At 61.1% G+C, this 112,087-nt stretch carries 111 protein-coding genes, 1 tRNA gene and 3 pseudogenes (2 of these 115 only partly in view); 54 read left to right on the top strand and 61 right to left on the bottom strand.

Annotated features, from left to right (window positions below):
- The 5 genes from BFP99_RS07525 to BFP99_RS07505 all read left to right on the top strand — a co-directional run.
- On the top strand, positions 1–1,250 hold the 3' end of the coding sequence (locus BFP99_RS07525; RefSeq protein WP_141690761.1) for a hypothetical protein. Its footprint begins 2,302 nt before the window's first position; only the last 1,250 of its 3,552 coding nucleotides appear in the window; its start codon lies off the left edge, out of view; its stop codon occupies positions 1,248–1,250.
- Positions 1,251–1,488: 238 nt separating this feature from the next.
- On the top strand, positions 1,489–1,854 hold the full coding sequence (locus BFP99_RS07520) for a response regulator (RefSeq protein WP_065927512.1): 366 nt from the start codon (positions 1,489–1,491) through the stop codon (positions 1,852–1,854).
- Between the two features lie 197 nt (positions 1,855–2,051).
- Positions 2,052–3,452 (top strand): DUF1254 domain-containing protein, encoded by a 1,401-nt coding sequence (locus BFP99_RS07515; protein WP_065946978.1) that lies wholly within the window; start codon positions 2,052–2,054, stop codon positions 3,450–3,452.
- A 131-nt stretch (positions 3,453–3,583) separates the two neighbouring features.
- Entirely contained in the window at positions 3,584–5,131 is a 1,548-nt protein-coding gene (locus tag BFP99_RS07510) for a J domain-containing protein (protein ID WP_065946977.1), read from the top strand.
- Positions 5,128–6,111, top strand: a complete 984-nt coding sequence (locus BFP99_RS07505) for a DUF3829 domain-containing protein (protein ID WP_065946976.1) — start codon at positions 5,128–5,130, stop codon at positions 6,109–6,111. Before BFP99_RS07510 ends, BFP99_RS07505 begins: the two co-directional genes overlap by 4 nt.
- Before the next feature lie 3 nt (positions 6,112–6,114).
- Here BFP99_RS07505 and BFP99_RS07500 read toward each other — a convergent pair whose 3' ends face one another.
- A complete protein-coding gene (locus BFP99_RS07500) occupies positions 6,115–6,786 on the bottom strand; it encodes a DUF3313 domain-containing protein (RefSeq protein WP_065946975.1) in 672 nt (223 codons plus the stop codon).
- A gap of 134 nt (positions 6,787–6,920) precedes the next feature.
- Positions 6,921–7,415, bottom strand: coding sequence for a hypothetical protein (locus tag BFP99_RS07495; RefSeq protein ID WP_065946974.1), 495 nt, complete (start codon positions 7,413–7,415; stop codon positions 6,921–6,923).
- A 194-nt stretch (positions 7,416–7,609) separates the two neighbouring features.
- On the opposite strand from BFP99_RS07495, the gene ccoN reads away from it, so the two are divergent.
- The 3 genes from ccoN to BFP99_RS07480 all read left to right on the top strand — a co-directional run bounded on the left by ccoN (position 7,610) and on the right by BFP99_RS07480 (position 10,031).
- Positions 7,610–9,037 carry a cytochrome-c oxidase, cbb3-type subunit I gene (gene ccoN / locus BFP99_RS07490; RefSeq protein ID WP_065927506.1) on the top strand — a complete coding sequence of 476 codons (1,428 nt, stop codon included), beginning with the start codon at positions 7,610–7,612 and terminating at the stop codon, positions 9,035–9,037.
- Between the two features lies 1 nt (position 9,038).
- A complete protein-coding gene (locus tag BFP99_RS07485) occupies positions 9,039–9,248 on the top strand; it encodes a hypothetical protein (protein WP_065946973.1) in 210 nt (69 codons plus the stop codon).
- Positions 9,249–9,338: 90 nt separating this feature from the next.
- Positions 9,339–10,031 carry an aspartate/glutamate racemase family protein gene (locus BFP99_RS07480; RefSeq protein WP_065927504.1) on the top strand — a complete coding sequence of 231 codons (693 nt, stop codon included), beginning with the start codon at positions 9,339–9,341 and terminating at the stop codon, positions 10,029–10,031.
- Here the strand turns inward: BFP99_RS07480 and BFP99_RS07475 are convergent.
- From BFP99_RS07475 to BFP99_RS07450, 6 genes are all read right to left on the bottom strand, one after another.
- Complete coding sequence (locus tag BFP99_RS07475; RefSeq protein ID WP_065927503.1) at positions 10,028–10,540, bottom strand: GNAT family N-acetyltransferase; 513 nt, start codon at positions 10,538–10,540, stop codon at positions 10,028–10,030. The two genes, BFP99_RS07480 and BFP99_RS07475, sit on opposite strands and share 4 nt — an antisense overlap.
- Before the next feature lie 61 nt (positions 10,541–10,601).
- A complete protein-coding gene (locus tag BFP99_RS07470; protein WP_065946972.1) occupies positions 10,602–11,666 on the bottom strand; it encodes a DUF1176 domain-containing protein in 1,065 nt (354 codons plus the stop codon).
- Between the two features lie 64 nt (positions 11,667–11,730).
- The gene (locus BFP99_RS07465) at positions 11,731–12,450 is read right to left on the bottom strand and encodes a hypothetical protein (RefSeq protein ID WP_065927501.1); all 720 of its coding nucleotides are present in this window, start codon (positions 12,448–12,450) and stop codon (positions 11,731–11,733) included.
- The gene (locus BFP99_RS07460; RefSeq protein WP_065946971.1) at positions 12,447–13,718 is read right to left on the bottom strand and encodes an AAA family ATPase; all 1,272 of its coding nucleotides are present in this window, start codon (positions 13,716–13,718) and stop codon (positions 12,447–12,449) included. The genes BFP99_RS07465 and BFP99_RS07460 overlap by 4 nt, the downstream gene beginning before the upstream one ends.
- A gap of 103 nt (positions 13,719–13,821) precedes the next feature.
- Entirely contained in the window at positions 13,822–14,961 is a 1,140-nt protein-coding gene (locus tag BFP99_RS07455; protein WP_065946970.1) for a glycerate kinase, read from the bottom strand.
- Between the two features lie 91 nt (positions 14,962–15,052).
- The gene (locus BFP99_RS07450; protein WP_065946969.1) at positions 15,053–16,159 is read right to left on the bottom strand and encodes a sugar diacid recognition domain-containing protein; all 1,107 of its coding nucleotides are present in this window, start codon (positions 16,157–16,159) and stop codon (positions 15,053–15,055) included.
- A gap of 173 nt (positions 16,160–16,332) precedes the next feature.
- Here BFP99_RS07450 and BFP99_RS07445 point away from each other — a divergent pair, with 173 nt between their 5' ends.
- Positions 16,333–17,643 carry an MFS transporter gene (locus tag BFP99_RS07445; RefSeq protein WP_065946968.1) on the top strand — a complete coding sequence of 437 codons (1,311 nt, stop codon included), beginning with the start codon at positions 16,333–16,335 and terminating at the stop codon, positions 17,641–17,643.
- A 64-nt stretch (positions 17,644–17,707) separates the two neighbouring features.
- On the opposite strand, the gene BFP99_RS07440 is transcribed toward BFP99_RS07445, so the two are convergent.
- Positions 17,708–18,412 (bottom strand): SDR family oxidoreductase, encoded by a 705-nt coding sequence (locus BFP99_RS07440; RefSeq protein WP_065927496.1) that lies wholly within the window; start codon positions 18,410–18,412, stop codon positions 17,708–17,710.
- Between the two features lie 101 nt (positions 18,413–18,513).
- Between BFP99_RS07440 and BFP99_RS07435 the strand changes: the two genes are divergently transcribed.
- On the top strand, positions 18,514–19,416 hold the full coding sequence (locus BFP99_RS07435) for a LysR family transcriptional regulator (RefSeq protein WP_065927495.1): 903 nt from the start codon (positions 18,514–18,516) through the stop codon (positions 19,414–19,416).
- An 81-nt stretch (positions 19,417–19,497) separates the two neighbouring features.
- The gene (locus tag BFP99_RS07430) at positions 19,498–20,508 is read left to right on the top strand and encodes an aldo/keto reductase (RefSeq protein ID WP_065927494.1); all 1,011 of its coding nucleotides are present in this window, start codon (positions 19,498–19,500) and stop codon (positions 20,506–20,508) included.
- A gap of 121 nt (positions 20,509–20,629) precedes the next feature.
- On the opposite strand, the gene BFP99_RS33235 is transcribed toward BFP99_RS07430, so the two are convergent.
- The gene (locus tag BFP99_RS33235) at positions 20,630–20,770 is read right to left on the bottom strand and encodes a hypothetical protein (protein WP_176719684.1); all 141 of its coding nucleotides are present in this window, start codon (positions 20,768–20,770) and stop codon (positions 20,630–20,632) included.
- Positions 20,771–20,877: 107 nt separating this feature from the next.
- Here BFP99_RS33235 and rarD point away from each other — a divergent pair, with 107 nt between their 5' ends.
- Positions 20,878–21,759, top strand: a complete 882-nt coding sequence (gene rarD / locus BFP99_RS07425; protein ID WP_065927790.1) for an EamA family transporter RarD — start codon at positions 20,878–20,880, stop codon at positions 21,757–21,759.
- On the opposite strand, the gene BFP99_RS07420 is transcribed toward rarD, so the two are convergent.
- The 7 genes from BFP99_RS07420 to BFP99_RS07390 form a co-directional block, all read right to left on the bottom strand.
- On the bottom strand, positions 21,728–22,510 hold the full coding sequence (locus BFP99_RS07420) for a fimbrial biogenesis chaperone (RefSeq protein ID WP_083221151.1): 783 nt from the start codon (positions 22,508–22,510) through the stop codon (positions 21,728–21,730). The genes rarD and BFP99_RS07420 overlap by 32 nt on opposite strands.
- Positions 22,507–23,541 carry a fimbrial protein gene (locus BFP99_RS32710; protein WP_137212303.1) on the bottom strand — a complete coding sequence of 345 codons (1,035 nt, stop codon included), beginning with the start codon at positions 23,539–23,541 and terminating at the stop codon, positions 22,507–22,509. Before BFP99_RS32710 ends, BFP99_RS07420 begins: the two co-directional genes overlap by 4 nt.
- A 64-nt stretch (positions 23,542–23,605) precedes the next feature.
- A complete protein-coding gene (locus BFP99_RS07410; protein WP_256097782.1) occupies positions 23,606–26,179 on the bottom strand; it encodes a fimbria/pilus outer membrane usher protein in 2,574 nt (857 codons plus the stop codon).
- Between the two features lie 167 nt (positions 26,180–26,346).
- A complete protein-coding gene (locus BFP99_RS07405; protein WP_235865589.1) occupies positions 26,347–27,138 on the bottom strand; it encodes a fimbrial biogenesis chaperone in 792 nt (263 codons plus the stop codon).
- Between the two features lie 84 nt (positions 27,139–27,222).
- Positions 27,223–27,786, bottom strand: coding sequence for a fimbrial protein (locus BFP99_RS07400; RefSeq protein WP_065927492.1), 564 nt, complete (start codon positions 27,784–27,786; stop codon positions 27,223–27,225).
- A gap of 230 nt (positions 27,787–28,016) precedes the next feature.
- Entirely contained in the window at positions 28,017–29,093 is a 1,077-nt protein-coding gene (gene hppD / locus BFP99_RS07395) for a 4-hydroxyphenylpyruvate dioxygenase (RefSeq protein ID WP_027606579.1), read from the bottom strand.
- A 246-nt stretch (positions 29,094–29,339) separates the two neighbouring features.
- Positions 29,340–30,263: a DMT family transporter gene (locus BFP99_RS07390; protein WP_065927491.1), complete on the bottom strand. Its 924-nt coding sequence runs from the start codon at positions 30,261–30,263 to the stop codon at positions 29,340–29,342.
- Positions 30,264–30,340: 77 nt separating this feature from the next.
- Between BFP99_RS07390 and BFP99_RS07385 the strand changes: the two genes are divergently transcribed.
- The 3 genes from BFP99_RS07385 (at position 30,341) to BFP99_RS07375 (ending at position 33,404) form a co-directional block, all read left to right on the top strand.
- The gene (locus BFP99_RS07385) at positions 30,341–31,267 is read left to right on the top strand and encodes a LysR family transcriptional regulator (RefSeq protein WP_065927490.1); all 927 of its coding nucleotides are present in this window, start codon (positions 30,341–30,343) and stop codon (positions 31,265–31,267) included.
- A gap of 31 nt (positions 31,268–31,298) precedes the next feature.
- The gene (locus tag BFP99_RS07380; RefSeq protein WP_065927489.1) at positions 31,299–32,855 is read left to right on the top strand and encodes an EAL domain-containing protein; all 1,557 of its coding nucleotides are present in this window, start codon (positions 31,299–31,301) and stop codon (positions 32,853–32,855) included.
- 183 nt (positions 32,856–33,038) lie between these two features.
- The gene (locus tag BFP99_RS07375) at positions 33,039–33,404 is read left to right on the top strand and encodes a histone-like nucleoid-structuring protein, MvaT/MvaU family (RefSeq protein WP_065927488.1); all 366 of its coding nucleotides are present in this window, start codon (positions 33,039–33,041) and stop codon (positions 33,402–33,404) included.
- A 111-nt stretch (positions 33,405–33,515) separates the two neighbouring features.
- Here BFP99_RS07375 and BFP99_RS07370 read toward each other — a convergent pair whose 3' ends face one another.
- On the bottom strand, positions 33,516–34,052 hold the full coding sequence (locus BFP99_RS07370) for a DUF4946 domain-containing protein (RefSeq protein ID WP_065947029.1): 537 nt from the start codon (positions 34,050–34,052) through the stop codon (positions 33,516–33,518).
- 199 nt (positions 34,053–34,251) lie between these two features.
- On the opposite strand from BFP99_RS07370, the gene gloA reads away from it, so the two are divergent.
- Positions 34,252–34,773, top strand: a complete 522-nt coding sequence (gene gloA / locus BFP99_RS07365) for a lactoylglutathione lyase (protein ID WP_053129696.1) — start codon at positions 34,252–34,254, stop codon at positions 34,771–34,773.
- Positions 34,774–34,836: 63 nt separating this feature from the next.
- Here gloA and ahpF read toward each other — a convergent pair whose 3' ends face one another.
- From ahpF to BFP99_RS07350, 3 genes are all read right to left on the bottom strand, one after another.
- Positions 34,837–36,402 (bottom strand): alkyl hydroperoxide reductase subunit F, encoded by a 1,566-nt coding sequence (gene ahpF / locus BFP99_RS07360; protein WP_065946967.1) that lies wholly within the window; start codon positions 36,400–36,402, stop codon positions 34,837–34,839.
- Between the two features lie 130 nt (positions 36,403–36,532).
- Positions 36,533–37,096 (bottom strand): alkyl hydroperoxide reductase subunit C, encoded by a 564-nt coding sequence (ahpC, locus tag BFP99_RS07355; RefSeq protein ID WP_003173835.1) that lies wholly within the window; start codon positions 37,094–37,096, stop codon positions 36,533–36,535.
- A gap of 133 nt (positions 37,097–37,229) precedes the next feature.
- Complete coding sequence (locus tag BFP99_RS07350; protein ID WP_065927486.1) at positions 37,230–38,162, bottom strand: site-specific integrase; 933 nt, start codon at positions 38,160–38,162, stop codon at positions 37,230–37,232.
- Positions 38,163–38,332: 170 nt separating this feature from the next.
- On the opposite strand from BFP99_RS07350, the gene BFP99_RS07345 reads away from it, so the two are divergent.
- A complete protein-coding gene (locus tag BFP99_RS07345) occupies positions 38,333–39,340 on the top strand; it encodes a DNA-binding protein (protein WP_065946966.1) in 1,008 nt (335 codons plus the stop codon).
- Here the strand turns inward: BFP99_RS07345 and gorA are convergent, their stop codons facing one another.
- Complete coding sequence (gene gorA / locus BFP99_RS07340; protein ID WP_065946965.1) at positions 39,341–40,699, bottom strand: glutathione-disulfide reductase; 1,359 nt, start codon at positions 40,697–40,699, stop codon at positions 39,341–39,343.
- A 100-nt stretch (positions 40,700–40,799) separates the two neighbouring features.
- Entirely contained in the window at positions 40,800–41,639 is an 840-nt protein-coding gene (gene galU / locus BFP99_RS07335; RefSeq protein ID WP_003212579.1) for a UTP--glucose-1-phosphate uridylyltransferase GalU, read from the bottom strand.
- Between the two features lie 308 nt (positions 41,640–41,947).
- Here galU and BFP99_RS07330 point away from each other — a divergent pair, with 308 nt between their 5' ends.
- Complete coding sequence (locus BFP99_RS07330; RefSeq protein ID WP_017528082.1) at positions 41,948–42,133, top strand: hypothetical protein; 186 nt, start codon at positions 41,948–41,950, stop codon at positions 42,131–42,133.
- A gap of 141 nt (positions 42,134–42,274) precedes the next feature.
- Positions 42,275–42,556, top strand: a complete 282-nt coding sequence (locus BFP99_RS07325; protein WP_027606590.1) for a hypothetical protein — start codon at positions 42,275–42,277, stop codon at positions 42,554–42,556.
- A gap of 9 nt (positions 42,557–42,565) precedes the next feature.
- Here BFP99_RS07325 and BFP99_RS07320 read toward each other — a convergent pair whose 3' ends face one another.
- Entirely contained in the window at positions 42,566–42,796 is a 231-nt protein-coding gene (locus BFP99_RS07320) for a hypothetical protein (protein WP_027606591.1), read from the bottom strand.
- A gap of 20 nt (positions 42,797–42,816) precedes the next feature.
- On the bottom strand, positions 42,817–43,167 hold the full coding sequence (locus BFP99_RS07315) for a hypothetical protein (RefSeq protein WP_027606592.1): 351 nt from the start codon (positions 43,165–43,167) through the stop codon (positions 42,817–42,819).
- A 212-nt stretch (positions 43,168–43,379) separates the two neighbouring features.
- On the opposite strand from BFP99_RS07315, the gene BFP99_RS07310 reads away from it, so the two are divergent.
- The 5 genes from BFP99_RS07310 (at position 43,380) to BFP99_RS07295 (ending at position 46,843) form a co-directional block, all read left to right on the top strand.
- Positions 43,380–43,682 (top strand): DUF1883 domain-containing protein, encoded by a 303-nt coding sequence (locus BFP99_RS07310; protein WP_003173824.1) that lies wholly within the window; start codon positions 43,380–43,382, stop codon positions 43,680–43,682.
- 25 nt (positions 43,683–43,707) lie between these two features.
- A complete protein-coding gene (locus BFP99_RS33230; protein ID WP_162844264.1) occupies positions 43,708–43,875 on the top strand; it encodes a hypothetical protein in 168 nt (55 codons plus the stop codon).
- 4 nt (positions 43,876–43,879) lie between these two features.
- Entirely contained in the window at positions 43,880–44,545 is a 666-nt protein-coding gene (gene alkB / locus BFP99_RS07305; protein ID WP_065927482.1) for a DNA oxidative demethylase AlkB, read from the top strand.
- Between the two features lie 75 nt (positions 44,546–44,620).
- A complete protein-coding gene (gene ada, locus BFP99_RS07300) occupies positions 44,621–45,667 on the top strand; it encodes a bifunctional DNA-binding transcriptional regulator/O6-methylguanine-DNA methyltransferase Ada (protein WP_065927481.1) in 1,047 nt (348 codons plus the stop codon).
- Between the two features lie 105 nt (positions 45,668–45,772).
- Positions 45,773–46,843 carry an NAD(P)H-dependent flavin oxidoreductase gene (locus tag BFP99_RS07295; RefSeq protein ID WP_065946964.1) on the top strand — a complete coding sequence of 357 codons (1,071 nt, stop codon included), beginning with the start codon at positions 45,773–45,775 and terminating at the stop codon, positions 46,841–46,843.
- Here BFP99_RS07295 and BFP99_RS07290 read toward each other — a convergent pair.
- Entirely contained in the window at positions 46,840–50,589 is a 3,750-nt protein-coding gene (locus tag BFP99_RS07290) for a hypothetical protein (protein WP_065946963.1), read from the bottom strand. The two genes, BFP99_RS07295 and BFP99_RS07290, sit on opposite strands and share 4 nt — an antisense overlap.
- Positions 50,590–50,821: 232 nt before the next feature.
- Between BFP99_RS07290 and modA the strand changes: the two genes are divergently transcribed.
- From modA to BFP99_RS07260, 6 genes are all read left to right on the top strand, one after another.
- Positions 50,822–51,595, top strand: a complete 774-nt coding sequence (gene modA, locus BFP99_RS07285; protein ID WP_065946962.1) for a molybdate ABC transporter substrate-binding protein — start codon at positions 50,822–50,824, stop codon at positions 51,593–51,595.
- Positions 51,596–52,276 (top strand): molybdate ABC transporter permease subunit, encoded by a 681-nt coding sequence (modB, locus tag BFP99_RS07280; protein WP_065927477.1) that lies wholly within the window; start codon positions 51,596–51,598, stop codon positions 52,274–52,276.
- Positions 52,277–52,281: 5 nt separating this feature from the next.
- Positions 52,282–53,361: a molybdenum ABC transporter ATP-binding protein gene (gene modC / locus BFP99_RS07275; RefSeq protein WP_065927785.1), complete on the top strand. Its 1,080-nt coding sequence runs from the start codon at positions 52,282–52,284 to the stop codon at positions 53,359–53,361.
- A gap of 78 nt (positions 53,362–53,439) precedes the next feature.
- Positions 53,440–54,489: a DNA topoisomerase IB gene (locus tag BFP99_RS07270; protein ID WP_065946961.1), complete on the top strand. Its 1,050-nt coding sequence runs from the start codon at positions 53,440–53,442 to the stop codon at positions 54,487–54,489.
- Positions 54,490–54,613: 124 nt separating this feature from the next.
- On the top strand, positions 54,614–56,236 hold the full coding sequence (locus tag BFP99_RS07265) for an ABC-F family ATP-binding cassette domain-containing protein (protein WP_065946960.1): 1,623 nt from the start codon (positions 54,614–54,616) through the stop codon (positions 56,234–56,236).
- Between the two features lie 69 nt (positions 56,237–56,305).
- A complete protein-coding gene (locus BFP99_RS07260) occupies positions 56,306–57,010 on the top strand; it encodes a YoaK family protein (protein ID WP_065946959.1) in 705 nt (234 codons plus the stop codon).
- A 144-nt stretch (positions 57,011–57,154) separates the two neighbouring features.
- Here BFP99_RS07260 and BFP99_RS07255 read toward each other — a convergent pair whose 3' ends face one another.
- The 4 genes from BFP99_RS07255 to BFP99_RS07240 form a co-directional block, all read right to left on the bottom strand.
- Positions 57,155–57,508 (bottom strand): hypothetical protein, encoded by a 354-nt coding sequence (locus BFP99_RS07255; protein ID WP_027606604.1) that lies wholly within the window; start codon positions 57,506–57,508, stop codon positions 57,155–57,157.
- Positions 57,509–57,678: 170 nt separating this feature from the next.
- Positions 57,679–57,990 carry an AzlD domain-containing protein gene (locus BFP99_RS07250; RefSeq protein WP_065927473.1) on the bottom strand — a complete coding sequence of 104 codons (312 nt, stop codon included), beginning with the start codon at positions 57,988–57,990 and terminating at the stop codon, positions 57,679–57,681.
- Positions 57,987–58,682, bottom strand: coding sequence for an AzlC family ABC transporter permease (locus BFP99_RS07245; RefSeq protein WP_027606606.1), 696 nt, complete (start codon positions 58,680–58,682; stop codon positions 57,987–57,989). The genes BFP99_RS07250 and BFP99_RS07245 overlap by 4 nt, the downstream gene beginning before the upstream one ends.
- Positions 58,683–58,753: 71 nt before the next feature.
- Positions 58,754–58,969, bottom strand: coding sequence for a hypothetical protein (locus BFP99_RS07240; protein WP_025856028.1), 216 nt, complete (start codon positions 58,967–58,969; stop codon positions 58,754–58,756).
- A gap of 176 nt (positions 58,970–59,145) precedes the next feature.
- Between BFP99_RS07240 and BFP99_RS07235 the strand changes: the two genes are divergently transcribed.
- The 8 genes from BFP99_RS07235 to BFP99_RS07200 all read left to right on the top strand — a co-directional run bounded on the left by BFP99_RS07235 (position 59,146) and on the right by BFP99_RS07200 (position 67,315).
- Positions 59,146–59,502 (top strand): metalloregulator ArsR/SmtB family transcription factor, encoded by a 357-nt coding sequence (locus tag BFP99_RS07235; RefSeq protein WP_065927472.1) that lies wholly within the window; start codon positions 59,146–59,148, stop codon positions 59,500–59,502.
- Positions 59,503–59,521: 19 nt separating this feature from the next.
- The gene (locus tag BFP99_RS07230; protein WP_027606608.1) at positions 59,522–60,805 is read left to right on the top strand and encodes an arsenic transporter; all 1,284 of its coding nucleotides are present in this window, start codon (positions 59,522–59,524) and stop codon (positions 60,803–60,805) included.
- A gap of 13 nt (positions 60,806–60,818) precedes the next feature.
- On the top strand, positions 60,819–61,304 hold the full coding sequence (locus BFP99_RS07225) for an arsenate reductase ArsC (protein ID WP_065946958.1): 486 nt from the start codon (positions 60,819–60,821) through the stop codon (positions 61,302–61,304).
- An 84-nt stretch (positions 61,305–61,388) separates the two neighbouring features.
- Positions 61,389–62,000, top strand: a complete 612-nt coding sequence (locus tag BFP99_RS07220; protein WP_027606610.1) for a LysE family transporter — start codon at positions 61,389–61,391, stop codon at positions 61,998–62,000.
- 724 nt (positions 62,001–62,724) lie between these two features.
- Positions 62,725–65,439 carry a magnesium-translocating P-type ATPase gene (gene mgtA, locus BFP99_RS07215; protein WP_065946957.1) on the top strand — a complete coding sequence of 905 codons (2,715 nt, stop codon included), beginning with the start codon at positions 62,725–62,727 and terminating at the stop codon, positions 65,437–65,439.
- A 65-nt stretch (positions 65,440–65,504) separates the two neighbouring features.
- Positions 65,505–65,852: a DUF2493 domain-containing protein gene (locus tag BFP99_RS07210; protein ID WP_065927468.1), complete on the top strand. Its 348-nt coding sequence runs from the start codon at positions 65,505–65,507 to the stop codon at positions 65,850–65,852.
- A 19-nt stretch (positions 65,853–65,871) separates the two neighbouring features.
- Positions 65,872–66,693 carry a hypothetical protein gene (locus BFP99_RS07205; RefSeq protein WP_065927467.1) on the top strand — a complete coding sequence of 274 codons (822 nt, stop codon included), beginning with the start codon at positions 65,872–65,874 and terminating at the stop codon, positions 66,691–66,693.
- Positions 66,694–66,787: 94 nt separating this feature from the next.
- Positions 66,788–67,315 (top strand): DinB family protein, encoded by a 528-nt coding sequence (locus tag BFP99_RS07200; protein WP_065927466.1) that lies wholly within the window; start codon positions 66,788–66,790, stop codon positions 67,313–67,315.
- Between the two features lie 2 nt (positions 67,316–67,317).
- Here BFP99_RS07200 and BFP99_RS07195 read toward each other — a convergent pair whose 3' ends face one another.
- Positions 67,318–67,776, bottom strand: a complete 459-nt coding sequence (locus BFP99_RS07195; protein ID WP_065927465.1) for a GFA family protein — start codon at positions 67,774–67,776, stop codon at positions 67,318–67,320.
- 196 nt (positions 67,777–67,972) lie between these two features.
- Here BFP99_RS07195 and BFP99_RS07190 point away from each other — a divergent pair, with 196 nt between their 5' ends.
- Positions 67,973–68,254 (top strand): hypothetical protein, encoded by a 282-nt coding sequence (locus BFP99_RS07190; protein WP_027606616.1) that lies wholly within the window; start codon positions 67,973–67,975, stop codon positions 68,252–68,254.
- 44 nt (positions 68,255–68,298) lie between these two features.
- On the opposite strand, the gene BFP99_RS07185 is transcribed toward BFP99_RS07190, so the two are convergent.
- On the bottom strand, positions 68,299–68,490 hold the full coding sequence (locus BFP99_RS07185; RefSeq protein ID WP_027606617.1) for a hypothetical protein: 192 nt from the start codon (positions 68,488–68,490) through the stop codon (positions 68,299–68,301).
- Positions 68,491–68,585: 95 nt separating this feature from the next.
- Positions 68,586–69,023, bottom strand: coding sequence for a hypothetical protein (locus BFP99_RS07180; RefSeq protein ID WP_235865590.1), 438 nt, complete (start codon positions 69,021–69,023; stop codon positions 68,586–68,588).
- A 251-nt stretch (positions 69,024–69,274) separates the two neighbouring features.
- Here BFP99_RS07180 and BFP99_RS07175 point away from each other — a divergent pair.
- Positions 69,275–69,361 (top strand) — tRNA-Leu (locus tag BFP99_RS07175).
- Positions 69,362–69,674: 313 nt separating this feature from the next.
- On the opposite strand, the gene BFP99_RS07170 is transcribed toward BFP99_RS07175, so the two are convergent.
- On the bottom strand, positions 69,675–70,418 hold the full coding sequence (locus tag BFP99_RS07170; RefSeq protein WP_256098101.1) for a sulfite exporter TauE/SafE family protein: 744 nt from the start codon (positions 70,416–70,418) through the stop codon (positions 69,675–69,677).
- 960 nt (positions 70,419–71,378) lie between these two features.
- On the opposite strand from BFP99_RS07170, the gene BFP99_RS07165 reads away from it, so the two are divergent.
- Complete coding sequence (locus BFP99_RS07165; protein WP_065946955.1) at positions 71,379–71,927, top strand: thioesterase family protein; 549 nt, start codon at positions 71,379–71,381, stop codon at positions 71,925–71,927.
- Positions 71,928–72,025: 98 nt separating this feature from the next.
- Here the strand turns inward: BFP99_RS07165 and BFP99_RS32705 are convergent, their stop codons facing one another.
- The gene (locus BFP99_RS32705; RefSeq protein ID WP_137212286.1) at positions 72,026–72,373 is read right to left on the bottom strand and encodes a hypothetical protein; all 348 of its coding nucleotides are present in this window, start codon (positions 72,371–72,373) and stop codon (positions 72,026–72,028) included.
- Positions 72,374–72,693: 320 nt separating this feature from the next.
- Here BFP99_RS32705 and BFP99_RS07160 point away from each other — a divergent pair, with 320 nt between their 5' ends.
- On the top strand, positions 72,694–73,527 hold the full coding sequence (locus tag BFP99_RS07160) for a glycosyltransferase family 2 protein (RefSeq protein ID WP_065927461.1): 834 nt from the start codon (positions 72,694–72,696) through the stop codon (positions 73,525–73,527).
- Between the two features lie 119 nt (positions 73,528–73,646).
- Here the strand turns inward: BFP99_RS07160 and BFP99_RS33980 are convergent.
- The 4 genes and pseudogenes from BFP99_RS33980 to BFP99_RS07150 form a co-directional block, all read right to left on the bottom strand.
- A pseudogene (locus BFP99_RS33980) lies at positions 73,647–73,991 on the bottom strand (ATP-binding protein); the annotation flags it as partial.
- A 519-nt stretch (positions 73,992–74,510) separates the two neighbouring features.
- Positions 74,511–74,846 (bottom strand): annotated as a pseudogene (locus BFP99_RS33975) (response regulator transcription factor); the annotation flags it as partial.
- Between the two features lie 213 nt (positions 74,847–75,059).
- A pseudogene (locus BFP99_RS33970) lies at positions 75,060–76,109 on the bottom strand (sensor histidine kinase); the annotation flags it as partial.
- A 1,287-nt stretch (positions 76,110–77,396) separates the two neighbouring features.
- A complete protein-coding gene (locus tag BFP99_RS07150) occupies positions 77,397–78,497 on the bottom strand; it encodes an ABC transporter substrate-binding protein (protein ID WP_141690760.1) in 1,101 nt (366 codons plus the stop codon).
- Positions 78,498–78,959: 462 nt separating this feature from the next.
- On the opposite strand from BFP99_RS07150, the gene BFP99_RS07145 reads away from it, so the two are divergent.
- Positions 78,960–79,565, top strand: coding sequence for a cysteine hydrolase (locus BFP99_RS07145; protein WP_065927458.1), 606 nt, complete (start codon positions 78,960–78,962; stop codon positions 79,563–79,565).
- An 86-nt stretch (positions 79,566–79,651) separates the two neighbouring features.
- On the opposite strand, the gene BFP99_RS07140 is transcribed toward BFP99_RS07145, so the two are convergent.
- The 5 genes from BFP99_RS07140 to BFP99_RS07120 all read right to left on the bottom strand — a co-directional run bounded on the left by BFP99_RS07140 (position 79,652) and on the right by BFP99_RS07120 (position 82,825).
- A complete protein-coding gene (locus tag BFP99_RS07140) occupies positions 79,652–79,849 on the bottom strand; it encodes a hypothetical protein (protein WP_027606646.1) in 198 nt (65 codons plus the stop codon).
- A gap of 227 nt (positions 79,850–80,076) precedes the next feature.
- On the bottom strand, positions 80,077–80,709 hold the full coding sequence (locus BFP99_RS07135) for a hypothetical protein (RefSeq protein ID WP_065946952.1): 633 nt from the start codon (positions 80,707–80,709) through the stop codon (positions 80,077–80,079).
- Positions 80,710–80,839: 130 nt separating this feature from the next.
- Positions 80,840–81,658: a helix-turn-helix transcriptional regulator gene (locus BFP99_RS07130; protein WP_065946951.1), complete on the bottom strand. Its 819-nt coding sequence runs from the start codon at positions 81,656–81,658 to the stop codon at positions 80,840–80,842.
- Positions 81,659–81,663: 5 nt separating this feature from the next.
- Positions 81,664–82,203 carry a kinase inhibitor gene (locus BFP99_RS07125; protein WP_065946950.1) on the bottom strand — a complete coding sequence of 180 codons (540 nt, stop codon included), beginning with the start codon at positions 82,201–82,203 and terminating at the stop codon, positions 81,664–81,666.
- 139 nt (positions 82,204–82,342) lie between these two features.
- On the bottom strand, positions 82,343–82,825 hold the full coding sequence (locus BFP99_RS07120; protein WP_065927454.1) for an Lrp/AsnC family transcriptional regulator: 483 nt from the start codon (positions 82,823–82,825) through the stop codon (positions 82,343–82,345).
- Positions 82,826–82,968: 143 nt separating this feature from the next.
- Between BFP99_RS07120 and BFP99_RS07115 the strand changes: the two genes are divergently transcribed.
- The 5 genes from BFP99_RS07115 to BFP99_RS07095 all read left to right on the top strand — a co-directional run bounded on the left by BFP99_RS07115 (position 82,969) and on the right by BFP99_RS07095 (position 88,681).
- Positions 82,969–84,009: a zinc-dependent alcohol dehydrogenase family protein gene (locus BFP99_RS07115; RefSeq protein WP_065946949.1), complete on the top strand. Its 1,041-nt coding sequence runs from the start codon at positions 82,969–82,971 to the stop codon at positions 84,007–84,009.
- 243 nt (positions 84,010–84,252) lie between these two features.
- Positions 84,253–85,104, top strand: a complete 852-nt coding sequence (locus BFP99_RS07110) for a sugar phosphate isomerase/epimerase family protein (RefSeq protein WP_065927452.1) — start codon at positions 84,253–84,255, stop codon at positions 85,102–85,104.
- Positions 85,105–85,117: 13 nt separating this feature from the next.
- A complete protein-coding gene (locus tag BFP99_RS07105) occupies positions 85,118–86,185 on the top strand; it encodes an isopenicillin N synthase family dioxygenase (protein WP_065927451.1) in 1,068 nt (355 codons plus the stop codon).
- Between the two features lie 77 nt (positions 86,186–86,262).
- Positions 86,263–87,066, top strand: a complete 804-nt coding sequence (locus tag BFP99_RS07100; RefSeq protein ID WP_065947028.1) for an ABC transporter substrate-binding protein — start codon at positions 86,263–86,265, stop codon at positions 87,064–87,066.
- 106 nt (positions 87,067–87,172) lie between these two features.
- A complete protein-coding gene (locus BFP99_RS07095) occupies positions 87,173–88,681 on the top strand; it encodes an amino acid ABC transporter permease/ATP-binding protein (protein ID WP_065927450.1) in 1,509 nt (502 codons plus the stop codon).
- 67 nt (positions 88,682–88,748) lie between these two features.
- On the opposite strand, the gene BFP99_RS07090 is transcribed toward BFP99_RS07095, so the two are convergent.
- The 6 genes from BFP99_RS07090 to BFP99_RS07065 form a co-directional block, all read right to left on the bottom strand.
- Complete coding sequence (locus tag BFP99_RS07090; protein WP_065946948.1) at positions 88,749–89,828, bottom strand: choline metabolism transcriptional regulator GbdR; 1,080 nt, start codon at positions 89,826–89,828, stop codon at positions 88,749–88,751.
- On the bottom strand, positions 89,825–91,234 hold the full coding sequence (gene gabP / locus BFP99_RS07085; protein ID WP_065946947.1) for a GABA permease: 1,410 nt from the start codon (positions 91,232–91,234) through the stop codon (positions 89,825–89,827). Before gabP ends, BFP99_RS07090 begins: the two co-directional genes overlap by 4 nt.
- A gap of 164 nt (positions 91,235–91,398) precedes the next feature.
- A complete protein-coding gene (locus BFP99_RS07080; protein ID WP_065946946.1) occupies positions 91,399–92,247 on the bottom strand; it encodes an alpha/beta fold hydrolase in 849 nt (282 codons plus the stop codon).
- Between the two features lie 12 nt (positions 92,248–92,259).
- Positions 92,260–93,552, bottom strand: a complete 1,293-nt coding sequence (locus tag BFP99_RS07075) for an NAD(P)/FAD-dependent oxidoreductase (protein ID WP_065927446.1) — start codon at positions 93,550–93,552, stop codon at positions 92,260–92,262.
- Positions 93,553–93,609: 57 nt separating this feature from the next.
- Complete coding sequence (locus BFP99_RS07070; protein WP_027606668.1) at positions 93,610–94,032, bottom strand: RidA family protein; 423 nt, start codon at positions 94,030–94,032, stop codon at positions 93,610–93,612.
- Between the two features lie 35 nt (positions 94,033–94,067).
- Positions 94,068–95,207, bottom strand: coding sequence for a tyramine oxidase subunit B (locus BFP99_RS07065; RefSeq protein WP_065946945.1), 1,140 nt, complete (start codon positions 95,205–95,207; stop codon positions 94,068–94,070).
- A gap of 186 nt (positions 95,208–95,393) precedes the next feature.
- On the opposite strand from BFP99_RS07065, the gene BFP99_RS07060 reads away from it, so the two are divergent.
- The 5 genes from BFP99_RS07060 to BFP99_RS07035 all read left to right on the top strand — a co-directional run bounded on the left by BFP99_RS07060 (position 95,394) and on the right by BFP99_RS07035 (position 99,716).
- Positions 95,394–96,221, top strand: a complete 828-nt coding sequence (locus BFP99_RS07060) for an AraC family transcriptional regulator (protein WP_065927444.1) — start codon at positions 95,394–95,396, stop codon at positions 96,219–96,221.
- A gap of 146 nt (positions 96,222–96,367) precedes the next feature.
- A complete protein-coding gene (locus BFP99_RS07055) occupies positions 96,368–97,114 on the top strand; it encodes a response regulator (RefSeq protein ID WP_065946944.1) in 747 nt (248 codons plus the stop codon).
- The gene (locus BFP99_RS07050) at positions 97,111–98,187 is read left to right on the top strand and encodes an ATP-binding protein (RefSeq protein WP_065946943.1); all 1,077 of its coding nucleotides are present in this window, start codon (positions 97,111–97,113) and stop codon (positions 98,185–98,187) included. The genes BFP99_RS07055 and BFP99_RS07050 overlap by 4 nt, the downstream gene beginning before the upstream one ends.
- A gap of 237 nt (positions 98,188–98,424) precedes the next feature.
- On the top strand, positions 98,425–98,823 hold the full coding sequence (locus BFP99_RS07040) for a hypothetical protein (RefSeq protein ID WP_065927440.1): 399 nt from the start codon (positions 98,425–98,427) through the stop codon (positions 98,821–98,823).
- Positions 98,796–99,716 (top strand): ABC transporter six-transmembrane domain-containing protein, encoded by a 921-nt coding sequence (locus BFP99_RS07035; protein ID WP_065927439.1) that lies wholly within the window; start codon positions 98,796–98,798, stop codon positions 99,714–99,716. Before BFP99_RS07040 ends, BFP99_RS07035 begins: the two co-directional genes overlap by 28 nt.
- A 12-nt stretch (positions 99,717–99,728) precedes the next feature.
- Here the strand turns inward: BFP99_RS07035 and BFP99_RS07030 are convergent, their stop codons facing one another.
- The 9 genes from BFP99_RS07030 to BFP99_RS06990 all read right to left on the bottom strand — a co-directional run bounded on the left by BFP99_RS07030 (position 99,729) and on the right by BFP99_RS06990 (position 109,196).
- A complete protein-coding gene (locus tag BFP99_RS07030) occupies positions 99,729–100,670 on the bottom strand; it encodes a helix-turn-helix domain-containing protein (RefSeq protein WP_065927438.1) in 942 nt (313 codons plus the stop codon).
- A gap of 77 nt (positions 100,671–100,747) precedes the next feature.
- A complete protein-coding gene (locus BFP99_RS07025) occupies positions 100,748–101,527 on the bottom strand; it encodes a 2-keto-4-pentenoate hydratase (protein ID WP_065946942.1) in 780 nt (259 codons plus the stop codon).
- Positions 101,524–103,131 carry a bifunctional 3-(3-hydroxy-phenyl)propionate/3-hydroxycinnamic acid hydroxylase gene (locus BFP99_RS07020; protein WP_065946941.1) on the bottom strand — a complete coding sequence of 536 codons (1,608 nt, stop codon included), beginning with the start codon at positions 103,129–103,131 and terminating at the stop codon, positions 101,524–101,526. Before BFP99_RS07020 ends, BFP99_RS07025 begins: the two co-directional genes overlap by 4 nt.
- A gap of 63 nt (positions 103,132–103,194) precedes the next feature.
- Positions 103,195–103,797, bottom strand: coding sequence for an amino acid synthesis family protein (locus BFP99_RS07015; RefSeq protein ID WP_027606677.1), 603 nt, complete (start codon positions 103,795–103,797; stop codon positions 103,195–103,197).
- 10 nt (positions 103,798–103,807) lie between these two features.
- Positions 103,808–104,266 (bottom strand): VOC family protein, encoded by a 459-nt coding sequence (locus tag BFP99_RS07010; RefSeq protein ID WP_012724261.1) that lies wholly within the window; start codon positions 104,264–104,266, stop codon positions 103,808–103,810.
- 11 nt (positions 104,267–104,277) lie between these two features.
- Positions 104,278–105,318: a WD40/YVTN/BNR-like repeat-containing protein gene (locus tag BFP99_RS07005; RefSeq protein WP_065927435.1), complete on the bottom strand. Its 1,041-nt coding sequence runs from the start codon at positions 105,316–105,318 to the stop codon at positions 104,278–104,280.
- Between the two features lie 12 nt (positions 105,319–105,330).
- On the bottom strand, positions 105,331–106,125 hold the full coding sequence (locus tag BFP99_RS07000) for an SDR family NAD(P)-dependent oxidoreductase (protein ID WP_027606679.1): 795 nt from the start codon (positions 106,123–106,125) through the stop codon (positions 105,331–105,333).
- A gap of 27 nt (positions 106,126–106,152) precedes the next feature.
- Complete coding sequence (locus tag BFP99_RS06995) at positions 106,153–107,643, bottom strand: aldehyde dehydrogenase family protein (protein ID WP_065927434.1); 1,491 nt, start codon at positions 107,641–107,643, stop codon at positions 106,153–106,155.
- An 11-nt stretch (positions 107,644–107,654) separates the two neighbouring features.
- A complete protein-coding gene (locus BFP99_RS06990; RefSeq protein ID WP_065946940.1) occupies positions 107,655–109,196 on the bottom strand; it encodes an acetolactate synthase large subunit in 1,542 nt (513 codons plus the stop codon).
- 237 nt (positions 109,197–109,433) lie between these two features.
- Here BFP99_RS06990 and BFP99_RS06985 point away from each other — a divergent pair, with 237 nt between their 5' ends.
- Positions 109,434–110,192: an IclR family transcriptional regulator gene (locus tag BFP99_RS06985; protein WP_065927432.1), complete on the top strand. Its 759-nt coding sequence runs from the start codon at positions 109,434–109,436 to the stop codon at positions 110,190–110,192.
- 9 nt (positions 110,193–110,201) lie between these two features.
- Here the strand turns inward: BFP99_RS06985 and BFP99_RS06980 are convergent, their stop codons facing one another.
- Positions 110,202–111,527: a hypothetical protein gene (locus BFP99_RS06980; RefSeq protein ID WP_176719683.1), complete on the bottom strand. Its 1,326-nt coding sequence runs from the start codon at positions 111,525–111,527 to the stop codon at positions 110,202–110,204.
- A 3-nt stretch (positions 111,528–111,530) separates the two neighbouring features.
- Positions 111,531–112,087 carry the end of an aldehyde dehydrogenase family protein gene (locus BFP99_RS06975; protein ID WP_065946939.1) on the bottom strand. The gene runs 874 nt beyond the window's last position, so 557 of the gene's 1,431 nt are visible here — the last part of the coding sequence; its start codon lies off the right edge, out of view — the gene reads right to left on this strand; it ends in the stop codon at positions 111,531–111,533.

The raw sequence follows: 112,087 nt of genomic DNA, 5'->3' as shown, positions 1-112,087 counted from the left end.
GTCGCGTCATCGGCAGTAGCCTTATCAGCTCGCTCAACCCGTTGAGCGGAGTGAGGGGCGCGGCGACGGGAGGCGCCAAGCTGGCCACGCGCGGCGCAAAATTTCTCGGCGACTCCGGGCAGGTACTGATCAACAAGGTGCGTGGCGCATCCGGAAGCTATGACCTGTTGAAGGCGGCAAACAAGCAATATGGCCCGACGCTGATAGGGTCTTATAAGGTCGGAGAGCAAAGCGTCGAAGGCTTTGCCGTGTTGAAAAACGATCAGTGGTTCAGTTATGACCCTGTCCGGAACCTGCCCTATGGCCCGCCAATCGAGGATTTCTCCCCCCTGCGCGGCAGTCTGTTCGATAGCGTCGCGGATATGCACCTGACGAGTGTAGGAACGAATATCGCTAAGGCGAGGACCTCCAACGCACTTCCAAAATTCAACCAGGGTTATCGAAGCGGTGCATTGGATGACCTGTCGGATTACGCTGGAGAGCGCAGTTTCGAAGCGTTGGTGGCACTCGCCGCAAAACCTGGCAGGACACCGGAAGAAATGGGGATTCTGGCCAGGGAGTTGAAGACCAGAAGAATTGAAGACGGCGAGTATTTCACCGCGCTGCTTGCCAGCGACGTCGGGAATCCCGGGGTTTCCATCAATCGCTTTGCCCAGTCGGACTACCTCGGCCGTGTCGATCTGACCTCCAAGGGCGATTGCGCCGGGCTATCGAATGCCATGGCGCTCGCCTTGCATCGAGGCGACGAAAAAATATTCCTCGACAATCTTCGCAAGGCGTCCACGACTAAATCGCCCTCTTCGCTGCATGACAAATTCAATCGCGATATAAAAACACTGCAGTACGCCGTAAACACAAAGGACACCTTCCATATAAACGCCGCCCCTTCACTGATCAATCATCAGTCCATCATCGACGACCTGAGCAAGTCCACTGCGTCAAAATACCTGAGAATCAGCACGGAAGATCACGCCATGCTGGCGGGTGTCAGAGTCAAGGATGGCCAAAAAGAGTGGTTTTTCTTCGAACCCAATGGCGGGCTGGTCAGTTTTGACAACGTAGAGTCCATGCGCGAAGGCATCGAAAAAATCCTCAGCAGCGGCGGTGTCAGCGCGACCTTGAAGCCTAAGGTTTCGCCGGCGGGCAAAAAGGAATTCCACGTGAGCGCTTTCCATCCCGATGACATCGTCACAGACAAGGTCGACAGTTTTGCGGTTTCAATCATGGTGTCCACGCCCTTGCCGTCTTGATGCATGGGACTGCCCCGGCCCCCGGCAGGGTTGGGGCTCCTGAAAAAGCAAGGCGTTGAACGGTGCGCAGGAGGGCGCCACTGACCGCTCGCGGCCCCTCGTGGTTAACGCGACATTTTCCTCCATTCCCGTCACAATGCCCGCGCCAACGGAACTTGCCGAGATTGACGCGACTCATTAGAGAATGGTCTTTCAACCGCTAAAGACCTGCACCTCCATTTTTTCGGGAACCCTCATTATGTCCGCAGCCCCCTCCACCCTCCTTGTCGTCGAAGACGATGCCATCGTGCGCATGTTGATCGTTGATGTGCTCGAAGAGTTGGAGTTCCTGGTGCTTGAAGCTGCCGACGCTGAAGAAGCCTTGAAGATTGTCGAAAATGCCGCGCAGCACATCGACCTGATGATGACCGACGTCGGCCTGCCGGATATGGACGGTAAGCAATTGGCAGCCAAGGTGCGTGAAGTGCGGCCCACCCTGCCGATCCTGTTTGCCAGCGGCTATGCCGAGAACATCGATGTGCCCGCCGGCATGCAGGTGATCGCCAAGCCGTTCTCCATCGATCAATTGCGCGACAAAGTCAAATCGATGCTGCCTGCCGCCTGACCCCCCCTCTTTTACACAGTGCCGCCCATCGAGGCGGCTATTGTGCGTCTTTACCCACAGGTTCAAGCCGCCGTACGGATCGGCATTGATGAGTTCGCATAATTCGCAGGGATTAACGTGACGTTCGGGAAATAAAACAGGAAACTCATCGCCTTTATTCCCCGTCAGTCAAACGCACTTTGGAAGGACGCGACAACATGATTGGAAAACCGACGCGCCTGCTGTTGGCGAGCCTCTCGATACTCATGAGTACCGGCGCCTGGGCCGATTTCACCGCCACCCCCAGCGAAGCCCGGGCCATCGCCAAGGAAGCCTACCTGTATGGCTACCCAGTGGTGGAGATGTACAAGACGCTCTACACCCAGGCCGTCGACAAGGGCGGCGCCAACTTCAAGGCGCCGTTCAACCATATCGGCAATACAGCTCAGGTGTTCACCCCCAAGGACACCGCGGTCGTCACCCCGAACCTGGACACGCCCTACTCCTTCGTCTGGCTGGACCTGCGCAGCGAGCCTCAGGTTCTGACACTGCCCAGGATCGAAGACAACCGTTATTACTCGGTGCAGTTGATCGATCTCTACACACAGAACATCGCCTACCTGGGCACCCGCAGCACCGGCAACAACGGCGGCCACTACATGATCGCCGGCCCCGACTGGAAAGGTCAGCAACCGGTCAACGTGGACCGTGTGGTGTACAGCGAAAGCAACATCGCCTACGCCCTCTACCGTACGCAGTTGTTCGACGAGAAGGACCTGAACAAGGTCAAGCAGATCCAGAACGGCTACAAAGTGCAGTCACTGAGCAGCTACGTGAAGCAAGCCGCGCCGGCCAAGGCTCCGAAAGTGGAGTGGCCCAAGCCCATGGCGACCATGACCGAAGGTCCGCAACTGTTTCGCTACCTGAACTTCATGCTGGCCTTCGCCGCGCCCCAGGACAGCGAGAAAGACCTGCTGGCGCGTTTCGCCAAGATCGGTATCGCCCCAGGCGCGCCCTTCAAGGTCAAGGCGTTGACCGCTGAACAGCGCAAGGCCCTGGAAGACGGTATCTCCGATGCCCGCGCCGAGTTTGCCGCGTTCAAAAAGGACAAGGTCGACACGCATCAAGTCTCCAGTGCCGATTTGTACGGCAGCCGCGACCACCTGAACAACAACTACCTGTACCGCTACGCCGGTGCGGACATGGGGATTTTCGGTAACTCCGGCGATGAGGTCGCGTACCTGAGCTACGTCATCGACAGCGAGGGCAAGCCTGCCAACGGCGCACGCCACAGCTACACCGTGCATTTCGCCAAGGACCAGTTGCCACCGGCCGATGCGTTCTGGTCCCTGACCATGTACGACGCCAAGACCAAGCAACTGGTGCCCAACCACAAGAAACGCTACCTGGTCAACTCGCACATGCTGTCCGGCCTCAAGCGCGACGCCGATGGCGGCCTGACCCTGGCCCTGCAGCACCACGAGCCGCCAAAAGCCGAGCAGAGCAACTGGTTGCCGGCCCCACCCGGTCCGTTCTACGCAATCCTGCGGATTTACCTGCCCACGCCTGAGGTGGGTAACGGCCAGTGGAAACTGCCGCCGTTGACGCCGCTCAAGTAACACCGCGTGCCCGGTCGCCGCAGGGCTGGACCGGGCCAGTCCTACCACGAGCCCTACCCCCTACTACCGCTGGTTTATCAACCTGTAAAACGGGTAACGTGCGCGCGATTGTCTATGGAGTTGCACTGCACATGACTTGCTGGAATGTCCTCGGCCTGGCCCCGGATGCCGATAGCCGCGCGATCAAGCGCCAATACGCCGCCCTGCTGAAGAAAACCCGGCCGGATGATGACCCCGAGGGTTTCCAGCGCCTGCGCGAAGCCTATGAGGCCGCGCTGGAGTGGAGCCAGGGGCAGCAGGAAGCTGACGAAGTGGTCATCGACATCCTGGGCGACGGCCTTGCCGACCACTACCAGGCAGCCATGGCCCATGGCAATGCGCTGCACTTTGAAATCCAGCTGTTGTTACGCGACATCGAGGGGCATCTCAACCCCGAGGACACCCGCTGGGCCTTTGAAACCTTCAACTGGCTGACGGCCTGGCAGCGCCTGGAGTTGCCCGGCGAGCTGATCGAAAGACTCGAGCGCAAGCACCGCAGCGCGTTGCAGCAACCCTTTCGCCAGGCCCTTGAGCAAAAGGACGAGGCCGCTTTCCTGGCTGCCTATGCCGCACGTTCCGAACATCCCTGGGTGAACAATCATCCCCATGCCGAGTGGTTCAACCAATGGCTGGCCCGCCTGCTAGCGCAGAGTCACTACTGGTCGAGCGCGGTGTTCGACGCGGTGTGCGCCGGCCAGCACTGGCATGGCGGCGCCGGTCATGACTGCCCGGCGGGGGATTGGGCGCGGCTGTTGCAACGCCAGCAAGGCCCGGTCTTCATGGCACGCCAACGGGCACTGGCCACCGAAGCGCCCAACAGCCCGCAACAACGTGCCGCCCGGCTGCTATTGGCACCGATGAGCCTGGGGCAGCGCCGTGCCTTCGCCCAACGCTTCGATGAACATGACTGGAAAGCCTGCCAGGCACTCAGCGCAGATATCTACGCCGACCATGTGGCCGAAGCCGAAGCGATGCCCGGCGGTACCGTGTATTTCTGGCAAGGGTGGGACACGGCCATGGACACCTGGCCCTGGATTGTCGCACTGGTATTGAGCTGCCTGGTGGGCGTGCTGGTGAATGCCGAGCCCCTGGCCGGCAATGTGCTGCCGACCTTGGGCTACGGCCTGCTGTGGTCATTGGGCGCCGTGATAGGTGCCGGATTGGCTTGGCAGGTCTGGCGCCCGCTGGCTCATCAGTACCGCGTGCTCGATGAACGACTCAGTGAGCACCTGCCGCGCTGGCTCAGCCCTACTCACCTGCCGTTGTTGCCGATACGGGACCTGCTGCCAGGGCTGGTCCTTGCCGCAGCGCTGGGTTACGCCTTCGGCCCGTTTGCCAGCCTGGCGCTGGTCGCGACCCTGGCGGTTATCGGCGTCATCAAGCGCCCCTTCATGAACAGCCACACCCCCTGGACCGCCCGCCACCCGCGCTGGACGGCCCTGGGCATGGTGCTGTTGGTCACCAGTGGGATTGTGCTGTACGCCGGCTTGAAGGTGCTCGACAACCAGCAACACGTGACCCGTAACCAGGGCCTGCAACAGTGGCCCGAACGCCTGTGCAGCCGCATGCCTCGCACCGCCCCCGACTGTCAGGCGCCCGCCACCCAGGCACAGTGGTATGGCCAGGAGGCCGCGCAATGAATCCGAAATGGTTGTTACCCATCAGCCTGGTATTGGGCCTGGGATTGCTCGGTGTGGCCGGCGCCACCAAACCCCTGCAACGCGTGCAATTATGGCTCGACCAACGGGACAGCCCTTCCACCGCAACGGCCAGCGCACTGGCGCCGATCATTGACTGCGTGAACCGCATTGATCGCGATACGCGCCTGGCGTACTACCGTATGCGTTCGACACAGCCCGAAGCACCCACCCAGGATAAATTTGGCGACCGTGATGAGCCTGAACCGCGCCTTATCCAAGCGGCGGTCTGTTCGCAGTTGTACACACTCAAACTGGAGCGCCAGCAGCCCGGAAGCCACCTCGGTACTCTCGCCACGGTGTATGCCGACAAGCTGAATAAATTCACCTCGCTGGCAGACATGGTTGACCCGATACAAACCGAAGGTATGCCGTCGAACATACGCCAGTTTGTGGCACAGGCCATGAACAAGAGTCTGGAGGAGCAACTGGCCCAGCGGGGCGAAGAATACCTGCGGGCATCCGCCGAATTACGCAACCATTTGCAGGACGAAGACCTCCGTTTGCGCCCGGCACAGCTGGAGCGACTCGAATCGCGCTTCGGCCGGGACCTGCATTGGCACCTGCTCAACCATATGATCGCCGCCCGCCAGGCGATGAACCAGATTGACCAGGGTGTACGCGACGCCAGCCTGACGCCTCAGCAACTGCTCAGCTTGACCGAGACGCTGCAACAGGCCAGCGATGCCAGCAAGGACTTCCTGGTGAAAATGCCGCGCAGCAAACGGGAGGATGAAGCCACTCACCTCTGGTACGCCACCCGCGCGTCAGCCGACGCGTACCTCCAGGCGTTGCGCACCCTGCATCAGGACTGGCGGGAACACGCCCCACCACAGCAACTGAGCGATGACTACTACCTCATCACCCGTCGCTACGACGCCCTGCTCAGCTACTACAACAAACCCGCCAGGAATGCGTTCTAGTCCCTAGTGTTTTTTCAGCTTCACATACGACTGATGCAGGTCCGACGCCCAGCCATCGATCACGCCTTTCACGTCATCGGCCCTCATCACCTGCGAGTCGTTGGACAGCGGCTTGCCCGTGCCCTTGCGCACCACTTGGGCGAGCACCTTGCCACTGGCACCATCGAGGAACTGCGCCTCGGTGCCCAGGGTGGTTTCCTGGTCTCGGATGCCGGTACCGGTACTCACCGCTGCCGCCACCAGGGCCACGGGCACGAATTCATAGGGTTTGAGGCCTTCGGTCTTGCTGCTGACGGCGGTGATCGCCGCACGTACCACCATCACACCGGGGCCGGGCCCGTTGGCCAGGGGCAGTGATTTGCCCAGCTCACGCTTGAGCGCCTGGTTGAAGTAGGTGTTGATGCCATTGAGGGTGCTGTCGGGGATTTTCGTGGTGGCCTGGGGCTTGGGGTAGAACTGCGTCGGTTCGATATACACCGCGGTATAGCGGCTCAGGTCGAGTTGGGGGTCTACCCAGCGCATCACCTCGCCCCCCGAAGGCGACTTGGCTTCCTTGAGTTGGCTGTAGTCGGACAGAAAGCCTGAGTACTCGTCCGGTTGGGTGACCTTGCTGGCGCAGCCGGCCATTGCGATGGAGGCCACGCACAGCGTACTGATCATTAGCCTTAGTTTCATCATTGAACTCCCTGGCGATCATCATCGAAACATGGAGCTGTAGGTATAGCCAATCCTGGGAAAAAAATGCGTATTTCCACCCAGTGTCTGACACACCGGCGTCCCCCATCGACGTTGCGCGAAGCGGGAGCCCCTCAGCCGCGTTCGCGCGGGATCAGGCTCTGCAACTGCGTAGCCAGGAAATTGGCGTCAAAGCCAAAGGTGTCCGGGTCTTTGAGGCCATTTGTTTTCTTCCACAGCCAGTCGTTTTTGTCGGCCGGCAGCACCAGCGACACACTGCCGTGGCGGGCAGCGGTCAAGCCCATCACCGACACCGAGATCAAACCGCCCACGCCCATGACTTCAGGCACGAACTCCACGGTCTTACCGGTGATCTGCACCAGCAGCTTTTCGGTCTTGAAGGTCGAGGTCTCCACCGGTACGCCCGGCCCGCTGGCGACATAGGCTTCACGGTGCACCTCCAGCAGGCCGACAGTCTTGACCGGCTCCAGCCATTGCTCGATCTGCCCGAACAGCTCGTCGAGCTTGTGCGTCCAGCGCGCCGACTGCACATCGAACTGCTGCTTCTTGTGCGCTTCGCTATCGGCGTAATGACGAAGCATCTCGCCCAGTTGCTGTACATCGTCCATTGCAGATTTCCTTGGGTGTGCCAGGTTGCGATGCCCGATCATGGCAGATGCGGCCACTCACCGTACGATTAACGCTGACAGGCCAGTGGGCGTGCTTGTCGACTGATCCGCTGTAATGAGGTTTTTCTGAGCCTGTTTTGTTTTTCCCGCGTTTCCTACAGTGCCCGCCACTTGGAACCGTGGGAGGACTAAGCATGAGCACAGCAATAACCGGGCAGGCCTATAACTATAAAGTCGTCCGCCAATTCGTGATCGCCACCCTTGTGTGGGGCGTGGTGGGTATGGCCATGGGCGTGTGGATCGCCTCGCAACTGGTCTGGCCGCAGATGAACCTGGACCTGCCCTGGACCACGTTCGGCCGGTTGCGGCCGTTGCACACCAGCCTGGTGATCTTTGGCTTCGCCGGCAGTGCGCAATTTGCCGCCAGCTACTATGCGGTGCAACGGACCTGCCAGGTGCGCCTGTTTTCCGACCGCCTCGCCGCGTTTACCTTCTGGGGCTGGCAGTCGGTGATCGTGATCATGCTGGTCAGCCTGCCCCTGGGTTACACCACCACCAAGGAATACGCCGAGATCGAGTTTTCCGGCGCGGTGTGGATGACCGTGGTGTGGGTGGCCTACGCCATTGTGTTCTTCACCACGGTGGTAAGGCGCAAGACCCGGCATATCTACGTGGGCAACTGGTTTTTCGGCGCGTTTATCCTGGTGATCGCCATGTTGCACGTGGTCAATCACCTGGCGATCCCGGTGGATTGGTTCAAGTCCTACCCGGTGTATTCCGGCGCGACCGATGCCATGGTGCAGTGGTGGTACGGGCATAACGCCGTGGGCTTTTTCCTCACCACCGGTTTCCTGGGGATGATGTATTACTTCGTACCCAAGCAGGTGGGCCGGCCGGTGTACTCCTATCGCCTGTCCATCGTGCACTTCTGGGCGCTGATCACCCTGTACATCTGGGCCGGCCCGCACCATTTGCACTACACCGCCTTGCCCGACTGGGCGCAGTCACTGGGCATGGCCATGTCGCTGATCCTGCTGGCCCCGAGCTGGGGCGGCATGATCAACGGCATGATGACCTTGTCCGGTGCCTGGCATAAGCTGCGCACCGACCCGATCCTGCGCTTCCTGGTGCTGTCCCTGGCGTTCTATGGCATGTCGACCTTCGAAGGTCCGATGATGGCGATCAAGACCGTCAACGCCCTCTCCCACTACACCGACTGGACCATCGGCCACGTACACGCCGGTGCCCTGGGCTGGGTGGCGATGATCACCTTTGGCTCGCTGTACCACATGATCCCCAAGCTGTTCGGCCGCGAGCAGATGCACAGCGTGGCGCTGATCAACCTGCACTTCTGGCTGGCAACCATCGGCACGGTGCTGTACATCGCCTCGATGTGGGTCAACGGCATCACCCAAGGCCTGATGTGGCGCGCGGTAAACGACGACGGCACCCTCACCTACTCGTTTGTCGAAGCCTTGCAGGCCAGCCATCCGGGGTTTGTGGTGCGGTTTGCGGGGGGCGTGTTTTTCCTCACGGGCATGTTGCTGATGGCCTACAACACTTGGCGCACGGTGCGGGTCGCAGACTTGAACGTGGCCCGGCTCGATGCGCGGATCGCCTGATATGTGGAGCGTGCTGATCGTGGTGTGCCTGTACGCTGCGGTGGAGTATTGCCTGCGCGGGCAGTCCGAGACGAGCCTGGACGAAGCCAGCATGTTGCCGTTCGCCGACGACCCGGAGGTGGCGCGGCGCGTGGAGCAGGCCACGGGTAAACCCATCCACGCCATTGCCGCGGAGCAACCCCGGCCGGGATGGGGCAACCTGGACATGTGAAACTGCTCCGGTCATTTGGCGGGCAACTGCGTATGACTATTCAGCGGCTGATGGGTAAGGTGAAGCGACTTTCCCTGTCAGGAGCATCACATGCGCACCATCGGCCTTATCGGCGGCATGAGCTGGGAGTCCAGCGCCGAGTACTACCGCATCATCAACCAGCGCGTGCGCGACCAGCTCGGCCCGCTGCGCTCGGCCCAGGTGTTGATGTACAGCGTGGACTTCGGCCCGGTGGAACAGGCCCAGCACGCCGGGCGTTGGGATGACACCGCGCTGATCCTGGAAGACGCCGCGCGCCGTTTGCAGGCCGGCGGCGCCGAATGCGTGGTGTTGTGTACCAACACCATGCACTTGGTGGCGCCGCGTATCGAGGCGGCGGTGTCGATTCCCTTCCTGCATATCGCCGATGCGGCCGCTGCGGCGGCGGTGGCAGCCGGCACCCTGACCGTCGGCTTGCTCGGCACCGCGTTCACCATGGAGCAGGATTTTCTCACGTCACGCCTGGCCGCCCAGGGCCTCACCGTGCTGGTGCCGGACGCGGAGGAGCGCCGCGCCGTGCACCGGATCATCTATGAGGAGTTGTGCGTCGGCGTGATCAGCGATGCATCACGCCAGGTTTATCTGCGGGTCATCGAGTCCCTGGCCGCACGGGGTGCCCAGGCGGTCATCCTCGGCTGCACGGAAATCAGCCTGTTGGTCAAGCCCGAACACAGCGACCTGCCGCTGCTGGACACCACCGAGCTGCATGCGCAGGCTGCGGTGGCGTTTGCGCTGGAGGGTTAAGCCGACTGGCGCAGGCGCGCCATGCTCAGGGTGTCGACAAACACCCCATCGCGCAGGGCGTAGTCACGCAAGCGCCCTTCGACCTCGAAGCCGAACTTGCGGTACAGGTGGTGCGCGGCTTCGTTGTCGGCGTACACCGTGAGTTCCACCCGGTGCAGGTTCATCCAGTTGTCGGCCACGTCCAGCGCGGCCGTCAACAGCCGCGAGCCTACGCCCTTGCCCTGCCAGGCCGTCGCCACGCCCATGCCGAACGAACCGACATGGGCCTGGCGCACGCGCAGGTACTGTTCCAGGCCCAGTTGGCCGATCACCTCGCCGCCGTGCACCGCCACCAGTTGCAGGCGCCGCTCGTTGTCGGTGACCAGGCGTTTGCGCCAGACATCCACCGACTGGAACGGCATCTGCAGCACCTGCCGGCACACGGCCGGTTCGTTATAGAGCGCCGCCACACCGTCAAGGTGGGCCTCGGTAAAGCGCTGGATCACGATATGGGGTTCAGGTGCGTGCATGGTGTTTCATCCTTTGAAAGACACGTGGCCGACCAGTGTAGAGGCCGTGCCTGCTCCCTGGCTAGGGCGCCGGCACGGTCGTCCATAACGACGGCCAGTCGCCGTAACCGACACCGGTGCAGCGCGGCATGCTATGAAATTCACTGAGCTGGAACGCCTTGCCGTCAAACACCCAGACACCACCGCCGCCACAGTCACCGATGCCACGCTGCTTGTAGAAATAACTCAAGGTGCCGGTGGCTTCGTCATAGCCCACCGAGCCTTGCAGCGCGGCGCCGTCCAACGGCAAGGGCTCAAGCGCCAGCGGCGTTTGCGCATAGGGCGCCTGACGCTGGCGGCTGGTCACGTCGAACTCACAGTTGTAGGCCGCGCAGTCGTAACGCACCACCGTCATCGCCTGTTGCGCCGTCAGCGCCCCGGCCTTTGCCTCGGGCTCACCCTCCTCCGGCGTCACGGCCTGCAACGCGGCGGTCACCAGGCCGGCCTGTTCCTGCGCGGTCAACGCCGGCGGCGCAGGAAACTTGCGCAGCACCGGTGTCGGCAAACGTGGCGGCACCTCACGGGCCGGCGCTTTTCCGGGGCGTGCCAGGGCCGTCACGTTATCCACCCGCCCTTGCACCGCATCCATCAACAGCAGCGAAGCGCTCAGGCCGCTCAGCGACACATGGGCCTGCTCGTCGCCCGGCAATTGCAGGCGCTGGCCATTGCGCAAACGCTGCAACCAGCGCCGCGCCGCAGCGTCCTCGATCACGCCGTAAGACTGCACCTCGGGATCGCCGCCCTGATCGTCCAGTTCCACATGCAGATCCCGGGTCAGCTCCAGGCCCAGCGGCTGACCGTCCAACAGCAAGGTCGACAGGTCCAGCGCTTCGCCGCGGTGGTCGAAGCGCAAGCGCAGATACCCTTCGGGACCGGCCTGATGCCAGATATGTAAGGTCAGGGAGCTGTAGTCTTCTTCATCGACGCCACTGGGCGCGCTGAGGGCGTGGCAATTGCGCAGGTTGTCGCACCCGGTGACCCAGTTCTTGATTTCCCGTAGCAGCGGTACGGTTTCAGCGGGCGGTTGAGCGAAGGCATGGGTGGCGGTGCCGGTCAGCAGCAGGGCCAGGAGTACGGGGCGCAGCATGGGGACTCTCCGTGTCGAAAAATGACGCGGATTGTCCCATGTTCACTGTTTAAGACGGTAGTACTCAGGGCCTGGCTTGGCCACGAACACGGGCTGCGTACTTTTCGAGACGCTGTGCGTGACGTTCGGCCTGTTGCTTGAGTGCCTGGCAGTATTCGGGGAGGCAATGCTGGGCATCGGGTGAGTTGACTTCGTCTGCCAGGCGCCGGGCAGCAGCGGCAGTGATCGGAGTACCACGTGGTCGCAATCGGCCTCTGACAACGGCGGCCCTATCGTTTACCAGCGTCGGGTGATTGAGCTTAAGGACCTCGACGGTGGCAACAGCGTCAGGCGTCAGACCTTCTACGTAGCCATCACTGGAATATCGAAACTGGCGCTCGACATTGGCTGACAGCGGAGAAACGAAGGGCTTTCGGGCCACGTCGTAGTCGGCTTTTTCCACGGCACCATAACCACAAGCCATTTTGGTCTGGCTGGAGGGGTAACACGCTACCAAATTGTCGTAGGCGATGCTGTCAGCCTCGTGATGCGTTTGTGCAAGGACATGCTCAATGTGGCAACTGAATTGTGTGCCCTGCCCCTTTGTTTGGCATTCGGTCGCAGTGGGCAACCGCCGCAAGGTGTACGCGCATAAATGGAACTGCTCCTTCAAGAGCGCCTGGCGAACGGGCTCGCTCGGAAAGCTGCTTCCCTTACCGTAGTAAAGGTTATGCGGCGTATTGCGGTTTTCTCTTTTCCATTCAATCAGCGCCCGTGGCTCGGCGCCTTTTTTGATAGACCTCACGCGCCGCCCTCTTCTAGCGACCTCAGAGAGTCAATACTGGCTTGGGCTTCAAGGACATCAGGGATTTTGCCGACCTGTTCGCGCAGTTTCGCGAGTTTAGCCTGGGCGGATTCAAGATTGTCGTCGTCGAGGTCACGGTAGATTGTTCTGAGTTGCTGGCTGACGTTATGGTTTTGAGCGAGGCCGCCCATCAACTCTTCGATGACTTCACCGCTGCGCAGCCCCAGAGAACGCTCTGGGTGCCCGAGGTATTGGCCGTCTTTCAACAACATTACAGACTCGGCAGGAAGCTCTCCGAGTATTTGCGGGGAATGTGTAGTGATGATGAATTGACAATTGGGAAACGTCCTTTCAAGGTTGGCGACGACGGTACGCTGCCAGGCTGGGTGCAAGTGAAGGTCCAGTTCGTCGATAAGAACAACGCCTTTGCCTTTCAATGGCTCAGCTACCTGACGGTTGAGCAAGGTCAGTCTGCGTGCAAGATCTCCAACCATTGCCAGTAGACACTTCTCTCCGTCGGATAGCTGTAAAACATTGAATTCGAGACGATCCTTAAGAACAGTCATTCTCAATGTTGGTTTGCGACGAATCCGAACATCTTTGAATCCAGTGAATGTTTCGATCGCTTGGCGAACTGCCGAAAGCTCTGGATCGCGATATCCAGGCAAGTCGCGACTACTTTCATTTTCCAAATCTTCCTGATTGCGGAACCAGATAAAAAATCTCTTGAAATCCGCCCCGCCGTGCCCGAGCGCGTCGTCGTATCCCTCAGTGACTGCATTGATCAAATGCTCTCGCACACGCAATGGTACGTCTAACACTGCTCGATGGACGTCGTAGTAAACGGCCAGAGGTAGTTCGACACGCATGCCACCAACAAGGTCATAGTTGAACGCTTGGGTCTCAATAGGAGAGACCGCTTTATTCAAACGTATCAAATCACTGCTTTGATCTTTCGAATGTTTGCCTGCACGCCGATTCAAGGCAATGGCCCAATCGACTTCCTCATCAGCGAGCGTGGTCACTACCTCTAATCGTGAATAATCAGCACCTATTCTGATGTCATCTTTGGAAATAGCTCTGGATTTCGAAGTCTGATCGATGATCCGCGCCGTCAAATTCGAAAGCGTAATCGCCAACGCATCCAGAATCGAAGACTTGCCCACCCCATTGACGCCCACCAAAGCAACAGTCTTCTTACCCTCGAAGTCGAGCTCCATGTGCTCGATGCCGCGAAAATTGACGAGAGTAAAACGCTTGATCTGCATGATCGGCTTCCAACGTGTCCGGCCAGGTCAGCCAGTCTTAAAAGAATGCACGGATCATAGTAATTATCGACAGCTGTGTCACGGCAGCCGAGGGCTGCCTCTCTCAGCCCCACGCGGCCACACGCCACACCCGCGCAATATCCGCCGCGCGCTCGCGCAGCAAACGCGGCGCCTCGCTGCAGGCCTGCTCCAGGCTTATCGGGCCGCTCGGCAAGGCAAACGCCGCTGCCACGCCATGGGCGTACATCTGCTCGTAGCCGTCGCCCAGGGTGCCGGCGATGACAATCACCGGTACGCCGTGTTGCCGGGCGATGCGGGCCACGCCGAAGGGGGTTTTGCCGCGCAGGGTCTGGGCGTCGAAGCGGCCTTCGCCGGTGATGACCAGGTCGGCGCCGCGTACGGCTTCGTCAAGGCCCACCAGTTCGGCAACGACTTCCACGCCCGCGCGGAACTGCGCGCCGAGGAACGCCTTGGCTGCGAAACCCAGGCCACCGGCGGCGCCGCTGCCGGGCTCGTCGCGCACGTCCTTGGGCAGGACCTTGGCGCAGTGATCGGCGAAGTGGCCGAGGGCGGCGTCCAGTTGTTGCACCTGCCCGGGGCTGGCGCCTTTTTGCGGGCCGAAAATCGCCGAGGCGCCGTGGGGGCCGCACAGTGTGTTGTTCACATCGGCGGCGATTTCAAAGCGTACCTGGGCCAGGCGCGGGTCGAGTTTTTCCAGGTTGATATGCGCCAGCCGTGACAAGGCCAGGCCTCCGGGCGGCAAGGCCTGTTCCGCAGCGTCGAACAGTTGCACGCCCAGGGCTTGCATCGCCCCCGCGCCGCCGTCGTTGGTGGCGCTGCCGCCAATTGCCAGAATGATGCGCTGGGCACCCAGGTCCAGGGCCGCGCGAATCAGCTCGCCGGTGCCGTAGGTGCTGCTGGTGCACGCATCGCGCTGGCCTGGCGCTACCAATTGCAGGCCGCTGGCTTCGGCCATTTCGATAATCGCGGTGTGGCTGTCAGCCAACCAGCCCCAACGTGCTTCAACCGTACCGCCCAGAGGGCCACATACCGCCTGGCGGCGCAATTGGCCGTTACAGGCGGCGAGCACCGCGTCCACCGTGCCTTCACCACCGTCCGCCATCGGGCACTGGATCAGCTGTGCGTCCGGCCAGACCTGCGCCAACCCTGCGGCAATGGCCTGGGCGACGCCCTCGGCACTCAGGCTGTCCTTGAACGAGTCGGGGGCGATGATGATTTTCATGGGCTTTCTCCGGTTTTTATCACGCCCATGCTGCCAGTTGGCACCGCCGCTGACGCCGGTCCGATGCACAAGTACGAGTAAGGTTTGTTGTTCATTCCGACAAAGCCTGGGGCAGCAGCTGCACGCCGAGGTACAGCGCCAACATCCCATCCAGGGTCAGCGGGTCGACGCCGCTGAGTTCGGCGATGCGCTCCATGCGGTAACGCAGGCTGTTGCGGTGAATGCCGAGGGCGTCGGCACAGGCCTGGCTTTGCCCGTCGTGTTCGCACCAACTGCGTAGCGTGGCCAGGAGTTGGCCGTTGCTGTCCTTGGCCAGCACCTTGCGCAAGGGATTGAGCAGCTCGTCCAGGGCATCGTCGTTGCGATGACGCCAGAGCATCACGGGCAGGCGGTAGCGGTTGAGGGTCAACAGCCGCGAGTGCGGCAGTACATCGCGACCGTACGCCAGCAAATCGCCGACCCGCCGATAACACCGGCGCAGCCCCGCCAGCCCATCGGCCTGCCCGCCCACGGCCACACGCAGGATAGTCCAGCCCAGGCCTTCGAGTTTTTCCAACAGACGCGGATTGTCGACGGGCACGGCGGCAGGCCGGCACCACAACAGGGAAAACTGCGCCGAGCTGACACACCAGCTGTCCGGGTAACGAGACGTCAACCAGGTACTCAAGGCCTCCGCTGATTGCCCCGCGCCCAGTTCGAACAGGTACGGCGTGCGCGCCAGCTGCGGCTTGAGGCCCAATTGCCGGGCTTCATCAATCAGGCGCGGTGAGTCGCCACCGTCGGCCAGCAACAAGGCCAATAGATCGTCGCAGCGCTGGCGTCGCCACTGTTGCTCGACCTGCTGATGCCGGTGGCTGACCAGCATCTCGGCGGTCATGCGCACCAGCTCGGCGTACGTGCGCAAGCCCTCCGGCTCGCCAGTGATGCCCAGCACGCCAATCAAGCGCTGATCGTGCATCAGCGGCAGGTTAATGCCCGGCTGCACGCCCTTGAGGTGCTTGGCGGTCTGCCCGTCGATCTCGACCACGCGACCGTTGGCCAGTACCAGTTGCGCGCCTTCGTGGCGGGTGTTGATGCGCTCGGGTTCGCCGCTGCCGAGGATCAGGCCCTGGCTGTCCATGACGTTGACGTTATAGGGCAGGATCGCCATGGTGCGATTGACGATATCCTGCGCCAGGTCATGATCCAGCTCGAACATGCGGCCATCTCCTTGAAAGGAAGTCCTTGAAAGCGTGGTTGTTCATCGGCACAGCGCAAAGCATGCATCACTGTGCGCAAGCACAAAGACAGCACCCCGCCACGTGGCCGAGACTCGTTGGGCGATCAACGTTACCCTCGCATCGCAAAAAATCATAATAAAGAGAGATTCCCATGTCACAGAGCGCCGCTGTCACACTGGCCACCGATGACGATAAAAACGCCATCTACAAGCGCATTACCCTGCGCCTGATCCCCTTCATTTTCATCTGCTATCTGTTCAACTACCTCGACCGGGTCAACGTTGGCTTTGCCAAGTTGCAGATGCTCGATGCGCTGAAATTCAGCGAAACCGTATACGGCCTGGGCGCCGGGATCTTCTTTATCGGCTACGTGCTGTGCGGCGTGCCGAGCAACCTGGCGCTGACCAGGTTCGGTCCACGGCGCTGGATTGCCTTGATGATGATCGTCTGGGGCACACTGTCCACCTGCCTGCTGTTCGTCACCACGCCGACGCATTTCTACACCTTGCGCCTGTTTACCGGTGCGGCTGAAGCCGGCTTCTTCCCCGGTGTGGTGCTGTACCTCTCGCAGTGGTTCCCGACGTTCCGCCGTGGGCGGATCATGGCGCTGTTCATGTCGGCGATCCCGGTGTCCGGTTTGCTTGGCAGCCCGTTTTCCGGCTGGATCCTCAACCACTTCGCCGCCGGCCAGGGCGGCCTGGCGGGCTGGCAGTGGATGTTCCTGCTGCAAGGCATCCCGACCGTGATCCTCGGCGCCCTCGCCTACTTCCTGCTCAGCGACAGCTTTGCCCATGCCAAGTGGCTCAAGCCCCACGAGCGCGCCGTGCTGGAAGCCGATCAGGCCACCGACCTGGCCAACAAGCCGAAAACCACCAGCGACTCACTCGCCGCAGTGTTCAAGAACCCGGCGATCTGGGCGTTCGGCCTGATCTACTTCTGCATCCAGAGTGGCGTATACGCCATCAACTTCTGGCTGCCGTCGATCATCAAGAACCTGGGCTTCAGCGATAACCTGGTGATCGGCTGGCTCAGTGCGATTCCGTATCTGCTGGCAGCGGTGTTCATGTTGCTGGTGGGCCGCTCGGCGGACTTGCGCAAGGAGCGTCGCTGGCACTTGGTGGTGCCGATGCTGATGGGCGCCATCGGCCTGGTGATCGCGGTGAATTTCGCCACCACCCCGGCCATCGCTATCCTCGGCCTGACCATCGCCACCATGGGCGCCCTCACCGGCCTGCCGATGTTCTGGCCGGTGCCGACCGCCATGCTCAGCGCAGGCGCAGCCGCTGGCGGCCTGGCGCTGATCAACTCCATGGGCCAGATGGCCGGCTTCCTCAGCCCGTATATCGTCGGTTTTGTGAAGGATGCCACCGGGTCCACGGATGTGGCGTTGTACCTGCTGGCGGCGGTGATTGTGGCGGGCAGTGTGCTGGCGTTGCGGATGACGCGGACCTTGAAGGTATAACGCGGTCCATGTGGGAGGGGCGGTGCGACGATTCGACTTGCCCCCTCCCACATTTAGCCTGCGTTTACAGCAGGCCGCCGCCGTCGATATCAATGACAGCGCCGGTCATGTAGCCATTTTCCATGGCCAGCACATACCCCGCCGCCACTTCCTCGGCCTGCCCCACGCGCCCCACCGGCAGCGCGCCACCTGCCTTGGCAAACATCGCCAGGCGCTGGTCCTCGGCCAACCCCGCATACGCCGGGGTATCAATCACGCCGGGACTCACCACGTTGACCCGACGCGGCGCCAGCTCCTTGGCCAACTGCTTGCCCAGGGCTTCAGTGGCGGCGTTGATACCGACTTTGATGAACTGCCCCGGTGCCAATTTGCGCCCCAGTTGCCCGGAGGTCAGGCTGATGCTGCCGTGCTCATCGAGGAAAGGCAGCGCGTGCTGGATCGCCCGCAAGGCGCCCCAGAGTTTCACGTTGAAGTTGTCCTGGGCCTCGCCCAGGTCGGTTTCGGCCAAGGCCTTGGCGCGCACCGCGGGGCCGGAGGTGTACACCAGATGGTCAAACCGCCCGACGGTTTCGAACAACCGTTGCAGGGACGCGGCGTCGGTGACGTCCACTGGTTCGCTGCGCAGGCCGTTATCGCGGCCCGACGATAGGCGCCGCCCCGCCAGCACCACCTGGGCACCGCGTGCGGCTGCGGCCTTGGCCACGGCTGCACCGATGCCGCTGCTGCCGCCGATGACGATGACCGTTTTGCCGTTGAGTGAGGAATTCATGGGGAAGTGTCCTGGGTCAGAAAGTGAGCGTTCATCTTCCCAGCTTGGCAATCAATGAAAAATCCCGGTAAAACGACAGGATCTTTAAGGGATTTTTACAAATGAGCTCAATCCTCGACCTCGAAGTGTTCGCACGCACCGCCGACACCGGCAGCCTGTCTGCCGCCGCACGCGGGCTCGGCCTGACCCCCGCAGCGGCCAGCATTGCCCTCAAGCGCCTGGAAACCCGCTTGGGTACCCGCCTGCTGGCACGCTCCACCCGCAGCATGCGCCTGACCGAAGAAGGCCGGCGCTACCTCGACAGCGTGCGCGAGGCCCTGGCCGCCTTGGCCGAAGGCGAGCAAGCGCTCAAGCAGCAGAGCCAGGGCCTGACCGGCTTGTTGCAGTTGGCCGCGCCCTCGGATTTCGGCCGTAATGTGGTGCTGGGCTGGCTGGATGAGTTCAAGCTGGAACACCCGCACATCCGCCTGCAACTACTGCTCAACGACAGCAATGCCGACCTGTTCCGCGACACCGTCGACATCGCCCTGCGCTTCGGCGTCCCACGGGACTCCAGCCTGGTGGCGCTGCCGGTGGTGCCCGATCACCAACGCCTGCCCTGCGCCAGCCCCGACTACCTGGCGCGCCACGGCACGCCGCGCACCCCGGCGGAGTTGGCGCAGCACAATACGCTGCGGTACATGCGCCAGGGCCGGGCCAACAGCACCTGGTACTTTCGCCAGGGCACTAGGTTGCAGGAAGTCGAAGTGACGGGCGACTACCTGAGCGATGACGGTGAAATTGTGCGGCGCTGGGCGCTGGCTGGCCACGGGATTGCCTACAAAGCCAATCTCGACATCGCCCGGGACCTCAAGGCCGGACGGCTGGTGCAACTGCTGCCGGACTGGCAAGGCGAACCCACCCCGTTCAACCTGATGTGCCCGCACCGCCTGCAAGTGTCGGAGCGGGTGAAAGTGCTGCACCGATTTCTGCAAGGGCGTTGCCAGGCCTTGCTGAGTGCATGAAGAAACGCCCGCAGGGCTTGTTCCAGAGCCTGCGACTCTGGTATTGCATAGGTCACGTCTCACAGCTGCAAGGAGCTTTGCATGATTTACCGCACATTGGGCCAGTCCGGTTTGAAGGTCAGCGCCTTGACCCTGGGCACCATGATGTTTGGCGAACAGACCCACACCGAGGACTCGCTGCGCATCATCGACAAGGCCTGGGACCAGGGCATCAATTTTATCGACACGGCGGATGTCTACACCGGCGGGCGCTCCGAGGAAATCGTCGGCGAGGCCATCGCTCGCCATCGTCAGGATTGGGTGGTGGCGTCGAAAGTCGCCATTGGCCCCACCGAGGGCCTGCCCAACCGCAGTGGCCTGAGCCGCAAGCGCATCTTCAACGCGCTGGAAGCCAGCCTCACCCGTCTCGATACCGACTACCTCGACATCTACTACCTGCACCGCGAAGATCACGACACCCCGCTGGAGGTGACGGTATCGGCCATCGGCGACCTGATTCGCCAGGGCAAGATCCGCTACTGGGGCCTGTCCAACTATCGCGGCTGGCGGATTGCCGAGGTGATCCGCGTCGCCGAACGCCTGGGCGTGGACAAACCGGTGATCAGCCAGCCGTTGTACAACATCGTCAACCGCCAGGCTGAAGTCGAACAGATCACCGCCGCTGCCGCGTACGGCCTGGGCGTCGTGCCTTACAGCCCACTGGCGCGCGGCGTGCTCAGCGGCAAGTACGCACCGGACGTGACACCCGAAGCCGGCAGCCGTGCGGCACGCCAGGACAAGCGCATCCTGGAAACCGAATGGCGCGTGGAGTCGTTGCGCATCGCCCAGCAGATCCAGCAATACACCCAGGGCCGTGGCGTGGGCATTGTCGAGTTTGCCATCGCCTGGGTGCTGAACAACGCGGCGGTGAGCTCGGCGATCGTGGGGCCGCGCACCGAGGCGCAGTGGGATGCCTACACCGGCGCGCTGGACGTGAAGATCACGGCTGAGGATGAAGCGTTCATTGATTCGTTGGTAACGCCGGGGCATTCCTCTACGCCGGGGTTCAACGATGTGGGCCATTTTGTCTCGGGCCGAGTGGCGCGCGCATAGCCTGTTTGACCAAGTAAGGGTTGCGGAGCGGCCTTACTGTGGTGAGCGGGCTTGCCCCGCGCTGGGCTGCGCAGCAGCCCTTTAAAGCCGTCGCGTTTTTCCAGGAAAACCTCGTCGCCAGTTATTGGGGCTGCTTCGCAGCCCAGCGCGGGGCAAGCCCGCTCACCACTACCACCACCACCACCACCACCACCACCACCACCACCACCACCACACCCCGACTGCCCCTACCAAGCAGACCCAGACAGCGGCAGCGAGACATTTTCCTGAAAACGCCCCAAAACAGCGCGCCCTTCCCGCTTCAAAAGCACCATAATCCCCCTGTTGAAACTCCCCTACTTGTTTGAAATCGGTTTTCGCGAGGACAGCGTGTCTAAAGGTGTTGTGTTATCGGTGTCGGCCTCGGTGTTGTTTGCCGTGATGTATTACTTCACGTCATTGCTGACGCCATTGAGCGGCCTGGAAATTTTCGGCTGGCGCATGTTGCTGACCGTACCGTGCATGACGGTGTTCATGATCGTCAGCGGCGAATGGCGGCGGGTCTGGGAATTGCTGCGAGTGCTGGCGGCCAAGCCTCGGCTGATCGGCGGTGTGGTGTTGTCGTCGGCGTTGCTGGGCGTGCAGTTGTGGTTGTTCATGTGGGCGCCGCTGAACGGGCGCAGCCTGGATGTATCGGTGGGTTACTTCCTGCTGCCGCTGACCATGGTGCTGACCGGGCGCCTGGTATGGGGCGAACAGTTGTCCTACCTGCAAAAGATCGCGGTGTTTTTTGCCGGCCTCGGGGTACTCAACGAGTTGTTCCAGGCCGGCGGGTTCTCCTGGGCGACGCTGGTGGTGATCATCGGTTACCCGCTGTATTTCATTGCGCGCAGATACCTCAAGACCGACCACCTGGGCGGACTGTGGCTGGACATGGCGCTCATGCTGCCGGTGGCCTGGTGGTTTGTGCAAAGCGGCGAACAGGGCTTTGCGGTGATGGATGCCCACCCCAAGCTGTACGGGTTGATCCCGATGCTGGGCCTGATCAGCGCCTCGGCGCTCGTGAGCTATATCATCGCCAGCCGCCTGCTGGCGTTCAGCCTGTTCGGACTGCTCAGTTATGTCGAGCCGGTGCTGTTGCTGGTGGTGGCGCTGCTGCTGGGTGAAGGCATCAAGGCCGGCGAATGGTTGACCTACATCCCGATCTGGATCGCGGTCATGGTCCTGGTGTTCGAAGGGGTCAAGCACCTGGTGCGTCAGCGCAGGGCTTGAGCGACGAACAGGCGACAGGCCGCAACAGCGCCTGATGGTGCTGAATGGCACCCTCATCGTCCAGGGTGGTGAACTGTACTTGCGTACCGGTCAGGCCCTCGTGAGGCAGCCCGAGCATCGCAATCCGTGCAGTCCCATAGGGCGCGACCATCGGCGGATCTTCGCTGCGATGCTCCACTGCGCTGAGTGTCAGTACCACCCCGGACAAGGTCACGTGATAGGGCGTGGGGTTAAGCACCTCCAACCCCGCCTCGCCTCCACCGCTTACGGACCATTGCAGCGCATGAGCCGCGTCCTGCACCTTCCCCGGCAGTTCGGCGGGCCGGAGGAAAAGCTTGATCCGCGTACGAAAGGCAAATTGCAGGACGTTGGTTTCAGCCGAGGCCTCAACGCTCGGCCTGATTGCCAGCACGTTCAGCCAGTACACCGACTCCCGGTCAGCCATCGGCTTCGGCGTTTGATAATGCATGATCCGCAAGGCGCGTCCGGTGCTTGCATTCATGCGAACGATGGGTGGCGTAATCGTGAACGGCACATCACTGTTTTCGGGCGCCGCCGCCGCATCGCCGTCATCGATCCACGCCTGCACCAGGCGCGGACTGTCAGCCTCGTTGTGCAGGTTGATCACCACCGCGCGCGCGGCGCCCGGATAGATGACACGTGTGCGGTCAATCACGATTTCACCCTGCGCGACGATCGCCTGCAGGCTCATCAGCACGCCAAGGCCCCTGCTCCACAGCGCGATGCTCATCGGTAGCTCATTGTGAAGGACGCCAACCCGTTCGCGCTGCCGGGCCGGATCGATGAGCCCGTCTGGATATAACGTGCAGTCAAAGGAATCTGCACGGTTGCATTGCCGGTTGTGCCGACCAGCCACTGGTTCGGGTTGCCAATGGTCGTGGAGTCAGCGCCGTAACGCACCAGTGTGCTCCCCCGCAGTAATTGCAGTGCGACGCCGCTGGCCACGGAGGTCGGGGTCAGGGACAACACATCGCTGCGATTGGCCGGCGTGGTCTGGTCTGTCACCGTGATAAATACGTCACGCGTAGCGCCGCTGGTGCCGCCCGCACATGACAGTGTGATGTTGCGGGTCACGCTGCCGGCGAAGCTGCCCACCCCGCGAAAGTCACGTGCAGCCACGGCCGGCATGGGCATTGCAACCGAAGGCGTGGTGACGCTGCAGGTGGGTTTGCGGGGCGCATTGATCGTGATATTGGAGAAGTTCACCGCGTAATAACCGGCGCCGCTGATGGGCGTGCCGGTGATCGTATACCGTGCAAGGTTCCTGGCGGCGATCGTGCCGCCGGTGATGGGGCCCGTGGCTACAAAATAGATACGGGTATCAAGCCCGAGGACGATGGGCCTTGCCCTGATATCTCCAACAATCAGTGTGACACCTGCCGTGTTGATAGGCATGAACGGCCGATTCGGGTCCCTCGCCATCAAGGCAAACCCGACCCCAGGTACATTGGTGGCATGCACTGGCATTGAAAGCCCGTTAGCGGAAAATGTCCGGCCCGTCGGCGGGCTATTGACCAGCGCCAGCCTGGCCTGTGCCCCAAAAGCAATGCCTGTGGTACACCGAAGCGCAGATGCTGGAGGGCTGTCAAAGCGATAGCCGCTGGCGGCCCCTATCACTTGCCCTACCTGTTGCCCGGCCGCAACGGTGATCGGGGGAATAGTAATATTCACCGACGGGCCGGGGGCGCAGATGATCGCTTGAGCTTCCAGCGCCACCATCCATCCTCCCAGCACCACGCTGACAAGCGAAAACCTAGTCATGAAAACAACACCTCTGTCATATCGGATAAGTCATGCATCGCATCAATCATGAATCGGCGCTCGCTCATGGCTGGCCTGCCACCTGGCGAGCCTGGCTCGCCACGCATACCCCTTGCATGAAGTCGGTAGTGACCTGTCGCTGGCCGGCGGTCGCCGGCGGCATGTGATAGTGGATATCGCACTGCTCGGCGATTTTGCTGCCCCACTTGACGGTCAGGCGGCCTTCCTGCGGGATGTCCCGGACGAAGGCTTTACTGGCCTGCCCCACCACACCGACCTCACGCCCTTGCCCATCGAATACCTGTGCGGCAAATGGCAGCGGGCTGCCATTCTCGCGAACGCCCTTGACCACCACTGCCCGGCCGTTGACCGTGTCGAACTTGACCAGCGATACCGCACCCGAGGTCGGTACGACGTTGCGGGTCGATTCCTGAAGCTCCACATCCAGCGACATGCCTTCCGGATCGATCTCCACCGTATTGTTCTGGAACGCCGTCAGATTGGGCACGACGGCGTATCCCTTGCTGTTGACCCGTGTACCGCCGCCGCCGCCAAGCCGGGCGCCTTCGGCTCCCGGCACATGGACCAGCGCCGAGGCTTCGCCCAGGCTTTGCGAGAACGCCACACCGTCGGCGTGCACGACTACCCCGCCGTCGGCGCCGAACGAAAGCTGCGAGCTATCGCGGCTCTGGCCATATCCGGCGCGCAGGTGGGTGGCATCGGTGCGATAACCCGCATAGGTGTTGAACTGGCTGGAGCGTGTGCCTTCACTGGTCGCACGGTGGGCGGAAACACCGTAGTTGACCTCGGCATTCTCGCCCAGGAAGCCGTTGATGCCCACCTGCTGCTGGCTGCCCCGTGTATCGCCGGTATCCCGGGACAGCGAAGTATTGATCGTCGGCGACCTCGACTCGCTCCCCAGGGGCATCGACAGTGTGAGCATGTAGCGGTTATCGATGCGCCCAGGTTGGCCGATACGCCCGAAGAACACATCGTCACTGAGCTCGCTTTGGGTCAGTTGCCGCGTGTCCTGGATCCTCGAACGTTGCGCCGAAAGGTTCCAGTTGAGCTTGTTCCAGGTCGAGCCGTAGCTGGCGGTGAATGAAACCTGGCGCCCCTCCTCACCGCCCCAATAGTCGACAGAGCTGCCGTACAGGCTCAAGGTGCCGATGCCCAGTTGCTGGCTGATGGTCAGGTCGAGCCGGCTTTTTTGCCGGGCATAGCCGTTGACATCACCGGAGCGGCTCGCGATCTCACGCACATTCAGGGCATCCGGAAGGTTCAGGTATCCCTCTGTGGAGAATCGATACGCGCCCAGCGCAAAATGCGTACCCGATGCCGGCAGGCTTTTGTTGTAGCCAAGCCCGAGGCTTTGCCCGGTCAGGCGTCCATGGTCAGGCACCGCGGTACGTGAGGTGGCGGTGTCCAGCGAAAACGCGCCGACGGGCGTATTCAACGCAACACCGACCTTTCCCTGCTCATAGCCTTTGGAAAGACTGCCGCCGCCATACACCGTCAGGTCATCGGTCAAGCCGTGTTGCAGAGTGCCTTGAAAGACGCTCGCCCCCTTGGCATCGATGCCCTTTTGCTGCACCTCACCCAGGGTGGCGCTGTATTTTGTCGTGTCGGCCCGCAGCAGTTGCGGGGCCACTGAGTACGGCACGACGAAGGTGTTCCGACGCCCGTCGACTTCGGTCACGCTGACGATCAAATCACCGCCGTAACCGGTGGCATGCAGGTCACTGATGACAAAGGGGCCAGGCGCCACCGTGGTCTCATAAATGGTGTAGCCGTTCTGGCTGACCGTGACCGTTGCATTACTGTCGGCGACACCCCGTACCTGCGGTGCATAGCCTTGCTGCGTCTGCGGGCGCATGCGGTCATCGGTGGCCAGGGTCACGCCCCGCAGGCGGACCCCGTCGACGATCTGTCCGTTGCTGAAGGTGTCTCCCAGGGTCAGTTGTGACTGCCAGGGGATGATACTGCGCTGCACATACGTGGACGTGTTCTGATAAGTCTCGAAGCCTGTGCGATTGCTCCAGGCCTGGGCGCCCTGGTGCCGCAAGCGCCAGGCGCCCAGATTGATCCCCGCATTGAGGCCCAGGTAAGTACGACCGTCACCTTCACCGGCGGTGACTGCGCTGGTGCTGAAGTTGTAATTGAGTAACCCTGCGGCAATCCCCTCATCCAGCGACTCGGGGTCAATGTAGCCACGCATGGAGCGCTTCATATAGGCCTGCGGCACGCTGGCGGCCAACTCGAGCGCACCCGGGTCGAAAGTGCTGGACGCCATCGGAATCCACTGCCCCAGGTCGCCGCAATACTGGCCGGCTGCGGCAGGGTTGCCGACCTCGCGCCCATGGGCCTCGGTATCGACTTTATCCATCGCGATACCGATCTTTTCCAACACTTCGCGACTCAAGCACGGCTGCGCACCGGCCTTTGCCTGGGCTGCGACGAACTCCACCTCCCTGCGGCCCAATGCCTGGCCGTTGACCACGATATCTACGCGGTACAGGCCGGGGCTCATCGGGTTGCCGGTGTTGAACCGTGACGTGTCGACCGACGACGCCAGGCCACTGGAGAATGCGTTCAGATCAAAGCTCAACTCAGACGCAAGCGCGGCATCGCTTGCCATCACGGCCGCACTCATCAAACCACCCAACATCATCGTGCGAGGCTGGAATGGCAAAATCGGGGCGCAACGATGCACCCTTACCTGGATGTGACTAGGCATAGTTATGACTTCAGTGGCCGCTGGGAAATGTACGTTTGCTTGCCATCGTCAACGTTCCGGGGACGCGTTCAGCGGTGCAACACAGCAGGCTGCACCGATGAAAAGCCACCGAAATCGTTGATGTAGGTGAAACTCACCCGCGCATCAGCAGGTATTGCCTTCGCGGCTTTCGGCACCGGTACCTTCAATGTGCCTCCTGGTTCCACCATTCCTTCCGGCAGGATCAGTTTTTTCGCGTCGGGATCAGCGCCCATGAGCAGGGCAATGTCGTTGAAGGTGACGTGATACGCCGATGGGTTATGCACCTGTATCTCGTTGCCCTGGGCGACCCGCGCCAGGGACCAGCGCAACAGCCCGGGCGCCTCCTCGGGTGTTCCGGATAATTGCGCCGGACGAAAAAACACTTTGGTGCGGATACGGAACGCGAACTTGAAGTGGTTCCGCTGGTCGTCTTCAAGCGTGGGATCAAACTCACTGGTCGCACCAGGGACCTCAAGTACATTCAACCAGAACAGCGACTCTCTATCCGCAGGCAGCGGTGCCTTGGTGTAGGACAGGCGCATGGACTGGCTTTTGCCTGAGTCCAGGCGAAATACCGGCGGAGACAGGACGAAAGGCACATCGCTCAGTGACGGCGCTGCCTCTGGGTCACCGGCGTCCAGCCATGCCTGGACCAGGCGGGGTGCATGTTTGTCATCATTGGTCACTCGTAGGGTGACCTCGCGTCGCTGCTCGGGGTAAATCTGTCGCGTACCGTCGATAACCACGCCCGCGTGCGCCATGTGCGAGGCCATCCCCAAGGACAGGCTCATCGCCACGCACATCGCTCGACGACTTAAGATCATCAGTAAATCCTGCATCGGGTAATCCTTGATAACAGTTGTCCTACGCCCGACCGCCGGGTCGAGCGAGGATCTCAGGCGATGGTCATCTGCGTGGCTGCATCAAGGAAAGGTGACCGAGTACTGCACACTGCTGGTGACATTACCCGCGCCCGCCGCGCCACCGTTGGCGATATAGCGTGCGTAGAACGGCAAGGTCGCCAGGCCATTGGTGACGGTGGCAACGGTCGAGTTGTTGCCGGTGCGCAAGTCCATTGGCGTGGAGGTCGCACCATCGAGGATTTGTACCTCCACCCGCGAGGCCGGCGTTGCCGTGGCCGTGTTACGCAAGTTGCCGGTTGCCGGGTTGATGCCAGGGCTGGTCGGCTCATAACGTACGGCGACCTTGGTACCGTCCGGGCACCCACCCGAGCCGCCAACATAGACAAAGTAGCGCTTGGCGCCGGCCGTATCGCCTGCGGCCTTGAGGGCCGAGGTTTGCACTCGGTCAAGCACTACCGGGAAGTTGGCGCCCGAACCTGGCGAGGCCCCGGTACCGCCACTGATGGTGCAGGTGGTGCCACTGACCGAGCCTGTGATGGTGATGGTACCGTCTGCCGCATAAGCGGAGCTGGCGGCAAAGCCGCAAAAGGCCAGCACTGCAGCCGCCAGAGTTTGTTTTGTCATAGTCAGTCTTTCCTTAAAGTTGGGTTCGCGGAATGCACGGTTGCGACACAGGAGAACATCAGCTCTTGCGCCCCCCATGTGTGGAAATCGCGATCAATCGGGTTCCCAGGCCTGGAAAAGGCGTTTGTTTCAAGCTGGTTCTGAATGGGCAGGCAAAAAAAATGCTCCGTACCTTGGGATACGGAGCATGTTCGTCAAGCACCTGGGCAGCCTGCCAGGCCCCACATGGATCAGTCGGCGGTCAACACGCCTCGGCGAACCTGATCGCGCTCGATCGACTCGAACAGCGCCTTGAAGTTGCCCTCGCCAAACCCGTCATCGCCCTTGCGCTGGATGAACTCGAAGAACACCGGGCCCATCAGGGTTTCCGAGAAGATCTGCAGCAACAGGCGCTTGTCGCCTTCGATGGACGAGCCGTCCAGCAGGATGCCCCGCGCCTGCAGTTGATCCACCGGTTCGCCGTGGTTCGGCAGGCGACCTTCGAGCATTTCGTAGTAGGTGTCCGGCGGTGCGGTCATGAAGCGCATGCCGATCTTCTTGAGTGCGTCCCAGGTCTTGACCAGGTCGTCGGTGAGGAACGCCACGTGCTGGATGCCCTCGCCATTGAACTGCATCAGGAACTCTTCGATCTGCCCGGCGCCCTTGGACGACTCTTCGTTCAGCGGGATGCGGATCATGCCGTCCGGGGCGCTCATGGCCTTGGAGGTCAGGCCGGTGTATTCGCCCTTGATATCGAAGTAGCGCGCTTCACGGAAGTTGAACAGTTTCTCGTAGAAGCCGGCCCAGTAGGCCATGCGCCCGCGATAGACGTTGTGGGTCAGGTGGTCGATGACCTTGAGGCCGGCACCTTGGGGGTTGCGCTCGACGCCGTCGAGGTAGACGAAGTCGATGTCATAGATCGAGCTGCCCTCACCAAAACGGTCGATCAGGTACAGCGGCGCGCCGCCGATGCCCTTGATGGCCGGCAGGTTCAGCTCCATCGGGCCGGTTTCGATATGGATGGGCTGGGCACCCAGCTCCAGGGCGCGGTTGTAGGCTTTTTGCGAGTCCTTGACGCGGAACGCCATGCCGCACACCGACGGGCCATGCTCGGCGGCGAAGTAGGAGGCGATGCTGTTGGGCTCGTTGTTGAGGATCAGGTTGATCTCGCCCTGGCGGAACAGCTGGACGTTCTTGGAGCGGTGATTCGCGACTTTGGTGAAGCCCATGATCTCGAAGATCGGCTCCAGGGTGCCCGGGGTCGGCGATGCGAATTCGATAAATTCAAAGCCCATCAGGCCCATTGGGTTTTCATAGTGGTCGGTCATGGCCGGCGCCTCATCATTCTTGTGGGTAGCAATTGGTTATTTGCGAGCAAGGATGAGGTCGGAGGGCGGCGCGCAGGAAAGGCCTCGCACACTGCGGGCGAGGAAGTCACCAAAGATGAGGGGGGAGCCGAGTAGCTTCATGGTTACATCAGTCTCTGACGGCCGAGGCTTGCGTGAGCGCAAGTCCATATTCTTGTATGCGTAAATCGATTCTACACAGCGTAACTGCGTTTGTCCGTACTCTTATCAAATCCCCATTGCCCTGGCCTGTGCAAGGGGTTTGTTGCACAGGTAGATGCCCAGCAGGATGATGGCCCCGCCCGCCAGCATGGGCGCCGTCAGTTGCTCCCCCAGCAGCAAGGCACCGCAGATCACCGCCGTCAGTGGGTTGAGTGCGATAAACACGCCGGAGCGCGTCGCGCCAATACGCCGGATGCCGTCGTAGTAACCGATATACGCCAGCGCCGAGCCCAACACGCCGAGGTAGGCCAGGCTGAGCCACTGGGTGAGTTGCAAGCGGCCGAGCGCTTCTACGCTGACGCTTGCGGTGACAAACGCGGTGCTGATCAACATCAACGTGCCCAGCAGCACCGACCAGGTGACCGTCTGCAATGGCCCCAGGCTTTGGTTGAGCCCACGGGCACACAACGAATAAACGCCCCACCCTGCCACGCAGCCAAGGATCAGCAGGTCGCCGATCCAGGCATCGGCGGTGGCCTGCAGCAACTGCGGGTTACGGCTGACAATGACCGTCCCGGCACCGACCAGGCACAACAGGATCCCCAGCAGCTTGATCCGACTCAGCCGCTCCTTGAATAACAGCCAGCTCGCCAGGCCGATCACCGCCGGGTTCAACGCCACGATCAACGAAGCCCGCGACGCATTGATGTACTGCAACCCATAGAAGAAGCACAGGTTGTAGAAAAAAATCCCGCAGAAGCCCAGCACCGCCAGCTGCGCAAACTGCCGAAGATTCGGGCGTAACAGTCGAATACGCCCGCAGGCCATGAACAGCAACAACGCCAGGCTGGCGAGGATAAAACGCAGGCTGGCGGCCAGCAGCGGATTGAGGTGGTCGGCCAGGAAGCGCCCGGCGACAAAGGTACCGCCCCAGATCATGGTGACGGCGGCGAGTTTGCAATAAGTCAGGTAGTCGGAGGCGGGATGCATGGGGATGGCTCTAGGTACGGGGAGAATTGGCGTATTCTTCAGCTAATAACTAATCATCGTAAAATGAGCTTTCACTCATGACCCTGACCCAATTGGAAATCTTCTCGCTGGTCGCCGAGCTGCAGGGTTTTACCAGTGCGGCCCACCGCCTGGGCATCAGCCAGTCGGCGGTGTCCCATGCCATCAAGGCCCTGGAGCAGGAACTGGGTGTGGAGCTGTTTCGGCGCCACCAGTCACTGGTAGAACCCAGCGACATCGGCCGGCAATTACTCGGACGTGCCCGTGCCATGCTCGGCCTGGCCAACACCCTGCAACAAGAAGCGGCCGATGCCCGGGGCATGCGGCGCGGTACCTTGCGCATCGGCTCGTTCGGGCCGACCGCGTCGATTCGCCTGCTGCCCACCATCCTCAGCGAGTTTCGCAGCGCCCATCCGGGGATTGAGGTGCATGTGGACGAAGGCCCCGACCGCCAGGTGCTGCAGTGGCTGGATGAGCGACGGATCGATGTGGGCTTTGTGGTGCTGGAACAGGAGCGCTACGACACCTTTACCGTGTTCGAGGACGAGCTGGTGGCGCTGCTGCCGGCAGATCATCCATTGGCTGCGCGGGACACGCTGGCCCTGCAGGACCTGTGCGACGATGCCTTTATCCTGACCGAAGCCGGCTCCTCGGAACTGGTCACCCGCCTGTTCGACGCCAGACAACTGCGACCAAGGATTCGTTACCGCTGTGCACAACTGCTGAGCACCCTGGAAGCGGTCAGCCGTGGCGATGGCCTGAGCATCGTCGCCGAAGCGTCGCTGCCCCAGGCACTTGATCCGCGCTATGTGAAGCGACCCCTTTCGCCCCGTGTGCCGCGCCAGATCGGCCTGGCGGTGCTGGATCGTCGGCAGTCGTCACCGGCCACCGTGGCCTTTATCGAGATTGCGCAAAGCCTTGTCAGGGCGAGCAAACTCCAAGCGGGCCATCTATCATCGGAACATTCCCCGCCGGCCTGCCGGTAAAGCCCTCCCCCTGCGCAACAGGCCTGAACCCATGCCCCTCACTGTCAAAGGCCCGCGAAGACTTCTCACCCGCTATGCGATCAGCCTGTTGGCGGGTGTGCTGCCGATCCTGCTCGGTGCGGCCATCCTGTATTGGCAAGCCGAACGCACCCTCGAACAAAGCACCGCGCAAACCGCCCAGGAAGCCGTACGTCAATTCGACCTGATGCTCGACAATACCGCCCTCGCCGCCCAGGCCTTGCTGCCCCTGGCCGGACAGCCGTGTGACAGTGGCGCGCAACTGGCGCTGCGTGAACAGGTCACGCGCCGGCCGTTTGTGCGGGCGACGACCTTGTCCTGGCAGAAAAACATTTATTGCAGCTCCCTGTTCGGCAGCAACTACGAGTCACCGGTAAACCCGGATGACTACGTCGATGGCCGCCTGTGGCTGATGAACGGCAACCCGGTTACGCCGGATACCGCGCTGCTGGTCTACCGCCTGGTCGACGGCGACAAAGCGGCGTTTGCCTCCATCGACGGCTATCACCTGACCAACGCCCTGCGCCTGATCAGCCGCTATGCGCAGCTTGTGCTGCAAGTCGGCCCTCACTGGCTCGGCGCCGATGGCAACGTGCACGACACTGCAGTCCCGGTATTTGCCGTGGCCCATCATCACCTGGCGTCCGAGCGTTATCGCTACAGCGTCGACGCCGGCATGCCGGCCGGTGAAGTGTGGCGCTATATGCAGGCACGTTACCCGGCGCTGTTCAGCCTGGTGGTGTTCTTTGGCGTCCTCGCGGGCCTGCTTGCGCACTGGCTGCAAAAGCGCTCCTCGGCGCCCACCCATGAGCTGCAACGGGCGCTGGGGGCCAATGAGTTCATCCCGTACTTCCAGCCGGTGGTGCGCGGTGACACCCGCGAATGGGCCGGCTGCGAAGTGCTGATGCGCTGGCAGCACCCCAAGGAAGGCCTGGTCCGGCCCGATCTGTTTATCCCGCTGGCCGAACATTCCGGCCTGATAGTGCCAATGACCCGTGCCCTGTTGCGCCAGACCGCCACCCAACTGGCGCCCCATGCGACGCAGTTCAGCCCGGGCTTCCATATCGGCGTGAATATCACCGCGCGCCATTGCCACGACCTTGCACTGGTGGAGGATTGCCGTGAATTTCTCGCCGCCTTTGCGCCGGGCCAGGTGACCTTGGTGCTGGAGCTGACCGAGCGCGAGTTGATCGAGCCCACGGATATTACCCGTCGACTGTTCGACGCCTTGCATCAACTGGGCGTGATGATTGCCATCGATGACTTTGGTACCGGTCACTCCAGCCTGGGTTATTTACGTAACTTCAATGTGGACTACTTGAAGATCGACCAGAGTTTTGTCGCCATGATCGGTGCCGATGCACTATCGCGGCATATTCTGGACAGCATCATCGAATTGTCCGGCAAGCTGGACCTGGGCATCGTTGCCGAGGGTGTAGAGACTGCCGAGCAGTGCGAATACCTGGCCGCTCATGGTGTGGATTTCCTGCAGGGTTACCTGTTTGGAAGGCCTTTACCCTGCGATGATTTCATTAAAAACCTGGCCAGCCATTCAATAGGCACGCACTAGCGGCGTTGAAATAATGTTAATACGACAAAAGACGTGATTTACTCGTGGCGGATTAACTACTACAATTTTTCTTGCCTGTGCAGAACTCGCAGGACGACTTCTTCTGTGAGTCGCCTTAACGCTATTGGCTTATAGCTTTGTCTGTAGTTGACATCAGCCAAATACACTATTGGAGTACAGATTTTGTCCAGACTCGCCGAATTTCGCGCAGCAGAAAAAGCCCTTCAAGAGCAGCTCGCCCAGCTGGAGTCCCTGAAGAACGACGCCGGCCTGAAGAAAGAAATCGAATTCGAAGAAAAGCTTCAAGGACTGATGAAAACCTACGGCAAAGGCCTGCGCGACATTATCCTGATCCTTGATCCAAACCCGGGCAAGACCAGCGCTGCCACCGCCAGCGCACCCAAACAGCGCCGTGCGCGCGTGGTCAAGGTTTACCACAACCCGCACACTGGCGAACTGATCGAAACCAAGGGCGGTAACCACCGTGGCCTCAAGGCCTGGAAAGAACAGTATGGCGCGGCCACTGTAGACTCCTGGCTTCGCGGCTGATCGCAGCGCACTAACAAAGAGCCCCGCACATGCGGGGCTTTTTTATTCAAGGGTTCGAAACCGAACTTAAATAACATTTCACCTTGTTGAGAATCGACGGGCGAAACCCACTTAAAGTTTGAGGCTGGCGCGCACCGAACTGACTTCATCCTTGCTGGCTTCGTAGGCATCGGCTTGACCCGCGTATGAAAAAACATACGCTTTATCGGTATCTACAGCCCCCACCAATGTTTGCGAAAGGACGTGCCGTCCATTCTCGGTAATCACACAGGTAGTTTCCACGGCCTCAAGGCGACTCAGTGTTGTCGAGTGCATCTTGCTGCATACACTTTGATAACCGCCCTGGGCAAAATCTTTCTGGATGGACTTGCGCATCTCCAGCAATACGCCCTGGAGATTAACGTTATGCCCGGCCTCGATCGGCGTCCCCGTCAACTCCATCACCATCAATGTGTTGCCATTTTCGTCGTTCTTGATCGCACGCTGCCGCGAGACCGGCTGCCGCGTGGCCGGCGCGTCGCCGTCGGGCACCACCTCTTCTACCTGCCAGCCGCTGGGCCAGTGAATTTCCGGGGCGCCCGCCCACACCCAGGGGCTGGCCAACAGCAAACACAGAGCGCTCAACAGCGGTATACGACATTCGATCATTGCAAAAGACACCCAAGGTTCAAGCGACAAAGTGTGAGCCCCGCCACCGGCCGGTCGCAAGACCTGCGCGCGCTTTTTCATTTGGCGCAGCAAGCGGGCCTTGCGTATCATGGCCCGGCTGCACGGACGCCAGCCGCAAGCCAAGGGAACGCTCCTCTTACCTGGAGCCGCGTTTGCCCCATTTTTTTCTGGAGGGCCCATGAGCCTGCACGAACTGAACACCTTCCCGGGCGTCACCGCCCAACCTGACACCGCCACCTCGAACTTCGTGTTCAACCACACCATGCTGCGGGTCAAGGACATCACCAAGTCCCTGGACTTCTACACCCGCGTCCTGGGTTTTTCCCTGGTTGAAAAGCGCGACTTCCCGGAAGCCGAATTCAGCCTGTACTTCCTGGCCCTGGTGGACAAATCCCAGATCCCGGCCGACGCCGCCGCGCGCACCCAATGGATGAAGTCGATCCCGGGCATCCTGGAACTGACCCACAACCACGGCACCGAAAACGATGCCGACTTCGCCTACCACAACGGCAACACCGATCCACGGGGCTTCGGCCATATCTGCATCTCGGTGCCCGATATTGTCGCCGCATGCGAACGCTTCGAAGCATTGGGCTGCGATTTCCAGAAACGCCTGACCGATGGCCGCATGAAAAGCCTGGCGTTCATCAAGGACCCGGATGCGTACTGGGTCGAGATCATCCAGCCAGCGCCGCTGTAAGTTTCAACACACAACAAAAAACCCCATGATCACTCATGGGGTTTTTCGTTTCCTGACCTGGGCTTACGCCGGAGCGGAGGTACGGATCAGGTGATCGAAAGCACTCAGGGAAGCCTTGGCGCCCTCGCCTACCGCAATCACGATCTGCTTGTACGGCACGGTCGTCACGTCACCGGCGGCGAACACACCTGGCAGTGAAGTCTCGCCACGGGCATCGACAATGATCTCGCCACGGGGGGTCAGTTCCACAGTGCCTTTAAGCCAGTCGGTGTTGGGCAGCAAGCCGATCTGTACAAAGATGCCTTCCAGGTCGAGGGTCTTGAACTCACCGGTATCGCGGTCCTTGTAGGCCAGGCCTGTCACTTTCTGGCCATCGCCTTTGACTTCACTGGTCAGCGCGCTGGTGATCACGTCAACGTTAGGCAGGCTGTACAGCTTGCGCTGCAATACCGCATCGGCGCGCAACTTGCTGTCGAACTCCAGCAAGGTCACATGGCTGACGATACCGGCCAGGTCGATGGCCGCTTCAACGCCGGAGTTGCCCCCGCCGATCACCGCCACACGCTTGCCCTTGAATAGCGGACCATCGCAGTGCGGGCAGAAGCACACGCCCTTGGCCTTGTATTCCTGCTCGCCCGGTACACCCATTTCGCGCCAGCGGGCGCCGGTGGCCAGGATCACGGTCTTGGACTTGAGGGTCGCACCGCTTTCAAAGCGAATTTCGTGCAGGTCACCGGGATTCTTCGCCGGCACCAGGCTGCTGGCGCGCTGCAGGTTCATGATGTCCACGTCGTATTGACGCACGTGGGCTTCCAGGGCGCTGGCCAGTTTCGGCCCTTCGGTTTCCTGTACCGAGATAAAGTTCTCGATGGACATGGTGTCCAGCACCTGGCCACCAAAGCGTTCGGCGGCAACACCGGTGCGAATACCTTTACGTGCGGCGTAGATGGCGGCTGCGGAACCGGCTGGGCCACCGCCGACGACCAGCACATCAAAGGCCTCCTTGGCGCTGATTTTTTCGGCGGCTTTTTCAATGCCGCTGGTGTCGAGCTTGGCGAGGATTTCTTCCAGGCCCATGCGGCCCTGGCCGAAGTTCACGCCATTCAAGTAGACGCTCGGCACCGCCATGATCTGACGCTCGTCGACTTCAGCCTGGAACAGCGCGCCGTCGATGGCGACGTGGCGGATATTCGGGTTGAGCACGGCCATCAGGTTCAGCGCCTGGACCACGTCCGGGCAGTTCTGGCAGGACAGCGAGAAGTAAGTCTCGAAACTGAACTCGCCTTTAAGCGCGCGGATCTGTTCGATGACTTCGACACTGGCCTTCGACGGGTGGCCACCGACTTGCAGCAGGGCCAGCACCAACGAAGTGAATTCATGGCCCATGGGGATGCCGGCGAAACGCAGGCTGATCTCGGCACCCGGGCGGTTGATGGAGAACGATGGCTTACGCGCATCATCGCCATCGGTCTTCAGGGTAATCAGCGTGGTGAGGCTGGCTACGTCCTGCAGAAGGGCAAGCATTTCCTGGGATTTCGCGCCGTCGTCGAGGGAGGCGACGATCTCGATCGGCTGGGTGACCCGTTCCAGGTATGACTTCAACTGAGCTTTAAGATTGGCGTCCAACATACGGGCGATTTCCTATTAATTCGGTTTATTGCAGACAAAAAAACGCCCGAGCGACTGTCGCCCGGGCGTTTTGAGGGCGGATGCAGCTTACTTAAGTGCGGAGTTCCGCCCTTGATACGTCTTCACAGACTTAGATCTTGCCGACCAGGTCCAGGGACGGAGCCAGAGTAGCCTCGCCTTCTTTCCACTTGGCTGGGCACACTTCGCCTGGGTGGGCAGCAACGTATTGAGCGGCCTTGATTTTGCGCAGCAGCTCGGAAGCGTCACGGCCAACACCGCCGTCGTTCAGTTCAACGATCTTGATCTGACCTTCCGGGTTGATCACGAAGGTACCGCGGTCAGCCAGGCCAGCTTCTTCGATCAGGACGTCGAAGTTGCGGGAGATGGTCAGGGTCGGGTCGCCGATCATGGTGTACTGGATTTTGCCGATGGCTGGCGAAGTGTTGTGCCAGGCAGCGTGGGCAAAGTGGGTGTCGGTGGAAACGCTGTAGATTTCGACGCCCAGCTTCTGGAATTCGGCGTAGTTGTCGGCCAGGTCTTCCAGCTCGGTTGGGCAAACGAAGGTGAAGTCGGCTGGGTAGAAGAACACTACCGACCATTTGCCTTTCAGGTCAGCGTCGGTCACATCTACGAAGTTGCCGTTTTTGTATGCAGTTGCTTTGAACGGTTTTACTTGGCTGTTGATGATAGGCATCGTTGACTCTCCGTCAGGGGTTAAGAAGTTGATGAGGTGAATCCTACCCACTCTCTCGGCAGATGGCTCATTGGCAAACCTGATGCTGACGATTGGTTTTCCCTATCAGGTGACGGTATTAATAGAAGAAATCTCAAAGCAGCGGTTGAGTGGCCAATGTCATGCCGAGAAAGGGCGTCGCTTCAACATAGCGCATGGCGGATTTCATGTCGCTCCAGCCGACGTAACTCATCAACGACTTCAAGTCCCACCCGCTGGAATGGGCCCAGGTGGCAAAGCCCCGACGCAGCGAGTGACTGGTGTACTGCTCGGCGGCGATGCCCGCACGCTCAAGCGCCTGGCGCAGCAGCGGTATCACGCTGTTGGGGTGCAAGCCCTCCTCCCCCAGGTTTCCCCAGCGATCGATACCGCGAAATACCGGACCGCGCACCAGAGCCGAGGCGCTGAGCCATTCGCTGTAGGCCTGCACCGGACACAGGCGCAGCAGCGCCGGGGTGTGATAGGTCTTGCCGAGGTTGTCGCGGTCACTTTTGCTGCGCGGCAGGTACAGACTGATGCCTGCACCGGGTGTGGCCTGCACGTGTTCGATACTTAATCGGCACAACTCATCGCTACGGAAACCGCGCCAGAAGCCCAGCAGGATGAGCGCAGTGTCACGTTTGGCGCGCAGCAACCGCGGTGGGTCATGCGCCTCACTGGCCTCTCGCGCTTCAGCCTCAAGGGAGGCCGCGACCTGCTCCAGATGCCTGAGTTGCAACGGCTCGGCCTGCTTCTCCTGCGCCGGGTGCACGGCGCGAATCCCCTTGAGCACCTTGCGCACCACCGGCGCTTTCGTCGGATCGGGAAAGCCCTGGCTGGTATGCCATTGCGCCAATGCCGAGAGCCGCAACTTCAAGGTGTTGACTGCCAACACGCCGGCATGCGCCACCAGGTAACGCGCCACGCTGTCGCTGGTGGCCGGCAGAAATCCGCCCCAACTGACTTCGAAGTGTTCGATCGCCGCACGATAGCTGCGGCGCGTGTTATCGCGGGTGGCGGCGTTGAGGTAACGGTCCAGATCGCTCATGGGAGGCCTATTCGTACTGCTGGCAGAGGTATAAGCGCTCCAGTCGCTCATGACACGGGATAATACGCCAATATCCCATCTGTTAAATCATGAATTTTAACGAGTTTTTATTCGTGTTAGAGTATGTATCTACATAATACATACCACAGTACTAAATCGACGGAGACCCCATGGCTCGCGGCGGCATTAATAAAGCAGTAGTTCAAACGGCACGCCTGGCGATCCTTGCCCGTGGCGAGAACCCCAGCATCGACGCGGTACGCATCGAGATGGGCAATACCGGCTCGAAAACCACGATCCACCGCTATTTGAAGGAGCTGGACGACAGCGAAGCCCGCCTGACTATCACCGAAGCGCCGATCGACGACGAGCTGGGTGAGCTGGTTGCACGGTTGGCGCAGCGCTTGAAGGACAAGGCTCAAGAGCCGATTGACCTGGCCCTAGCGCAGTTCGAACAGCAAAAATCCGCCCTGCTCGCCCAGATCGAGGCGCTTGAAGAAGCTCACGGCGAACTCAAGCAACAATTCGATATTCAGGCGGCTGCACTGGCAGAAGAAAGCGCTGCCCTGCAAACCACCAGTACCAGTCTGCAAACCGAGCAAACGCGCAACGCCGGGCTCAGCCAGGCCTGCAGCGATTACGAGCTAAGGATCAACGACAAGGACGAACAGATTCGCTCGCTGGAAGAAAAGCACCTGCACGCCCGCGAGGCGCTGGAGCACTACCGCAATGCGATCAAGGAGCAGCGCGAGCAGGAGCAACGGCGCCACGAAGGCCAGCTGCAGCAAGTACAGGCAGAGCTGCGCCAAGCCCAGCAAAGCGCAATGGTTCGCCAGGACGAAATCACCCAGCTGCACCGTGACAACGAGCGCCTGCTGATCGAGCACCGAGTGACGGCAAAGGAACTGGCTGCGCTGCAGGAGCAAACCCGCAAAGACCAGGCCCAGCAACTGAAGCTGAGCGAACACGTGAGCCAGATCGACAGCGAGCGCACTCTCCTTCAGGAGCGCCTGCGGGTGGCCTTGCTTGAAAGTGAGTCACGCCAACAAGCGCTGGCTGAGCACGGGCACACCAACAAGCGCCTGGAACTGGAACTTATGAAGGCCCACGCCACTATCGAAGCCTTGCGCCTGGCCGCCGCCGTTGCAACGGCGCCAGAGGCAACACCGCCAGCCTGATCAGTCGGACACAGGCGTGCGCATGGTGACAAACTCTTCTGCCGCCGTGGGATGCACACCGATGGTTTCATCGAAGTGCTGCTTGGTCGCGCCGGCCTTGAGCGCAATCGCCAGGCCCTGGACGATCTCGCCCGCATCCGGACCGACCATGTGGCAGCCCAAGACCTTGTCGGTGTCCGCGTCGACCACCAGTTTCATCAAGGTTTTTTCCTGGCACTCGGTCAAGGTCAGCTTCATCGGGCGGAACCGGCTTTCGAAGATCTGCACCCTGTGCCCGCTCTTCTTCGCCTCCTCCTCCGTCAGGCCGACCGTACCGATATTCGGCAGGCTGAATACCGCTGTCGGGATCATTGCGTAATCCACCGGGCGGTAGTGCTCGGGCTTGAACAAGCGACGCGCTACGGCCATGCCTTCGGCGAGGGCCACCGGCGTCAGCTGCACACGGCCGATCACGTCACCGATCGCCAGGATCGAAGCTTCAGTAGTCTCGTACTGGTCGTTCACCTGGACGAAACCGCGCTCATCCAGTTTCACGCCGGTATTTTCCAAGCCCAGGTTATCCAGCATCGGACGTCGGCCAGTGGCATAGAACACGCAATCGGCCTCCAGCACGCGACCATCTTTCAAGGTGGCCTTGAGACTGCCATCGGCTTGCTTTTCAATGCGCTCGATATCGGCATTGAACTGCAGGTCGAGGCCGCGCTTGGTCAATTCTTCCTTCAGATGCGTGCGCACCGAACCATCAAAGCCGCGCAGGAACAGATCGCCGCGATAGAGCAACGAGGTCTGCGCGCCCAGGCCATGGAAAATCCCGGCGAACTCAACCGCGATATAACCACCGCCCACCACCAGCACACGCTTGGGCAACGCCTTGAGGAAGAACGCCTCATTGGAGCCAATCGCATGCTCACGCCCCGGAATATCCGGAATCTGCGGCCAGCCCCCGGTAGCGATCAGGATGTGCCTGGCCGTAAAGCGCTCGCCATTGATTTCCACCTGGTGCGGATCAACCAGGCGCGCATGCCCCTCATGCAGGGTCACGCCGCTGTTGACCAGCAGGTTGCGGTAGATGCCATTGAGGCGGTTGATCTCGCGATCCTTGTTGGCGATCAGGGTCGGCCAATCAAAATTCGCTTCACCCAGGGACCAGCCAAAGCCACTGGCTTGCTCGAAGTCCTCGGCAAAATGCGCACCGTACACCAGCAGTTTCTTCGGCACGCAGCCAACGTTCACGCAGGTGCCGCCCAGGTAGCGACTTTCCGCCACGGCCACCTTGGCCCCAAAGCCCGCAGCAAAGCGCGCCGCGCGAACACCGCCGGAACCGGCGCCAATTACATACAGGTCAAAATCGTAGGCCATTTCATTCTCCTCGGCAGGACATCAGCATACCGACTTACATGGGGCTGAAAAACGAAAAAGCCACCCGAAGGTGGCTTTTTCAAAGGCAGGCCTGCGTGAATCAGTAAGCCTTGCCAGTCTTGTAGAAGTGCTCGTAGCAGAAGTTGGTGGCTTCGATGTAGCCTTCGGCGCCACCGCAGTCAAAACGACGCCCCTTGAACTTGTAGGCGATCACACAACCGTCTTTGGCCTGCTTCAACAGGGCGTCGGTGATCTGGATCTCGCCACCCTTGCCTGGCTCGGTTTCTTCGATCAGCTTGAAGATGTCCGGGGTTAGAATGTAACGACCGATGATCGCCAGGTTCGACGGTGCATCTTCAGGCGCCGGCTTCTCGACCATGTCGCGTACGCGGATCAGGCCATCACCAATGTCGTCACCGGCAATCACGCCGTACTTGTTGGTCTCTTGAGGATCGACCTCTTGAACCGCAACGATGGTGCAACGGTATTTCTGATACAGCTTGACCATCTGGGTCAGTACGCCGTCGCCTTCCAGGTTTACACACAGGTCATCCGCGAGTACTACGGCGAACGGCTCGTCACCGATCAATGGGCGACCGGTCAGGATGGCGTGGCCGAGGCCTTTCATCTGAGTCTGGCGGGTGTAGGAGAAAGAGCACTCGTCCAGCAGCTTGCGGATACCGACCAGGTATTTTTCCTTGTCGGTGCCCTTGATTTGGTTTTCCAACTCGTAGCTGATGTCGAAATGGTCTTCCAGTGCGCGTTTACCGCGACCGGTGACGATAGAGATTTCGTTCAGACCGGCATCCAATGCCTCTTCGACGCCGTACTGAATCAGTGGCTTGTTTACCACCGGCAGCATCTCTTTGGGCATGGCCTTGGTCGCTGGCAAGAAGCGAGTGCCGTAACCGGCTGCTGGGAACAAGCATTTCTTGATCATATAAGTCCTTACAAAGGGCTGTGCGTACGGAATTCGGCGCAGTCTAATCAGGCCGCAGTCACCTTACAATGGGTCCTGCTGGCGTTGCGATGTCATCTAGAGAAAAAATGTCGGCGTAAGTTCCGCTGATCTTACAAAGAGCGGCTCTGCCGGCACGCTAAAAAAAGCCGCCTGCTCATGCTTAAAGGGGCTGCAACCCTTTTAGCACGCTTTTCAGGCTGGAACACTGACCTGGAATAACTTGCGCGGTCCTGGAACATTTGGCGCTATCATTGCACCCTTGAATCAGACCATGAGATTGTTAATAGATGTCAGAACCAAAAGGCGTGAACGGCTACCTGATCACCAAGCGAGCGGACGGCTGGCACCTGATCAACTTCCACGGAGACAGCGTCGCCGGTGTTTTCGAGACCGAAAGCATGGCAATCGCAGTCGCCGAAGTGTTTGTGGATGAAGCGGGCCACGCGTCGAGCAAAAGGCCGAAGGGCAAGTAAGCCTCCATGCCTATGCAAAAAGCCCCGACTTACGGGGCTTTTTTGGTTTTGCCTGTACCTAGATGGCAGTTCGCTATAATCTTCCAAAAACGCCCCACGACAGTGTCAGCGCCCCTCCCACACCCTCGACGACGAACACACATGAACAAATTTCTGGCACTGACTGCGGTACTGGCACTCGCCGGCTGCACCACCACATCCGATGTCTACCTCAAGAACGGCGAGCAAGGCCTGACCATCGACTGTTCAGGCGAAGCCAACTCCTGGGCCAGTTGCTACGAAAAAGCCGATGCCTCCTGCGCAGGCACCGGCTATCGCATTGTCGGCACTGAAGGCACGCCATCGCTGAAGGAAAGCGACAAGACCCTGGGCCAGGATGTGGGCAACTACAAAAGTCGCAGTGTGGTGGTAGTCTGCAAGTAACCCCGCGGGTTACAGGTGGATCTCGGCGAATTTGATCCCCAGTTCCCGAAGGATTTCGCTCAGTTCGTCAAGACTGGCAAAGGATTCGACTTCATCCTGATCATCCACCAGAAAAAAGCTGCGACCGCCACTTTTCTTGAAGAACACGATCCACTCGCCCAGGTCGGCGGGATTCTGGATGACATGGGTGGCCGAGATTTCACCCTCGGCATGGCGGGCCTTGACGTGTTCACGCTTCATATCGGCTTTCCCCAGCGGCCTCAACCGGAAATGCACTCTTCCCCGGCTTTTTTCACATCACCCGGGCGGATCGGCACGTTGGACATGCTCTCGTAGAGCTTGATGCTGCTACCGCTGGAGCGCTCTTCAATTTCGAAAATAGCCGAAGGATCGGCGGAAAATTTCTGCGGCACGATAACCTGCACACCATCTTTATGCGGTTCAATCTGCGGCGGCCGACGAGTAGCCGACAGTTTCCTTACCACACACGCGGCATACTCCTGGGGTTTTTTCCCGGAAATGACGGCCAACGTCGGCGGGGTCTGCTTGATATCTGCAACCGAAGCACACCCACCTATCGCCAAGGCCAGAACCAACACACTCCACTTCATACAAAACCTCCAATAAAGACCCTACGACAGCGGAGATGGTAATTTTCTCCCGCCCACGTAGGATTTATCCCTGATAACTCGGTAAATAACTGTTTTAAATTGTCGACGCCGTTGAAGACGGGCCGATAATAAACGCGCTGGGGCTGATAAACTCTATCTTAACCTACGTATCATTCTGATTTTGCAGAAAAAGCCCTTCTGGAGACACCCTCATGAAATTTATCCACCAGCGCGAGCACCTCAACGAGGGAGACATTGTCGTCATCGAATGCTCGCAGACTTGCAATATTCGCCTGATGAGCGACGCGAACTTTCGCAGCTTCAAGAATGGCGGTCGCCACACATACCACGGCGGCGCCTTCGACAAGTTCCCCGCCAAGATCACCGCACCCAGCACCGGGTTCTGGAACATCACCCTGGACGTGGTGACGCGTCGCGCGATCAGCGTCACCCGCAAGCCGGCGCTGTCCCACAAGATTCGCATCGTACGTCGCACCAGCACCAAGCTGAGCTGACTCGAAGACGCCAGAGGAAATCACCGTGACTGCTACCACCAAATACGTGATCAAGTACAAGCTCAACGGCGAACGCCGCTTTGAGTTCGCCCAACTGACGAACAATAGCGTGGAAGAGGCCCTGCAAGCCCTGGCGAAAATCCACGATGCCAGCGATGTCATCAGCGACATCAACGTGAGCAAGGCGCTGTAAGGCAATGCCCGGCCCCACTGATGACCTGTTCGCCGATGACGCCCTGCAACAACCCGCAGCACGTGAGCAGATCGGCGAACAGTCCTACGTGTTAAGGGGCTATGCCCTGCCCTGTATTGAGCGCCTTCTGCCAGAACTGCGCCGTGTGCTGGCGCAATCGCCATTTCGGCAAATGGTTACGCCCGGTGGCTTTACCATGTCGGCGGCCTTGAGCAGTTGCGGCGCGCTGGGCTGGACCAGCGACGCCAGCGGCTACCGCTACACGCCCCTGGACCCTCGCACCCGGCAACCCTGGCCAGCGCTGCCGGACACCTTGCGCCAACTGGCCATAGAAGCCGCGGCAGACGCCGGGTTTGTCGACTTTGCCCCCGACGCCTGCCTGATCAACCGTTATGTTCCGGGCGCGAAAATGTCCTTGCACCAGGACAGGAATGAACGTCGCTACAGCGAGCCCGTCGTGTCGATATCCCTTGGACTGCCGGCAGTTTTCCTGTTCGGTGGCCACGCCCGCAGTGACAAGACCCGCAAGGTCTCGCTGTTCCATGGTGATGTGGTGGTCTGGGGCGGGGTCGATCGGCTGCGCTTTCATGGGGTGATGCCGATCAAGGAAGGCGTGCACCCGATCATGGGCCCGCAACGTATCAACCTCACTTTTCGCACCGCCGGCTGATTTGACCGCAAGCTTCGGAGTGCCAGGCCACTGCAGCACGGCTAATCTGGCCAGGATCCGTCAAGAGTGCCAACCATGACTACCGAACAAGATCCGCGCTGGGCTGCGATTCTTGCCCGCGATCCGAAAGCCGATGGGCTGTTCGTCTACGGCGTGAAAACCACCGGTGTGTATTGCCGCCCGAGCAGCGCCTCGCGATTGCCCCGCCCGGAAAATATCGAGTTTTTCGACACCCCGGCACAGGCCGAGGCCGCCGGTTATCGCGCCAGCAAACGCGCAGCCGGTGACCAGACACAACTGGCTGCGCAGCATGCGCAATTGGTGGCTGACGCGTGCCGGCAGATCGAACACGCCGACACCGCGCCCAGCCTCAGCACGCTGGCGAGCCGGGCCGGCCTGAGCCCGTTCCATTTCCACCGGGTGTTCAAAGGCGTGACCGGCTTGACCCCCAAGGGTTACGCCAGCGCCCATCGCTCACGCAAGGTCCGCGAGGGGCTCAAGGGCCCGCATTCGGTAACCGACGCGCTGTATGAAGCCGGTTTTAATTCCAACAGCCGCTTTTATGAGTCGGCCAACCAACGGCTCGGCATGACGCCCAGCGACTACAAGGCCGGCGGCACCAACAACGATATTCTGTTCGCCGTCGGGCAATGCTCGCTGGGTGCAATCCTGGTGGCGCAGAGCGCCCGTGGCGTGTGTGCGATTCTGCTCGGGGATGACCCGGACAAACTGGTGCGCGACCTGCAGGATCAATTCCCCAGGGCCAACCTGGTGGGGGCCGACCGCCGTTTCGAACAACTGATCGCGCAGGTGGTGGGCTTTATCGAGGCGCCGGCCCTGGGCCTGGACTTGCCACTGGACTTGCGTGGCACCGCGTTCCAGGAACGGGTGTGGCAGGCCCTGCGCGAGATTCCGGTGGGCAGCACGGCCAGCTATGGGCAGATCGCCCAACGCATCGGCGCGCCCAAGGCCTTTCGCGCGGTGGCCCAGGCCTGCGGGGCGAACAGCCTGGCGGTAGCGATCCCCTGTCATCGGGTGGTGCGCAGCAATGGCGATCTATCCGGCTATCGCTGGGGGGTTGAACGCAAGCGGCAGCTGCTGGAGCGGGAAAGAGACCACTGACGCGCACGAAAAGCGTCCCTCGTCCAGTGAATAAAACAGACTGGCCGGGTGCCAAGGGCCCTGTTAAAACAGCGACAAGCCTCACTGATACTGGAGACACGTCCCATGAGCACCTGGCCAGACACCCGTATTCTCGACCTGCTGGGCATCGACGTGCCCATCATCCAGGCACCGATGGCCGGTGCGACCAGCGCCGCCATGGTGATTGCCGCCAACCAGGCCGGTGCGCTGGGTTCGATCCCCGCGGCGATGCTGAGCATCGAGCAACTGCATGAAACCCTGGCCACCGTGCGCCATGCCAGTACCGGGCCTATCAACGTCAATTTCTTCTGCCATCAGCCGCCGGAGCCGGATGAGGAGTGCAATCGCCACTGGAAGGCCTTGCTGGAACCCTACTACCGCGAACTGGGCGCCGATTTTGATGCGCCGACCCCGGTCTCCAATCGCGCCCCGTTCAACGTCGCCAGTTGCGAAGTGGTGGAGCAACACCGCCCCGAGGTCGTGAGCTTTCATTTCGGCCTGCCGGAAAAAAGCCTGCTGGAACGTGTCAAGGCGACCGGGGCCAAGGTGCTGTCCTCGGCCACCACGGTCGAGGAAGCGATCTGGTTGGAGCGGCACGGTTGCGACGCGATTATCGCCATGGGGTATGAGGCCGGCGGGCATCGGGGAATGTTCCTGGCTTCGGACCTGAGCAGCCAGATCGGCACGCTGGCCCTGGTCCCGCAAGTGGTGGACGCAGTGAGCGTCCCGGTAATCGCCGCCGGCGGAATCGGCGATGCGCGCGGTATTGCTGCGGCCTTCGTCCTCGGAGCCTCGGCGGTGCAGATCGGCACCGCGTACCTGTTCACCCCGGAGGCGACGCTCAGCCGGGCCCACCATCTGGCCTTGCTGACGGCCCAGGCCAGTGGCACAGCGCTGACCAACCTGTTCACCGGACGCCCTGCCCGTGGCCTCTTGAATCGCCTGATGCGTGAGCTGGGCCCGGTGAACCCGGCGGCGCCGGCCTTTCCTCTGGCAGGCGGCGCGCTGATGCCATTGAAGGCCAGGGAGGAAGCCGGTTTTGGCTCTCAGTGGGCCGGGCAGGCCGTCGGGCTCAAGCACGCACTGTCGACGCGCGAACTGACCACGCTGCTCGCCGCGCAAGCCCTCAAGAGGCTTACCCGCACGCCGGACTAGAGCGGTACAGGTTCCGCAGGTCGTAGCCCGCTCAGCCGGTTTTCGTGGGCCTGGGTCAGTACCATGAAGCGCTTTTGCCGCAGGGCGTGGATACCGTAGATGATGCGGGCGAAGTGCTCGTTACTGTTCTCGTAGGGCTGGCAGGTCATGATCAAGGCGAAGAAGCAATCGGACTGCCGATGGGTGACCATGGCGTTGATCAACTTCAGCCCGATAGCAAACAGCGCCTGGCCAGTGCTCATGGAGAGTCGTTCGTAGCTGGCCCCCAGTACGTGGTGTATCTGCACTTCGCGATGGGCGGCCAGCGTCTGGTGCAGGTAGTCGAGTTGCGCCCTTGTACACAGGTCCGCACTGGCGCGATCCCCCGTGACATAGCGTTCGATTTCGCTGCGCAGCAAACTGCGCCAGTCGTCGTCTTCCTGGCCGGCCCGCAGTGCGATCCAGTCGACGCAATCGACCAGGGCGTTCTCCGCCGTGGCAATCGGGCTGGCGAGGCCCGATTGCAATTGGTCCAGGTGAGCCAATGCTCCGCGCACCAACTCCGCCTCTTCTGCGATAACGCTGTCCATCAGCTCCACATACTCTTCCAGCGACTCGTGGCGCCAGCTCCGGAAAGCCCCCAGCAGTTGCGCCCTGAGGTTGCCAACCACAGGCACCCCAACGGTACGGCGCAACATATCCTCGGATTCATCGATCAAGCCCCGCAGGTTACTGACCTGCAGCAACAGGCCGGCGTGATCGAACGGCTGCGGCGTATTTTGCAAAGCCGTCGTCAGCTGCGACGCGCCCCCTGGCAGCTCCCGGGAAAGCACATCCCATAACCTGGGCAGTTGGCGTTGGATGGCGGTGATAAATCGCTGCGGACACGCGAGGACCGAATAGCTGCCGGTATTGAAGAAACGCCCCCAACTCACTCCCAGCCGGAACACCGTGTTGAGCTCATGGCTGGCCTCGATGAGGTTGGCGTAGAGCTTGTAGACCACCAATTTGCCGCTCGACGCCGGTGCTTGCTGCACGCGCTGCTCCCAACCGGCGATGGAATCAAAATAGGCCAGTTGCTGCGCCGAAGGGTCCAGGCGCCCCAACCCCGTGTCCAGCACCGCCGCATCACTTTCATTGCGAACCGACAGGGCGAAATGGCACTGGGGACGCGGGTCGTCCGGTTCGGCGAACAGCAAGACGCCGATAGCCTGTACGTCCCAGGACTGGCTTGACAGGTAGTCCGCACAGCGCTTGGACTCAACGAAGCCGCCTGTACTCGAAGCCTCGGAGTCGCCCGCCAATTCGGCCAGCTTATTGGCGTCGCGATAAAGCTTTTCCACACGACCGCGCATGCCCAGCAGGTCCGCTGATGTGGGCAGGAATAACGTGGAGGCGCTCGCCTGTTCCAGGGAAACAGGGGGGGCCGGGCGCTCACGGGATCTCAAGGCCGGCAACAGCAACTTCCCGGTCTGGGCCGACCGTTTCAACAGCGTGCGCAGTTGCCCCCTGGCCAGGGTAACGTCGGCAACCAGCTCCACCACGCCCAGCAAGACGCCCAACTTGCACTCATACACATAGGCGGCGTAATCCTCGGGTCGGTCCATGCTGCGGGCCAGTTGGTAGGAGAAGCTTGCGTCCGCGACATTGGCGATCAGGCCGACACCGCCGGACAACAGCAAAGCCCCGACGCCCGAAGCGGGACCGACCGCCGCTATCACCAGGCTGGACACCGCGCGGGTAGCGACCTTGAACAGGCCCCATTTCGCCAGGCGCCGCTCTTCATCGGAGGAAAATACCGCGTAATTCATCATGTGCTTGAGTTCGCCGATACCGATCTCATACAGCGCATCGTTGATGTTCGTCACCTCCCGGAAAGCCACCGGCTGCGGTGGCACGCGGCGGTAGTGATAGCCGTAGCGCTTTTTCTGCGGATAGAAATCCGAGCGCTCCACACTGAGTTTTTCCGGAAATGGCAGGTGGTGCGTGATAAACCGCATCAAGTCGTCACTGGGGTGCCCCGCCACGCCGCTGGGCTGCCACACCGCCCAAGTGAGCTCTGCCATGTTCAGTGAGATGAGGAGCGCCTTCTGTGAACTGAGCTTGAGCACCAACGCATTGGGCACCACTTTTTCCCGGAACAGCAGCAGGCGCGGCTTGACTTCCCCTTTGAGAAAACGATGGGCGAGTTCACGCAGGGACACATCCTGCTCAGCATCATCGACCAGGAACTGTGCCGCGCGGACCTTGGCCAAGGCCTCGCAGGTTTCGCCAAACAGTTGTTTGTAGTCGGTGTTGCGCGCCAGTTCGTCGATATCGGCGACAAAGGTTTCATACAGGATGTCGCGCAAGCGGCCCAGGGTGCGCACTTCCACGCTCGACAGCGGTTCCCCGCTGACATGGATGTTGGCGATGGTTTCCTGGAAATACGCCGTGCGCTGCGGCTCGCCCGTCAGCACCTGCAAGAAAGAAAAATGCTTGTAGCGCGGTGGCGCATAGGCGGTCATGCCCGCCGAATAGACCGGGTAGCCCACCTGGTATTTATAGCGAAACCGTTTTTCGTCCCTGAACCGATCCTGCGTCCGTTGCGGCAGCCCGGACTTGTTCAGGCAGCGCTCGATAAGGTTCTGGATATAGTCCTTGGAAAGTTCGGCGTTCCACACACTGCTCAGCAGGTTGTCCCATTTTTGCCAGGCCTTGGGGGGCGTAACCGGCTGTATCGACGTCGGCACGCCCTCCAGCCACTGCGCCAGGTCCCCAGGCAATATCTGTATCGAAAAAGACGCCTGGGAGGCGTCGCTGCGCACGAACCAGACATTCTGCTGGTCACTTTGTGCGCGGATCACGCCCTCTTCATCCATCACCCCGCAGTTCACCCAAGGACAACGGTGATTCAAATAGACCGCAAGATAATATTGCCAGCGTCCTGACGCTCGATATTCCTGGGCGACGGTGATCGAGTATTCCAGCGCTGGCGCACCGCCTGGAAGATTGCCAAGGGTCACCTTGAGCAATTGATTGGGCTCTATGTGAGTGTCTGGCAGCTGCACGTCCTTGAGTGTCCACCGCGCAAGGATACTCAAGATCGCAACCCCCACCGGCTCTTCGAAGGGTTTGAGCCACAGCCGGTTCTGGCTCGTATCGGCTGAATACTCGAAGCGGCTGCCCGACTGCACACCCATGCGCATGCCCGGCCACTCCAGGCTGATCGCCTTGGGCCATTGGTTGGCCCCCCGGGATGTGGGAGGCAGGTCGAACCAGATTTCCGCCATCATTTCGGCGTGGGTGTTCCACACCGATAGCACCACCACCTCGGTCTTGAGTACCGCCTGGTAAGGCATCATCAACTCATGCTGCACCCAAAAGCCCGCGTGGATCTGCCCACCGACGCGGATGCGACCGAGGAAAAATCGCGTGAAATTCAGCTCCCGTGCCACCTCATCGTAGAAATACGGCATCAGGACTTTGGTTTGTACGCTGTCGGTGTTTTGCTGCTTGCCGGCATATGCCTGCCAGGGAAACCGATCGTTGAGGATGTGCCACAGCGGCAACGACTCGTTCTCGACAATGATCGGCTGTCGCTGGCTGTCATCGGTATCGAATACCGAGAATTCGACGGGGATCAGGGCGTCCGCCCGGATCAGTGCCTTGGCCTGAGGTTCCAGCGTGGATTGAGCCAATACCCGCTCTATCCATGCTTGCGTGTAAGCCTCGCTGCTCTCGGTGTTTGTCGCGCCCACGTCGATGTAAGCGTATTCCTTGCCCATGATGTGCTTCCGTTTCAGATCAATACGCCGCTCACTATCGCGTTGCGACCAGCGCCCGGCTGTCAGCCATGGGGGTGTCGACGGGAGGAAATCTCGACCGCACGCCGACATCGATTCCAAGGATGGATTTCCCTTGCCATTTTTACGCTATATACCTATACATACAGCGCCTGGCAGCGCCCGTCCCTTATAATCGGCACCAGGTTCTGCACCTTCTCAAACGGAGCCGTTCATGACTTTCAATACCCCTCGCTTTGTACCCACGTGCCTGGCGGCATTGGTTGCGTTGCTCGCGACCGCAGCGGCCCACGCCGATGAAGTCCAGGTGGCCGTAGCGGCCAACTTCACCGCACCGATCCAGGCGATTGCCGCCGACTTCGAAAAAGACACCGGCCACAAACTGGTCGCAGCCTACGGCGCCACCGGGCAGTTCTACACGCAGATCAAGAACGGCGCGCCGTTCGAAGTGTTCCTGAGTGCCGACGACACCACCCCGCAAAAGCTCGAAAGCGAAGGCGACACGGTCAAGGGCTCGCGCTTCACCTACGCCGTGGGCACCCTGGCGCTGTGGTCGGCCAAGGAAGGTTATGTAGACGCCAAGGGCGAGGTGTTGAAGAGGAATGAATTCAAGCACCTGTCCATCGCCAACCCGAAAGCCGCGCCTTACGGCCTCGCCGCCACCCAGGTATTGGCCAAGGTAGGGTTGACCGAGCAGGTCAAGGACAAGCTCGTCGAAGGCCAGAACATCACCCAGGCCTTTCAGTTCGTTTCCACCGGCAACGCCGAGTTGGGTTTTGTGGCCTTGTCGCAGATCTATAAAGACGGCAAAGTCACCAGCGGCTCGGCCTGGATCGTCCCGGCCGCCCTGCACGACCCGATCAAACAGGACGCGGTGATCCTCAACAAGGGCAAGGACAGCGCTGCAGCCAAGGCACTGGTCGACTACCTCAAAGGGCCGAAAGCCGCCGCCGTCATCCAGTCCTACGGTTATGAACTGAGCAAGTAAATGCCCCTGTCGAGTGCCGATTTTTCCGCAATCTGGTTGACCCTCAAACTGGCGTCACTGACCACCGTGATCCTGCTGGTCATCGGCACTCCGATTGCCCTGTGGCTGTCGCGCACCCGTTCATGGTGGCGCGGTCCCATTGGCGCGGTGGTGGCCTTGCCATTGGTGCTGCCACCCACCGTCATCGGTTTCTACCTGCTGTTGACCATGGGCCCCCACGGCTACTTCGGCCAGTTCACCCAATGGCTGGGCCTGGGCACCCTCACCTTCAGCTTCGCCGGGTTGGTGATCGGTTCGGTGATCTATTCCATGCCGTTCGTGGTGCAGCCGTTGCAGAACGCCTTTTCCGCCATCGGCACACGCCCATTGGAGGTGGCCGCGACCCTGCGCGCCAATCCGTGGGATACCTTCTTCACGGTGATCCTGCCCCTGGCGCGCCCGGGGTTTATCACCGCGTCCATCCTGGGTTTTGCCCATACCGTCGGAGAATTCGGCGTAGTGCTGATGATCGGCGGCAATATCCCCGACAAGACCCGCGTGGTCTCGGTGCAGATCTACGATCATGTCGAAGCCATGGAGTATGCCCAGGCCCATTGGCTGGCCGGCGCCATGGTGGTGTTCGCGTTCCTCGTGTTGCTGGCGCTCTACTCCAGCCGTAAAACCAGGATGGGCTGGAGTTGATGCCGATGATCAATGTGCGCCTGAACTTGAAGTACACAGGCTTTGCCCTGGACGTGGACCTGCATGTGCCCGGCCGAGGGGTGACTGCGCTGTACGGGCATTCCGGCTCCGGCAAGACCACCTGCCTGCGCTGCATTGCCGGGCTGGAGCGGGCCGAAGATGGGTTTATCCAGATCAACGATGAAGTCTGGCAAGACAGCCGCAACGGCCTGTTCGTGCCCCCGCACAAGCGCGCGCTCGGCTACGTGTTCCAGGAGCCCAGCCTGTTCCCCCATCTATCGGTGCGGGCCAACCTGGAGTTCGGCCTCAAGCGCATCCCGCGCTCGCAACGCCGGGTGGATATGCTCCAGGCCACGGAGTTGCTGGGGATCGGCCATCTGCTGGAGCGTCACCCCCAACACTTGTCCGGCGGTGAACGTCAGCGCATCGGTATCGCCCGGGCCCTGCTCACCAGCCCAAGACTCCTGTTGATGGATGAACCCCTGGCCGCCCTCGACAGCAAGCGTAAAAGCGAAATCCTGCCCTACTTGGAACGCCTGCACGACGAACTGGACATCCCCGTGCTATACGTCAGCCATGCTCAGGATGAGGTGGCGCGCCTGGCCGATCACATCGTATTGCTCAGCGACGGCAAGGCCCTGGCCAGTGGTCCCATCGGCGACACCCTGGCGCGGCTCGACCTGCCCCTGGCGTTGGGGGACGACGCGGGCGTGGTGATCAACGGCAGCGTCAGCGCCTACGACGATCACTACCATCTGCTCACGCTGCAACTGCCCGACAGTGCCCAGCACCTGCGCGTGGCCCATGCACCGCTGGCGTTGGGCAAGGCATTGCGGGTCAAGGTACAGGCGCGCGACGTCAGCCTCAGCCTGCACGCCGGAGAGCACAGCAGCATCCTCAACCGCCTGCCGGTGACGGTTACCCAGGAGATCGCGGCGGATAACAGCGCCCATGTGCTGGTGCGCCTGGACGCGGATGGCACGCCGTTGCTGGCGCGGATCACGCGGTTCTCCCGCGACCAGTTGCAATTGCACCCCGGCCAGGCGCTGTGGGCGCAGATCAAGGCGGTGGCCGTGCTGGCATAAGAAACCTTTTGGCACGACCGCACACGGCTGCGGTCAATCAGGAATACCGGCCTGATCCGTTGCCAAGGAACCTGCACCATGCCCGACTCCGCGCTGCCCGCCGACCTGCCCCGCGACCTGCATTACGTTGACGACACCCAGCCCGGCATCCGCCGCAAGCGAGTGCGCGGCAAGTTCCAGTACTTCGACGCCAAGGGCGAGCGCATCCGGGATGCCGATGAGATCAAGCGCCTGAACGCCCTCGCCGTCCCTCCGGCGTATACCGATGTGTGGATCTGCGCCGACCCGCACGGGCACCTGCAAGCCACCGGCCGCGATGCCCGTGGACGCAAGCAATACCGCTATCACGCGCGCTGGCGTGAGGTGCGTGACAGCGACAAGTACGCGCGGCTGCAGGAGTTCGGCAACGCCCTGCCGAAACTGCGCAAACAGCTCGAAGCGCAAATCGCCGAACCCGGCTTCACGCGCGAAAAAGTCCTGGCCACGGTGGTGATGCTGCTGGACGCCACGTTGATCCGCGTCGGCAATACCCAATATGCGCGAGACAACAAATCCTACGGGCTGACCACCTTGCGCAACCGCCATGTGGATGTCAAAGGCAGCGAGATCCAGTTCCAGTTTCGCGGCAAGAGTGGCGTGGAGCACCAGGTCAGCGTCAAGGACCGGCGCCTGGCCACGGTGGTCAAGCGCTGCCTGGAGTTACCGGGGCAGAACCTGTTCCAGTATCTGGACGAAGACGGCGAGCGGCACACCGTCAGCTCCCATGACGTCAACGCCTACCTGCACGATCTTACCGGTGCCGACTTCACTGCCAAGGATTACCGCACCTGGGCCGGCACCGCCATGGCGCTGGCGGTGCTGCGGGAGTTGGAATGGCAACCGGAATCCGACGCCAAGCGACATGTGGTGGCGATGGTCAAGGATGTTGCCAGGCAACTGGGCAATACGCCTGCGGTGTGCCGCAAGTGTTATATCCACCCGGCCGTGCTGGAGCATTTCAGCCTGGGCGAATTGTCCAGATTGCCCAAGCCACGGGGGCGCAAAGGCCTGAAGGCCGAGGAAGTCGCCTTGGCGATGTTCCTTGAACAACTGGCCGCCGACTTGCCCGGCAATGCCAAGGCGGGTTAGGCTCTTGGCCCCCCTCTGACTTCCGGGACGACCGCCGACGTGAATCACTAAGCCTTCCAGAATGTACCTGCAACGAGCCGCCTGGCGCGCTTGTTGGCCTGTCCGACATTTTTTGGAGGTGCTGATGACTGACGTCAACCGGCTGCCCGTATTGGTTTCCCTGCAACACCTGTGCTTCCAGTTCGCCAATGGCGAGACATTGCTGGACGACCTGAACCTGTCCATCGACCACACGCCTACCGGGATTGTGGGACGTAATGGACGGGGCAAAAGTATCCTCGCCCAATTGATCGCCGGCGTGTTGTCCCCCTCCTCCGGCTCGCTCAAGCGCTCGGCCAGCGTGGCCTATGTCCCCCAGGACATGGCGGTTGCAGCGGGAGACACCCTCTCTGACCTGACGGGCACCACGCCCGTGCTGGCGGCACTGGCACGCATGGCGGCAGGGACGGCGCAGGTCGATGACCTTGAGTTGATCGACAATCGCTGGGACCTTGCCGAACGCTTGCGCGCCGCACTCGATACGGCAGGCCTTGCGCAGCTGGGTGTCGATACGCCGGCCGATCAACTCAGTGGAGGACAACTGGCGCGGCTCAGGCTGATCGGCGCCGTGCTGGCCGCACCGCAACTGCTGGTGCTCGATGAGCCCACCAACCACCTCGACAGCGCCGGCCGCCGGTGGCTGCTGCACCTGTTGCAGGAATGGCGTGGCGGCCTGGTGGTGGTGAGCCACGACCGAAAAATACTCAACACCCTCGGGCGCATCATTGAACTGTCCCCACTCGGCCCTCACGTCTACGGCGGCAACTATGATGCCTATCGCCTGCAGCGCGACACCGAACAACACGCCGCCGTCGCGGCGCTGGAGCACGCACGCCTTGAACGCAACCGCGAACGCCGGCGCGTGCAGAAAGACCATGACAGCCTGCAACGCCAGGCGGCGCGCTCCCGCAAGCACGCAGAGACAGCCAATGTGGACCGGTTTACCAAGGCGCGCTGGAAAAGCGCCGCCACCGAAGTCGTCGGCACGGTGCGCAGTGCCCATCACGCCTACAAACACGCGCTGGATGAGCAGGTGCGCCAAGCCTACGAGCGCGTGGTGGATGAAACGCCGACCCTGTTGGCCTTGCCGGGGTCGGTCGTGCCCAATGGCCGACAGGTCGTGGCCTTGACGGAGGTCCGGTTGCCCTGGCTGGAGCATCCCGCCCTCACACTCAACCTCACAGGGCCGGTGCGCGTGGCTGTGCAAGGACCGAATGGTTGCGGCAAATCCACCCTGCTCAAGGTACTGGCCGGCCACTGCCAGCCCGCCAGCGGTGAGTGCTCGGTGCCGGTGCCCTGCGCGTATATCGACCAGCACCAGGCGCTGCTGGATGACCGACGCTCCCTCGTCGAACAGCTCAACCTGCTCGACACACCGCTGCCCGAAGCCGAACTGCGTACGCGCCTGGCCTTGCTGCAACTGGATGCCCGGCGGGTCACCCAACCGACCGTGCACCTCAGCGGCGGCGAGCGGTTGAAAGCCGCGATGGCGATTGCCCTGTGGGGTGAAACACCCGCGCAACTGCTGTTGCTTGATGAGCCCACCAACCACCTGGACCTGGAATCGGTGATCGCCTTTGAACAGGCGCTGCAGGGCTTCAGCGGGGCAATGATGGTTGTATCCCATGATGAGGCGTTCATCCAGGCGCTCGGGCCAACCCACCGCTTGCTCTGGCAACCTGAGGGTTGGCGCCTGGAGTGTGTCTGAGGTCATTGCGCGCGCAATCAAAGCGTCCTAGGGTAGTGGCCGGATAATCTCACCGAGGAACCCGGCCCTATGCTGCCTTCGCCCAAAAAGCCTTATGCCAATGCCGCACTGGCCCATCAAAAGCGCTGGCGCGGCCGCGTCGGCCTGATGCTGGTGGCCAGCCTTTCGGTATTGGCGGGCATGACTGACGCCATCGGCTTCATGGCCAGCGGCGACTTTGTTTCGTTCATGAGCGGCAACACCACGCGCCTGGCCGTGGCCATCAGTGTGGGGGATCTCGGCTTGACCGCACGCCTGCTGTTGCTGGTCGCCACATTTGTCGCCGGTAACGCCTTGGGCGTAGTGGTCGGCCGTCTCAGCCGGCGCCATGCCCTGCCCCTATTGCTGTGTATCGCCACCTTGCTCTGCGGCGCAGCCTTGCTGCCCTTCGCCGACACCTTGCCGGCGCTGCTGGCGGCGATCATTGCGATGGGCATGCTCAACGCAGCTGTGGAAGAGGTCAACGGCTTGCCGGTGGGGCTGACCTACGTGACCGGGGCACTGTCACGCTTTGGGCGCGGGCTGGGACGCTGGATGCTGGGGGAACGCCGCAACGGCTGGCGGGTGCAACTGATTCCGTGGGCGGGGATGTTTGTCGGCGCGGTGATTGGCGCGCTGCTGGAGCAGCACATGGGGCTGAGGGCGCTGGTGGTCAGCGGTGTATTGGCGGGCGTGTTGGGGCTGGTGTCGCTGAAGATTCCCCGGCGCTGGCATTTGGGTTTTATGCCGCGATAAAGACTAAAGGTGCCCGCCCGACGGTAAGGCCTCGACGTCCATGTACTGGTAAAGAGCCATTATGTCGGGCGGGCGGATTGAATCATAAGCGAATGTCCGGCGGCTGTCCCGCCGGGCGTTTCCTGAAATGACTAAGGCAACGTATTACAGACAGGTCGCGAGTGCCGCCAAGCGACGCTTGGCCGGCATCGTGTCTTCAACGGCGTAGTACTTGACGGACGAACCGGCACCGGCGCTTTGCACGTCGACGAAGTAATCGCCACCGGTGGTGTAGACGGTGAAACCACCGGCCCCGTTCGGCTCTTTGAAGCCACCGGCGTCGACGCCAAACACGCTTTCATCCTGCCAGCCAAACTGGATGCACTCGGCAACTACCAGCGTGGCCTTGTCCGATGCCATGGCCTTGTAGGGAGCCCCCAGGCGCGCCTCGTTCATCTTCGAGCCCGCGCAACCGGCCAGTGCCGTCAATACCAATGCGCCCATTACCACCTTGTGCATGCCATTGCCTCGTTGGAAAAAACGCGACTGTACCATTGCCGCAAGGCTGACTGACGCCCCCATGAATTTTGTTTCACTGTGGAGGGAGAATATGCCGCCTATAGTGGCCTGGCTCATTTTTAGAAGTGTCCTTCTGCCCGCCCTCCCGCGGGCTTTTTTTCGCCTGCGCTTCAGAGCCACCCGCGAAACAGGTAGAACAACCCCATGCTCAGCAGCACGGTCATCAATACGTTACGCGTCCAGAACATCAGCGCCACGGCGCAGATACCGGCCAGCAAATACGGATTGGCCGGGCTCAGGTTGAGCTGGTGATCAGCCAGGAAAATAATCGGCCCGCAGATCGCCGTGAGCATGCCCGGCACCGCAAACCCGAGAAACTCCCGTGCCCCACGGTTGAGGCGCACCGGCAGGCGCGGCTCGATAAACAGATAACGGTTGAAAAAAACCACCAGGCCCATGGCCACAATCATCAGGTAAATCATCGCTGCCCAACCCCCAGGCGTTTACAGAAAAACCCTGCGCTCATGCCGAGCACACCCGACACCACCACGGCCGACTCCCAGTGCAGGAAGCTCAACCATACGGAAAACAACAACGACACCGCCACGCAGACCACCGTCGGCACATCGCGCACCACCGGGGTGATCAGCGCGATAAAGGTGGCGGCGATGGAGAACTCCAGGCCCAACTGATCAAGGCCTGGGATGCTTTTGCCAAGCACGATGCCGGCCAGGGTGAACAGGTTCCAGGCGATGTAAAACGTCAGGCCAACGCCCAGGGCGTACCAGCGATTGAAGGTTTCACGGTCATAGTGGTTGACCAGCGCAAAGAACTCATCGGTCAGCAGAAAGCCCAGGCTCATGCGCCAGCGGGTCTTGAGCGGCGAAAGAATCGGGCGCAGGTGCATGCCATACAGCAGGTGCTGGGAGGTCAGCAGCAAGGTGGTCAACACGATGGAAATCAGGCTGGCACCGCTCTTGACCATGCCAATGGCGACCAACTGCGCAGCGCCGGCAAACACAATGGCGGACAAGCCCTGGGCTTGCAGTGGCGTGAATTGCGCATCGATGGCCATGGAACCGGCCAGCAGCCCCCAGGGTGCACAGGCCAGGGACAGGGGAATGACGGCGATTGCACCACGAGCGAAGGCGTAATGAGGTAAGGCAGCAGGCATGGAAACGGCTCATCGACAGACAGTCCACAAGCATGCCAGCGCAAGATGGAGCTTGTCTTGAACGATCTTGCTCAGGCGAGCCTGACCGACACCTGCTCCACCGAATCCCGCGCTTCACGCAGTTCGTGAGCGTCCTGGTTGAGCCGGTGAATGGTGTTGAGCAAGCGCTGGCGCAGCACTTCATCGCCGAGTTTTTCAACGGCACGCATCAGGTCGAATGCCGCGGTTTCGTTATTTTCCGCGACGGAATCCAGGGTTTTGCGCAGGTTGCGAGTGGCACGGGTCACGCGGGTCTTCCTTCATCAGCAATGGGGAGGCACTTTAGGACATTCGTGTTTCATTTTAATTTCAATCACTTGTGGCAGTTTTCCCGAGGTTTGATCCATATCAATTGAAACAGGATTTGACCGAAACATATGGACATACGTATATTCGAATTTCCATATGTATATAGGCAATGGTCATGTCGGATCCCCTTACACCGCCCACCCTGTTCAAATGCCTGGCCGACGCCACTCGGGCGCGCCTGACGCTATTGATTCAGCGTGAAGGCGAACTTTGCGTCTGCGAACTGATCCATGCCTTGGACGACAGCCAGCCAAAAATCTCCCGCCACCTGGCGCAACTGCGCAGTTGCGGTGTGCTGCTGGATCGTCGCCAGGGCCAATGGATCTACTACCGCGTCAACCCGGCACTGCCCGATTGGGTGAACCAGGTGCTGGACATCACCCTGCAAGCCAACCAGCCATGGTTGCACAGCGACGCACAGCGTCTGGATGCAATGGGCGACAGACCACAACGAGCCAGCACCTGCTGCTGAGCCACCGGAGCGTTAATTCATGCTTGTCGCAGTCGCCATTTTTATTTTCACCATCGTCTTGGTCATCTGGCAGCCCAAGGGGCTCGGAGTGGGCTGGAGCGCCACGATGGGCGCGATCCTGGCCCTGGCCTGTGGCGTGATCAGCCTGGCGGATATCCCGGCGGTCTGGCACATCATCTGGAATGCCACCGGGACGTTTGTCGCACTGATCATCATCAGCCTGCTGCTGGACGAAGCCGGGTTCTTTGCCTGGACGGCACTGCATGTGGCGCGCTGGGGGCGCGGGCGTGGCCGGCGCTTGTTTGCCTATATGGTGCTGCTCGGCGCCCTGGTGTCGGCGCTGTTTGCCAACGACGGCGCGGCGCTGATCCTCACCCCCATCGTGATGTCGATGCTGCTGGCACTGCGCTTTTCGCCGGCGGCGACCCTGGCGTTTGTGATGGGCGCGGGATTTATCGCCGACACAGCGAGCCTGCCCCTGGTGGTGTCGAACCTGGTGAATATCGTCTCGGCGGACTATTTCAAGATCGGCTTCAACGAATATGCCGCGGTCATGGTGCCGGTCAACGTCGTCAGTGTCGCCGCCACCCTGGCGGTGCTGCTGTGGTTCTTCCGCCGCGATATTCCCCAGGCCTACGACCCCGCCGACCTGGCAGACCCCGCCAGCGCGATCCACGACCGCGCCACCTTCCGCGCCGGCTGGTGGGTGCTCGGCATCCTGTTGATCGGCTGCTTTGCCCTGGAACCCCTGGGCATTCCCATCAGCGCGATTTCCGCGGTGTGCGCCGTACTCCTGCTGGTGATCGCCGCCAAGGGCCACAAGATCTCCACGCGCAAGGTGCTGAAGGAAGCCCCGTGGCAGATCGTGGTCTTTTCCTTAGGGATGTACCTGGTGGTCTACGGCTTGCGTAACGCCGGCCTCACCACCTACCTGGCGACCTGGCTCGATACCTTTGCCACTTACGGCGTGTGGGGTGCGGCCATGGGCACTGGCGTGCTGACGGCCTTGTTGTCCTCGGCGATGAACAACCTGCCGACGGTATTGATCGGCGCGCTGTCCATCGAGTCCAGCCATGCCGTGGGCGTGGTCAAGGACGCGATGATCTACGCCAACGTGATCGGCAGCGACCTGGGCCCGAAAATCACCCCCATCGGCAGCCTGGCCACCCTGTTGTGGCTGCATATCCTGGCGCGCAAAGGCATCACCATCACCTGGGGCTACTACTTCAAGGTCGGGATTGTGCTGACCTTGCCGGTGCTGCTGATCACCCTCGCCGCCCTCGCGTTGCGCCTGAGCATCTAACGGAGAAACCGCAATGAAAGTCCTGTTCATGTGCACCGCCAACAGCTGTCGCAGCATCTTGTCCGAAGCGATGTTCAACCACCTGGCCCCGCAGGGTTTTGCCGCGGTCAGCTCCGGCAGTTTCCCTAAGGGCCAGGTCCTGCCGCGCAGCCTGAGCACCTTGCAGGCGGCGGGTATCCGCACCGAAGGCTTGTACAGCAAGGGCAATGACGCATTTGAAGACAGCCCGCCGGATGTGGTCATCACCGTCTGCGACAAGGCGGCGGGCGAAGCCTGCCCGGTGTATTTCGGGCCGGCGGTGAAGGCGCATTGGGGCTTGGCAGATCCCTCGGAGGTTCAAGGTGACCAGGCCAGCATCCAGGCGGCATTCGATGCCACGCTGGAGACCATCGCCAGCCGTTGCCGGGCGTTTTTCGCCCTGCCCTTTGCCCGCCTCAGCCCTGGCGAGCTGAAGGTCGAACTCGAGCGCATAGCGCTGCTGGAAATGGCCACCTCCTGACGGCTGGATGAATCCGCTGCGGCGATATGGATTCCCATCCCTCTGCCAGCGTATGCTCTCGCACTTTCCTGAAAGGACGCGGGCATGCTGACGATCTTTTTTTACGCACTGGTATTCGGCTTTGTGTTTTGCCTCTCCCCCGGTGCGGTGCTGGCGGAGACGTTGCGCCGTGGCTTGCTCCACGGTTTCACACCCGCCTTGCTGGTGCAGTTTGGCTCGCTGGTAGGCGATGCCGTGTGGGCAGTGATCGGCCTCACCGGCATCGCACTGCTGATCCAGCATGACGCCGTGCGCGTGCCGCTGACGATCATCTGCGCGCTGTACCTGGCGTGGCTGGGCGTACGCAGCCTGATCGACGCCTGGCACTTGCCCGAAGCCGATGATGCACCGGCCAGCACCCGACAAAATGCGCTGGCCGTGGGCGCGGCGATTTCCCTGGCCAACCCGAAAAACATCGTCTACTGGGGGGCGCTGGGCAGCGCGCTGTCAGGCATCGTCGGCGCTACGCCCAGCCATGGGCAGACGCTGATGTTTTTCGCCGGCTTCATGCTGGCTTCGGTGCTGTCATGCTTTCTGATCGCCGCACTGGTGAACCTGCTGCGCAAGAATGCATCGCCCATGTGGCAACGCATCAGTTATGGCGCCTGCGGTTTAGTGCTGATCTATCTGGCCGTTCTCGCCGCACAGGGCGTATGAAGTTATATATCGGGTAACTTTCGAGTGCCTCTTGTCTGAATGAACTCTGAACACCGGGCTATTTAATTAATCATGCGTTGACATTTTGTAACTGCCTGAGTAGATTGCCCCTGCCCGCAACTGGGGCCTTTTTTAACCCTCACAAAAGAAGCCAATGGACACAGTATCCAGTCGCCGTCCGAGCACCGCCCTGGCGGGCGTCGGGCGCCCAATCCAGAACATGACAGGACTCGCCTCCCCGGTCCGGTAAGCTGCGCTGGAGCTTGATGCTCCGCCGTAACTGCCTCGCCGGTCGCCCGTCCGGTCCCGAGGTGTGTTATGACCTTCCCAACCCTTGCTTTGCCCGATGCACCCACACTGGCCGCAGCCTTGCGAGCCAAGCGTTGCCATGCCCGCGTGGTTTTTCTGCCACGACGCACGCCCTGCTTTGCCCCCTCCCCCAAAGACCCGCAGAGACCGCCGCTTTTCAGCCTGGGATAGTGCTGAGCGCCCGCGCCGTTCAATCCGCTGAAACAATAACTTCCTGATTAAGTCCCTGGAGTTCTTTATGAAACTTTCCAGTTGTAGTTCGCTGCGCACCTTATAACTAACGCGCCAGTAAAAGTTATCCAAGCACCTTATTTAAACCGATCGCGAAGTCAGCGACTCGGCATGCTTTCGCTCGCCTGTATTCAGGTAAGTACCGGGTATGTTTTGTCGAGAATTGGCGACAGGAGCACAGACAATGAGCGCCGTAAAAAACACGCCACTGCAGAAGAAAACCGGCACCGCCAGCGACACCAAACTGTCGATGCGTGCCGCCCGCGAAGCCCACAACGGCCTGTCGGCCACCCTGGCCAACGTACGCGCCACCCAGGATGGCCTGACCGAACTGGACGCCACTGCCCGACTGCAACGGGAAGGCCACAACGAAGTGGCCCATGACAAACCGCCTCACGCCATCGTGCAATTCCTGCAGGCCCTGAACAACCCGTTCATCTACGTGTTGCTGACCCTGGGCGGCATCAGCTTTTTCACCGACTGCTGGCTGCCGATGCAGGACGGTGAAGAAGCCGATCCCACCAAGGTCGTCATCATCATGACCATGGTCCTGCTCAGCAGCCTGCTGCGCTTCTGGCAGGAGCACCGTTCGACCAAGTCCGCCGAAGCCTTGAAAGCCATGGTCCGCACCACTGCCACGGTGCTGCGCCGTGAGCAAGTGGGCAGCCAGCCCACCCTGCGCGAAGTGCCGATGCGCGAGTTGGTGGCCGGCGATATCGTGCAGTTGTCGGCCGGTGACATGATCCCTGCCGACATCCGCCTGATCGAGTCCCGGAACCTGTTTATCAGCCAGGCGGTGCTCACCGGCGAAGCCTTGCCGGTGGAGAAGTACGACACCCTCGGCGACGTCACGCAAAAATCCGCCGGGCCGGTCGCCGCCGACCAGGGCAACCTGCTGGACCTGCCGAACATCTGCTTCATGGGCACCAATGTGGTCAGCGGCCGCGCCAAAGCTGTGGTGGTGGCGACCGGGCCGCGCACCTACTTTGGCTCCCTGGCCAAGGCGATTGTCGGCTCCCGGGTACAGACCGCATTCGATCGCGGGGTGAACAGCGTCAGCTGGCTGCTGATCCGCTTCATGCTGGTGATGGTACCGATCGTGTTCTTCCTCAACGGCTTCTCCAAGGGTGACTGGGGCGATGCGTTCCTGTTCGCCCTGGCGGTTGCCGTGGGCCTGACCCCGGAAATGCTGCCGATGATCGTCAGCGCCAACCTGGCCAAGGGCGCCACGGCGATGGCCAAGCGCAAAGTAGTGGTCAAGCGCCTCAACGCGATCCAGAACTTCGGCTCGATGGACGTGCTGTGCACCGACAAGACCGGCACCCTGACCCAGGACAAGATCATCCTCGAGCATCACGTCAACGCCTTCGGCCAGCGCGATGATGCGGTGCTGTCCCTGGCCTGGCTCAACAGCTACCACCAGAGCGGCATGAAAAACCTGATGGACCAGGCCGTGGTGCAGTTCTCGGAGCAGAACCCGAGGTTCCAGCTGCCGTTTGCCTACAGCAAGGTCGATGAATTGCCGTTCGACTTTGTGCGCCGTCGCCTCTCCATCGTGGTCAAGGACGCTGTCCACGACCATCTGCTGGTGTGCAAAGGCGCCGTCGAGGAGATGCTGGACATTGCCACCCACGTGATGGAGGCCGGCAGTGCAGTGCCTCTGGATGAGCACCGCCGCGAGGAGTTGCTGGCGATCGCCAATGACTACAACGAAGACGGCTTCCGCGTGCTGGTGGTGGCCACGCGCAACATTCCAAAGGCCCTGGCCCGCCAGCAGTACACCACCGCCGATGAGCGCAACCTGGTGATCCAGGGCTTCCTGACCTTCCTCGATCCGCCCAAGGAAACCGCCGGCCCGGCGATTGCAGCCCTGCAGCAGATCGGCGTGACGGTCAAAGTCCTCACCGGCGACAACGCCGTGGTCACCAGCAAGATCTGCCGCCAGGTCGGCCTCGAACCAGGCCGGCCGCTGTTGGGGGTGGAGATCGAGCTTATGGACGACGCCACCCTGGCGCGCCATGTTGAGGAGCGCACGGTATTTGCCAAGCTCACGCCGCTGCAGAAATCCCGGGTGCTCAAGGCCCTGCAAGCCAACGGCCACACCGTCGGCTTCCTCGGCGACGGCATCAACGACGCACCGGCATTGCGGGATGCCGACGTGGGTATCTCGGTGGACAGCGGCACGGACATCGCCAAGGAATCGGCCGACATCATCCTGCTCGAAAAGAGCCTGATGGTGCTGGAAGAAGGCGTGCTCAAAGGCCGCGAAACCTTCGGCAATATCATGAAGTACCTGAACATGACCGCCAGTTCCAACTTCGGCAACGTGTTTTCGGTGCTGGTGGCCAGTGCATTCATCCCGTTCCTGCCGATGCTGTCGATTCACCTGCTGCTGCAGAACCTGATGTACGACATCTCCCAGCTGGCCCTGCCGTGGGACAAGATGGACAAGGAGTACCTGGCCAAACCGCGCAAGTGGGACGCCAGGAACGTCGGTCGCTTCATGATCTGGATCGGGCCGACCTCGTCGATCTTCGACATCACCACCTTTGCCCTGATGTGGTACGTGTTCGCCGCCAACAGCGTGGAAATGCAGACCCTGTTCCAGTCCGGCTGGTTTATCGAGGGCCTGCTCTCGCAAACCCTGGTGGTGCACATGCTGCGCACCCGCAAGATTCCGTTCTTCCAGAGCACGGCGGCATGGCCGGTGCTGATGATGACCGGCGTGGTGATTGCGCTGGGCATCTACGTACCGTTCTCGCCCCTGGGCACCCTGGTGGGCCTGCAACCGCTACCGCTGGCGTACTTCCCGTGGCTGGTCGGCACGCTGCTCAGCTATTGCTGCGTGGCCCAACTGATGAAAACCCTCTACATCCGCCGCTTCAAGCAGTGGTACTGAGTTCCCCCGCCGTTTAAACGGTGGCGGTCGCCCGGCCGCCACCGTGCATTACAAGGAATAGGATCATGCGCGTCTTGATCTGTGCCGGTCGTCATTACGCCGACTGCAAAAAGTCCCGCCAAGTGCTGGACGCTTACCACCGCCTGCGCCCCGTGCAGGTGCTGATTCACGGCGGCAACCAGTTCCTCGGCAGCGCCATCGAGGACTGGGCGCGGGAACTCGGCATCGACGTGGTGCGCTACCCGCCCAACTGGCAACGCCACGGCAAGCAGGCGGAGCGCCAGCGCAACCATTTCATGCTGACCGACAGCCGCGCGGACGTGGTCATCGCGCTGCCAGGTGGTGACGACACGTCGGAGCTGGTCTGCCAGGCCAGGGCCAGCGGCATTTCGGTGTTGACCGTAGAGAACTGACATTCAAGCGAGGTGCATCATGCACAACAAACACACCCCGAAGCGCCCGGACGGGTTTGCCAAATACCGTGCGCGGCACTATCGCGGCGCGCGCCAGACCCTGCTGCTGTTGCCGCCGGCAAAACAGCGGGCGCTGCGGCGCAACCTGCTGTTTATCGGTATCACCCTGGGTTCGATCCTGTTAATTGCCCTGGTGTCCAAGGCCCATGCCGCCGGTGGCGCCTATGTGGTCGATGACGGCGCAATCAACGCACCGGGTGCCTGCAATCTCGACGCCTGGTACAGCGCCGACCGGCACGCCGGCAACACGCACACGGCAACGCTGTCTCCCGCGTGCACGTTCAGCGTACTGCCTTCGGTGCAGTGGGGCGCGGCGCTGTCACGGGCCGACAGCGCAGGCCGGGGCGAGACCCAGGTGAGTCCGCAACTCAAGGCGCAGGTGCTGTCACGGCAAGACCTGGGGCTGGAAATGGCGATCTCCGCCGGGGCGCATCTTGCCCTTGATCGACGACACGGGTTCGACGGCGCCGACTTCACCCTCCCCTTGACCTGGCAACCGCTGGCGCCCGTGCGCTTGAACCTGAATGCCGGCTGGGCCCATGCCTACAACGACGGCGAGCAAACCCAGCGCCTGAGCTGGGGCACCGGCGTCGAGTATCAACTGATGGATGCCCTCACGTTGATCGCTGAACGTTACGGCCAGGAAGGCGGTGACCAGGCCTGGCAAGCAGGGCCGCGCCTGCACTTCGGGGAGTTTGTCGACGTCGACCTGGTGCTCGGGCGCGACCTGGGCGGTGAACGCAATCAATGGCTGACCACCGGTGCGACGCTCAGGTTTTAGGCCTGGCCTGCTGCTCCCGGTGCAGTTGCCGTGGCGGGTCGTCCAGGTAATTACCTTATGATGGCGGCACCATTGCCAACGAGGGGTAGAGCACGTGGACCGTATCGAACAAATGACGCTGCTGGCGACCTACAACCAGTGGATGAACCGCAAGGTCTATGACGCGGCTGCCAGGCTTACGGACGATGAGTTGCGCGTGGACCGCCAAGCGTTTTTCGGCTCGGTCTTCGGCACGCTCAACCATCTCACGTTGGGCGACACCGTCTGGCTCAAACGCTTTGCCCTGCACCCCGCCGGCTACGCGACGCTGGCGCCGCTGAACAGCATCGCCGCGCCGTCGGACCTCAAGCAACTGGCGTTCGCCGACCTGGGTGAACTCGCCGCCCGGCGGCGTTGGCTGGACCAATTGATCATCGATTGGGTGCACACCCTGCGCGAACCCGACCTCGACCATCGCCTGCACTACCACAACATGCGCGGCGCGGCGGCCAGCAAGACATTCGGCGCCCTGCTGGTGCATTTTTTCAATCACCAGACCCACCATCGAGGCCAGGTCACCACGCTGCTGACCCAGGCCGGGCAGGACGTGGGCGATACGGACCTGCTCGCCTTGATTGACTGAACTCAGCGAGCGCTGAATTCGGCATAGGCCTGCAGCAACCGTGCAAAGTCCTCGGGTTGCGGCAACTGCTCGAAGCTTTCGACTGCCGGCGTGGTAGCCCAGGCCAGTTTTTCGCGGGTCCAGGTTTCCATAAAGGGCACGTACTCCGCAGCATTATCCAACAGCGTCGCACGCACGTTGACGAACTCATCGATGCCATGGGGGCGGGTAAACAGCCAGCTCATGCAGTGCGGGCAGCAATAGTGACGATCGACCCCGTGCAGGCCGCCGACCACCGGGCAGCCCTGGGTCACCGTGAACGCGCTGGCGGGAATCAGTGCACTGAGGGAGAACGCACTGGCGGTCATCTTCTGGCAGCCGGTGCAGTGGCACGCCATGGTAATCACCGGCGCCTGGCTCACGCTGAAGCGCACCCGGTTACAACGGCAACTGCCTTCCAGGGGCAGGGTCTCGACGCTCATCACACACTCCTTTTCATGATCAGTGGCATGGCAGGGTAGCGCCGAGGCGGGGGTGTTGAACAGGTCCAGGGGCAAAACCGAACGCTGCTGCGCCCATGGGGTCGTAACCTCAGGTGCCGGGATTTCTTACCCCCGCCCTCCCCGCGTGCATTGTGGGTTTACCGATGTGCGTACCCTATAAGAAGGAGACGCTTACATGGTCATTCACTTCAAGGTTGCCGGGCATTTGGCCTGCGGCCATCACGGCAATAGCCTGCCCTCCAGCACCGAGCTGAATCGGGTCAAGTGCCGCACCTGCCGCAACACCGATGCCTACAAGGAAGCGCGCCGCAACCAGCGCAACGCCGCACGCCGTGCTTCGCGCCAGGCCAAGACCCACACCAGCACCGACTGGCGCAGTGCCTGGACGCAGCGCCTGACCGATCTGCCAGGGCGACAGCGCCTGCCCCGCGGCTTCGGCGCACAGCCTTTCGTATAAGCAGAAACGCAGAAGCCCCGGACAAACCGGGGCTTCGTTTTCAATCAATCATCATTGGACACCGGCCTGTTGCGTGCCTGGTAACCCGGCAACGTGGCGGCATACGCCAGTGCCTGTTCACGGGAATTGAAGGACGCCAGCCGATCCTGGGGCGTACACACCCGCCATGGCCCGAAATTGACCTGCACGATGTCGTACCCATTCAGATGCAGCTTCTTCAGCAGTGGAGCGCTCATAGTCACCTCGCTTTCCTGAGATTTCCCAGCGTTGCACGCCCTACCTTACACCCGCATCCAGGCTCATGACCGACCGCATGTCGCATGCGGCCAGGCTACTTGACCTTGCTGCTCAAGGTATCCACGCTGCGCTTGAGATCATCCAGGCTGCGCTTCAAACCTTCGATATCGCTTTTCTGCCGTTCGATCGTGCTGTTCTGATCCTCGACCGTGCGCTTGAGGCTCGCCAACTGGCTGTCACTGGAACTGGCGCTCGAACCGTCCCTGCGCTTGAACTCATCGAACGCGCGGTCCTGCCCCTCCAGCTTGCCTTTCAGGCCTTGCACCTCACTCTCGGTACGTTTCTGCGCAGCCTGCAGCTGTTCAATATCCCCCACCGAAATGCTCGACGCCTTCAACACATACTGATTGCCCGCCTCCAGCGAAGTCCCCGTCAACCGATCACCGCCTGACGCGCTGAAATCCCCCCACTTCACCGCACTCCCAGCCTGTGCCGTACCGGCCAACAGTCCCACGACACCTGCAATAACCATCCAATAGCGCCTGCGAACACTGAGCATCAACCGATTCCTTTCCAGACTGCCGAGATGGCATATTGCTATGACTGTCATTTATACCGCTTGTTCCCGTACTGTAGGAATCCTCCGGTTCGCCTGTTAAAGCCGATGTAGATCACTGATCTGCCAAGCTTTTTCAGGCGCCGTCCATTCAAGAAAGCGGCAGACCGACCTTGCGTCGAAGCGCCTGGATCTATATATTCCCAACCCTGTAACAACGCGCTACCGCCCGAATGGCGAAACTGGTAGACGCATGGGACTTAAAATCCCCCGCTCGTAAGGGCGTCCCGGTTCGATTCCGGGTTCGGGCACCATCATTACGTTCCACGACCTCCCAAGAAGTCGCTGAAACCCACATAGAACCTGCCTTGTGCAGGTTTTTTGTTGCCAACATTTGTCCCTCACACTCACTTCACCCCAACATTTTTCTAGTACATCCTGAGTTCGATTTTGGGTGATGTACTAGATGGCACTCCCTGATACCGCCGCCAGGCAAGCAAAACCCAAAGCTTGCGCCTACACCCTGTGAGATCGAATACATAAAAGACAGGACATGACCATTTGTGGATGAAGGCTTGGCAAACAGGTGAGACCATTTACGTATTTGCGAGTACCCATCCGATCTGGTCACCAGAACAGCATCCTCAATGCCAACGCGACCACGACTAGATTGAAAACTGCCTCCATCCACTGGTCGCCCTTCTTCAAGGCAAACTTCGCGCCGGCATTTGCACCCAATAGCGTGCCAATAATCAAACAACATCCGTACTGCCAGTCAATGATGCCGCTGACGCCGAAAATCAGTAATGAACCCACCGAGAGAACCAGCCCACCGACTTTGCGGGTCCCCACCGATTCGCTGATGGTTTTTCTGAAAAAGATAATGAATAAATACGTCGAGAGTTTGGCTTGCCCACCAAATAACCCGCCGATCATTCCTACGGGTATAAAGAGGATATAACCAAACAGACGTCTGATCGCTGAGGGAGGTGTTTCGCCGCTACTAGGTTTTTTTATAAGGGACAGTGCGACGAGCAGCAATGTCAGCCCGCCAATTACCTTGTGCAGCAGCGCGGGATCTATTTGAAGAAGCAGGCTCGCGCCTGCCAGAGCCCCAACCAACCCCAGTACCGCAGCTGGAAAGGCCAACGCATAATCGACCTTTCCCTGGTTATGGAAGTGCCGCAGTCCGGCAAACATGGTGCCTACCGAGGCCAGGCGCGCAGTGGCGATCGACGACTGAGGTGCAATCCCCAGCCAGATCATCACCGGAACGGTCAAAAAAACACTCCCACCGGTGTTGGTCCCGACGAATCCCGTTATTATTCCGAGGAAAATCAGACCGACGCCTGTCAACCACTCATGACCCATCATGTTGAGGTGCTCGCATAAGATTCATGGCACGGCTTACTCGCTCAAGTAAACCGGGTCTATCCAGTGATAGCAGTTTCTATTTCGGGAGCTGGCGGTCACATGAAGCTTTGCGGTGTGTACGAAGCTGTACTCGCCGATAATCGGGCGGCGTAGCGAACTTTCAGGCCCAGTGATTTTGCATACAGCACACGTCGTTTAATGAGATCTTGTATCTGTGCTTTTGATTTTCTAATTCGATATTTCTGTGACGTTTCATTGATACCAGCAAATATGCCTATCCAGTGTGCTCCTGTCGCCGCAACCGCATCAATATCATCTTGATACGCGCAGGCATAGGATAACTTCCTGTTGGTGAGCGTTGATACTGGAAATCAAATGAAATGTACTTGAAGGGTTGCAGCAATATCAAGCATCGCAAATCAGGGTTCCTCAGCCACCCATATGAATAAAACTTCATGACATCGCATATTGACTTTCTTAAATTACTGACTGCCTGTTCTCGCCAATTGAATCAAAAGAAATTTTATTTATGACACTTTTTCGCACAAGGCAGAGTACTTCCTGACATCTCAACCCTTTTATAACTTCCAACAGCTTTGCACTCGGCAAGCTATATATATTTAATCTAACAGAGGACCTGAGATAGATGGCACTGATTAAAAGCCGTCCAGTTGCAGCTTTTCGGGTGTTTGCTTGCTGGAGGGGGTCGGGGGAGGACGTCCCCCCCAGCGACTCGCCGTGCACCTTGGGCAATCGCAGAGAACTGGCGGACAAAGGTCGCGAAAACCACAGGCCGCAGATAGCGCGATAGAGGCCGGCGAAACCCGCTCGAAAGACTTAAACCATAGAATGAGTGATCGGAATGTACTTTTGCGCAGAATTAAGTCATTTAGGGACCTACCTGGCTCAGCCCTCAGCACTTTAAAGTACGCCAATCATTCAACTATCGGCGTCTGTATGAATCTCTGGTTTCGACTTCTCCTCATGCTGCTTCGTCGACCTTGGCGCAAACCGGCAAAAGCGCTGGATTCGACCGTTATCCGAATGCGCGTCTGGCCACTGGACCTCGACTTCAATCGACATGTCACCAACGGCCGATATTTCACCCTGGCCGATGTCGGACGCATGGATTTCGTTTTGCGCAGTGGCGCCTATCGAGTAGCTATTAGAGCAAAGGCGCTGCCCATCGTCGGAGACACTTGGGGTAAATTTCGTCGCGAGCTTAGACTGTTTGAAGCGTTTGAAATCCACACAAGGATGCTTGGCTGGGACGACAAGTGGAGCTTCATGGAGCATCGATTTGTGAGTAAAGGCAGAGTGATCGGCGTTGTCGTAATGCGAGGTCTATTCCGTTCAGCGAAAGGTATTGTTCCGCCAAGCGAGTTTGTTCGAGAACTGGGACTGCCCGAACGGTCGCCAGAGATGCCGGAATGGCTGACCTCGTGGTCGCAGAGCTGCGATGCCATGAGTCGGCAACTCAGGGATGAAGAAAGCACCAATGATTGACTTGACGTGCAGTCAGCCCATGACCAGTGCGCTATTGGGACCGTTGATTGCTCCGCCGTTGGCGTGTGCGGCGTAACTTCGCCAGCCCGTGTAATTCGTCAATAACGGGCTGTATGTGCTTTTCTCCGAGCAGGTGCTGGTATACCTCGAAGTGGCCCTATCGCCAAGCGCACTTGCTTCTTTATTTCCTCTATGGCCAGGCACGCCTCATGCACGAAGCGTTCGTCGAATACGCCATGCAACTCAAGCTCCATCCCACTTTTGTCATGGTGTATTTGCACATGGCAGTATCGACCACCATATTGGCCGCTGCTGCAAAATAACACCAGATTAAAACCATGACCGAGGAGCTTACGTAATTGATCCTGAAGACTGTCTTGGTGCAAGCCAGATATTTCCAGCTGCCGAGACGCACACGGGCCATTGGCGAATTGTTTACTCAACATAACCATCTCCACTTTTATCGGTTACGCAGTGCCAGCACTACTGCGCACTATCACGAACAAGCTTACGACGTAGCCAGCCTGAAAAATGTCAGAAGTCGGTAAGGTAATGGTAAATACCACGAGCACTCCGAGTTACTTCCCACTCTGTTATTTACCCACCTTAACCATAAATTAACGCTACCAAACAGAGCAACCTATTAAGCTTGGCTGATGCGCCTCTCCTGCCCCCGGCCACTCATGAGGTGATGGCGCACCATCAAGCCTGCCGGCCCAGTCGAAAACGACGCACTACCGATATATCATTCTGGAGTGTTTGACTAATGCCTGACGACAACGCTCATTCGGCAAAACATGCCTCGTACAGTATCGCCCTGGTTAATTATAAAACGCTGCACATGACACGCCTTTGCTTAGGATTGCTACGCGACTACGCTATATACCATCAAGTTCCGGTCTGGGTAGTGGATAACGGTTCCGCCGATGAAAGCACCCACTACCTGCGGACACTTGACTGGATCAACTTGGTAGAGCGGATTCCCCACCCTCGAGAGGCCGGATACATCGCGCATGGTAAAGCCCTTGATCTGATTTTGGGATACGTTGAAACTCCGTACTTATTCCTGCTTCATACGGACACATTTGTATTTGATACCGATGTGTTCAGCATGATGATGAGCCAAAGTACTGCAACGCCGCGTACAGTGGCAGTCGGTTGTACAGAACAGATCAATCGCGGTTTTTTAAGAACTGCCTGGCGGTTCGGTACTCGACTGATGAAGTACCACTACCGAACGCTCATGCGTTACGTGGGGCTACCCTCTAAAAACCCCAAGCCTTTCAGAGAAACCCACTTGAAAAGTTTTTGCACCTTATGGAACTGCGATGTAATTAAACAACATAACTTGCGCTTCATGATGGATAACCGGGTACCGGGATACGCTCTACAAGACAAGATGGTCAAGCTGGGTTATGCGATCAGCTTTCTGTCAGCACGAAGATTGTTCAGTTATCTGGACCATATTCAAGCCGGCACTGTCGCCGCTAACGGCGGCTATGACACGGACCATCGTCGAAGAAAAACGTATCACGATACCCTGCTGCGCTTTCAAAAAGAGGCGTCAAATGACGCGAAAACGACCAGCACGGAAAAATGACGGTTGCTGATAAGACCGGCCCCCGAGATTCAAACTGAGTGGGAGCGCACAGCTGGCTTGAAAATCGAACCTGATAGGACTTTATCCACGGCCCAGCCCATAGGGCGCTTGTTCGATACTCATCGCTTACTCTGCGGCGCATCAAGAGGGATCTCGAGGATGAAGGTTGCGCCCTGCCCTTCCCCGTCGCTGTGCACGGTCAAGCTGCCACCCATTTCCTGTGCAGCGAGCGCGCAGCTGTGCAGGCCGAAACCGTGACCGTCTTTGCGAGTCGTGAAGCCATGGGAAAAGATACGCGTCAGGTGCTCTGGCGTAATCCCGTTGCCATTGTCGGCCACCGTGATACGCAAGACTGCTCCGTCACCGATAAGGGAGGCGCTGAACGTGATGCACGGGCTGCGATCGACCACGCCGTCCAACGCCTGCCTGGCGTTTTTGATCAGGTTTACCAGAATCAGCAGCACCCGGTGCCGGTCCAGCGACAGCAGTGGCAAGTCGGCAATGTCCTTGACCACCGTCACCTCCTGATTCATCCGTGAGCCGGCACTCATGCGCCAGGCATCATCGATTAATTCCGAGACCGGTATTGTCTCGACGACACTGACGGCAACGGCATAGGACTGCTGGGCAGCGACAATGGTCTTGATGTGGTCAATGCCTTTGGTGAGTTGCTCGAGCTCTTCGATGATGCCCTGCTGCTCTGCCGCCACCGCCTGCGCCAGCTTGAGCAGGTAGTCGGGCAGCATCTTTCCCCTCTGGTCCTGGGTGAGAAAATCGCTCAGCTCATGGATGTGTTCGTTCATCATCTGCGCCACCTTGCCCAGGCCCTGGGCCTTGGAGGTGCGCATCTGGCTGCTGACCAACTCGGCCGAAACGTTCACGCTGTTGAGGACGTTGCCGACATTGTGCAGCACCGTCGTGGCGATCTCGGCCATGCCCGCCTGACGGGATTTCGCATTCAGTTCGGATTGCACCTGGCTCATGCGTAGCGCCGCGCGTACGCGAGCCTTGAGCTCCAATGGCGAGAAAGGTTTGGCGATATAGTCATCGGCGCCACTCTCCAGCCCGGAGATGCAAGCCTCGCTGCCGCCGCGGGCGGTCAACAGGATGACGGGCAGATGGACAAAACCGGCGCTCGCCTTGATTCTGGCGGTCAGGCCAAAGCCGTCAAGCTCCGGCATCATCACATCCGAGAGAACGACATTGATCGGTTGACGCTGCAGCATGGCCCAGGCCTGCTCTCCATCAGCGGCGGTGACGACGCTGTAGTCGTCGCGCAAAAGCTCGCTGAGGTAGCCAAGCATTTCCGGGCTGTCATCGACCACCAGGACCCTGGACTGCGAGGTGCGTTCCGGGTGCTGCTCGTTGTCTGCATCGCCCATGGACGCCTGGTCGTTGCTACTGCCACGGCGGCCGTCGTCGAACAGCAAGTGGCGCTGCTCGGTTGTGATCATTGCGGTGGATGACGATCCCTCATGCAGATGACCGGCTTCGGTCGGCACCGTGTTTTGCTCGGTTCCTCGAGGAAATCGAACAAGGAAGCACGACCCCTTTCCAGGCTCACTGTTGACGCTGACTTCGCCCCCCATCAGTTCGACCAGATCCTTGACCAGGGCCAGGCCGATGCCTGTACCGCTGTAATGCCGCGTGGCGGAATTGTCGATCTGGGAAAAACGCTGGAACAGCAGGGGTAATTTGTCAGGCGCGATGCCAATGCCCGAGTCTTGCACCGCGAGCTCAAATCGCTCGTCATCAAGCGCAGTGACTGCCAGATGCACCGTACCGCCAGCAGAGGTGAACTTGATGGCATTACTCACCAGGTTGAGCAGAATCTTCTCGAAGTGTCGGGGGTCCAGGAACACGGTGCCGAGGGCAGGATCGATGCTGCAGGTCAACGTGCAGCCTTTGCCCTTGGCCACCATGGCGGCGTCCTCGGCCAGCACACCCACCGCCTTGTTCAAATCAACGGGCGCCGGACACAGCTCAAACTTGCCTGCTTCGGCCTTGGAGAAGTCAAGGATATCGTTCACGCGGTTCATCAGGCGCAGTGCGTTTCGTTGTGCGCGCTCGATTTGCACGCGCCAGTCCGCCGGCGGCGTGATCGCCACCGAGAGCTGCTCCAACGGGGCGAGAATAAGGGTCAAAGGGGTGCGCAGTTCGTGGCTGACCGTGGCGACGAAATCACTCTTTGCCTGGTTGGCCGTCTCGGCCTGGTTGCGCGCCTGAATAAGTGCAACCGCCTGCGCCTCCAGCACCTCGGTCTGTCGGTGCAGCGTGTCGGTCCGCTCGGCGACCATTCTCTCCAGAGAGGCCTGCACCTGCTGTCTTTCGGCTTCGGCCTCGGCCTCCAGCACCCGGATGCGCAAGGCATTCTCCTGGAACACCCGGACGGCGCGAGTCATGATCCCAATCTCATCGCCGCGTCCAGCACTGGCGATTTCGGCGGTCAAGTCACCGGCAGCCAGCCGGCGCATGACCGAAGCCAGGGCGACGATGGGCTGCGCGACAAACCGCGAGGTGCTCCAGGCGATGGCTCCGGCCAGCAGGATGGCGACGGCGCCAGCGACTATTGTCGCCAGCATGCCGCGATCCTTGTGGACCAAGGCGTCTGAACGCGCTTCGCCTGCGAAGCGCGCAACCAACAGGCCAGCGCTGCGTGCCTCGATACGAACCTGGTCGCGCGCGTCGCCCAAGGCGTTGCTCGCCTGATGGAACCCGGCAAATGCCGCCCGGTAGCCAGCAATCTGATCGCTGACCGTCAGGGGCGTAGCGCTGGCCTGCTGCCCCACAGACGAAGGCAGAACCCGGGCGAGACGGGAGAGTTCATCGAGGATGACGCCTACAGAACTGGCGACCTCGGCCGACGGCGCCAGGCGAAACGCCAAGGTTTGCGCCTCCAGGGTGGCAACACGTTCGGCGAAACGCTTGGACAACGCGGCGGCGTTTTGCAGCAAACCGATGGCGGCCTGAATGTCACTGGCGTCATGGGCAATGTGCTCGTCCACTTCAGCCAACATGACTTCAAGGCGCTCTGCCACGCCTCCAACAGCCCCCAGATGCCGCAAAGCCTCGCCGCCCCGGAGCCTGGGAGCCTCGCCAAGCTGCTCGAGCGCCAGGCTGGCTGCTGCCACCGCCGTCGCCAACTGTTCCAGGGTCTCCACCTGTTGCGGCGCCCCCATTAACTCACGCAATTGCTCGACCACAGGCGGCAGCGCCGCACAGGCGTTGCGCGCCGCAGTGGCGGCCGCACCATCACCGGTCACCAGCACCTGGGCCACATTGGCGGTAATGATACGTTCGCCGTTGCGCAGGATATCCAGGATGCGATGGGCGCTCTGGGCGTTGCTCACTCGCGCCTGGTGGTCGGCGGCGAGGGAGTCCAGGCCCTTCAGCCCAGCGGCGATGCCCTGTTCAACGAGGGCCGTCGCCTCTCGCATCCGAGCGTAATGGGCGGTCATATTCTCGGTTTCGCCATCCATGGTCAGCGTCGCCACCCGCAAGGACGCGATCGCCGCAGCGAGCCTATCCAGGCTGCCCTTGAGCGATTGCGCCTCTGCCGCCGGGATGGCGTTAAGGCCGTTGATAGCCGTCGCGACCAAGCCTTCGGCCTGGGACACGCTGTCCTGGTCGCGGGTGGCAATGAAGTTTTCCACCCGCCCGGTAGCCCCGTTGACCGAGGCCAGAATTTCCGCGGAATGGCTGGCGGAATCCACCGCACGAACCATGCCTCGCAGGCCGTAGAGGTTCACGAGCGATACCGCCAGCATCAGCAACACCAGTGCGGCAACCGCCAGGCCGATCCTGACGGCAATAGGCCTGGCCGTGGCTGATTTGAATGTCAACATGGGGCCTCGCCTCCTAGCCCGCCGCTACTGTTTCGTCACCTCCGGCAAAGGCGCCGGCGGCGCCGTATGGTTGATGGCCGCATCGATCATCGCCGCAACGGAAGCCTGGCCGTAGAACGGATTGGCGGCACCGCCCACCGGCATAGTGGCAAGCCAGGCGTCCAGGTCTTTGGCATCAATACGTACCAGCGGCACTTCGACGAACTTCGGCACCTGCTTGCCCGCCAGTATCTGCTGGGCCACCCAGAACCCCATCTGGGAGACGCTCGGGGAGGCAGAGACAGAGACGGTCTCGTAGCCATTGGCATCGCGTTCCTGTTTCCACAGGGCAAGTTCGTCCTGACGGTTCCCCATCACGATGATCGGTAAAGGGCGACCCGCCGCCTTGAACGCCATGGCCGCACCATATCCGTCGCCACCCTGGGTAGCCACGGCATCAATGGTGGGCAGCGACGGCAGCGCCAGCGTGACTTCCCTGCGGGCGACAGAAGCCGTCCAGTTCCCGTATACGGTCTTGACGAATTTCAGGCCCGGATAGTCGCTGGCGGCCTTGCGAATGCCATCGCTGATGTTTTTATCCGTGGCATCGCCAGCGATGCCGCGGATCTCCAGTAATGTCCCGTTGCCCTTCAGGCGCTCGGCGATGTAGTCCATTTCCACACGGCCCATGGCGGACCAGTTGTAATCCACGGTATAGACACAGGGCTCGGTGACCAGGCTGGCCATGACGACCACCACGATGCCGGCGTTGCAGGCATCGCGGATCACCCCGTTGAGGGCCGTGTCGGAGGCAGCGAGGATCACGATGGCATCGACGCCCTTGACGATCATGTCCTGGATATGGGCCGCCTGTTCCGAAGCCGAGTTATTGGCGCTGACGACGGGAGCCTCACGGATCAAGCCCTCCTTTTGCGCCTGGAGCGCAATTTCCTGCCAGTTGCGCACCATCACCTTGCGAAAATCGCTGCCTGCGTAGGAATTGCTGAAGGCAATGCTGTAGCTCGCGGTAGGGCCGCTGGCGATGCCCTCGGCGGCAGCCTGGGCCGGATTGGCGGCAACCATCGCCAGCCCCGCCATGCAGCCGGCGAAGCGCCTCAAGATCGTGTGGATCGACTGGGTGTTCATGCTGTTCTCCATCGTGCTTGGCATTTACCAACAGTCATCCACCCGTACCGGCTTACAGCCTGGATCGACGGCGTGTTCTGGTTGGAGCCGTTGGCCCCTACATTGGAGATTTTCGAGCAGGTGAGGTTTGAGGCAGGCATTGAACGTTTCCCTGTATGCCGCGTGCGGGTTGTTGCGTGAGCCGTTGAAAACGCCTGAAGCCCGCCCACCGGCTGTCTTGCCGATACAAGGCTGCTGGCCAACGTCAATGATTTTGCCAGGGTCGGTGCCCTTGGCGGCCGAACATTGAAACCCGTAGATGGCTCGCATTGGCAATGAGCATAGTATCAAAGTGCCCGCTTTGCTCGCGGTCTGTGAACGGATGCGGCGTTCCGAGCCATAGTTTTGTGTTTGACTGCCGCCCCACTCAACCCTGCCTGCTGTTCTACGCTTGTTGCTCGACCCACTTATCGGAGACCCGACATGAACCCACACACCACCGCCCTGGTCCTGATCGAATACCAGAACGATTTCACCACCCAAGGCGGCGTGTTCCATGACGCCGTCAAAGACGTCATGCACACGTCCAATATGCTCGCGAACACCGCCACCACGGTTGAACAGGCGCGCGCGCTCGGCGTGAAGATCATCCACCTGCCGATCCAGTTCGCCGAGGGCTACCCGGAGCTGACCACCCGCGACTACGGGATTCTCAAGGGCGTTGCCGATGGCAGCGCCTTTCGCACCGGCAGTTGGGGTGCCGACATCAGCGAGGCGATTACCCGGGAAGACGGCGACATCCTCGTGGAGGGCAAGCGCGGGCTGGACGGTTTCGCCACCACGGGCCTGGACCTGGTGCTGCGCAACAACGGCATCCAGACCCTGGTGGTGGCGGGCTTCCTGACCAATTGCTGTGTCGAAGGCACGGTACGATCAGGTTATGAGAAGGGCTATAACGTGGTGACCCTGATCGATTGCACCGCGACCTTCACCGACGAACAACAACAGGCCGCAGAACGCTTCACGCTGCCGATGTTTTCCAGGACGTTGCAACACACCGAGTTTCTCGACGGGCTGAACGCCCGGTAGCCATCGCCCAGAAGGCGGCTTTACAGCCGCCTTCGGATTCCCAGCCACCTGCGACACCCCGGCCGGGTTCGTTGATCTGAAACACCTCAGTTGTCAGGGTGCTCGCTCGCCACTGAATCGGCAGCGTCCACATCAGACATATCCTCCTCAAGGGGTGCATCGTCGTCCGGCGGCAGCGGGATCTTATCCTCATCACGCTTCGGGTCGTGCCCTGTCTCGTTGTCCGTGCCGCGCGTAACAGCCTGCTGTGAAATGTTGCCCGGGGCATTCTCATTGATTTCCATGCTGGCTCTCCGTTCTTGGGCTCGGGATATCCGTGCTTAAGGTTGAGAAACACCATGCCCCCCAGAGTGCCGGGCAACAGACGAATGGACGCGCCCAAACTGGCACAAGGTGACACTGCCGGTGCGTGTTTCGATCCATTCGACGCCGTGGGTATTTGCTGGATGGCGCTGACGGCGGCGCAATTATCGATGCGATTGAAAGGTGATAGTGCTCGGAGGTGCTTCGTTCATTTGTCCAGATTCATTGGTTCATGCATCCGTTCGCCTATTATTGCGCGCAGCCATGCGGCATGAAATTCCATGTCTTCCAGAGAAGTCCCCTCAGCCAATCGATATTCGAACTCCTTGCCCCTCGGCCCTTGATACACGACGCTGAAATGTCCATGGCGGTCATAACTGGCGAGCAGGTAAGGGCTGATACAAATGATATCGCTAAAGGGCACCTGCACTTCGGCGGGTTTACGGCCGCGACGGGTGACGGTGAGAGTAAGCAGTTGCCGGTTTTCGTCAAAGGTGAAGGCCAGCACTCTGGACGCAGAGAACATCCACGCGAAAACCAGCCCCATGAGCACAACAAAACCAAGCATGAACAGGATGAGAGGCGACGTGGTGAGACTCGCCCCATCGCTGGACGATGCGCCTCGCATCGCTTCTAGGCCGAAAAAGATCAGCACCATCACCCCTATGACCGGCAGAAACATAAGCAGCACAACGCAGAAACCCAAAATGGCCGCCCCAGTGCTGCCGAGGGTGGGTAAGTCCGGATTGCCATGCCACATAGGTGGGTGAACGCGCGGTTTTTCAGTGCTTGACCCGGCTGCAGGCGTTGCGATGGGGTGAACTGAAGTTTGATGAGTCATCCAGCAGGCTCCGGGGGTGCTGCGTAGACAGTAGCACTATCGCCAGACAGTCTGGTCCGGTACCCACCGATAAACGTCACATGGCTCGCACTGCCGGCCGGCAGACTAGGGAAAGCCCTCCCGCAAATGCTCAAATCGCTGCCCGCAACTCACGGGGTGACAGGCCATAGTGTGAGCGAAAGCGCACGGCAAAACGTGAGGCCGAGGCGTAGCCGCAGGCGCCGGCAATTTCACCGATCGGGCGAGACGTTGTTTGCAGCCGTTGTAATGCTGTCGCCAGTCGAACGCCCTCCAGAATATTCCTGAAACTATTCCCTTCGTTCGCCAGTTGGCGACGCAAGGTCGACTCCCCCAGGTTCATGTGCTGTGCGATGCTCGCAACCGTCCAGTCTCTCTCCGGGCTGGCCATTACCAGCTGCTGCACCCGCTCGCACAAGGGATCGTTGCGCCCCATCAGCAGAGGTCCGGCCTGGCCGCCAAGGCTTAGGCTCAGCAGCACCGCTTCCCCATAATGTGTGCAGAGTGCCTGCGGGGCGTTTGCATTGATGGCGACCAGCAACTGCTCCCATGCCTGGGTGGTGTGCCTGTCCAGGGGAACGCATAGATCGCTCTTCAGTGCACCGCGACCACTCTTGATCTGCTGGCTATATCGGCTGCTGAATTGACGCAATGTCGAGACGGGAAAGGTCACCGCATCGGCGATGTAGTGACCCTGAGGGCCGGGTAAGTTTGAGATACCCAGCTCGCGCCCGGCCGGCATCAGAATCAGATGCCGAGGCCCTGCGCGCATTTCCCGGTCATCCCATTGCAACAGTTTTTCCCCCTGCCGCACTCGACACAAGGTGGTCACGAACACCGGCACCCTGGGCAAGGTAAGGGCATGTCGCGCCCGTATGACACAGGCATCGATAATATTTTCCCGGTGCTGTATGCCGTCACAAGGGCGCATGCTTCTTAACGTCCGTAAGTTGAAGTAATGGTCGCTTTGGCCAGGACGTTGGCGTTGAGCATGTAACCGACCAAGGCTCCGCTGGCCTGGTTGTCGAGCGGTAGCTTATCGACTTTCAAGGCCCACACGGTGAATTGATAGCGATGGGGTTTATCGCCGACAGGAGGGCAAGCGCCCCCGAACCCCGGCTGGCCATAATCGGTTCGCCCTTGTACTGCACCCGCAGGCAGGTTTGCCCCCACGCCGCTGGGCAAACTATGGGTGGAGGCTGGCAGGCTGACCACCGTCCAATGCCACCAACCGCTGCCGGTGGGGGCATCGGGATCGTAAACGGTGATCGCGTAGCTTTTAGTCCCTGCGGGGGCGTTTTTCCACGAAAGCTCAGGAGACGTGTTGCCACCTTCGCAACCGAAGCCCTGGAACACTTCGCGACGGGTCAGCGGGCGGTTGTCTGCAATATCCCGGCTGGTCAGTGAGAAATCCGCAGCGTAGCCACTGAGTGTGACGGCCATGGAGAGTGCAGGCAGGATTAATCTGATGTTCATTGCGGCTCCAGCTGAGTCTTGAAGTGAAGCTCGAGTCTAGGTTGAACAAAACCGGGAGACTGTGCCGAAATGCTCGATAACAGTGCCGAAATGCTCGATTGTCCGGACGAACGATGGTTCTCGACGTGCCCGACAGCCTTCAGATGCTCAAGAGCTCGCTGACGGGGAGTCGATGAGTGGTCTTCATCTCTCGCAGGGAGAGGTTCGAGCGAATACTTGAAACCCCAGGGAGCTTCCTCAGCACTGTTTCGACAAAGCGGCTATAGCTGTCCAGGTCCCGTGCAACCACCTCAAGTAGAAAGTCCGCCTCCCCCGTTGTGTTATGGCAACTCAATACCTGCGGGGCCGCCTGGATAATCTTTTCAAACGTTGCCGTGGCTTCTTCGCTGTGATCCGTGCAGGAGATCTGGACAAACGCCTTCAGGCCCAGCCCGAGTTTCTTTCGATTGAGAATGGCTTGGTATCCCTCGATCACCCCGCATTCTTCCAGCCGTCTTTGCTTGCGCCAACAGGACGCTTCGCTGAGGGACAGCTGCTCGGCCAGCTTGACATTCGACAGCTTGCCGTCCCGCTGCAAACGCTCCGATATTGCAATGTCCGCTTTATCGAGCTGCTCAACCATGAAATAACCCCTCAAATTCAGGCTTAAAAATGAAGGTTAATTTCAATTCTTGCGCTCGGTCAATTGCAACTTGAAAGGTAATTTCAAGGCGCTCATTCATAATGGCAATGCCTGAATCGCCCCTCCAAGCCGAGGTAATTTGAATGAAAGCAGTCGTCTACGAAGCCTTTTCCAAACCGCCGCGCCTGATGAACGTGGCCGATCCATCCCCGGAACGTCATGGCGTGGTGATCCAGGTGCTTGGCACCGGGGTGTGCCGCAGCGACTGGCATGGCTGGAAAGGTCATGACCCCGACATTGAACTGCCCCATGTACCGGGTCATGAGCTGGCGGGCATCGTGGCCGAGGTGGGCCACGGCGTCACGCGGTGGAAGGTCGGCGACCGGGTGACCGTGCCGTTCGTGGGTGGGTGTGGTGCCTGTGCGCAGTGCAACAGCGGCAATCAGCAGGTGTGCCACACGCAATTCCAGCCGGGCTTCACTCATTGGGGCTCGTTTGCCGAGTACGTCGGCATCCACCAGGCCGATCTGAACCTGGTCGCGCTGCCCGAGAGCATGGACTTCGCTACCGCCGCAAGCCTGGGTTGTCGCTTCGCCACCTCGTTCCGTGCAGTCGTCGACCAAGGCAACGTCAGCGCCGGTCAGTGGGTCGCGGTTCACGGCTGCGGAGGTGTAGGCCTGTCTGCGGTGATGATCGCCCAGGCCATTGGCGCGAACGTGATCGCCATCGATATTTCCCAGGAAAAACTCGATCTGGCGCGCGCCCTCGGCGCTGTCGCCACCATTAATGCCCAGTACGTCGCAGACGTCACCGAAGCCGTGCTGGAAATCACCCAGGGCGGTGCCCACGTCTCGCTGGACGCCTTGGGCCACCCAACCACCTGTTTCAACTCCATCAACAACCTGCGCCGTCGCGGCAAGCACGTCCAGGTCGGGCTGATGCTCGCTGATCACGCCACGCCGGCGATCCCCATGAGCAAGGTTATCGCCCATGAACTTGAGATCTACGGTAGCCACGGCATGCAGGCGCATCGCTATGGCGCCATGATCGAGATGATCACCTCAGGCAAGCTGGCGCCTGAAAAACTCGTGGGTAAAACCATCAGCCTGGAACAGTCCATCGACGCGTTGACGAACATGGACCGCTTCGAGACGGCAGGGGTAACCGTCATAACCGAGTTTTGACCCATGACGCGACGCTGAGCCGCACTGAACAATAGTTTAGAAATCTCTGAACTATCTATTTGCACTTCCCTATTCTTTCCGCCAAGCGCCCCTCCCTACTATTGGCGGCAACAAAGGAGCCTTTCCACAGAGATGGGGCCCGAAGATTGCCTTTTCTGATTGTCACTGCCGTTTTTTGTGCGTTTCGGTCCGCGCCGAAACGCCGCTGTGTCAATCATGCGAAGGCACCTTTGGAGCAGATCGATGAAATTGGAAGTATTCCGAACGTTGTGGGGCTACACCGCAAGCAAGGCACAAGCGCTCGAAGAGTTGCTTGAGGCCGGGTTCGATGGCATGGAAGCCCGCCTGCCCATGACCGCAAGCGAACGCGCCGAGTTCGCAGCCTTTCTACGCGCCAACCATGTCAGCTATATCAGTACCGTCTTCAGCGCCTACGATGTTCTGCCGCAACAATCGGCGAGCGTCGACGAACACCTTCTGGACCTCGATAAAAAACTCGCTTGGGCGGCTGAATTGTCGCCGCGCTTCATCAACCTGCTGGCTGGCAACGACCGCTGGCCACTGGCACAGCAAGTCGACTTCTTTGGCCGCGCGATGGACGTCGCGCGCAAGCACGGCCAGGTGTGCGCCTTTGAAACCCATCGTGCGCGCTCGTTGTTCAACCCCTGGGTCACCCTCGAGCTGATCCGTCAACTGCCGGACCTGCGCTTCACCAGCGACATCAGTCATTGGGTCGTCACCTGCGAGCGTCTGCTCAACGATCCGGAAGATGACCTCAGCGCTTTCGTCGAGCGCGTTCACCACATTCAAGCCCGGGTCGGTTATGACCAGGGGCCCCAGGTTCCCCACCCCGCCGCTCCCGAGTACACCCAAGCGCTGGCCTTCCATCAGCAGCATTGGGAGGCCATCTGGCGATCCCAGGAAAGTCGCGGCTATCAGGTCAGCACGCTGACACCGGAGTTCGGTGCCGACGGCTACCTGCATCACCTGCCCTTCACCAATGTGCCGGTGGCCGACCTGTGGTCGCTGAATGTGTGGATGGCAAATACCGAGCGCGAGCATTTCCGGCGTTTCAGCGGCGCCTCAACCCGATAAGGAGCGTTACTTCATGCCTGACCAAACGCCAAAGGCCGCCAACTTCAATCGCATTCCGCTGGTGGACATCGCCGGGCTGTACAGCGACGACATCACACAGCGCCAGGCAGTGGCCGAAGAACTCGGTAACGCCGCACGCGCAGTGGGTTTTCTGTACATCAAGAACCACGGCATCGAGTCGTCGTTGATCGACGGCGTGCGTCACGCGGCGAAGGACCTGTTTGCGCAATCCCTTGCGTACAAGATGCAGCATTACATCGGCACCTCCCGCAGCCACAAGGGGTTTGTGCCTGAAGGCGAAGAGGTCTATGCCAAAGGCAAACCGGACCACAAGGAGGCGTTCGATATCGGTTTTGAAGTGGGCGAAGACGATCCGCTGGTCAGGGCCGGGACCCCCTTGATCGGGGCCAATGAATGGCCGGACCTGCCGGGTTTCCGTCCCGCCGTCGAAGCGTACTACGCTGCGGTGTTTGCGCTGGGTCGTCGCCTGTTCAAGGGCTTTGCGCTCGCATTGGGCCTGGAAGAGGACTATTTCGAGGCACTGGTTACCCGCCCACCGTCGAAACTGCGCCTGATTCACTACCCCTTTGACCTGGCCGCCCAAGACGCACCCGGCATTGGTGCGCATACCGACTACGAGTGCTTCACCATTTTGCTTGCCGACAAGCCAGGTCTCGAGGTGATGAACGATCAAGGGCAATGGATTGATGCGCCACCCGTGGACGGTGCCTTTGTGGTCAACATCGGCGACATGCTGGAGGTCATGACCGCGGGTACGTTCGTCGCTACGGCTCACCGAGTGCGAACCGTCAGCGAAGAGCGCTACGCCTTCCCACTCTTCTACGCGTGCGACTTTCATACGCAGATCAAGCCACTGCCACAGTTTCTTGAAGGCGCTTTTCTTGAAGGCGCTAGGGATTACCAGGAAATCACCATCGGTGAGCACATGTTCGGCCAAGCGTTGCAGACCTATCAGTACCTGCGCCGCAAAGTCGAACAGGGCGAACTCACGCTGTACGAGAAAGCGCGCAAGCCATCGAGTTTCGGTCACTTGAAGAGCCAGGCGCAGGACGCGTCCTGATGCAACCCTCAGCCTGGTCACACCGCCCTGTTTAACCACCCGCCCAACCCTACTTTACCGACGTGGAGTCATCGATGATGCGCAATCCAATCAATCATGCTGTCCGCTTGACCCTGCTGGCCGTCGCACTCCTTGGTGCGGCCGGCGCCCATGCAGCAACGACGGTGACGCCCGGCGTACTCAAGATCGGCATGGAAATCACCTATCCGCCCTTTGAGTCATACGACGAACATAAAAACGTCGTCGGTTCCGACCCCGAGCTGGCGCACCTGCTCGCCAAGCACCTGGACCTCAAGGCCGACTTCGTCGACACCAAGTTTTCCAACCTGATCCTCAGCCTGAACGCCGGCCACTACGACGCGATCATCTCCGGCATGTACATCACGCCCCAGCGGCAGACGCAAGCGCAAACCATCCCCTACGCCCAGACCGGCGCAGCGATCATGGTGCTGAAGGACAGCCCGCTGAAACCGAAAGTACCGGAAGACCTCTGCGGCCTGAAAGTCGGCCTGGAAAAAGGCACCACGTGGGTGACGCAGTTCAACACGCTCTCGACCGACTACTGCATCCCGAATAACAAGGGCGCGATTATGGTCAGCGAGTTCCCGTCCGCACCGGAGGTAACCCAGGCGCTGCTCTCCGGCAATGTGCAGGCTCAGGTTGAGATCGACGGCGCCGCCGGCATGATCGCAGAACGCACCAAGGGCCGCGTCGTGGTGAGCACCGAGCACTCGATCTATCAGCAGACGCTGGGTATTTACGTCAAGAAAGGCAACGACGCGCTCTATCAGGCACTGCTCAAGGCCTTTGAGGCGAGCAAGGCTTCCGGTGAATACACCGCCCTGTTGAAGAAATACAACCTCGAAGAACCGACTAACTGACCCGGTGCAGCCCTGTGGGAGCGCTGCCGCTCCCACAGTCGGCGGCTTTCGCTTGACTGCCCGGCCCAGGTAAAGCCTGTGTCGACGCCAGCAGTTGGAGAGACACATGCAATTTGAATGGCCTTACTTTTTTTCTCTGTTTTCGCTCTCGGACTTCTGGAAAGCCTGCATTACGGTGGTGGAGCTCAGCACGCTGGCCTGGTTCATCGGCATGCTGCTGGGCTTCCTGCTGGCTTCGGCCAAGCTTTCGGCCGCGCGCTGGATCAGCGTGCCGGCGTCGATTTATATCTGGTTCTTTCGCAGCGTGCCGCTGCTGGTATTGGTGGTGTTCGTCTATAACCTGCCGCAGATGTTCCCGGTCACCCGTGGCGTCCTGTCCAACCCGTTCTATTCCGGCCTGTTGGCCCTGGTGGTCACCGAAGCGGCCTATATGGCGGAAATCCACCGTGGTGGCTTGATATCCGTGGCCAAAGGTCAAAAAGAGGCCGGCCGCGCGCTGGGCATCGGCCTGATCGGTTTGCAGCGCCTGATCGTGATCCCCCAGGCGTTCCGCATTTCCCTGCCGACGCTGATCAACGAATACATCACCGTGGTGAAACTGACCTCGCTGGTCTCGGTGATTTCCTTGACCGAACTGTTGACCGTGGGCCAGCGCCTTTACGCGCAAAACTTCCTGGTGATGGAAACCCTATCGGCTGTGGCGGTGTATTACGTGCTGATCGTGACCGTGCTCGGCTGGTTGTTTCATTGGCTGGAGCACCACCTGGAACTCAACAACCGCATACCCCAGACGCTGGATGACACCAGCATGGGGCGCCTACGCGCATCACAACCCGCCCCTCCTTCGGCAAGCGCTCGGAAAACCTCCGGGCCTGGCTCGGCACCCGCCCTGCAACTGGTCGACATTCACAAGCGCTACGGCCAGCACGCTGTGCTCAAGGGCATCAACCTTGATGTAAATGTGGGTCAGGTGATTTCCATCATCGGCCCGTCGGGCTCGGGAAAAACCTCGCTGATCCGCACCGTCAACGCCCTGGAAAGCATCGACCAAGGCGAGATCATTCTGTTCGGCGAAAGCTATATCCACGCCGGTGATAACACCAACACGCAACAAGTACGCCGTGGGGTACAGCACATCGGCATGGTGTTCCAGGGCTTCAACCTGTTTCCCCATCGCACCATTCTTGACAACGTCACCCTCGCGCCGCGCTATCACGGCCGCGACAAGCTCATCAGCGAGCAGCGCGCCTACGCCCTGCTGGACAAGGTCGGACTGCTGGCTCACGCGCACAAGTATCCGCATCAGTTGTCTGGGGGGCAGCAACAACGCGTGGCAATCGCCCGCGCATTGGCCATGGATCCACATATCATGCTGTTTGATGAGCCGACGTCAGCCCTTGACCCGGAACTGGTAGGCGACGTGCTCAAGGTCATCGGCGACCTGGCCAAAGAAGGCATGACCATGCTGATCGTGACTCACGAGATGGACTTCGCCCTGTCCATTTCCGACCGGGTGATTTTCATGGAGGACGGCCTGGTTGCGCTGGATGCGGCGCCTGGGATGATTCGTGCCGATCAGTGCGGCGAGAGAATCAAGGCGTTCATGCGGGTTTGAAGCCAGCGTGAGTGGGGCCTGAAATTCGAAACGCAAGCGTCGCTGATCAGCGCCACTCACCTTACTCTCAGCGCCTGGCCTTGAGCCGGACACTGGCAAAGGTAGATTCCCCCCGCGCCTGCTCCAGGGCACTCATTGGCATCGTCACCGGTACGGCGCGAATCATCGGCCTCAACATGCCGGCTTGCTCGCCCGCCGTCACCAGGCGCTCGTCGCTGGGCGGCACGCCAAAGTACTCGCGGTAGCATTTGGAGAAGTGCGGCGTGGACACAAACCCGCAGAGCAAGGCCAACTCCACGATCGAAATGGGGGTTTGCTTGAGCAACTGGCGCGCGCGGATCAGCCGCAACCGCAGGTAGTAGCGCGAGGGCGAACAGTGCAGGTACTTCTGGAACATGCGCTCAAGCTGCCGGCGTGACAGGGCCACGTACTCGGCCAATTCATCCAGGTCGATCGGTTCTTCCAGGTTGGCCTCCATCAGCGCGACGATTTCCTGCAGCTTCGGTTGCTGGGTGCCGAGCATATGCTTGAGCGGCACGCGCTGATGGTCCTGCTCGTTGCGCATGCGCTCGTACACGAACATGTCCGAAATCGCCGCCGACAACTCATGCCCATGCTCACGCCCGATCAGGTGCAGCATCATGTCCATGGGCGCAGTGCCGCCCGAGCTGGTCAGGCGATCGCGGTCGAGGGTGAACACGCTGGCGCTGAGGCTCACCCGTGGAAAGGCTTCCTGCATGGCCGCCAGCCACTCCCAATGCACGCTGCATTCAAACCCGTCGAGCAGCCCCGCCCGGGCCAATACCCAACTGCCGGTACAAATACCGCCCAGGCGCTTGGAATAACGCGCCTGGGTCCGCAGCCACTTCATCAGCTCGTCGCTCAGGGTGTGTTGAATACCCGTGCCGCCGCACACCACGACGATATCCGCAGAGGGCGCAGCGGCTATGGAACAGTCCGGCGTGATGGGCATGCCGTCGCTGGCCCACACAGGATGACCGTCGACACTGGCGGTGTGCCAACGATACAACTCCTGGCCTGCCAGTTGGTTGGCCATGCGCAGCGGCTCTACCGCCGACGCCAACGAGATCAGGGTGAACTGATCCAGCAGCACGAATACCAAACAGGTGACCGGCCGGGGGTTCATGGGCGCGAAGCCAGGGGGATCGATTTTTGGGTGCGGTCGGGCTGCCGCGCCGTGATCATGCCGACCAGGGAAATCAGCAAGGCCAGGCCGATGGTCGACGACACCTCAAAGCGGTGCTCGGGCGTCAACAGCATCACCGCCAATGCGCAACAGATGAAGACGATAACCACCCAGGTCAGCCAGGGAAACAGCCACATCTTGAACGTCAGGGTGACATTGCGGCGTTGCAGGACCTTGCGCATGCGCAGTTGCGACACGGCGATCACCAGGTACACCAGCAAAGCGATGGCACCCGAGCTGGCCAGCAGAAACTGGAACAATCCGGCGGGCATGAAGTAACTGAGCAAGGTCACGCCAGCCCCGAGGATCGTGCTGGCGATCACGGCGGCCCTCGGCACACTCGCGGCGGAGGTCTTTTTCATCAACGTGGGCGCATCCCCACGTTTGCCCAGGGAATACAGCATGCGTGAGGCAATGTAGATGGACGAGTTCATGCAGCTCGCCACGGCAATCAACACCACCACGTCCACCAGTAACTTGGCATGGGGAATGTTCATCAGTTCCAGGGCGCGCTGATAAGAGCCTACCGATGCCAACAGCGGGTCATTCCACGGCACCACGGAAATCACCACGAAGATCGACAACACGTAGAACACGCCGATGCGCCACATCACCGAGCGCGTGGCCCGGGCGATATTTTGCGCCGGGTTATTGGACTCGGCAGCCGCGATGGTGACGGCTTCCGTGCCGATAAAGCTGAACATGATGGTGATGAATGCCCCGACCACCGCCGACAGGCCGTTAGGCGCGAAACCACCGTGTTCTTCCATCAGGCGACTCAAGCCGCTGGCCTCCCGCTCGGGAATCCAGCCCATCAGCACCGCGCCTCCCAGGCCGATAAAGCCGATGATCGCCACCACCTTGGCCATGGCAAACCAGAACTCGAATTCACCGTACTTGGAGACGCTGAACAAATTGGTGACCACCAACAAAAAGATCGACAACAAGGCGAACAGCCAAGCGTCGATCTGCGGGAACCACTGGTTGAGGATATGCCCGGCGGCCAGGGCTTCGATGGGAATCACCAGCACCCAGAACCACCAGTACAGCCAGCCGATCGTAAACCCGGCCCAGCGGCCGATGGCCTGGTCGGCGTAGGTCGAGAATGAGCCGGTGTCGGGGTTGGCCACCGCCATCTCCCCCAGCATGCGCATGACCAGCACCACCAACAGGCCGGAAAACAGATACGCCAGCATCACGGCCGGCCCCGCCGCCGCGATAGCGTGCCCGGAGCCGACAAACAGCCCCGCGCCGATAATGCCTGCAATGGAGAGCATGGTGACATGACGCGGCTTGAAGCCCTGCGCCAGCTGGCCGTTGGAGTCCTTGGAAATCAGGCTATTCATCGTTGTTTTTTATTCTCTGTGATCGACGTTAAGACGTACTGACTGGAAGGTCAGGCGATCATCATTTCTTAATGACGGGTCACAGTACGCGGCCTGCGTGCCGCAAAAATAGCCTCATAGCGGCACGCCGGTGCCTGATATCGACATTGGCGGGCGGCCGCCGCTCATTGCCTCGGCGGGTCAAGGTTCGCCAGAAAGCCTGCGATCAGCGCGTTGAACACCGCGCCCTGATCGTCGTGCACATAGTGGCTCGCGTCGGCGACCTCCACCGTCCGCACATGGGGGTTGCTGGCCCTCATCGCCTGCAGCGTCGCCGGCGGCAGGAAGTCCGAGCGACCACCGCGAATGAACAGGCTGGGGCAATCCAGCGCACGCACCGCTGGCCACAGGTCCGTCGGCTCGATACTCAGGCGGGCCTGGGCAATCCCCTGCTGATCATGGCGCCAGCCAATCACACCGTCGCGTTCCTGCATCGAATGCGCCAGCCTCGACGCCAGGCCCTGCTCCGACAACCCCGGGCGCGAAGCCCTCCAGAACCCACGGGCTGCGTCCCAATTGTCGAACTGCAACGGCGTCTGGCCCATCTCGCGACGGATACGCGCGGCGCCATCGCCCTGGGTTGAAGAGCCGGGGCCGATGTCCTCGATCAGCAACCCCAGCAAGCGTCCCGGATGTTGCCGCGCATACTCGAGGGCGTTGGCGCCGCCCAATGAATGCCCGAGCAGGACAAAACGCTGCAGGCCGACATGGGCGATCAGATCCTCAAGGTCCTCGACATAGGATTGGGTGTGATACGTGGAGGGCTCGGCCCAGTCGCTCAACCCACGACCACGCTGGTCGAGGGCATAGATGCAGTAGCCCTCCCCCAGGGATTGCACCAGCGACTCCCAGGTCTGGGCATAGGCGCGCAGGCCGTGCAACAGCACCAGGGGCACGCCACTCGATGCGCCCCAGCGCAAATAGTGCAGGCGCAGGCCCGAACGGTTGGTGAAGAAACAGCTGTCTGCAGGCATGGGCTTGCTCCTTTAGAAACGGTCGAAGCGATAAGGGCTTGGGTCAATGATCGGCGCATGCCCACTGACCAGGTCCGCGGCGAGATGACCCGCCGCCGGCGATGTACCGAAGCCGTGCCCCGAAAAACCGGTGGCCACGGTCAGCCCCGGAATCTGCGCGACCGGGCCGATGACCGGGTTGGAATCGGGTGTCACGTCGATAGTGCCGGCCCAGGCCTGGGCGATCCGTGCCTGTTCAAACACCGGCCAGGCCGCCATCAGGTTGTTCATCGCGTCGCTATTGAGGCGCGGGTTGGCCGCCGGATCCTGCACCCTGACGCGCTCGAACGGGCTGACGCTGTCGGCGCGCCAACGCCGCGCCAGGGCCAGGTCATTGATGAACGGCTTGCCCAGCGACACGTTCAGCACACTGCGTTGCGCACGGAACTGCGGCATGTATTGCTTGGCGAGCAGCAGATGGTCGAGGGTCAGGAACGCATCCAACTTACCCCGTTGGGTAATGATGAAACCGCCGTCCTGGTGCTTGCGAAACGAAAAGTCCGGCGCGCCGACCGCGATCTGCGTCGGCCCCTCCATGGGGTGGGTACGCAGTACCGAGCAGGTCAGGGGCAAGGTCGGCAACGCCACACCGAGGTTGCCCAGAAAGCGCCTTGACCACATGCCCCCCGCCAGCAGCACATGATCACAACGGATTTCGCCCTTTTCCGTGACCACACCGCTGACCGTGCCGCCGGACATCTGCAGCGTACGCACCGCGCACTGCTCGATGATCACCACGCCCCTGTCCATGGCGGCCCTGGCAATCGCGCTGCTGGCCAGCGTCGGTTCGGCACGCGCATCGGAAGGGGTAAAGATGCCACCGGCCCAGTCACCCGTGCCGCCTGGCACCAGCGCGTCGATTTCACGCTTGCTGAGCAGGCGTGAATCCAGCGACAAATGCTCCACCGACTTGAGCCAGCCCTCGTGCATTGCCATTTGCGCCGGGGTGCGCCCGACAAACATGATGCCTTCCTGGCGATACCCCACATCCGCCCCTACCCGCTCGGGCATCTGCGCCCACAAGCGGTCGGCGGCCAGGGCCAGCGGGATGTCGGCCGCGTGGCGGCTGGTCTTGCGCACCCAACCCAGGTTGCGGGACGACTGTTCGGCGGCGATCCGGCCTTTTTCCAGGACCACCACGGCGATATTGCGCTCAGCCAAGGTCAGCGCAGCCGTGAGGCCGATGATCCCGCCGCCAATGATGACGACGGCGGTCGCGCTGGGAAACACGGTGGAGGTTGTCACGGGCGCTATTGTCGGTGCCATGGTCAGGACTCGGTAAACGAATAAGGGCGGCCAGGCCTGTGCATGGCCGCGTGACGATTATTGCGACAGGCGAATGAGGTCGACCTGCGCCTTCGACGCGTTGCGATACGCCGTCACTTCCAGCTCTACCTTGTAGACCGTCGAGCCCAGTGGCGGGCAGGTCACGGTGCTGGCCGGGTCGACGCCGCGAAACTTCTCGCCGATCAGGCCCATCACCGCCGGCACGTCCTTGGGGTCCTGGATGAACACCCGCGAACACACCACGTCGGCCAGGCTCGAATCGACAGCCTTGAGGGCCGATTCGATGTTGGCGAACACCTGGTGCGCCTGTTCCAGGACATCCTCCGGGATCAGCTTGGTCTGGGGGTTGCGGCCGGCGGTGTTGGACACGTAGATCCAGTTGTCCACGCACACCAGACGCGAATAGCTGGCCTGGTCTTCGAACGGTGAACCGGTCTTGAGCTTGGTGATTTTTGTCATGTCGGATGCCTCGTCAAAGTGAATGAAGCTACGGCTCAGCGCAGCTCCGGGGTTTCCCACAGGTTCAAGGTCACGCCGATGCCGTGCTTGACGGCGTTGCGGTACACCACCGTGCCCCAGGCCACGTCTTCGACGGGCATGCCGCCCACCGACATGATGATGATTTCCTCATCGTTCCTGCGGCCAGGCGCGGCCCCGGCGATGATCTTGCCGATGTCTTCGACGTCATCGAGCTGCATCTTGCCTTCGGCAATCATGTCCATGAAGCGCACGCCAATGACCGGCACGTTGTGATGCGCAGGCTTGGGCAATTCCTCGAACCAGGCCTGGTACAGACCGGTGTTGTCGAGCACCTTGCGTACGTCGGGCTGCTCCATTCCCGCGTCGAGGGAGCAAGACGCCGGCATCGCGAGGAAGGCACCTGGCTTGACCCACTCACGCCGCACAATTGGGTAGATCGAGGGGTCGCCCGTGGCACCGGAGCTACAATAAGTAACAAGGTCCGAGTCGCGGACCACCGCTTCGAGGGTGTCGACCACTTCTATCGTGGTGATCTGCGGATACGTCTGTTCGACCCACGCGATAAAGTTGTCGAGGCTCTGCTGGCCACGGCCCTTGATCTTCAGGGTGTCGATATGCGGGCACACCGCGATGAAGGCCGCCAGGGTGGTCTTGCCCATCACGCCAGGGCCAAGCAGGCCGACGACTTTCGAGTCCTTGCGCGCCAGGTGGCGTGCGCCCACGCCGGGGATCGCACCGGTGCGGTACGCCGACAGCAGGTTGGCCGACATATGGGCCAACGGCGCGCCGGTGTCGGGGTCGTTCAGGGTGAACATCAGGATCGAACGCGGCAGGCCTTTTTCGCGGTTGGCGATATTGGAGCCGTACCATTTCACCCCGGCGGTGCAGAAGCTGCCGCCCAGGTAGGCCGGCATGGCCATCATGCGCCGATCCGCGGTGGGCTTGGGCATGTTCGGGAACGGCGAATCATGCGGGAAAATCACCATCGCGCCATGGGAATCATTGTTCGGGCCGGCCATGCGGTAGTCACCGGCATACAGCAGGCCGAACATTTCCTCCATGGTGTTCACGCAGGCCAGCATGTCGGTCACACCCGCGCGGATCATGTCCTGCTCGGAGAGGTAGATAAAATCGATTTTTGTAGTTGTAGACATAGTTATTCTCGGGCTGAAGGTGATATCGCTGCGGTAGGCGCAGCTCCACGCTGTCGAGATCGAGTATCGGGCGGGGGATGGCGGCGGTATTGTAAATTTCGGACATGCCGCCCAGTCGGGTATGACGATAGTTGGCGCGATTAATGCGTTGATTTTCCCCTGGCGCTGCCTGCCCAAGGAGCAACCATGATCAAACCGAGTGTGCCGACTCCCCGGCTCCACACCGCGAACGAACAACCCTGGTTCGTGCTCAACTCTTCACGCTATTCAGTGATGCCGTCCGCGCACCCGGCGATCTCGCATTTCTATGCCTTCGATGTGGCGCAATCGACCAACCTGCTGGCCGTGCCGGATGGCTGCGTGGATATCCTGTTCGACTGTGATGCGACGCGGCCGACTGCGCGCATCTGCGGCACCCCGCTGGTGGCCCAGGCGGTCGAGCTGCACCAGCACCACCACTATTTCGGCGTGCGCTTTTCGCCGGGTGTGATCCCCGGCTTCGTCAATGTACTGGCCGAAGAGTTGACCGAGCGGGAGCTCGATCTGCTGGAAGTCTCCGAGTTCGCCCAACGCCTCTTCGAAAGCATCGTCCAGGCACCGCTGCTGGGCGACCAGATGCGGCTGTTCAACGACTACCTGACCCCGCGCCTGATGGGCAAGACGTCACGACTCACCGCCATGATCATCCAGCAGGCGCTGCACCATCGCGGCGATATCCGCATCCAGCAACTCGAAGACCTCAGCGGCTACACCAGCCGGACCCTGCACCGCCAGTTCAACCAGGATACCGGCATGTCACCCAAGGCGTTTTGCCGGATCATCCGCTGCCAGGCGGCCCTGGACACCCTCAATACCCAGCACGATGTATCGTTTTCGCAGTTGGCCCTCGACCTGGGGTTTTCCGACCAATCCCACTTCCTGCGCGACTTCAAGAAACTGGTCAGCACCACCCCCTGCGACTACCAGCGCACCATGACGCAAAACGCCTACAGCGACAGGATCAGCTACGCCTGATCACGCTGTTTGCGAATAAACCCGCGTCTCCATCGTTTCTCCATAAAACCTCCCATGAAAGCGCATGCTCGTGGTGCACAGTAGCCTTCGTCGCCCCATGGTAATTCGCCATACTGCGATGACCGAACAGCACGACCGAGCCGACCATGACTGAATCACACCCTGTATCGACACCGACGGACCTCGCGGCCCCACGCCAGGCGTTGGTACTGATCGCCGAAGACGAGCCGGAAATCGCCGACATCCTCGCGGCCTATCTCAAGCGCAGCGGCTTCCAGACCGCCCATGCCCTGGATGGGCGCCGCGCCCTTGAACTGCATCAATCGCTCAAGCCCGACCTGGTACTGCTGGACGTGCTGATGCCGAAGCTGGATGGCTGGATGGTCCTGGCCGAGATCCGCCACCGAGGCACCACACCGGTGATCATGCTGACCGCCCAGGACCAGGACATGGACAAACTCATGGGCCTGCGCATCGGTGCCGACGACTACATCGTCAAGCCGTTCAACCCCGCCGAGGTCGTCGCCAGGACCCAGGCGGTGCTGCGTCGCTCCCTCGATCATGGCTACGGCGCCCAGCAGCGCGTGCTGCGGGTGAATGCCTTTGAAATCGACATCGACAGCCATGAAGTCAGCGTGCAGGTCGGTGCCCACACGCACAGGCTCAACCTGACGGTGACCGAGTTCAGATTGTTGGCGCAACTGGCCAAGGCCCCCAAGCGCGTATTCAGTCGCGCCGAGTTGCTGGCCCTGTGTTCGCCCGAGAGCGACAGCCTGGAGCGCACCGTCGACAGCCATATCAGCAAGTTGCGGCGCAAAATCGAAGACCTCGGCCTCCAGGGCGTACCGGCCAGCATCCGTGGGGTCGGCTACCGGTTCGGGAGCCAGCCATGAAGACCGCCAACAGTTTGAGCCGGCAGATCATCGTGTCGATGTCCGCCGTGGTGCTCTGCGTGATAGCCCTGGCCGTGGTCGGCTCCTACGTGTTTTATGCGTTGCTCTGGACGTTCTGGCCGCCGTCGGATCTGGACGTGGACGAATGGCTGCCCACCGGCATGGAGTGGGCCTGGATGGCGCTGATCACCTGCATCAGCCTGGCGGTGGGCGCCGTGGTGGCGATCAAACTGTCCCGGCGCATTCTGATGCCCTTGAACTCGGTCGCGGCCAGCCTTCGCCGGCTCGCCGATGGTGACCTCGATGCCCGGGCGACGGCGTCCGACCGCTCACTGGCAGAGGCCACCTTGCTGGTGGATGACTTCAACAGCATGGCCCAACGCTTGAAACGCATGGCGCAAGAGCAGTCGTTCTGGAACGCCGCGATTGCACATGAACTGCGCACCCCGCTGACCATCCTGCGCGGCCGCCTGCAAGGGTTGGCGGAAGGCGTGTTCACCCCGGACCAGGCGCAGTTCTACAGCCTGCTGGGCCAGGTGGAAGGCCTGACGCGCCTGATCGAGGACCTGCGGGTCGTGGGCCTGGCGGACAACGGCTACCTCGAAGTGCAGATCCAGAGTGCCGACCTGGCCGAGGAGATCAAGGCCGACGCCTGCCTGTTCGAACCGGGCCTGCAGGCCTGCGGGTTCGTGCTGCACCTGGACCTGCTCGAACGGCCTGTGCAGTGTGATCCGGCGCGGATTCGCCAAGCCTTGCTGGCCATGCTCGACAACCTGAAACGCCATGCAACCCCCGGCAACGTCACGGTGCGCCTGGGCAACCAGGATGGCCTGAATACCTTGAGTGTCGCGGACGAAGGCCCGGGGATCGCAGAAGCGTTTGCAACGCACATCTTTGAGCCGTTCCAGCGTGGCGAAAGCTCGCGCTCCCGCGCCCAGGGCGGCAGCGGCCTGGGGCTCGCCGTCGTACGCGCGATTGCCCTGTCCCATGGAGGTCGCGCGACCTGCCGGAACCTCGACAACGGCGGCACCTTATTCGAGCTGAGCTGGCCCGACCAGTTGGTCGCCATCTAACCCCCCCAGGTGAAGGCATGCGCCTCTGTATTTTCAGGGTCAATCGGTACCGCCACTTTGCCTTGCTCGACGCACAAGGACGTTGCATTGCTTTCAAGAGCTGCGAAGGGATTCCACAGAACGGCGAATGGGTGCAAGTCAACGAAGTCAACCTGGCCTGGTTGAATCGCGCGCTGCCTGCGCGCGCCTTGACCAGGCCACACACCCGCCTCTTGTAGTCAGCCTGGAATTGCCTGTATGCCTTTCAACTATCGTGATCGAAACGTGATTGACGTGGCGCTGCTTGAAGACTCGGTAAGGCTCTATAGCGCCAAGCTCAAGCGGTTGCAGCGCTTCTGGATTCCCCTGCAGAAACAGGCGCCACGCCTGGTGTTGTCACTGTGGGTCCTTGGGGTTGTCGCATCGCTGTTCAGCCAGTCCTATTACCACTGGTTATTTACCGCGCCGGCGATTTGCCTGCTGATCACCCTGGAAATCGTGATCGAAGAAGTGCAGATCGACTTGTTACTGATGACCGAGGAAACGCGCTATCTGCTCGACATCACCCGCGGTCTTTATACCGGGACCCTGAGTTCCCGCCCCCCTACTTTGCGTAAACCAGGTGGCCCATGCCCTCCGTCACACCTCCACTACTGATCGAGCAGAGCCGCAAAATCGGTCAACAATCCGCCAGCCAGACACTCAAGGCGATCGCCAAGGCCTACCCCGGCAAATTGTCCGCCACCCTGTCGCTGGTGGCGCTGGAAAACGCGCTGCTGCTGGCCTACCCGTTGTTTGCGGGGTTTGCCGTCGACGCGATTATCCGTGGCGACACCGGTAATGCCCTGCTCTATGCCGCCGTGGTCCTCGGGTTCTGGGTGGTGGGCGCCGCCCGACGGGCCCTGGACACCCGCACCTTTACGCGTATCTACGCCGACCTTGCCGTGCCGGTGATTCTTAACCAGCGCCTGCAACGCCACAGCACCTCAACGTCCGCCGCGCGGGTGGTACTGGCACGGGAGTTCGTCGATTTCTTCGAAAAACACGTGCCCACCATTGCGACGGCGCTGGTCTCGATCATCGGCGCGGCGGCCATGTTGCTGGTGATCGAACCCTGGGTCGGCCTGGCGTGCCTGGTGGCGCTGGGGCTGTGCCTGGTGGTGGTGCCTGGCTTTGCACGGCGCAACCAGCGCTTGCATGAGCGGCTGAACAACCGCCTGGAAAAGGAAATCAGCCTGGTGGAAAAGGTCGGCGCCCCCACGCTGCGCCGCCACTATCAGGTGCTGTCGCGGCTGCGTATCGGGCTGTCGGACCGTGAGGCGGTTGCCTTCCTCACCATCGGCATCCTTGCGGCCTTGCTGTTCGTGGTCGCCATCAGCCAGTTGGCCCTGGCGCCCGCAGTGAAGGCCGGCCATATCTATGCGGTGATGACGTACCTGTGGACGTTCGTCAGTTGCCTGGATGAAGCCCCCAGCGTGGTCGACCAATTGGCCCGGCTCAAGGACATCGGCAAACGCGTGGACCCGGGACTGGATGACACGGCGGCCTGACCCTTCGTCTATTCAGCCGATCGCCCGCTGGGTGTGCGAAGGCGATTCGCCAAACAACTCGCGGTAATGGGCGGCAAAGTGGCTCAGGTGGAAAAAGCCCATCGCCACCGCCACATCACCGACGTTCTGGCTGCAGGCCGGCGTTGCGATCAGGCGTCGACGCACCGCATTCAGGCGCAGGTTGCGCAGGTACTCCAGCGGACGCATGCCGGTCACCGCCTGGAAACTGTTCTGCAGGGTCCGTCGGCTGACCCGCAGGTGTTCGCACAGGTCGAGAATGCTCAGCGGAGTCTCGCCGCTGGCATCGATCAACTCCTGGCAACGCTTGACCAGGTAGGCACTCACGGCGAAGTTGCCGCGCCGGCAACGCACTTCGTCGGTGGCATTGCTGAACAGGTCGAGAAAGGCATTGAGCAACTCGTCTTCGAGCATGTTCTCGGCGGTTGCACTGATGGCCTCGGGTTGTTGCAAAAGGTGACGAAACAGCGGGTAGATACGCTGGCGTATCCGCAGCCGTAACGCGTCATCCACGCACAGCTGGGAGCGGGTGCTCAAGCGCTTGAGCTGGTCGCCGGACAACTCGAAGGCGGCGAGTTTGGCGAAACGCACCGTGTCGACGTTGAAAGCGAAGAAGTGCGTGCCTTCCGGCGCATGCAGCACAAACTCCTCGCAAGCGCGCAACAGCACCACACTGTGGGTGCCCACCTGCTGGCCCTGCACAACGGGCTCGCCGCCCAATGACATGGCCGCGCACAGTCGTCCCTTGGGCGCATGGCCGCGCTGCACCACGCGTTTGTCCAATACTTCCTGGAAGATCTGAAAGCGCTCGGCCGACAACTGGCGCAGCTCACTGGTCAGGCTGCCACGCCCCAGTTGGTCATACACCTGCTGCCAGCCCTGGATGGAACCGGCGTGCAGTTGAGGGTCATTGAAGGTTCGAACTTCGGCAAGCATGGTGGTCGTTCCTCGGGGGCCCCGTTGTTGTCATCGGCCTGAAGGGGACTGGAGTCATCCTTGACGGCAGCTAGGGCTCACACTGCGGCAGTGTCCGCAGTGAAAAGCAAAGCCAGTTCCGTGCCAAACATCTGCAGGCGGTAGGTGCAGGGCTGGATATTCATCGGCGCCAACAGCGCGCCAGACAGCACCACCTGCCCGGCCTCCACCGGTTGACCATCGGCCAGCAGCCGGCGTATCAGCCAGCACAGATTGGCCAGCGGTGGATCTTCCCGGCCCTGGGTCTCCCCTTCGCCGCAGATCGCGCCTGCGCATTCCAGGCGGAACGTCACGTTGGCATGTTCAACAGGGTCGAAAACGGTTCTGGGTCCCAGGCAATACAAGCCCGCTGCCGCGTTGTCGGCCAGAAAGGCCCCTACCCCGAACGTCCACTCCTGCCAACGGCAGTCGGCAATCTCGAACGCGGGTGCCACCTCGGCAATTGCGGCCAGGATCTCCTCATCGCTGTAGTCACCTGGCGCCAGGCTGCGACCCAGCACAATCGCCACTTCGACTTCCAGCTTGGGCTGGATCAACCGTGAAAGCGCCACCGCCGTGTTCGACGGCACGCGCATCTGATCGGTCAGGCCGCCATACACCGGTTCGTCAATGCCGAAGCGCCGTTGCGCGGCGCTGCCGGCGAAGGCGATTTTCCAACCGCTGAACTGTTCGCCCGCCGCCAGGCGCGCATCCAGCGCCTGGCGTTGCAGTGCGTAGCCGCCGCGCAGGTCCAACGCCTCGGGGGCCAGTGGCGCAATCGCTTGCACCGTACGCGTGGCCTGGTCTAACTGGCTCAATACGCCCGTATCGATGCTCATGACAGTTGCCCCGCTAACTTGCGTAATACCGCGTCAAGCCGCTCCGGCGTGGTGATGGCGGCAACAAACCGGTCAGGACGCACCACGACGATGCAATCGCGCACCCTGGAGAACCATTCGCCGAGGCGGTTATCCACATCCTCCACGCTGATGGCGTTCGTCGCCGTCAAGGGCTGGTGGCGGCCCAGGCCGCTGCGCGAGCGATTGACCTGGATAAAGCGCGTGTCCCAGCGCGCCCAGAACCTTGCCATGTCTTCGCTCAGTGGCTCAAGGGGATTGACCCGGTAACCCAGCACCGCATAGGAATTGCCCAGCACGTCATCCAGGCGCCGACGCTGGCCCTGGGCGTCTTCGATAAACGGCTGCACAAACAGCTGGCCCACCAGGTCGTCTTCACGCAGTTCGGCACGTTCGTGATAGACCAGCCCTTTGGTGAGGGTGGCCTTGGGTTTGAACTTGAACTCCAGCAGGTGCGAACGCAGGTTATCGACGCTGTTCACCGCCTGGAACAACCAGTCACGCACGCCGGCCATCAACGGGTTGGTCAGCCCCAGTACCGTGCCCATATTGTCGGCCAGGGCCACCAGTTCGGTGGCGTGTCCGCGACGTTCCTGGTCGTAGCTGGCAAGGATCCCATGGGCCGCATGCCCCTGGATGATCGCGGCCAGTTTCCAGGCCACGTTGGCCACGTCGCGCAACCCGGAATTAAGGCCCTGCCCGGCCCAGGGTGGCGATATATGCGCGGCATCGCCGACCAGTGCCACACGCCCCTGGACAAACCGCGCCGCCACACGCGAATGGTGGGTGTAGGCGCGGATACGGATGATATTCAGCGCGTCCACGGCGTCGCCGATATGCCCACGGATCAGGTCGCGAATGGTGTTCTCGTCACACATCTTCGCCTCGTCCTCGCCCTCCATCAGCATGAACTCCCAGCGCCGCTGCTGGTACGGCAGGTAAATGCACACGAAGGGCCGCTGCGGGTCGGCGTGCAGGGCGGTGTAAGGCGCATCCAGGGTGTCATTGGCGGTATCGACCACCACCCATTTGCGCGCATGGGTCAACCCCAGCAGTTCGACGCCCAGCTTTTTGCGTACGGTGGAGCGCCCCCCGTCGGCGCCGATCACGTAATCGGCGCTCAGCTGATACACCTCGCCCTGGGCATCGCGCACCTGCAAGGTCACGCCCTCCCCATCCTGTTCCAGCTCCAGCATTTCATGGCCCTGGCGCAACACCACAGTGCTGCGCTGCCCCAGGGTTTCGCGCAGCGTGCCTTCGAGCAACTGCTGCATGAAGATGTTGCGCATCGGCCAGCCGTACTGCGCGGCACTTGGCTTGACCTCGGCAAAACACACGCCCCGCGCGTTGTAATAACGCAGTGGAACATCGCAGATCATGTCACGCACTGCCAATTCGGCGATGCCGATCGCCTGCAACACGCGCAGCGCTTCATCATCCATGCCCACCGCGCGTGGGTAAGGCAGTATGCAGTCGGCAAGCTCAAGGACGACGCAGTCGATACCGTACATCCCCATATAGTGCGCGGCCGTGATCCCATTGGGCCCGCCCCCGACAATCACAACCTGGGTCTTCTCCTGCTTCATCGCTGTTCACCGCTTTCTTGTTGTGGTTTTAAACCGGCGTTGCCAAGGCCCGCACGCGTGTCATCAGTGCAGCCCGTCAACGCCCTGGATGTCTTCGGCACGCAGGCCACCCAGCCGTGCGTGCAGGCGCCCGCGCGTGGCGAAGGCCCAGATCACGATGACTTCGTCCGGCGCGGGGCCGTCGCCGAACATCAGCGACATGCTGTCGTAGTGGGAACGTACGTAGAGCGCATCCTTGTGCGCCAGGGGGACGTCAATGGTCGAACCCGGGCCGCCGCGCTTGCCGGTGGAAGGCACCCACGACTTGCCACCGCCCAGCGCGACGCGAATCGGATCGGCGGCCGGGTTGGTCAGGAACGCGTTGCCGTGCTCGTATTCGCCCGCGCTGCCGACCAGGATCGCCTTACCATAGCTGACAATCTCATGGGCACCGGCCAGTGCCTGTATGCGCCGGCCAAACTCTTCGCCCAGCAACGGCGAAGGGTCGACCAGTTCGGCGAGCGACTCGCTGTAGCGACCGGCATAGGGGTTGGCGATCACGGCGGCGATCGCGTACTTGAACAGGGGCTCGCCATCGGCCAGTTGGCCGGTTTCGTTGGCCAGGGTTTCTTCGACAAAGCTGTACCATTTGCGGATGTGATACGTAGCAAAATTCGCGGTTTTCATCAGGGTTGCCTCAAAGTGGGTCGAGTGGATCCAGGTTGAAATGTCGGCTCGGCGCGCCGGCGGCCTTGAACCGGGCCTTGCCGCGCGCATCGTCGTGTTCGGTCTCGAGGAAGAACTCCATGCGATTGCCGTCGGGGTCGTTGAAATACACGCCATGGCCGATCTCGTGATCGGTGATCTTCACCACCTCGACGCCCTTGCCCAGCAACATGCCGTAGAGCTGGCGCAGGGTGGTCATGTCCCCGGCGATTTCCAGGCCGTAGTGCTGCAGGCCCAACCCGCCTTGATGGGCGCCGGGGTCGGCGCGAATCAGGGCGATGTCGTGGTGCTTGCCGCCAAATGCCATCATGACCCAGCTCTCGCCCCGGGCACTTTCGTGCATGCCCAGGATGTCGGCGTACCAGCGTGCCGACACGTCAGGGTCACTGACCCACAGCGATAAGTGAGTCCGCAGGATCTCGATCTTCATGGCGCTATCCCTCAGTGCTTTTTGACGATGGATTGATGCCCGGACTTGATCTGCGCTACCGCAGGCGTCCAGAGCACATCAGCGATCTCGCTGAATTCCCGCCAATGCTTCTGCCAGCCGTCACCGCCATTGTCGGAGGTGAACAAATGCCCGTACTTGGTGCCCGCCACGATCTGTCGCGGGTTGGCCGGGTTGAAGGCAATCGCCCAGACACAGGAGTTGGGCTGCTGTGGCAGCGGCAGCACGTTCCAAGTGAGTGCGGCATCACGGGACACCAGGATCTTGCTGGTGGTGCCGGGGGTGCCATCGGAAATACTCAGGTACAGCTCGTTCTGCGTGCCCAACGGCGCGTTCATGGCGCGTATGTAGTACAGGCCGAAGGCTTCGCGACCGATGATGCCGGTCCAGGTCAGCCCCTCGTCCAGGCTGCGGTACACCGCATTGACGCAGACCACCACAATGACTTTCTCGCCGTGGTTGGGCAGTACCAGGATGTTGTGGACGTCGGAGTTGTAGTCCCACAGCAGCCGGTCGTCGACGCGGGTCCAACTGTCGCCGCCGTCGCGGGAATGGAACAACCCGCCCTCTTCCAGGCCGAACCACAACTGGTTGCGGTCAGTGGGGTCATAGGCGAAGGCCAGCAGGCGTGGGCGGCTGACACCATCGCAGAACTCGGGGATTTCCACCGGCGCGCGATCCCAGCTCAGGCCGGCGTCGAGGCTGCGCCACAACACGGCGCGTGACGGTGCACCGGTGCCGACGAAGATCCGTTTGGCGTCCTGGGGGTCGACGGCGACTTTCCACACCGTCTCGCCGTTGAACGGCGAATCGACCCGCCGCCAATGGCCGCCGGTGTCGTGGCTGACGCACAAGCCCACGTCCGTGCCGGCGTAGATCACCTCGGGCGCGTCGGGGTGCAGGCTCAACGACCGGGTAATGGCATCGAACTCAAGGTCTTGCCCCAGGCCCAGGCGATGCCAGGTACGGCCATCGTCGGCACTGCGGATCACCGCTTGCCCGACGGTGGCGACCAAAAGGGTTCCGTTACTCATCACAGATGCTCCTCAGATATAGATGCCACGGGTCAAGCCACCGTCGATGCCGATGGATTCGCCCGTCACTGCGCCGGCTTTTGGCGATGCCAGGAAGCCGATCAGCCAGCCCATTTCAATCGGTGCGAGGGTGCGGCGAATCGGTGTCGCGTCGATGTAGGCCTGCTCGACCTGCTGCGCGGTCTTGCCTTGCTTGACGGCTTCGCGGTCGTACAGCTCCTGGATATGCGGGGTGTCCACCACGCCCGGGTGGATCAGGTTGACCGTGATCCCCGAAGGGCCGAGCTGGTCGGACAGGGTCTTGGTCATGTGTGCGATCGCCAGGTTGCGCATGCCCGAAAGCACCTTGCTGCTGCGCCCGGTGAGGCCGCCTATGTTGATGATGCGTCCGAAGCCGGCCGCCTTCATGTGCGGGGTCACGGCCTTGGCGCAGCGGAAGTAGCCGATTACCTTGGTGTTGAGGTCCGACAGCAGCTCATCGTCGCCGGCGTGTTCGATGTCATTGCGCACCACACCGGACGGCGCCGCAGCACCGTTGACCAGGATGTCGATGCGGCCGAAATGCTTGTGCGCCGCCTCGACCATCTCCGACACGGCCTTCATGTCATTGGTGTCGCAGAACAGCGGCAGCACTTCATTGCCGGTCTGTGCACTGATCTCTTCGGCCGCCAGCTGCAGGAACGCCATGCGCCGTGCGCAGATCACTACCTTGCAGCCTTCCTCGGAGAGAAAACGTGCGACTTCCTTGCCGATGCCCATACCGCCACCGGTGACAATGGCCACGCGGCCTTTCAATTCCAGATCCATAGCAATTACCTCGTGTGATTATTCAGTTCAGGCCAGATCGACAAACACGCTTTTGGTCTCGGTGTAGGCATCGATCACGTTCTTGCCCATTTCCCGGCCCCAGCCGGATTGTTTGTAGCCACCGAACGGTGAAGAGGGATCGACCACGTTCCAACAGTTGATCCATACCGAGCCGGCCTTGAGCTGTGCCGCCACGCGGTGCGCCGAGCGCAGGTCGCGGGTCCACAGGCCGGCTGCGAGGCCATACGGCGAATCGTTGGCGCGCAGCACCAGGTCGTCGATGTCGGTCCAGCTCATGACGGTCAGTACCGGGCCGAAGATTTCTTCGCGGGCCACGCAGGCGCGCTCGGCACGGTCGAGAAACACGCTCGGTTGAATGAAGTGCCCATGCTCCAGGTGTTCGGGACGGCCGCCGCCGCAGATCAGTTCGGCGCCCTCTTCCTGGCCCCGCTGCAGGTAACCCTTGACGGTGTTCAACTGCCGCGCGGACACCAGCGGCCCCATGCTGTTGGCCGGGTCCAGGCCATTACCCAGCACATAGGCGGCGGCATGGCGCTGCAATTCTTCGAGCACCTGGTCGAGCACACTGGCGTGCACATACAGGCGCGAGCCAGCCGTGCACACCTGGCCCTGGTTGTAGAAAATCCCATCGGCAGCCCCCTTGGCGGCGCGCACGATGTCGGCGTCGGGCAGGATGATGTTCGGCGACTTGCCGCCCAGTTCCAGCGAGACCTTTTTCATGTTGCCGGTGGCCGCCTGGGCGATCAGCCGCCCAACCTGGGTCGAGCCGGTAAAGGCGATCTTGTCCACGTCGGGGTGCTGTGCCAGCGGTGCACCCGTGTCGGCACCCAGGCCGGTGATCAGGTTGACGACGCCGGCGGGGAAACCTGCGGCCTCGATCAGTTGCACCAGGCGGATCGCGACCAGCGGGGTCTGCTCGGCGGGCTTGAGCACCGCCACGCAACCGGTGGCCAACGCCGGGCCGAGCTTCCACACGCACATGGTCAACGGGAAGTTCCACGGCACGATCAGCGCGCAGACCCCCACCGGTTCGCGCAACGTGTAGTTGAGCATTGGCGCGCCGCTGGCCGGGGATACGGGCAGCGTGCTGCCTTCGATCTTGGTGGGCCAGCCGGCGAAGTAGCGAATGATGTTTGCCGCGCTGGCCGCTTCACCGCGCGCGTTGGCGATAGGCTTGCCGTTCTCCAGGGTGATCAGCTGCGCCAGCTCCTCGCGGTGCTGGTCCAACAGATCGGCCAGGCGAAACAGCAACAGGCCGCGCTGCGCCGGTGACTGCAAGGCCCACGTGCCGGTAAAGGCTGCGCGGGCGGCCGCGACGGCCGCATTCACATCGCGTTCATCGCCTTGGGCGACTTCGGTCAGGGTCTGTTCAGTGGCCGGGTTTTCCACGGCGAAACGGCGACCGCTGGCGGCGTCCTGCCAGATACCGCCGATGAACAGACGACCGGGCTGCGCCAGGAACGCCTGGACGGCAGGTAATAATTCGAGCGGATGCATAGTCGACTCCTTCACAGCGCCATTTCGATCAGGCAAGGGCCACGGTCGGCCTTGGCATTGGCCAGGGCCCGTTGCAGTTCGGCATTGGTCTGGACCGTGCAGGCCGGTACTCCGTAGCCTTTGGCCAGGGCCTTCCAGTCGATACGCGGGTTATCGAGCACGGTCAGGCGCAGGGCCTGGGGGTCCATTTCGGTCATGCCGAAACGGCGCAGCTCGTTCTGCAAAATCGCGTAGCGATGGTTGGCGGCAATCAGGATCACCACCGGCAACTGCTCGCGGGCGATGCTCCACAGGGTTTGAATGGTGTACTGGGCACTGCCGTCGGATTGCAGGCAAAACACGCTATTGCCGCGTTCCGCCAAAGCGGCGCCGAAGCCCACCGGAATCCCCTGGCCGATCGCGCCACCGGTATTGGTCAATACCCGATGCCGCGCGGCGCGGGCGGAGGCGGTAAAGAAGGGGTAGCCGCAGGTGCCGCCCTCGACCGAGACAATGCTGTCGTGGGGCAGTGACGCGGCCAGCACTTGGCCAATGGACTGCGGTGTCAGTTCGGCATGGCCGGGCGGCAGTTCGATGCCCTCCGGCGTCGGCACGTAGGCCGGTGCAGCCAGGGCATCGGCCAGCGCCGTCAACGCGCCGGCGACATCGTCACCGACCTCGGCCAGGCTCAGCAGGCGCTCACGCTCGGCGAGGCGCGACGGGATGCCTTCGTAGCCAAAATAACTGATGGGCTCCGGCACGCCCGCACAGATGACCAGGTCGTACTGCTCAAGGATTTCAATCGCCACTTCCGGGAAATACGGCAGGCGATCCAGGTCGGGCAAGCCACCGCCACGGTAGCTCAGGCGCGGAAAGGTCTCGGCAAACAGGCGCACACCGGGCAGTTGCGCCAGGCGTCCCGCCGCTTCCAGGCCGGCGACCGACAAGCCCTCATCGCCGACGATAAACACCAGCCGCTTGCCGTCACGCAATGCCTGCGCCACGGTTTCGACCCGGTCACCGGCAAACCGACGAACCGGTGCGCGCAGAGGTGCGAATACACCGTTATGGGTCACTGCGTGGGCCTGCAGGTCCATGGGCAGGATCAGGCTGGCGATCTGGCCTTTGGCCTGCCAGGCCGCACGCACGGCTTCCTGCAGATCCTCACCGATACCGGCAGCGGTGCGCGAGGTGCGCACCCAGCCAGAGACGGTGCCGGCCAGGGCCTGGATGTCGCTGGCCAAGGGCGGATCGTAGTTGACATGCCAGGAGGCGTGATCGCCGATGACGTTGACGATCGGCGTATTGGCCCGACGCGCGTTGTGCAGGTTGGCGATGCCATTGGCAAAGCCCGGCCCCAGGTGGGTCAGGGTCATGGCCGGCTTGCCGGCGATCCGGCCATAGCCGTCCGCAGCCCCCGTGCAGACCCCTTCGAACAGCGACAACACCGGCTTGAGAGCAGGTGCGCTGGCCATGGCGGCCACCAGGGGAATCTCGGTGGTCCCGGGGTTGGCGAAGCAGTACTCGATACCGCTTGCCGCTGCCGCATTCACTATCAGTTGCGCACCATTCATTTTCAGCCCTCTTGCTTGAGCATTTGCAGTGCTGAGATTTATCACATACAAATCCGCAACCAACAAGCACTTTATGTGTGTTTTTCTCATTTAATGAGATTAATGAGGTTCTAATAGCCTCAAAAGCTAACCCGCGATTGCGTTTTTCTCTCACTGCGGTAGTGTTGCGCCAGCGCTTGGGCAACCGGGTCCCCGTGGGGACGCCACAAGCGCCCTTCCCTTTCTTTTAGGAACACAATGAGCAGCCTGAGCAAATTGCTGAGCATCCTCGACCTGTTCGGTCCGCAAATGCTGAAGATCGACCCCGACACCATTGCCGAGCGCATGGGCCTGTCACGGGCGACCGTGTACCGCTACGTCAAGGATTTGTGTGACGCCGGCCTGCTGACCCGCGTGGACGCCGGCAGCTACGGCCTGGGCCCGCGGGTCATCGAGCTGGACTGGATGATGCGCCAGTACGACCCGATCCTTCTCGCCGGGCGCGAGCTGATGCACGAGCTGTCGGCGCAAACGGGCCTGGCGGTGTTCGCCAGCGTGTTTTACGACGGTCGCATCATCAACACCTACATCGCCGAACCCACCGACACCTATCACTTCGCGTTCGGGCGCGGGCAACCGTTGCCGTTTTTCCGCGGGGCACAATCGAAGGTCTTGATCGCCTTCCAGAAAGGACGCCGCCTGCAACGCCTGTTCGACGAGCACATGGCCAACGACCCGGACAGCCCGTATGACTGGGCGGGCTTCTCCAGGGCCGCGAAAAAAATCCGCAAGGACGGTTACTGCCTGACCCACGACGAACTCAACCTGGGCCTGACCGGTATCGCTGCGCCGATCATCCAGGCGGACCTCGACGAGGTGGTCGGCAGCCTGTCGGCCGTCGGCACCACCCAGAACTTCAAGCTGCTGCGCCAGGAAACCGTGATCGAAATGGTCATGGACACCACCCGGCGGATTGCCGAAAACATGCGCAACCCGCCGAGCCACGCCGCCCCCTAGGCGTCATGTTCAGAACGGCACGGCCACCGTCAACTGGCTGTACAGGTTGGTGCCGTTGCCGCCGACCTGGTTGCCCCCGGTGGTCGCGTCCTGCCTGGGTGTGTACAGCCCCACCAGCGGGGTGATGATCAAGTGCGGGTTGACCGCCCACTCGGCGTACACATCCAACTCACGGCCATCGAGGTTCAACGCGTTGCTTTTGCGCACGGTGGCGTAGTCGAAATACAGCGCGCCCAGGCTCAGGTTTTCCAGTGGGGTTGCCTTCAGCCCGACATGGTGGATGCGGGTATTGGTGTTGAACGGCCCGGCGTAGTTGCCGGCCACTTCGCCCTGGAACCAGGTGCCGTAGCCCGTGCTCTGGCCGGTGAACAGTGCGTCCCAGTTCTGCGAATAGCGGGTGTAGCGATACGTCACCTTGGGCGCCCAGGCGATATCGGCGAAGGTGTAGCCCGCTTCGCCGTACCAGGCTTTTTCTGGCCCGGCGTCCTTGTCCTGCCAGGCGTACTCGAAGGCCAGGCTGACGTTGGGGATACCCGCATCGCCCTCACCGCGCACGCTGTAGACATTCATGCCCTTGCGCTGGCGTTGAAAGTCGCTGGCCCATTGATCGTTCACGTCCAGGCCATGCACCCAGGTCAAGCCGAGCGTCCCCGGCTGGGCGGTGTAGTCCAGGGTCGCGGCGGCCAGTTCGGTTTCGGCCTGGATACGGTTATCGGACTTGAGCCACAGCACACTGCCGTGCAGGCCATCCTGCCCCCCCAGGCGCACCACCGCGGTTTGGTCGAACGCGTGCCGGGCCGCCAGGTAGTAGGCGCCCCCACGGTTCAAGGTGCCATCCGCCGGGCCCTTGCCCGGGTTCAGCCCATCGTCGTTGATCAGGAACCCTCGGCCGACCTTGACCACCTGGCGCCCGCCGGAAATATCCACGCCGTCTTGACCGAGCGCCGGGAACAGGTCGCCGGAGCGCCAGCCCAGGTAGGCGTCTTCAATCTTCGTGGTGCGCTCGGTGCCAACGCTGTTGCCACCCGGATCGCCATCGCCCCACGTGGCGGAGCTGACCAGGGCAAATGCCCCGTAGGCGCGGCCATTGCCGCCGAGTCCCTGGTCGCCACTCAAGCCATACTTGATAAAGCCTTCACGCCAACTGGAGCCGCCCGGCGTGCCGTCGTAGTTCTTGCGACTGTTGAACTGACCGAACACCGCGGTCATGTCGGCGTTGAGGTGACGGCTCTCATCGCTGTACAGCTCATAAGCGTGCACCTGACTGATAGCGCCGAGCGCCAGGGTGCACACAAGCGTGCAACCGAATACGGGATGACGGGATAGATAATGCATGGCTCAAACTCCTTCTTCGACAGCCTGCTTGCGCACAAACAACAGTTGCTGCCCCGTGAACTCCAGCAGCCCCTCCAGGCCGAACTCGACACCGAATCCCGACATCTTGCTGCCGCCAAACGGCGTGTTCGGCTGGATCTGGGCGTGGCAGTTGACCCACGCCACACCACTCTCCAGGCGACTGGCCAAGGCCTGGGCCTGCTCGACATCCGGCCCCCAGACCGAGCCGCCGAGGCCCATGTCACCGGCATTGGCGCGCTTCAGGACATCCTCGACATCCCGGTAGGCAATCAACGGCAACACCGGGCCGAACTGTTCTTCGTCCACCAGGCGATGGCCGTCGGTCACGTCCGCCACCAGGGTGGGCGGATAGAAGAACCCGGGGTGGTCCAGACGCGCACCGCCGCACAACACCCGCGCACCGTTGGCACGTGCGTCATCGACCAGGGCTTCCACCAGTTCCAGTTGCTCAAGGTTCTGCACCGGCCCGAAGGTGACACCGGCGTCCAGGCCGTCGCCCACGACCTGGCGCGCCGCAATATGCGTCAGCGCGTCGGCAA

It is taken from the genome of Pseudomonas sp. 1 R 17 (assembly GCF_900067035.1).
GTDB lineage: Bacteria > Pseudomonadota > Gammaproteobacteria > Pseudomonadales > Pseudomonadaceae > Aquipseudomonas > Aquipseudomonas marginalis.
Note: the sequence above shows the minus strand (reverse complement) of the source record. Positions and strands in the feature narration are given on the sequence as shown.

Excerpts from the sequence above, each read along its gene's own strand:
- BFP99_RS07370 (WP_065947029.1), bottom strand. The coding sequence starts at position 34,052 with ATGATCGAATGTCGTATACCGCTGTTGAGCGCTCTGTGTTTGCTGTTG.
- BFP99_RS06985 (WP_065927432.1), top strand. The coding sequence starts at position 109,434 with ATGAGCAGCCTGAGCAAATTGCTGAGCATCCTCGACCTGTTCGGTCCG.
- BFP99_RS07450 (WP_065946969.1), bottom strand. The coding sequence starts at position 16,159 with ATGTTCGAGCTGGATCATGACCTGGCGCAGGATATCGTCAATCGCACC.
- BFP99_RS33235 (WP_176719684.1), bottom strand. The coding sequence starts at position 20,770 with ATGTCTCGCTGCCGCTGTCTGGGTCTGCTTGGTAGGGGCAGTCGGGGT.
- BFP99_RS07125 (WP_065946950.1), bottom strand. The coding sequence starts at position 82,203 with ATGAACATCAGATTAATCCTGCCTGCACTCTCCATGGCCGTCACACTC.
- BFP99_RS07185 (WP_027606617.1), bottom strand. The coding sequence starts at position 68,490 with ATGAGCGCTCCACTGCTGAAGAAGCTGCATCTGAATGGGTACGACATC.
- BFP99_RS32705 (WP_137212286.1), bottom strand. The coding sequence starts at position 72,373 with ATGTTGAGTAAACAATTCGCCAATGGCCCGTGTGCGTCTCGGCAGCTG.
- BFP99_RS07420 (WP_083221151.1), bottom strand. The coding sequence starts at position 22,510 with ATGAGCATCGCGCTGTGGAGCAGGGGCCTTGGCGTGCTGATGAGCCTG.
- BFP99_RS07030 (WP_065927438.1), bottom strand. The coding sequence starts at position 100,670 with ATGCTTGCCGAAGTTCGAACCTTCAATGACCCTCAACTGCACGCCGGT.
- BFP99_RS07270 (WP_065946961.1), top strand. The coding sequence starts at position 53,440 with ATGCCCGACTCCGCGCTGCCCGCCGACCTGCCCCGCGACCTGCATTAC.
- BFP99_RS07195 (WP_065927465.1), bottom strand. The coding sequence starts at position 67,776 with ATGAGCGTCGAGACCCTGCCCCTGGAAGGCAGTTGCCGTTGTAACCGG.
- BFP99_RS07310 (WP_003173824.1), top strand. The coding sequence starts at position 43,380 with ATGAAATTTATCCACCAGCGCGAGCACCTCAACGAGGGAGACATTGTC.
- BFP99_RS07170 (WP_256098101.1), bottom strand. The coding sequence starts at position 70,418 with ATGGGTCATGAGTGGTTGACAGGCGTCGGTCTGATTTTCCTCGGAATA.
- BFP99_RS07190 (WP_027606616.1), top strand. The coding sequence starts at position 67,973 with ATGGTCATTCACTTCAAGGTTGCCGGGCATTTGGCCTGCGGCCATCAC.
- ada (WP_065927481.1), top strand. The coding sequence starts at position 44,621 with ATGACTACCGAACAAGATCCGCGCTGGGCTGCGATTCTTGCCCGCGAT.
- BFP99_RS07180 (WP_235865590.1), bottom strand. The coding sequence starts at position 69,023 with ATGGTTATTGCAGGTGTCGTGGGACTGTTGGCCGGTACGGCACAGGCT.
- BFP99_RS07235 (WP_065927472.1), top strand. The coding sequence starts at position 59,146 with ATGTCGGATCCCCTTACACCGCCCACCCTGTTCAAATGCCTGGCCGAC.
- BFP99_RS07100 (WP_065947028.1), top strand. The coding sequence starts at position 86,263 with ATGCGCAATCCAATCAATCATGCTGTCCGCTTGACCCTGCTGGCCGTC.
- BFP99_RS07405 (WP_235865589.1), bottom strand. The coding sequence starts at position 27,138 with ATGCAGGATTTACTGATGATCTTAAGTCGTCGAGCGATGTGCGTGGCG.
- BFP99_RS32710 (WP_137212303.1), bottom strand. The coding sequence starts at position 23,541 with ATGACTAGGTTTTCGCTTGTCAGCGTGGTGCTGGGAGGATGGATGGTG.
- BFP99_RS07345 (WP_065946966.1), top strand. The coding sequence starts at position 38,333 with ATGGCTCGCGGCGGCATTAATAAAGCAGTAGTTCAAACGGCACGCCTG.
- BFP99_RS07410 (WP_256097782.1), bottom strand. The coding sequence starts at position 26,179 with ATGGCAAGCGATGCCGCGCTTGCGTCTGAGTTGAGCTTTGATCTGAAC.
- gloA (WP_053129696.1), top strand. The coding sequence starts at position 34,252 with ATGAGCCTGCACGAACTGAACACCTTCCCGGGCGTCACCGCCCAACCT.
- BFP99_RS07295 (WP_065946964.1), top strand. The coding sequence starts at position 45,773 with ATGAGCACCTGGCCAGACACCCGTATTCTCGACCTGCTGGGCATCGAC.
- BFP99_RS07070 (WP_027606668.1), bottom strand. The coding sequence starts at position 94,032 with ATGACAAAAATCACCAAGCTCAAGACCGGTTCACCGTTCGAAGACCAG.
- BFP99_RS07480 (WP_065927504.1), top strand. The coding sequence starts at position 9,339 with ATGCGCACCATCGGCCTTATCGGCGGCATGAGCTGGGAGTCCAGCGCC.
- BFP99_RS07320 (WP_027606591.1), bottom strand. The coding sequence starts at position 42,796 with ATGAAGCGTGAACACGTCAAGGCCCGCCATGCCGAGGGTGAAATCTCG.
- BFP99_RS07055 (WP_065946944.1), top strand. The coding sequence starts at position 96,368 with ATGACTGAATCACACCCTGTATCGACACCGACGGACCTCGCGGCCCCA.
- BFP99_RS06990 (WP_065946940.1), bottom strand. The coding sequence starts at position 109,196 with ATGAATGGTGCGCAACTGATAGTGAATGCGGCAGCGGCAAGCGGTATC.
- BFP99_RS07245 (WP_027606606.1), bottom strand. The coding sequence starts at position 58,682 with ATGCCTGCTGCCTTACCTCATTACGCCTTCGCTCGTGGTGCAATCGCC.
- BFP99_RS07075 (WP_065927446.1), bottom strand. The coding sequence starts at position 93,552 with ATGGCACCGACAATAGCGCCCGTGACAACCTCCACCGTGTTTCCCAGC.
- BFP99_RS07230 (WP_027606608.1), top strand. The coding sequence starts at position 59,522 with ATGCTTGTCGCAGTCGCCATTTTTATTTTCACCATCGTCTTGGTCATC.
- BFP99_RS07470 (WP_065946972.1), bottom strand. The coding sequence starts at position 11,666 with ATGCTGCGCCCCGTACTCCTGGCCCTGCTGCTGACCGGCACCGCCACC.
- BFP99_RS07095 (WP_065927450.1), top strand. The coding sequence starts at position 87,173 with ATGCAATTTGAATGGCCTTACTTTTTTTCTCTGTTTTCGCTCTCGGAC.
- BFP99_RS07475 (WP_065927503.1), bottom strand. The coding sequence starts at position 10,540 with ATGCACGCACCTGAACCCCATATCGTGATCCAGCGCTTTACCGAGGCC.
- BFP99_RS07430 (WP_065927494.1), top strand. The coding sequence starts at position 19,498 with ATGATTTACCGCACATTGGGCCAGTCCGGTTTGAAGGTCAGCGCCTTG.
- BFP99_RS07350 (WP_065927486.1), bottom strand. The coding sequence starts at position 38,162 with ATGAGCGATCTGGACCGTTACCTCAACGCCGCCACCCGCGATAACACG.
- BFP99_RS07440 (WP_065927496.1), bottom strand. The coding sequence starts at position 18,412 with ATGAATTCCTCACTCAACGGCAAAACGGTCATCGTCATCGGCGGCAGC.
- BFP99_RS07225 (WP_065946958.1), top strand. The coding sequence starts at position 60,819 with ATGAAAGTCCTGTTCATGTGCACCGCCAACAGCTGTCGCAGCATCTTG.
- gorA (WP_065946965.1), bottom strand. The coding sequence starts at position 40,699 with ATGGCCTACGATTTTGACCTGTATGTAATTGGCGCCGGTTCCGGCGGT.
- BFP99_RS07260 (WP_065946959.1), top strand. The coding sequence starts at position 56,306 with ATGCTGCCTTCGCCCAAAAAGCCTTATGCCAATGCCGCACTGGCCCAT.
- BFP99_RS06980 (WP_176719683.1), bottom strand. The coding sequence starts at position 111,527 with ATGCATTATCTATCCCGTCATCCCGTATTCGGTTGCACGCTTGTGTGC.
- BFP99_RS06995 (WP_065927434.1), bottom strand. The coding sequence starts at position 107,643 with ATGCATCCGCTCGAATTATTACCTGCCGTCCAGGCGTTCCTGGCGCAG.
- BFP99_RS07495 (WP_065946974.1), bottom strand. The coding sequence starts at position 7,415 with ATGGACGATGTACAGCAACTGGGCGAGATGCTTCGTCATTACGCCGAT.
- BFP99_RS07090 (WP_065946948.1), bottom strand. The coding sequence starts at position 89,828 with ATGAACCCCCGGCCGGTCACCTGTTTGGTATTCGTGCTGCTGGATCAG.
- BFP99_RS07160 (WP_065927461.1), top strand. The coding sequence starts at position 72,694 with ATGCCTGACGACAACGCTCATTCGGCAAAACATGCCTCGTACAGTATC.
- BFP99_RS07455 (WP_065946970.1), bottom strand. The coding sequence starts at position 14,961 with ATGAAAATCATCATCGCCCCCGACTCGTTCAAGGACAGCCTGAGTGCC.
- BFP99_RS07325 (WP_027606590.1), top strand. The coding sequence starts at position 42,275 with ATGAACAAATTTCTGGCACTGACTGCGGTACTGGCACTCGCCGGCTGC.
- BFP99_RS07250 (WP_065927473.1), bottom strand. The coding sequence starts at position 57,990 with ATGATTTACCTGATGATTGTGGCCATGGGCCTGGTGGTTTTTTTCAAC.
- gabP (WP_065946947.1), bottom strand. The coding sequence starts at position 91,234 with ATGAATAGCCTGATTTCCAAGGACTCCAACGGCCAGCTGGCGCAGGGC.
- BFP99_RS07080 (WP_065946946.1), bottom strand. The coding sequence starts at position 92,247 with ATGCCTGCAGACAGCTGTTTCTTCACCAACCGTTCGGGCCTGCGCCTG.
- BFP99_RS07380 (WP_065927489.1), top strand. The coding sequence starts at position 31,299 with ATGCCCCTCACTGTCAAAGGCCCGCGAAGACTTCTCACCCGCTATGCG.
- BFP99_RS07400 (WP_065927492.1), bottom strand. The coding sequence starts at position 27,786 with ATGACAAAACAAACTCTGGCGGCTGCAGTGCTGGCCTTTTGCGGCTTT.
- BFP99_RS07210 (WP_065927468.1), top strand. The coding sequence starts at position 65,505 with ATGCGCGTCTTGATCTGTGCCGGTCGTCATTACGCCGACTGCAAAAAG.
- BFP99_RS07025 (WP_065946942.1), bottom strand. The coding sequence starts at position 101,527 with ATGAGCATCGATACGGGCGTATTGAGCCAGTTAGACCAGGCCACGCGT.
- galU (WP_003212579.1), bottom strand. The coding sequence starts at position 41,639 with ATGATCAAGAAATGCTTGTTCCCAGCAGCCGGTTACGGCACTCGCTTC.
- BFP99_RS07110 (WP_065927452.1), top strand. The coding sequence starts at position 84,253 with ATGAAATTGGAAGTATTCCGAACGTTGTGGGGCTACACCGCAAGCAAG.
- BFP99_RS07035 (WP_065927439.1), top strand. The coding sequence starts at position 98,796 with ATGCCCTCCGTCACACCTCCACTACTGATCGAGCAGAGCCGCAAAATC.
- BFP99_RS07485 (WP_065946973.1), top strand. The coding sequence starts at position 9,039 with ATGTGGAGCGTGCTGATCGTGGTGTGCCTGTACGCTGCGGTGGAGTAT.
- BFP99_RS07330 (WP_017528082.1), top strand. The coding sequence starts at position 41,948 with ATGTCAGAACCAAAAGGCGTGAACGGCTACCTGATCACCAAGCGAGCG.
- BFP99_RS07005 (WP_065927435.1), bottom strand. The coding sequence starts at position 105,318 with ATGAGTAACGGAACCCTTTTGGTCGCCACCGTCGGGCAAGCGGTGATC.
- BFP99_RS07220 (WP_027606610.1), top strand. The coding sequence starts at position 61,389 with ATGCTGACGATCTTTTTTTACGCACTGGTATTCGGCTTTGTGTTTTGC.
- BFP99_RS07315 (WP_027606592.1), bottom strand. The coding sequence starts at position 43,167 with ATGAAGTGGAGTGTGTTGGTTCTGGCCTTGGCGATAGGTGGGTGTGCT.
- BFP99_RS07520 (WP_065927512.1), top strand. The coding sequence starts at position 1,489 with ATGTCCGCAGCCCCCTCCACCCTCCTTGTCGTCGAAGACGATGCCATC.
- BFP99_RS07205 (WP_065927467.1), top strand. The coding sequence starts at position 65,872 with ATGCACAACAAACACACCCCGAAGCGCCCGGACGGGTTTGCCAAATAC.
- BFP99_RS07445 (WP_065946968.1), top strand. The coding sequence starts at position 16,333 with ATGTCACAGAGCGCCGCTGTCACACTGGCCACCGATGACGATAAAAAC.
- BFP99_RS07145 (WP_065927458.1), top strand. The coding sequence starts at position 78,960 with ATGAACCCACACACCACCGCCCTGGTCCTGATCGAATACCAGAACGAT.
- BFP99_RS07500 (WP_065946975.1), bottom strand. The coding sequence starts at position 6,786 with ATGAAACTAAGGCTAATGATCAGTACGCTGTGCGTGGCCTCCATCGCA.
- BFP99_RS07050 (WP_065946943.1), top strand. The coding sequence starts at position 97,111 with ATGAAGACCGCCAACAGTTTGAGCCGGCAGATCATCGTGTCGATGTCC.
- hppD (WP_027606579.1), bottom strand. The coding sequence starts at position 29,093 with ATGACCGACCACTATGAAAACCCAATGGGCCTGATGGGCTTTGAATTT.
- ahpF (WP_065946967.1), bottom strand. The coding sequence starts at position 36,402 with ATGTTGGACGCCAATCTTAAAGCTCAGTTGAAGTCATACCTGGAACGG.
- BFP99_RS07505 (WP_065946976.1), top strand. The coding sequence starts at position 5,128 with ATGAATCCGAAATGGTTGTTACCCATCAGCCTGGTATTGGGCCTGGGA.
- BFP99_RS07040 (WP_065927440.1), top strand. The coding sequence starts at position 98,425 with ATGCCTTTCAACTATCGTGATCGAAACGTGATTGACGTGGCGCTGCTT.
- modC (WP_065927785.1), top strand. The coding sequence starts at position 52,282 with ATGATCAATGTGCGCCTGAACTTGAAGTACACAGGCTTTGCCCTGGAC.
- BFP99_RS07515 (WP_065946978.1), top strand. The coding sequence starts at position 2,052 with ATGATTGGAAAACCGACGCGCCTGCTGTTGGCGAGCCTCTCGATACTC.
- BFP99_RS07130 (WP_065946951.1), bottom strand. The coding sequence starts at position 81,658 with ATGCGCCCTTGTGACGGCATACAGCACCGGGAAAATATTATCGATGCC.
- BFP99_RS07510 (WP_065946977.1), top strand. The coding sequence starts at position 3,584 with ATGACTTGCTGGAATGTCCTCGGCCTGGCCCCGGATGCCGATAGCCGC.
- ahpC (WP_003173835.1), bottom strand. The coding sequence starts at position 37,096 with ATGCCTATCATCAACAGCCAAGTAAAACCGTTCAAAGCAACTGCATAC.
- BFP99_RS07390 (WP_065927491.1), bottom strand. The coding sequence starts at position 30,263 with ATGCATCCCGCCTCCGACTACCTGACTTATTGCAAACTCGCCGCCGTC.
- BFP99_RS07000 (WP_027606679.1), bottom strand. The coding sequence starts at position 106,125 with ATGGATCTGGAATTGAAAGGCCGCGTGGCCATTGTCACCGGTGGCGGT.
- BFP99_RS07460 (WP_065946971.1), bottom strand. The coding sequence starts at position 13,718 with ATGCAGATCAAGCGTTTTACTCTCGTCAATTTTCGCGGCATCGAGCAC.
- BFP99_RS07105 (WP_065927451.1), top strand. The coding sequence starts at position 85,118 with ATGCCTGACCAAACGCCAAAGGCCGCCAACTTCAATCGCATTCCGCTG.
- BFP99_RS07010 (WP_012724261.1), bottom strand. The coding sequence starts at position 104,266 with ATGAAGATCGAGATCCTGCGGACTCACTTATCGCTGTGGGTCAGTGAC.
- modA (WP_065946962.1), top strand. The coding sequence starts at position 50,822 with ATGACTTTCAATACCCCTCGCTTTGTACCCACGTGCCTGGCGGCATTG.
- BFP99_RS07060 (WP_065927444.1), top strand. The coding sequence starts at position 95,394 with ATGATCAAACCGAGTGTGCCGACTCCCCGGCTCCACACCGCGAACGAA.
- mgtA (WP_065946957.1), top strand. The coding sequence starts at position 62,725 with ATGAGCGCCGTAAAAAACACGCCACTGCAGAAGAAAACCGGCACCGCC.
- BFP99_RS07165 (WP_065946955.1), top strand. The coding sequence starts at position 71,379 with ATGAATCTCTGGTTTCGACTTCTCCTCATGCTGCTTCGTCGACCTTGG.
- modB (WP_065927477.1), top strand. The coding sequence starts at position 51,596 with ATGCCCCTGTCGAGTGCCGATTTTTCCGCAATCTGGTTGACCCTCAAA.
- BFP99_RS07120 (WP_065927454.1), bottom strand. The coding sequence starts at position 82,825 with ATGGTTGAGCAGCTCGATAAAGCGGACATTGCAATATCGGAGCGTTTG.
- BFP99_RS07135 (WP_065946952.1), bottom strand. The coding sequence starts at position 80,709 with ATGACTCATCAAACTTCAGTTCACCCCATCGCAACGCCTGCAGCCGGG.
- BFP99_RS07435 (WP_065927495.1), top strand. The coding sequence starts at position 18,514 with ATGAGCTCAATCCTCGACCTCGAAGTGTTCGCACGCACCGCCGACACC.
- BFP99_RS07115 (WP_065946949.1), top strand. The coding sequence starts at position 82,969 with ATGAAAGCAGTCGTCTACGAAGCCTTTTCCAAACCGCCGCGCCTGATG.
- BFP99_RS07385 (WP_065927490.1), top strand. The coding sequence starts at position 30,341 with ATGACCCTGACCCAATTGGAAATCTTCTCGCTGGTCGCCGAGCTGCAG.
- BFP99_RS07255 (WP_027606604.1), bottom strand. The coding sequence starts at position 57,508 with ATGCACAAGGTGGTAATGGGCGCATTGGTATTGACGGCACTGGCCGGT.
- BFP99_RS07065 (WP_065946945.1), bottom strand. The coding sequence starts at position 95,207 with ATGTCTACAACTACAAAAATCGATTTTATCTACCTCTCCGAGCAGGAC.
- ccoN (WP_065927506.1), top strand. The coding sequence starts at position 7,610 with ATGAGCACAGCAATAACCGGGCAGGCCTATAACTATAAAGTCGTCCGC.
- BFP99_RS07140 (WP_027606646.1), bottom strand. The coding sequence starts at position 79,849 with ATGGAAATCAATGAGAATGCCCCGGGCAACATTTCACAGCAGGCTGTT.
- BFP99_RS07265 (WP_065946960.1), top strand. The coding sequence starts at position 54,614 with ATGACTGACGTCAACCGGCTGCCCGTATTGGTTTCCCTGCAACACCTG.
- BFP99_RS07020 (WP_065946941.1), bottom strand. The coding sequence starts at position 103,131 with ATGAAGCAGGAGAAGACCCAGGTTGTGATTGTCGGGGGCGGGCCCAAT.
- BFP99_RS07015 (WP_027606677.1), bottom strand. The coding sequence starts at position 103,797 with ATGAAAACCGCGAATTTTGCTACGTATCACATCCGCAAATGGTACAGC.
- alkB (WP_065927482.1), top strand. The coding sequence starts at position 43,880 with ATGCCCGGCCCCACTGATGACCTGTTCGCCGATGACGCCCTGCAACAA.
- BFP99_RS07290 (WP_065946963.1), bottom strand. The coding sequence starts at position 50,589 with ATGGGCAAGGAATACGCTTACATCGACGTGGGCGCGACAAACACCGAG.
- BFP99_RS07150 (WP_141690760.1), bottom strand. The coding sequence starts at position 78,497 with ATGAACACCCAGTCGATCCACACGATCTTGAGGCGCTTCGCCGGCTGC.